This is a genomic window from Achromobacter sp. MFA1 R4 (assembly GCF_900156745.1).
GTDB lineage: Bacteria > Pseudomonadota > Gammaproteobacteria > Burkholderiales > Burkholderiaceae_B > Achromobacter.
This window is the reverse complement of record NZ_LT707065.1, coordinates 1592349-1706488: the sequence shown is the minus strand read 5'-3', so window position 1 is coordinate 1706488 and position 114140 is coordinate 1592349. Positions and strand designations below refer to the sequence as shown.

The window sequence follows — 114140 nt, the reverse complement described above, 5'->3', positions numbered from 1 at the left end:
CGCGCCCGACGCCGCCGCGCAGGTGCGGCAGGCGGCCGGCGCGGTGTGGGCGGTGATCGATTGCGTGGGCGCCGCCAGCACGGTGCAGCTGGGCATGGACCTGCTGACCAAGGGCGGCCAGCTCATCCTGGTGGGCCTCTTTGGCGGCGAGCTGTCGCTGTCGCCGGCCCTCGTGCCGATGCGCGCCATCAGCATCGAAGGCGCGTACATCGGCAACCTGGACGAACTGAAGGCGTTGATGGCGCTGGTGCGCGAACGCAAGCCCCGCGCCATTCCCACGACGTGCCGCTGCCTGGACGGCGCGCAGTCCGCGCTGGCGGACCTGGCGGCGGGCCGCGTGGTGGGGCGACTGATCCTCGGCCCCGATGCCGACCCTTCTTCCCGCGCCGTCCCGGCCACCCTTGAACAGGCATCCCCACCATGCAATTGAATCCGGACTCCCATTACACGATGACGCTGAACGGCCGGGCGGAGGTCTCGCCGCAGACCTTCGACGTGCTCAATCCCGCCACCGAGGAACGCATCGCGGCCGCGCCCGACGCGTCGCTCGACCAATTGAATGCCGCCATCGCGGCGGCCCGGGCCGCCTTCGGCCCGTGGCGCAGCCGGCCCATCGGCGAGCGCCAGGCGGCGCTGCGCGCCATGGCCGAGCGGCTGGCGCAGCATGCCGACGGCTTCATGCGCCTCTTGACGCGCGAGCAGGGCAAGCCGCATGCGGACGCGCGGGCCGAGGTTGGCCGCTGCGTGACGTGGCTGCGCGCCTTCGCCGCCCGCGACCTGCCCGTGGAGCGCCACGATGACGGCGCGGGCCATCTGTTCGAGACGCGGCGGGTGCCGATCGGCGTGGTGGCGGCGATCGCGCCGTGGAATTTCCCGATGACGCTCGCCATCTGGAAGATCGCGCCGGCGCTGCTGGCCGGCAACACGGTGGTGCTCAAGCCCTCGCCCTACACGCCGCTGACCTCCCTGAAAATGGGCGAGCTGTTTCGCGACCTGCTACCGCCCGGCGTGCTGAACGTGATCAGCGGCGGCGACCGGCTGGGGCCCTGGCTGACCGAGCATCCGGGCATCGACAAGATCGCCTTCACCGGCTCCACCGCGACCGGCCGGCGCGTCATGCAGAGCGCCTCGGGCCGGCTCAAGCGGGTGACGCTGGAGCTGGGCGGCAATGACGCGGCCATCGTGCTGCCCGACGTCGATGTGAAGGAAACGGCCGCCCGGCTGTTCTGGGGCGCGTTCCGCAATTCGTCGCAGTATTGCCTGGCGACCAAGCGGCTGTATGTGCACGAGTCCATCTACGATGCCTTCGCGGACGCGCTGGCGGGCGTGGCGGCGGGCGTGGTGGTGGGCGACGGGTCGCAGCCCGGCACGGGGCTCGGCCCGATCCAGAACCGCGCGCAGTTCGAACGCGTCAAGGACCTGATCGCCGATGCGCACCGCACCGGCGTGCGCTTTCTGACGGGGGGCGAGGTGCCCGAAGGCAAGGGCTACTTCGTGCCCGTCACCATTCTGGACAACCCGCCCGACGACGCGCGCAGCGTGGTGGAAGAGGCGTTCGGGCCGGTGCTGCCGCTGCTGAAGTACCGCGACATCGACGAGGTGGTCCGCCGGGCCAACGACACGGAATACGGCCTGGGCGGATCGGTGTGGTCGCGGGACGTGGGGCTGGCGCAGTCGATTGCGCGGCGGCTGGAGACCGGCACGGTGTGGATCAACCACATCCACGTCATGTCCCCGGACGTGCCCTTTGGCGGGCACAAGCAGTCCGGCGTGGGCGTGGAGAACGCCCTGGACGGACTGCTGGAATACACCAACGCGCAAACGGTTTCCGTGCCGGTGCCGGTGTCCCGGTAGACAGGACAGGCCGGCGGCGCGGGGCGCGGCGTCACGCCGCGTAGCGACCGGCCTCGCCGTTGCGGCTGGCCGTCGGCCACAGGCGCAGGGCCAGGGCCGCGGCCGCCGCGCCGGCCGCCGTCACCGTCACGCCGGTCCAGCCCCAGTGCGCCAGCGCCAGGCTGCCCAGCGCGCCGCCGGCGGCCATGCCGACGAACACGCCCGTCATCAAGATGGCGTTCAGGCGGCTGCGGGCGGCCGGATCGATGCCGTAGACGATGCTCTGGTGCGCGATCAGCGAGGTCTGGATGCCCAGGTCGAAGCCGACGGCCGCTGCGCCGATCAGCCACAGCGCGGCATGCGCGGGCAGCAGCGGCAGGAAGAACATGGCCGCGAACGACACCATGGTCAGGCCCGCGCCCAGGCTGGCGACGGCCAGCGGCCCCCGCGTATCGGCCACCCGGCCGGCCAGCGGCGCGGCCAGGGCGCCCGCGGCGCCGGCCAGTCCGAATGCGCCGGCCGCGCCCGCGCCCAGATGGAACGGGGCCTCGTGCAGCATCACCGCCAGCGTGGACCAGAAGGCGCTAAAGCCCAGCGACAGCAGGCCCTGCGCGGTGGCGGCGCGGCGCAGGCCGGGATGCTGGCGCCACAGGGTCAGCAGCGAGCCCAGCAGCGCGCTGTACGCCAGCCGCGTGGTCGGCTCGAAACGCGGCAGGCCGCGCCACAGCGCCGCGCCCAGGCCCAGGATGCTCACGGCGGCGGCCGCGAACATCATGCGCCAGCCGAACTGCTCGGCCACGAAGCCGCTGACCACCCGCGACAGCAGGATGCCCAGCAACAGGCCCGTCATGACGGTGCCGACGATCTTGCCGCGCTGGTCGGCCGGCGCCAGGTGGGCGGCGGCCGGCACGATGTCCTGCGCCAGGGTGGCCGACAGGCCGATCGCAAAGCTGGCGGCCAGCAGCAGGCCGATGGTCGGGGACGCGCCGGCCAGCAGCAGCGCCAGGCTCAATACGGCGGCCTTGACCAGGATGATGCGCTTGCGGTCGTAGCGGTCGCCCAGCGGCGCCAGCAGCAGGATGCCGAAGGCGTAGCCCAGTTGGGTCAGCGTGGGTATCCAGCCGAGCGTTTCGGCGCTGGCGTGGATGTCCGCGCCCAGCACGCCGAGCATCGGCTGGCTGTAGTAAAGGGAGGCGACGCCCAGGCCGGCGCCCACGGCCAGCAGGAAGACCAGGCCGCGCGAGAGGGAGGGGTGGGAAGTGGGGGATGACATGGTGGTGTCCGGTGGCTTGAGGTACGGGGCAGATTCTGGGCTTGCCGCCGCGGTTTTGGTAGCCGACCTTCGGGTACATCGGTTATACGATGGTCGTATGACCACACGCGCCATCCCCGCCATCCCCGCCCTTCCCGCCCCGGCCGGCACCGACCGCATGCTGCTGATCGAGACCTTCGTGCGCATCGTCGAAGCCGGCAGCCTGTCCGCCGCGGCCGCCCAGATGGGCGGCACCCAGCCCACCGTCAGCCGCCGCCTGCAATTGCTGGAACGCACGATGGGCGTGCGGCTCCTGAAGCGGTCCACCCATGCCATCCGCCTGACCGAAGACGGCCAGCGCTGCTACGAACGGGGCAAGGAATTGCTGGCCACGTGGCAGTCATTCGAGAGCGAGGTGCGGGGCGCGGGCGATGAGCCGGCCGGGATGCTGCGCGTGGTGGCGCCGCACGTGTTCGGCCAGGACCAGTTCGTCGAGCCGCTGGCCCGGTACCTGAAGCGGTATCCGAACATGCGGGTGGAATGGCTGCTGCATGACCGCATGCCGGACCTGATCGCCGAGAACGTCGACTGCGCCATCCGCGTGGGCGCCGTGACGGACCCGTCGGTGGTCGCCGTGAAGCTGGGCGAGGTGCCGCGCATCGTCGTCGCCTCGCCGGACCTGCTGCAGGGCGGGCCGGTGCCGCAGGACCCCTCGGAACTGGCGCGCCTGCCGTGGCTGGCGCTGCGCACCTTCTACCGCACCGACGTGAGCCTGACGCATTGCGGCAGCGGCGACGTGCAGGGCTTCGACATCCATCCCCGCCTGTCCACCGACGGCTTGCACGCGCTGCGCAACGCGGCGATCCAGGGCCTGGGGGCGGCGCTGGGATCGGCCTGGGCCATGCAGGCGGACCTGGCCGCCGGACGGCTCGTGCACCTGGCGCCGCAGTGGCGGGCGGACGCCCTGCCCGTCTATCTGGTGTATGCGCCGTCGCGTTTTCAGCCTGCCCGCTTGCGCCGCTTCATCGAGATCATGCGCGAACACCTGCCGGCCGAGCTGGAGGCCGGCCTGGCGGGGGGCGGCCAGCCGGTCAGGGGATGATCACGATGGCGCCCGTGACGGTCCGGTCCTGCGCGGCGCGATGCGCGTCCTGGACCTGCTCAAGGCGGTAGCGCGCGCCGATGGCCGCGCGCACCGCGCCGCTGCGCATGGCCTCGAAGACATCGGCCGCATTGGCGCGGAACGTCGCGGGATCCGCGTTGTGCGGAAACACGGACGGACGCGTGAGGAACAGGCAGCCCTTCTTGTTGAGCAATTCGGGGTCGATGGCGGGCGCCGGGCCCGACGCGGCGCCAAACAGCACCACCAGCCCGAACGGCGCCGCGCAATCGAGGGAGCCCATGAACGTGTGGCGGGCGACCGAGTCGTAGACCACGCGCGCCTTCTTGCCGCCGGTGGCCGCGACGACCTGCTCCACCCAGTCTTCCTGCGTGTAGTCGATGGCGGCCGCGCAGCCGGCTGCCCGGGCGACGTCGCATTTCGCGGCGGAACCCGCCGTGCCGATGACGGTGGCGCCCAGCGCCTTGGCCCAGCCGCAGAGGATCTGCCCGACGCCGCCCGCGGCGGCGTGCACCAGCACGATGTCGCCGGGCTGGACCGAGTGGGTTTTCTTGACGAGGTATTGCGCCGTCATTGCCTTGAAGAAGACCGCGGCGGCCTCCTCGTCGGCGATGCCCGGCGGAATCCGCACCAGCTTGGCGGCCGCGACATTGCGCCGGTCGGCGTAGGCGCCGACCCCGGCGTTCATATACACCACGCGGTCGCCGACGCGCAGGTCCGTCACGCCCGCGCCCAGCGCCTCCACCACGCCCGCGGCCTCGTGGCCCAGGCCCGTGGGCGTGGGCAGCGGGTACTTGCCGGCGCGCTGGTAGATGTCGATGTAGTTAAAGCCGATGGCCGTCTGGCGCAGCTGCACGTCACCCGGACCCGGGGGCGCGAGGTCGATGTTGGCCAGCCGCATGACTTCCGGGCCGCCGAATTCAGTCAGGACGATGGAACGGGCTTGCGTCATGCGGTGTCTCCAGGTGATTGCGGGTGATCCGTGGGGGGGCAGGCTCCGCCGGTCAGCCAGGCTGCCGGTCCGCGTCCCTGACCGATTCGTAGACCAGGGTGGCCAGCGTCAGGTCTTCCAGCGCGCTGCCCACGGCCTTGAACACCGTGATCTCGCGGTCATCGCGGCGGCCGGGGCGCTCGCCCGCGGCGAGCTGGTGCAGGTTGCCCTGGATGCCCTCGCGGGTCAGCACGCCGGCCTCGAACGCCGACAGCAGGTCGCCCGCCTTGGTAGGCGCTTCGTCGGTGTCCACGTAGACGGTGGTGCCGGCAAAGCACGCGGGGTCGGTCTCGCGCATCTCGGGCTTGAAGCTGCCGATCAGGTCCAGGTGCGTGCCCGGACGCAGCCATGCGCCGTGGATCAGCGGTTCGGTGGACAAGGTGGCGCAACTGACGATGTCGGCCTGCCCGGTGGCGGCCTGCAGGTCCGTCACGGCCCGGGCGTCGAAGCCCTGTTCGCGCAGACTAGCCGCCAGCGCCTCGGCGCCCGCGGGCCGCACATTCCACACCAGCACGCGCTCGATGGGCCGCACCGTGCGCATGGCCTGCGCGACCAGTCCGGCGATGCGGCCGGACCCGACGATCAGCAGCGTGCGGGCATCGGCGCGCGCCAGGTAGTCCGCGCCCAGCGCCGCCGCGCCGGCCGTCCGGTACACGGTCACGATGTCGCCGTCCACCTGCGCGATCGGCACGCCGGTGGCGGCGCTGTACAGGTTGTAGGTGGCATGCAGGCCGGGCAGGCCCTGGTGGGTGTTGTCCGGAAAGATGTTGATGATCTTGACGCCGAAGTACCCGCGCTCGCTCCACGCGGGCATGATCAGCGAGGTGCCGTGGGCGTTGCCGCACTGGATGGCGTGGACGTGGCGGGCGGGCACCGTGGCGCCCTCGCGGAAGGCGTCTCGCAAGGCGGGGATGACGGCGTCGAAGGACAGGGCGTTGCGGGTCTGGTCGGTGTCGATTAAGCGCATCGGATCGTTGCCTGCGGAGTGGTCAACTGCGGGGTGGTCAATCAGGGAGCCACGGGCAGTCTAGCAGCGCGCAGGGGGCGGCACCCAAAAAAATGCCCGCGATGACGCGGGCAATGGGTCTGTTTCAGGCGGCGTCCGGCATCATTCGGCGTCCGGCCGGGGCAGCGGCTCGCCCGCGCCGGTGCGCTCGACGATCAGCCGGTAGTGCTGCGGGCTGCGGTGCTTGGCGAAATTGAAGACGTGGTCGCGGAAGGTCTGGCCCATGCCCAGGTCGATGCGCGCCGTGATCACCTCGTCTTCCTCGCCGCTGGCGCGGGCCACGATCTCGCCCGAAGGCGCCACGATCATCGAGCTGCCGATCATGTGATGGCCGTCCTCGTGGCCGCATTTGGCGGCCGCGCCGATCCACACGGCGTTCTGGTAGGCGCTGGCCTGCAGCACGATTTCGTGCGTGGTGGTGCGCAGGTGCGCGGGCTCGTTCCAGTGGATGTTCAACGACGGCGTGTTGTAGCCCAGCACGATCAGCTCGGCGCTTTGCAGCGACATGACGCGGTAGGTCTCGGGCCAGCGGCGGTCATTGCACAGGCACATGCCGATCTTGACGTCGTCGGTCTCCCAGACGCCAAAGCCCAGGTCGCCCACCTCGAAGAACTTCTTTTCCAGATGCTGGAACGGGGCATCCACCTTGTGGTCCGAATGGCCCGGCAGGTGGATCTTGCGGTACTTGCCGATGATCCTGGCGCTGCGGTCCACCAGGATGGCCGTGTTGAACTGCCGGCCTTCCGGCGTCAGTTCGGCATAGCCCAGGTAAAAGCCGATGCCCAGTTCGCGCGCCGTGTCGAACAGGGGCTGCACGTCGGCGTTGGGCATGGTCTTTTCGAAATAGCGCTCCACCGCCTCGGCATTGTCCATCCAGTAGCGGGGAAAGAAGGTCGTCAGCGCCAGCTCGGGAAACACGACGAACTCGGCCTTGCGGGCGGCGGCTTCGCGCATCATCTCGACCAGGCGGCGCACGACTGCGGCGCGGGAATCGGCCAGATTGACGGCGCCCATCTGGGCGACGGCCAGGCCCATTTTGCGGGAGGGGGAAGAAGGGGTCACAGGGGTCTCCAGGAGTGCGAATCGCCGGAACCGGGCGAGCGGCGCGCCAGCGCCACCGCCCGGTCGCGTGCGGAACAATGTTGCGTGGCCGGGCGCGCGGTGCGCAGGCCAGGCCGAAGGCGCAAGCATGCCCGGGCGGGGGCAAATCCGATATGGCGGCACGGGAGGGGCGCGCCGCGGCGCGCCGGCGCGTCCCGCGACGCTAAGGCGCTGATCTGCATGGACAATCCCCGCGCGGGCGGCGCTGGCGGCGCGCCTGTGCATAACGCGGGATCATGGGCGTGGTGCAAAGTTTTATATCGGGTTTCCCCGTAGATCGCGCCCTGCGGCGCTTGCCGCGCCCGTGGCCGGGGCTGGGGCGGGCGGACCGGGAAAGCAACAATTGGCACGATTCAGCAGGCGACTTTGCGCTTTTGGGATGTTTCAGTTCCGGTTACATTGACTTACGCGCAGAATTTCCTCGCAACGCGCCGCTCAAGTGTCACCGGTCCCCATGTCACGTTCCAGAATTGCGGCTTTCGTGTTGTTGATGTCGGCGTTTGGATTCCTGGCGGGGGTGATGGCTGGACGCCATATCGAACTGGGACAGGTCGACGACGAACTTGCCGGGCACAATGCCCGGCTGCTGGCGCACGCGCTGCGCGTGGCCCAGGAGGGCAACCGGCTGATGGCCGCGGCCGCCGACCGGGGCGTGCCGTGTTCGGAAGCGGACGTGGCGACCCTGCGCGTCCTGCTTTTCAATGCCACCTACATCCGCGACATCGGCCGTACGCTGGGCGGCATGCTGCGCTGCTCGGCGGCCTGGGGCAGACTGCCGCAGCCCCTGCTGCTGCCGCCGCCCGCGTTCACACTGGCGAACGGGCGCCAGCTCTGGGTAGGTGCCACCAACATTGTCGACAGCCGCATCGTCGGCGACATGGCGGCGTACCGCGACCTTATCGTGTTCACCGCGCCCGACGCGTTCGACGGCTTTCCGGAGCCGGGCTCGGGCATCGATGCCAAGCTCCTGACGCGGGACGGCGCGCACGTCTACCGGCTCTTCGGCCGCGCCAACGACCTGGACCTGGACCTGGCGCGGCAGGACAGCGCAGACCAGGGCTTTGCGCCGGAGCGTCGGGCCTGGGCATGCGCGCCCGAGGGCGGCCCGGATATCTGCGTCGTGTCGCGGCTGTGTTCCGACGCCTGGTTCCAGTTTCCGGCGAGGGTCCTGTCGGTGGCCGGCGCGCTGGCCCTGGCTTTCCTGGCGGGCCTGTGCGTCCTGTGGCGCCTGCATGCGGGCAGCGCCAAGACCGAGCTGCGCAAGGCGATCCTGGGCGGCGACATCCAGGTCCACTACCAGCCGCTGCGCCAGCTCGCCACGCGGCGCCTGGCAGGTTTCGAGGCCCTGGCCCGCTGGCGAGCGCGTGGCCAGGACGTGTCGCCCAGCCTGTTCGTGCCGCTGGCCGAGGCCATGGGCCTGGGCCGCGCGCTGTCGCGGCGGGTAACCTCGCAGGCCTTGCGCGACCTGCACCAGCGCCTGCGCGACAACCCCGAGCTCTACATCAGCATCAACGTGTCGGCGGCGGACCTCAAGGACGCGGGCTACCGCAACTTCCTGATGGACGCCGTGAACGAGCACGGCCTGACGCCCGCCAACGTGGCGCTGGAGATCACCGAGGGCACGCCCTTGTCCGACGGGCACGTCCTGTCGATGATCAAGACGCTGCGCGGCAAAGGCTTCAAGGTGTTCATCGACGATTTCGGCACCGGCCATTCCAACCTGAATTACCTGGCCGAGCTGCAGGCCGACGCGATCAAGCTGGACCGCAGCTTCACGGGCGCCATCGGCGCCGAAGACGCGGGCACGCTGATCGTCGACCACGTCATCAACATATCGCGGGAACTGGGCATCAGCCTGATCATCGAAGGCATCGAAACCGAGGAGCAGGCCAGCTACCTGCTGGCCCGCCAACCCGACGCCGTGGGCCAGGGCTGGTTGTTCGGCCGGCCCGTCCCGCTGAGCGAGATCGTGGCCGATTGACGGCGCCGGCTGCATATTGTCGTGTGTCCAATGTGCCCAATTTATTTATGGAAAATCCTTCCCGCGGCCGCCGGCTGATTATCTTTCCCGCGGAAAATTATTATTGGCGTACTTTGCAGATAGAATGCGGGCGTTGTTTAACGGGTTAATTTGCTGTATCTGCCATGGGACCTAACCAGACGCTGGTCGACAATCTTCTGCGTATCCTTCCGTATGTCGAGGACGAAGAAGCCGACGCGATGGTAATGGGCATGGGCATGGCGGAAATACGCGAAAAGCTGGCCGCCCTGCAGAATCCGGTGCCCGGCGACAAACAGATCCGGCGCACGCTGCTCAAGCTGGACAGCGTGGGCAGTTTCGGCGCCACGCGCGGCAAGCTGTGGTATCGCACCCTGCAGCGCACCGATTTCCGCATCCGCAACATGAATGCGAACATGGCGATGGCCATGTGCGCGCTCAAGCAGGTGGCGGACCGCCATCTGCCGGCCGTCGTGCTGGACGACCTGGCGGCCACGTTCGACGGCGCATTGCGGTATCTCGAAACCCATCAGGCGCAGCCCGGGATCGCGCCGGCGCACGACTGGTCGCGCAAGATCCTGCGCATCGACGGCACCCATCCCACCGTCTTGCCCGAAGTGCCGTCCGAGGTCTACCGGCAGGTCAGCGGCGCCCTCTACTACAACCGCAAGCTGACGTTCCGCAACACGCCCTTTGGCGAAAAGACGCCCAGCGAGCGGGTCTACGTGATGACGCCGCTGGCGATGGTGGACCGCGCCGGCGTGCTGTATATGGTGGCCTGGGGCGCGCGCCAGCCGGGCAGGCGCTTTCTCTTTCGCATGGACCGCCTGTCCGAAGTCCGGTTGCTGGACGAGGCGGCGGACCCGGATCCCACGTTCGACCTGCACGACTACGTGCGCCGCGAGGAAGCCCTGAACTTCGATCCGGGCGGCGAAACCCGCATCCGGCTCCACGCCGCGGAACCCATGATGGAAGACGGCCGCCGCCGCCGCCATCCGCTGCGCGAGTTTTGGCTGTCGCCCGACCAGACGATCGACGAGGACGATGCGGGCTTCACCCTGACCGCCACCGTGCGCCCGTCCGTGATGTTGTGGCAATTGCTGCATGGGCACGCGTCCTCCATCGAAGTGCTGGAGCCCGAGGACATCCGCGAGCGTTTCGCTCACGAGGCGCGCGAACTGGCGCGCCGCTACCTCTAGCGCCGGGGGGCGCGGTCAGTGGCCCGGCCACGCGCGCGCCAGGAGCAGCGGCAGCACTTTCTCGGCCGGACCCCGGACGCCGTGGCTGGCCACGCGATCCAGCAGCGTCGGGTTTGGATTGATCTGCACGAGCTGCGCCCCGCGCGCCATGGCTTCGTAGCAGAGCTCGGCGGCCGCGGGCGTCTGGCACGACGTGCCCACCGTCATCAGCAGGTCGGCGCTGGCGGCCAGCCCCTTGGCGATGCGCCAGACCTCGGGCGCGGGCGCCTCGCTGTGCCACAACCGGCCGGGGCGCACCGCGCCGCCGCAGATGCGGCAGGCCGGCGGCTGGGGATAGGGGCCGTGCCGGGCGTGCCGCGCCGGAGGCGTCGTCAGCGTGTGGGTCATGGCGCAGGCGGTGCACCGCGGCTGGTCGAACCGGCCCTGCAGATGCAGGATGCGCGGACTGCCCGCGCGCTCGTGCAGCGTATCGCCGTTCTGCGTCACCACGAAGGTGCCGGGCGCGCGCTCGGCAAGCGCGGCGATGGCCCGATGCGCCGCATTGGGCGCCGCCAGCAACGCCCGGCGCCGCCTTTCTTCGTGCCAGGCCCACACCAGCGCGGGGTCATTCCTGTAGCCCGCTTCGGTGGCCAGCGCCGCCGCGTCGTAGCGCGCCCACAGGCCGCGCATGCCGTCCCGGCTCTGCGGCAGGCCGCTGGCGGGGTTCAGGCCCGACCCGGTCAGCACGATGATATTGCGCGCCGCGCGCAGGGTCTGCACCAGGGAATCGGGTAAATCGAGTTTGCGCAGTTTCATGCGAGCCGCCCCGCTTGCGAGAGCGCCGCGGTCCGGCGCGGCCCGGCCTGCGCCGGCGTGCCGGGACAGGCGGCCAGCCGCCGGTCATCGCGGGTTAGGCCGGAATATCCGGCGCGATCAAGGCTGAGAATAATCTTTTCGAACAAACCAGGCATGTCGCTTTCCGTTGCTGAATCAATGAATCAGGGAACCAGGGAATCTGCCGGGATTCTGAAAGCGTATTCGGACAAAATCGGGTTGAATTAATCGTGACAGTATTGCGCAGGGCTCGGAAATATTCGCCCAGATAATGTCCGAATTGCCACTTTGCTATTCTTGGGCCCCGCTATCGCGCCCGGCCCCTTCCGTACCATGCAAAAAACCGGCGACCGCCTTTTGTTTTCCGCTTCCGATCTGGTCGGGTTCCTGGAATGCGAACATCTCACCACGCTAGACCGGCTCAATCTGGAATCGCCGCTGCCTGCCGCGCAAGAGGACGAGCAGCTCGAACTGATCCAGCAAAAGGGGCTGGACCATGAGCGCGCATACCTGGAACGGCTGCGCGCGGGCGGCGCACGGATGGTGGACGTGAGCGAGGCGGGCAGCGGGCTGGCCCAGCGCCTGGCCCGCACGCGCGAGGCGATGCAGAGCGGCGCCGACGTCATCTACCAGGCGGCGTTCAGCGACGGCCGCTACGTCGGCCATGCCGACTTCCTGTTGAAGACCGGGCGCCCGTCGCGCCTGGGCGATTACAGCTACGAGGCCAGCGACACCAAGCTGGCGCGCTCGGCGCGCGCCAAATTCGTGGTCCAGCTTTCGTTCTATTCATGGCTCCTGGGACGGGAGCAGGGCGCGGCGCCGCTGCACATGCACGTGGTGCTGGGCAGCGGCCGCGAGGTCGCGCTGCGCGTGGCCGACTATGCACACTACCTGCGCCAGGTCATGCGCCGCTTCGAGGCCCACGTCGACCCGCGCGCGGGCGCGGACACCTATCCCGATCCCTGCGAGAAATGCGCGCAGTGCCGGTGGGATCCGCTGTGCAGGTCGCGCCGCGCGGCCGACGACCACCTGTCCCAGGTCGCCAACATCACGCGGCAGCAGATCCGCAGGCTGAACGGCCAGGGCATCCGCACGCTGGCGCAGCTGGGCACGCTTGCGCCCGATGCGGCCGTGGCGCGTATCGAGCCCGCCGTCCTGCAGCGGCTGCGGTCGCAGGCGGCCCTGCAGTTGCGCGCCCGCACCGATGGCGGCAGGCACTGGGACCTGGTCGCCAAGGATCCGGAAGACCCGGCGCTGCGGGGTTTCGAGCGCATGCCGCAGCCGGACGCGGGCGACATGTTCTTCGACATGGAAGGCGATCCCCTGGAGGAAGGCGGCCTGGAATACCTGTTTGGCCTGTACGTCATCGACGACGGCCAGGCGCGCTTCATCCCCTTCTGGGCGCACAACCGCCGCGAAGAGAAACAGGCTTTCGAGGCGTTCATCGATTATGTCGTGGCGCGCCTGCACCGTTACCCGGACGCCCACGTCTACCACTATGCGCCCTACGAGGCGACGGCGATCAAGAAGCTGATGTCGGTGCACGCCACGCGCGAGGCGGAGGTCGACAACCTGCTGCGCCTGGACAAGCTGGTCGATCTGTACCAGGTGGTGCGCGAAGGCGTGCGCGTGTCCGAGCCCGGTTATTCGATCAAGAACATCGAGCACTTCTACCTGCCGCAGCGCGAGGGCGGCGTGACCAATGCAGGCGCCAGCATCGTCTACTACGAACGCTGGAAGCGCACGGGCGAGGCGCAGCTGCTGCAGGACATCGCGGATTACAACCGTGACGACGTGCTGTCCACCTACAAGCTGCGGGAATGGCTGTGCGCGCTGCGTCCGGCCGGCATGCCCTGGGCCAATCGCCGCGACACGCAGCAGCAGATCGACGCCGCCCGGTTCCAGGTCGGGGAAAAGACCCCCGCGGAGCTGCGCCTGGAGCCCTACCGCGACGCGCTGCTCGGGCCCTTGCCCGCCGACGAGCTGGACTGGTCGGACCGAGACCGGTATCGCGCGCTGGTCTACCAGTTGCTGGACTTTCACCGCCGCGAACAGAAGCCGGAATGGTGGGCCATGTTCGCCCGCATGGAAGCGACCGACGCCGAGCTCATCGAAGACAACGAATGCCTGGGCGGCCTGGTGCGCGACGACACCGTGGCGCCCGAGCCGGTGGCGCAGTCGCTGCGCTACACCTATCGCTTTCCCGCGCAGCAGACCAAGCTGCGCACGGGCGCGTCCTGTACCAATGTGCGCGGCGGACCGGCGATCGGCCGGCTGACCGTGGATCCGGCCGCCGGCATCGCCACGTTCACCATGAACCGCAAGGAAACGCCGCCACCGCGCCTGTCGCTCGGGCCGGGCAGGCCGGTAAAGATCGACGAGCTGGCCAACGCCATGTTCCGCTATGGCGACGCCCTGCTGGCGTCGGCCGATGGCGGCGGCACGGCGTTCCGCGCGGTGGATGCGCTGCTGCGGCACGAGCCGCCGCGCATCGCCGGCATGGCGCCGGGGCAGGCGCTGGCCGATCCCGCGGGCAACCTGCTGGACCAGGTCGTGGACATCGTGGGCCGCATGGATGAGACCACCCTGTTCCTGCAGGGACCGCCGGGGGCGGGCAAGACCTACACGGGGTCGCGCGTGCTGGTGCACCTGTTGCGCCAGGGCAAGCGCATCGCGGTCACGTCCAACAGCCACCACGCCATCAACAATCTGCTGGCCGGTCTGGAAGACGCGGCGCGCGAGGCGGGCCTGCGTTTTTGCGGCGCCAAGAAGTCGGGGCAGGCCGGCGATGATTCCTGTTTCAACGGGGAATTCATCGAAGACGTCTTCGGCAATGACAAGATCGACCTCGCCCGCCATCAATTGGTGGCGGGCACGGCGTGGCTCTTTTGCCGCGCGGAATTCGAACAGCAATTCGATTACCTGTTCGTGGACGAGGCCGGCCAGGTCAGCCTGGCGAACCTGGTGGCCCTGGGCCAATGCGCGCGCAACATCGTGCTGCTGGGCGATCAGATGCAACTGGGTCAGCCCACCAAGGGCACGCATCCGGGCCGGTCGGGCGAGTCGACGCTGGAATACCTGCTGAATGGCCACGCCACCATCGCGGCCGATCGCGGCATTTTCCTGGACACCTCCTATCGCATGCATCCGGCGATCTGCGGCTTCATCTCCGACGCGATCTACGACGGCCGGTTGCGGGCCGCGGCGTCGGCAGCCGCCCAGGGGCTGGTGCTGGACGAGAACGCGGCCGGCGCGCTGGCCGCCAGCGGCATCCGTTACGTGCCGGTCGAGCACGAGGGCAATGCGCAATCCAGCCTGGAAGAGGCGCGCGAGGTCGCCGCGCTGTATGCCAGCCTCATGCAGCAGCGCTACCGGGACAAGCAGGGGCGCGTGGTCCCGCTCACGCCCGACGACGTGCTGGTCGTGGCGCCCTACAACGTGCAGGTCAATACGCTCAGGCAGGCGCTGCCCGAGGGCGCGCGCGTGGGCACCGTCGACAAGTTCCAGGGGCAGGAGGCGCAGGTGGTGATCATTTCCATGGCCACGTCCAGCGGCGACACCATGCCGCGCGACATGGAATTCCTTTTCAGCAAGAACCGCCTGAACGTGGCGGTGTCGCGGGCCAAGTCGCTGGCGATCCTGGTCGCCTGCCCCGCGCTGCTGTCGGTGCGCTGCCAGACGCCTGAGCAGATGGCGCTGGTCAATACGCTGTGCTGGGTCGCCGAAGCCGGTCAACACGCCTAGCACCTGGCGCGCGGCGTGGTTCATCCAGCCAGGGCGCGCATCGCAACAGGGAATGCAGGCGGGCGTGCGGGGCCGGCGATCCGCCAGCCCCGCACGCCCGCAGGCGGCGCCGTCAGGCCCGGGGGGGCGCTTCGGCGGGCGGCGTGCCGTTATGGAACAGGGACTTGAGCTGCGAGCGCAGTTCGGGCGAGTCAGCGTGCTTGTGGACCGAGGTCGCATGTTGGACCGCGGCTTCCAGCAATTCCTCGTCCGAGTCCGCGGACAAGGCCACCGAGCAATTCATCTCGCTCGGGTACTCGCGGCAATCGATGTACTTGCGTGTCATGGGGCTCTCCCTGCGCAGGCCAGCAAAGGCTGCGTGCATGAACATCAGACGCGCCGGACGGACTGCACCGGCGCGATGGCGCGTCGCATCGCGGCCGGTGTGTTTCCAGTATAGGACTGGCGCGCGCCGGGCAGTCGGCTTATTTCGAGGGGGCCGGGGGGCGGGCGCGCGCCGGGTCGCTTGCCGCGCCCGCGTGCGACACGGGGCGTCCCAGCAGGTAGCCCTGGAAGTGCGAGCAACCCTCGGCCGTCAGGCGTTCCAGCTGCTCCGGTGTTTCCACACCCTCTGCCGTGGTCGGAATGTCCAGGCTGCGGCCGATGCCGTTGATTGCGCGGACGATGGCCAAGGCCTCGCGGCTGGATCCGACGTCCTGCGTGAACGATTTGTCGATCTTGATCTTGTCGAATTCGAAGGTGCGCAGGTAGCCCAGCGACGAATAACCGGTTCCGAAGTCGTCCAGCGCCACCTTGACGCCCAGTTCCTTCAGACGGTGCAGGGTGGCCAGGTTGCCGGCGGAATTGGTGAGCAGCACCGACTCGGTGATCTCCAGTTCCAGCCGCCGCGCGGGCAGGCCGGACTTGGCGAGCGCCGATTCCACCAGCGACACCAGCGCGCCGTTGGTGAACTGACTGGCCGACAGATTGACCGCCACCGTTTCGTGGTCGTCCCAGCGCATGGCTTCGGCGCAGGCCTCGTGCAGCGTGAAGGCGCCCAGCTCGTGGATCAGGCCGGTTTCCTCGGCGATGGGGATGAAGTCCTGCGGCATGATCAGGCCCTTGCGGGGATGCTGCCAGCGCATCAGCGCCTCGCGGCCCACGATGCGCACGTGGCTCACGTCCATGATGGGCTGGTAATGGAGCTGCAGCTGGTGCGAGATGATGGCCTGGCGCAGGTCCATTTCCACCTCGTGGCGCCGCAACGCGGCGGCTTCCATCTCCGGCTCGAAGAAAGTGAGGCAATTGCGGCCATTGCGCTTGGCCTCGTACAGCGCCATGTCGGCGTAGCGCAGCAGATGGTCGGCCGACAGCGACTGCGCTTCCGACATCGCGATGCCGATGCTCACGCTGACCGGCACGGTATGCCCCGCGATCTCGAAAGGCTGGCGCACGGCCTCGATCAGGCGCTCCGCCAGCTTGCGCACATCGTCCTGTTCGGCGATGTTGGGCAGCACCACGGCGAACTCGTCGCCGCCCAGCCGCGCCAGCGTGTCCTGTTCGCGCAGGTGCTTGGGCAGGCGTTTGGCCAGCAGGCGCAGCAGTTCGTCGCCGGACTGGTGGCCCAGCGTGTCGTTGACGCTCTTGAAGTTGTCCAGGTCCAGGTACAGCACGGCGGTCGAGCGATCGCGGCTGGCGGCCAGCGCGCTGAGCAGGCGGTCGCGGAACAGGCGGCGGTTGGGCATGCCCGTCAGCGTGTCGTGGTGCGCCATGTAGCGCACCTGCGCATGGGCCGCGTTTTCGTCGGTGACGTCGTCCGCGATCAGCAGCACATAGCGCGAACGCGGATCGTTGCTGTGAAACGCGAGGGTCTTGGTGCGCAGCGTGCGCGGGCCGCGCGCGGTGGCCAGTTCCTCTTCCTCTTCGCGGGTGGCGCCGTCCGAGCGCAGCGCGTCGTTCGTCAGGCGGTCGAAGAAGGCGCACACCAGTTCGGGCAGGCATTGCTGCGCGGTCTTGCCCTGCAGCCCGCCCGGGCTGCCGCCGAAGGTTTCCTCGGCCTGCCGGTTCGCCAGCAGGAACTCGCGCGATACGGCGTCCAGCACCAGCACGCACGAAGGGATGTGCGAGACCACCGCCTGCAGGAAGCTGGACATGGAGGTCAGTTCGCCGTTGTAGTGCTCGGCCAACTGCTTGGCCTTCAGGAGCTGCTGCTCGCGCTCGCGGCGCTCGGTGTTGTCGCGCGTGACCTTGGCAAAGCCGATCAGCTCGCCGGCATCGTCGTGGATGGCGTCGATGACGACGTGGGCCCAGAACAGCGTGCCGTCCTTGCGCACGCGCCAGCCTTCGGCTTCGAACTTGCCGGTTTCCCGCGCGGTGGCCAGGCCGCGCTGCGGCACGCCGCGCGCCCGGTCTTCCTCGGTGTAGAAGCACGAGAAGTGCCGGCCGACGATTTCCTGGGCCGTGTAGCCCTTGGCGCGCTGCGCGCCGGCGTTCCAGTTGGCGACGATGCCATCCGGATTGAGCATGTAGATGGCGTAGTCGACGACGCCTTGCACCAGGTGGCGGTACATGACGTCGGAATTGGCGATGATCATGGGATGCGGCGGGCTCGCGCGCCGGCCGCGTTGCGTCAACGCGCCTGTGCGGATCTGCCCTGAAAGACGAGGGGTTGTACGGATTTACGGCGTGAAGCGGGCAATATTTACCGTACTGTCACGAAAAAGACCAATCTATCGAATCATGTCGCACGAAGTCATTTCTTTGCATCGATAGCGCGCGCTGCACAACACTTCAGAACCTGACGCGCGCCTTGAGCGCCTGCGCGATCGTGGGAATGTCGATGTCCTTGCCCGGATGCTTCAGGCAGAAGTCGTACAGCACGGCGATGTAGGCGTTGCCCAGCAGCTTGGTGATGGCGCCCGCCGTGGTGGCCGCGATCGTGCCGCCAATGGCGCTGCCCGCGCCCGGAATGAACTTCAGCATGCCCGAGACGACCGAGCGGCCGATCAGGGTGGCGGCCGACGCGCCCAGCGTGGACGTGACCAGCGTGGTGATCGCAGTCGTGTCCAGTTCCATGCCGAAGGTGATGCCGATCTTGGCGATCATGCCGACCTGGATCGGCACCAGCGCAAAGGCATCCGAGAACGGGATGGGCGCGGCGGCGGCCGAGGCGGCCAGGCCCGCGGCGACGTTCACCTCGATCTCAGCCCGCTTTTTTTTTACTTCCAGGGCCTTCTTGTTGCGGGTGGACAGCGCGTTCGCATACGCGCGCTGCTGCGCTTCGGGCACATGCTGCGCCGTCACTTCGATCAGCCCGTCCAGCCCCATGGGTGGCAGTTCGGCGTCCAGTTCGTCGATCCATTCGGGCAGCGCGCGCACGGCCACGACGTGCCGGGCGCGCGGCAACAGCCTGCGGGCCTCGTCAAGAAAAGGACTGTTCTTGCGCGCCTTGGTCAGCACCGCGACGACCGGAATGCCGGCTTTGTCCAGCATGTCGCACAGTTCGATCTCGGCGTCTTCGACGCGGTGGCTGCTGTCCTGGATGCAAAGCCAGGCGACATGCAGGTGCCGGTCCTGGTCGTCCGAGGCCGAGCGTTCCTGGATCAGGTCGGCAAGCTGGGCGCGCGAGCGCTCGTAGTCGCCGACTTCCAGGCCCCGCGTGTCGATGATGGTGAGCGGATGGCCCGGGCGGGTGAATTCCTGGGTGGTCTGGGTGACGGGCTTGCCCGCGCCCGTGCGGGCAAGCTCGCCGCGGAACACGGCGTTGATGAGCGTGCTCTTGCCCACGCCCGTCTTGCCGGCGACCAGGATGTTCACCCGGCCCGCGCCGCGCGTGGCCGTGCTGATGGCGTCGGCGATGGCGTCTTGCAGGTCGGGGTGGTCGGGGCGGATTGCGCTCATTGGACAGGTGGGAAGCGGACGGGGATGCCGGAACGATATCAGACGAGGACTTCTTTGGCGCAAAACGTAATCGGGGGGTGACGGACCCCATCATCCGGCCGACGCCATGAGAATGACACGCGGCGCCGATAGGATCGCGCGGCTTCGCGGGGCGGCGGCAGCGTTTTCCATATGGTGAAAGCCCAGGGCGACGGCGGCTTGTGCGAGGGAAATTTGGGGGCAGATAAGTGGGTTCTTCAAAGGGTTACATCTCACATAATCCACTCGCGCTTTTGCCAGGAGGCGCTGCGTAGAATCAGGCCGTTGTCAGGCTACGCCGCGGTACACGCGCAACCCCTCATGCCCCGTCTTGCGCTCGTCCCCCGCTTGCTGCGCTCGCGCCCGTTGACCAAGGGCCTGCGCTACCTGTATCGCTACACGCGGCCCAGGGCGGATCGGCACAACGAAACGCTGTGGCCGTTCGTGACGGTCCGCCGCGATGGCCAGGGCCGGCTGTCCGGCTGCGACCTGCATGGCGTGCGCGGGCCGGCGACGGTCCCGCTGGATCGCCTGCCGCGCGGCATTGGCGGCGACGCGCACCTGATCCTGAGCGGCCCTTCCGTGGCGCAGATCGATTACGACCAGTGCCGCATGAGCACGGTCATGGGCGTCAACGGCTCTATCGCCCTGCGCGCGCGGCATCCCGCGCTGCGCTTTGACTATTACGCGATGCTGGATGCGGGGTTCGTCAAGCGGCGGCGGGATTTGGTGGCCCAGGTGCTGGCCCAGGACCTGGTGCTGTTCGTGACGCCAGAGGTGTACCGCTGGATCGCGTTGCTGTTCGACAACCGCACGGTGCGCTGCCGCATCGCGTTGTTCGAGGAAGTGCACCAGCGCGCCCAGCAGCGGCGCGCCAGGCCCGAGGAGCTGGCGGCGCAGTTGGGCGCCGATCCCGACCTGGTGCTGTTCGACGCGCACCACCCGATGCATGCGCACGGATTCAGCCTGGATGCGGCGCGCGGCCTGTTCGGCGGTGGAACGGTCGCCTACACGTCGCTGCAGTTCCTGGCCTGGCTGGGCGCCAGGACGGTCTACCTGCACGGGCTGGACCTGACGGCCACGGCGGGTCCGCGCTTTTACGAAAGCGCCGGCGCGCAATTGCCCACCGCTTTGGACCGGCAGTACGCCGGACATATCGAACCCGCGTTCCGGCAGGCCAGCCAACTGCTGCGCGCGCGGGGAATCAAGGTCTACAACCTGTCGGTGCTGAGCCGGCTGGGCGACGACATCTTTGAAAAGCGTCACTGGAGCTGCCTGCTGGCGCCGGCCGCACAACCGCTGACGAGTCCTGAACAATGAAGATCCTCTACACGAATTTCCACCAGGGCGATGGCGGCGGTCACACGACCTACGTGATGTCGCTGGCGCGCATCCTGTGCCAGAAGTCGCAGGTCACGGTGGGCGCGCCGCGCAAGAGCCGCCTGCTGGCCGAAGCGCGGACCGTGCCCGGCCTGCGCACCATCGACCTGGAATTCAAGGGCAACGTGCTCGAACAACTGAGCGCGCTGCGCCGCCTGCGCGCGCTGCTGCGCAAGGAGCAGTTCGACGTCATCCACGTCAACGGGTCGGCCGATCACCGGCTGTGCATGCTGGCGACGATGGGCATGGGCGCGCGGCGCCCCTTTATCGTGTACACGCAGCACAACGACCGCAACGCCGTCAGCCTGGGCGCGCGGCTGCGCGCCAAGTGGGGCACCAACCGCGTCATCTGCGTGTGCAGCCACACGTTCCGGCGCATGAAGCAGTCGGTGTTCCGCGACGAAGACCTGCGCGTCGTCCACAACGGCGTCGACACCGAGAAATACCGTCCCGCCTGCCGCACCCAGTCCGCGCAGGCGCGCGCCCGCTTCCTGCCGCCCGCATTGCGCGACCGGCTGGTGATCGGCAGCAATGCCGGCACGGCGGACTACAAGAGCTGGATCGACATGGTGGACGCCGTGTCGCGGCTGCCCCAGGCGCAGCGCGACCAGATCGCCCTGCTGATCGCCGGCGAGATGCCGGGTGACGAGATGCTGCGGCAAGTCGCCGCGCTAGGCATGCAGGACCAGGTGGTCTTTACCGGGCTGCTCGACAATGTGGAGCCGGTGCTGGCGGCGCTGGACGTGGGCTTTGTGCTGTCGTCCCGCCTGGAGACGATTTCGTTCGCCTGCCGCGAGATGATGGCCGCGGGCAAGCCCGTCATCGTGACGAGCGTGGGCGGCCTGACGGAGAACGTCACCGAGGGCCGCAACGGCTGGATCGTGCCGCCCGGATCCCCGGAGACGGTGGCCCGGACGGTGTCGGAGATCCTGCGGAACCGCAGCGTGCTGCAGGCCATGGGCGTGGACGCCCGCAGCACGGCGCTCAAGGAGTTCTCGCTGGCGACCTTCGTCGGCAATACCGAGCGCGTCTACCGCGAGAACGCCTACGTCAGTAGTGGATCACCGTCCGGATCGACTTACCTTCATGCATCAGATCGAAGGCTTCGTTGATACGGTCCAGGGGCAGGGTGTGCGTGACGAAGGGATCGAGATCGATCTTGCCGCTCATTGCGTCTTCCACCATGTCCGGCAGCTGCGTGCGGCCCTTGACGCCGCCAAACGCTGAACCGCGCCACACGCGGCCCGTCACCAGCTGGAACGGGCGCGTGCTGATCTCCTGGCCCGCGCCGGCCACGCCGATGATGATGCTCTCGCCCCAGCCCTTGTGGCAGCATTCCAGCGCGGCGCGCATCACGTGCACATTGCCGATGCACTCGAACGAGAAGTCCACGCCGCCGTCCGTCAGTTCGACAATGACTTCCTGGATGGGCTTGTCGTAGTCCTTGGGATTGATGCAGTCGGTCGCGCCCATGGCGCTGGCCAGCACGAACTTGTTCGGGTTGGTGTCGACGGCGATGATGCGGCCGGCCTTGGCCTGCACCGCGCCCTGGATGACCGCCAGGCCGATGCCGCCCAGGCCGAACACGGCGACCGTGTCGCCTTCCTTGACCTTGGCCGTGTTGTGCACCGCGCCAATGCCGGTGGTCACGCCGCAGCCCAGCAGGCAGACTTTCTCGTGCGGGGCGGCCGGATTGATCTTGGCCAGCGAGATCTCGTTGACCACGGTGTATTCGCTGAACGTGGAGCAGCCCATGTAGTGGTAGAGCGGCTTGCCTTCGTAGCTGAAGCGCGACGTGCCGTCCGGCATGACGCCCTTGCCCTGCGTGGCGCGCACTTTCTGGCACAGGTTGGTCTTGCCCGACAGGCAGAATTTGCACTCGCGGCATTCGGCCGTGTAGAGCGGAATGACGTGGTCGCCCGGCTTGAGCGAGGTCACGCCTTCGCCCACTTCGACCACCACGCCGGCGCCTTCGTGGCCCAGCACGGCCGGGAACAGGCCCTCGGGGTCGTCGCCGCTCAGCGTGAAGGCGTCCGTATGGCAGACGCCGGTGTGCGTGATCTGCACCAGCACCTCGCCGCGCTGCGGGGGCGCGACGTCGATTTCAACGATTTCCAGCGGCTTGCCGGGGCCGAATGCGACGGCTGCGCGTGATTTCATAGCGATGCTCCAGATGGGTTATTTCAGATAGGAACGGACGATTCGCATGAGCTCATCGATCTGCGATTCGGTCTCGGGCCTGGGGGCCGGCGGATTGCCCTGGGCGGACTGCAGGAAGGTTTCCCGCAGGTGGCTTTCCAGCACCTCGGCCATCAGGCCGTTGGTGGCGCCGCGCAGCGCAGCCAGCTGCTGCAGCAGCGCGCCGCATTCCGTGCCTTCGTTCACCGCGCGTTCCAATGCTAACGCCTGCCCCTGGATGCGGCGCAGGCGCGTGACAACGCGTTTCTTTTCTTGCGGGGAGTGCGGCACGGCAGGCTCCGGTTCGATACAGGGGGGGAGTATACGAGCTTGAATCGCGGCCGTCCAGGCGCGGGGGCGGCGCGGGTCTCCCAGACCTATAATTCGGCCACCCTGAAGGATTTACTCGTGGCCATGAACCCATCCGATGTGCGGCTGTACCGGGCCGCGGACTATCCGCGCATGCCCTGGCGCAACGGCGGCGGCACCACCCAGGAGATCGCCTGCAACCCGGGCGGCCATACCGCGTCGTTCGACTGGCGGCTGTCGCTGGCCGACGTCGCGCAGGACGGCGGCTTTTCCGCTTTCGACGGCTACCAGCGCATCATCAGCGTGCTGGAAGGCCGCGGCATGGAACTCACCGTGGACGGCCGGACGCAGCGTCCCCTTGGGCCGCGCGAGGCCTACGCGTTCTCGGGCGACGCGGCCGTGTCGTGCCGCCTGCTCGACGGCCCGATCCGCGATTTCAATCTGATCTATGCGCCTGACCGGCTCCACGCCCGCCTGCAATGGGTGCGCGGCGCGGCGCCCTGGGTATTTCACAGCAGCGCGCGCAGCGTGCTGGTGCTGACGGCCGGCGGCGCCCTGTCGCTGGAGCGGGACGGGACGCAGCATCTGCTGCCCGCTCGCTATGATTGCCTGCACATCGAAGGACAGGACGGCCTGGCCCGCTATTGCCTGAGCGCGGCGGACGGCATTGATGCCTGCGTGATCGAGCTGCTGCCGCGCACGGCCTGAACGCGGGGGATGCCGCCGAGGGCGGAAACAGGCCCGGACCCCGCTCCGCGCCGATGTTAGGGCCGGGGTTGGCCCGTCAGGCGGTCAGCAGCGTGGGCCGCCCGCGCACCTGGGCCGGGGCCTGGGCCTTGGCCGGATCCCGCGGGGGCAGGCGGAAGGCGCTGACGGCGGCCTGCAGCCGCTGCGCCTGCGACGCCAGCGAAGACGCCGCGGCGGCGGCTTCCTCGACCAGCGCGGCGTTCTGCTGCGTGACCTGGTCCATCTGGGTGACGGCGGTGTTGACCTGGTCGATGCCGGTCACCTGCTCGTTCGACGCGGTGGCGATGCCGTTGACCAGCAGCGTCAGCCGATCGATGGTCTCCAGGATTTCCGACATCGTCAGGCCCGCCGCCTCTACCTGCGCGGAACCGGCCTGCACCGTGGCGCCGGAGGCTTCGAGCAATTGCTTGATCTCCTTGGCGGCGCCGGCGCTGCGCTGCGCGAGCGACCGGACCTCGGCGGCCACCACCGCGAATCCCTTGCCTTCCTCGCCCGCGCGCGCGGCTTCCACCGCCGCGTTCAGGGCCAGGATGTTGGTCTGGAACGCAATGCCGTCGATGACGCCGACGATGTCTTCGATGCGGTTGGAGTCCTGCGCGATTTCGCGCATCGTGCTGACCGCCGCCTGCACGGCTTCGCCGCCGCGCTGCACCACCTCGGACGCGGTGGCCGCCATCTCATTGGCCAAGCGCGCGTTGTCGGCGTTGCTGGTCACCGTGGACAGCAACTGTTCCATGCTGGCGGCGGTTTCTTCCAGCGCGGCAGCCTGTTGTTCGGTGCGGCTGGACAGGTCCTGGTTGCCGGCCGCGATTTCGCTGGAACCCGTGTTGATCTCGATCACGCCGTCGCGCACCGCATGCACGGTGCGCACCAGGCTGGCCTGCATTTCCTGCAGGTAGGGGATGATCTGCCCCACGCAGTTCTTGCCGAACGGCGCGATGGGCGCGGTCAGGTCGCCGCTGGCGATGCGCTGGAAGTGGTCCTTCAGCCCGTCCAGCGGACGTTTCACGAACATCACGACGTAGCGGTCTCCCAGCGCCAGCAGCAGCAGACAGATGCCCAGCACGACGCCCACGCCGATATAGGCCTGGCGGCGGTTGGCCTCGGCGTCCGTCCACAACTGCAACTCGCGCGCCTGGGCATACGCTTCGTACTGTTCCATGCTCTTGCCGAAGCTGCGGCTGGCGGTGACCACGGGGCCCGCCGCATGGGCGCGCGCCTTGTCGATCGCGCCGTCGGCCAGATGCTGGCGTTGCACGGCGATCCCGTCCGCCAGCGCGTCGAAGCCGGACCGCATGGCGTCCAGCAGCGCGGGCGGCGCCTCGCGGCGGGCCAGTTCGATGAACCGCGTCTGATGCTTCTTGGCCTCGGTCAGCGCGGCGTCGATGCTGCGCCCCTCTTCGGCGGCCTTGTCTTTCTGGCCTTCGGCCGCGTATTCAAGCTGGCGCGCCAGCCGCAGCCGGGCGCGCATGACCTGGTCATTGACCCGGGACAGCGTGGAGACTTCGTGCAGGAGTTCGTTGCCGGTGGCAAGCGCTTCGCCGGCGCTGCGCAAACCGTGGACGCTGATGGCCGACAGGCCGGCGATGAAGGCGCTGATCAGGAGCAGGGTCCCCAGGATCATGCGGCGGATCGTGATGTCTTTCAAAAGCTGTGTCATACGCGTCGTCCCAAAATGCAGCAAGCCTGCACCATGGACAACGGCCCCGCCGGACCCTTTATTTAGCCGATGTTGCACATCTTACGAATATGTCGAAGGACGTTTCGAATATTTCGATATGAACGGCAATAATGTTGCGGATACCGGCGTCAATACGGGGTCAGTTCCTATTTCAAGAACCTGCCGGCGCCGCGTTGCCGGCTGCACATTGCCGACTCAGCGCGAGGCCGGCGTCTGCACCGGTTCGCTCGCGTCGAAACGCAGGCGCGCAAAGCTGGCGATACACGCGAGGCCGGCGCACAGGCCGCCCAGCCACAACGCGGCGACGGCGCCATGCGTGGTCGACACGTTGAAGCAGGCGGCGACCAGGGCCGCGCCGCTCGCCTGCCCCAGCAGGCGCACCGTACCGATCATGCCGCTCGCGCCGCCGGCCCGCGACGCCGGCGCGGACGTCATGATGGCGCGCAGATTGGGCGACTGGAAAAAGCCGAAACCGGCGCCGCAGATCGCCATGCGCCACGAAATATCCAATATCGACGGATCGGCGGGCAGCAGCGCCAGCAGCGCCATGCCCAGGGCCAGCAGGGCCAGGCCCACCCCGCCCAGCATGCCGGCCGGATACGTGTCCGACAGGCGGCCCGCGATCGGCGCCATGAAGGCCACCACCACCGGCCAGGGCGTGATGAGGAAGCCCGTTTCGACCTGGGTGTAGCCCAGCACGGACTGGAACAGGAATGGCAGCGAAATAAACGCCAGGGCCTGGGCGGCGAAGGCGCACACCGCGGTCGCCGCCGACAGCGCGAAGAGCGGGCGGCGCAGCAGGTCCACCGCCAGGATGGGCGCGGGATGGCCGGCCTGGCGCCGCATCAGCAGCCACAGGCTGACCGCCGCCACGCCGCCTTCCAGCGCCACGCGCGGCCACGGCGCGCCGTGCGCGAGTTCGTTCGTCGCCAGCACCAGCAGTCCCAGCGTCATGGCGCACAGCAGCGCGGCCATGCCGTCAAAGCCGTGCCGCGCCCGCGTGGTGTCGGGCAGGCCCCGCAGGGCCAGGATCGCGGCCAGGATGCCGATGGGGAAATTGACCAGGAACAGCCAGTGCCAGGACCCCAGCAGCAGGATGGCCGACGCCACGGTCGGTCCGCCGGCGAAGGACAGGCCCACCACCATGGCATTGAGCCCCAGGCCCCGGCCCAGCATGTGCGAGGGATAGATGAAACGCAGGAGCGCGCCGTTCACGCTCATCACGCCCGCCGCGCCCAGCCCCTGCAGGATGCGCGTGGCCACCAGCATGGGCAGCGACGGCGCCAGGCCGCTGGCCAGCGAAGACAGGGTGAAGACCGCCAGCCCGACGATGTAGACCCGCCGGTGCCCCAGGATTTCACCCAGCGCCGCCGCGGGCAGCAGTCCGGCCACCATCGCGAGCTGATAGCCGCTGATGACCCAGATGGAGCCGGCCTCGCTGGCCTGCAGGTCCCGCGCGATGGTCGGCAGCGCGGTGTTGGCGATGGCCGTGTCCAGGCTGGCCATGCAGACCGCCAGCATGACAGCCACCAGGGCGCCCAGCCGTTCGGCGGCGGGCAGGCCGACCCCGGCCGGATAGACGGTGCTGCGGGAGAACGAGAGCATGAATGGGCTGCGCTGCGAGGGCGTCCGGACGGAAAGTCCGGAATCGTAGGGACTGATTCTAATGCGGCTACGGATTTCGCCCCGGCGCCGGCCGCGGCGGGGCGGCAGGAACGCGGCCCCCCGGCCCCGCGCTAGGACTGCGCGGGCGCGGGCCGCGGCTTGACCGGCCAGAACAGCGACGCCGGGCGCCGCAGGATGCGGCGGCGCACGCCGGCTGTCAGCGAGACGCGGTCGTCGCGGCGCATGTCGCGCGAGGCGAGCGCCACATTGAAGGCGAGCGCGAAGCTCACGATCACGTTCAGCGCGCCCGTCGCCGCGGTGCCCGCCACCGCCAGCCAGAACACCTGCGTATGCACGAGATCCCAGCCCAGCGTGGCCACCGCGGCGGCGATCTGGCCGGCGCTCAGCGACACATGCCGCACTTCCAGGGTCGATCCCAGGGCGTCCACCAGGGCCGGCAGCAGGCCCAGCATCAGGCCCAGCGACACGTTGGCCGCGATCTGCGAGACGTTGCGCTCCCAGAAGCCCGCCCAGCGCACGGCCCCGCGCTCGCCCAGCAGCCGGCGCGCGCGGCGGCCGTAGGCCATCACGTCATGCACGCGATGCAGCGCGAACCAGTTGTCGGCCCAGCCGGCGATCAGGCTGGACAGCCAGATCAGCGCGCCCGTCAGGGCCGCATAGAGCGGCGTGGGCCCCCAGAACGACAGCGAATGCAGCGTGTCCTGCGCCTTGTCGGCGTCGATCAGGGGATGCCCCGCCACGCGCATGGCCGTCCACTGGATCGCCCAGGCCAGCGGCAGCACCACGGCCAGGTTGCCCAGGATCGCCGCGGCGTTCGAGCGCAGCATCGCCAGCGTGTCGTCCACGAAGGCCTCGCGGCCGTCCGGGGTGTAGGCGGCGTCGAGCCGGCGGGCGAGCGCCGGGCCCGTCATGGCCGGCTGCTTGGTGGCCAGCGTGAAATGCGCGAACTGGATCACGAGAAAGCTGCCCGCGTAGTTCAGCGCGTTCAGCAGCCCTTCGAGGAACTTGTCCAGATGCAGCGAGACGATGAAGAACTTCAGGTAGACGGTGAACGCCACGATGAAGCCGCCGCCCAGCGACGCCTTCAGCATGTCCAGGTATTCCAGCGAGTCGCGGGCGATGTAGTGTTCGCCGGTTTCCGCGCTGCGGTCCATCACGCGGCGGGCCAGGTGGGCGAACGAGGAGGCCGCCAGGTGGCGGATGCTGCCGCGCGCCTGGGTGGACCGGATCAGTTCGGCGATCAGGTGCACGTACCGGTGGCGCTGCGTGGGGTCGATCCACACGCCCAGCAGCAGCTCGATGCGCGCCACGCGCAGCTTCATGCTCTCGATCTGGTAGACCACGTCCACCGCCACGCCGTTGCGCTTGAGCTCTTCGTACACGGCGTCTCCGGCGGCCCGGCAGTCGTCCAGCAAGGCGCGGAACACATTCAGCCGCTGACCCAGGACGTCGCGCGGCGTGTCCGGAGGGCTGTCAAATAGCGCCGAGGCCGCGGCCTCCAGCGTGAAGAAGGGCGTCTCGTCGACGGGCCCCGGCAGGCGCGAGCGGATATCCTGGCCCAGCCCGACCGCGCGCACCTGGCTGACCAGCACCTGCATGCTGCGGATCAGGGTCTGTTCGAGGCGCAGGGAGAGGGCGTCGGGTGATGGAGCGGAAGATGGGGCGGATGATGCGTCGTTCGATGCGTTGCTCGATGCGTCGCCGCCGTCCCGGCGCATCAACGCGCGGATGCGCGCCAGCGTCGCGTCGTCCAGCGATTCCATCCACGCCGCGTAGTCCGGTCGGCGAAAGACGCGCGTGAACAGGCCCGCCATGTCGCCGCGGTTCGGGGGCGGCGGCAGCATCCAGGCCACCACACGGCGCCAGAACTCGCCCCAGAAACCGGGACGCGACGCGACGCCGGTGTCGCACAGCAGCGCGGTGGCATCGTTGTCGGCAAGCACCGAGCGCAGCGTGGCTGCGGCGCGGCCCGCGACCTCGGGGTTGTTTTCCAGCACCTGCAGCAGGTAGCGCAGGCGCGCGTGGCGGGGATCGTCGCCGTCCCCGCCCTGGTCCACGTCCTTGTTCTCGTCCTTGTTCTCGTCCTGACGGGGCGGACGTTGGCCGGACCGGTTCAGCCAGCCAAAGACGTCCGCCAGCCAGAGGTTGCGGTCCGCCAGCGGAGCCTGCGGGTCGGCATTGGCCAGGATCAGGTCGAGCTGCAGCCCCGCCCGCCGCGAGGCCCGCCAGTTGCGCCAGAGTGAGGTAAACATGGTCGGGCCTCGCGTTTCATCGTGATTCGGGATTGCGGCGCAATGAAAAGCCCAGCGCTTCGCCCATATTGAGCGTGGTCCGGGCCGCTCAATGGTACGCCCAAGCCTTGCGGCGTTGGAGGCGGCCGGCGCTTTTCCGGTAACCTGCGCGCTGGCCTTGTTACGGGCCGGGGGCGCGGGCTGCACGGCCGTCCGCACGTTTGCGCGCGGCTGCGGCCGCCGTGGCCGGCCCGGCGCCGCGCGGCGCCGAACGGGGCCCTGTTGCACCATTTACGTTTGCTGATTCAAATGACCCTGAATTTCAATGGGCGCGCATTCGCCGCCCTGCTGGCCGTCACCGCGGTGCTGGCCCTGATCGCCACCGTCGGCGCGCCCTATCCCTTCCTGCGCGGTTTCGTGGGCGACGCCGTCGCCGTGGGCTGGGCCTACCTGCTGTATCGCAGTTTCATCCGCGCGGGCGTGCTGCCGCTGGCGGTCGCGGCGCTGTTGTCGGGCTATGCGGTGGAATTGGGCCAGTACGTTGCCCGTCAGTCCGGCTGGACGATCGAACAGCCGATATTGCGCGTCGTGTTCGGCAGCGTGCCGGACTGGTGGGACGTGCTGGCGTACACCGTGGGATTTGCCGTCGTGCTGCTGCTGGCCGGCGGCAATGCGCGCCGCCAACGCAGCGCGGCGCAGCGGGACGCGCGGCTGCAGGTCAGCCTGCGCGCAAGGCGCTAGCAAGCCCCGCCCGACCCGCTCCGCCCGGCTCCGTGCCCGGGCGTCCGCTCCGGATCAACCCGCCTGGCAGACCGTGTCGTCGCGTTGCGCGCGACCGGCGGGTGCGGCTGCGCGCAGCGGCCGCAGGCGGGCATTGCGGAACGGCGCCAGCAATTCGGCCCAGGACGACGGAAACAGGGGCGTCGCGTGCCGCACGGCGTCGCGGCGGGCGTAGTGGACGAGAAGCTGCTGGCCGATCGGGGCGTCGCCGAGGGGATGGCGGGTATTCATGGTATGTCCGTATTGCAGTGAAAGTGTATTCATTGTACGTCCTTGCCGCGGCACGGTCCAGCCGCCCCGTTGCGCCCCGCTCCCGGTAACCGCGCCAAGTGCCTGATATTGCTGGTGCGTCCCTCTTTGGGCAGTTTCACTCCGGGATAGCCCTAGCAGATCAAAACAGTAGACGGTATACAATGTTCATCAATCCCGGGCTGCCACAGGCCTGGAATTTCTTCCCACCGGACCTGGAGCGCGCCATGGCAGAACTGATGAACCGAGATGAATTCCGCACCGCGTTGGAAAACGCGATCAAGGGCAAGAGCGCCAACGCGTCGCCCTTTTCGATTGCATGGGCCGAAGGCAAGCTCAGCCGCGAGCACCTGTCGCGCTGGGCCGAGAACCACTATCACTACGTCGGCCCCTTCGCCGATTACCTGGGCTACCTGTACGCCCGCACGCCGGACACCTACACCGAGGCCAAGGACTTCCTGCTGGCCAACATGTACGAAGAGGAGATCGGGGGCGACCGCCACACCGACCTGCTGATCCGCTTTGCCGAAGCCTGCGGGACCACCCGTGAACGGGTCACCAATCCGGACAACATGTCGCCCACCACGCGCGCGCTGCAGAGCTGGTGTTACGCCGTGGCCATGCGCGAGGACCCGATCGTCGCGGTGGCCGGCCTGGTGGTGGGCCTGGAGTCGCAGGTGCCGTCCATCTACCGCAAACAGACGCCGACCCTGCGCGAGAAGTACGGCTTCACCGACGAGGAAGTGGAGTTCTTCGATCTGCACATCGTCTCCGACGAGATCCACGGCGAACGCGGCTATCAGATCGTGCTGGAACACGCCAACACGGTCGACCTGCAGCAGCGCTGCCTGAAGATCTGCGAGATCGGCGCGCAGATGCGGCTGCTGTACACCACGGCCCTCTACACCGACTACGTGCAGGACGAAATCAAGCTGCCCGAACTGGGCCTTGCCGCCTGATTTCCGCCACGCCGTCCGGCCCGTGCCGGGCGGCCGCCGCATCGCAGACCCTGGATGAAGACCTCATGCCTACCGTTGTGTTTCATAAAGGCGGCCAGACCTACACCGATGTGGTGAAGGACAACACCAACCTGGTGGTGCGGGCCGGCATCAAGCAGTTTCCGTTTCCGCATCTGCGCTACGAATGCGGCATGGGCAAATGCGCCAAGTGCGCCTGCCGGATCATCGCCGGGGCCGAGCATCTGCCGCCGGTGAACTGGAAGGAAAAAAAGCAGTTGGGCGACCGCATCGACCAGGGCTACCGGCTGGCATGCCAGCTATGGCTCAATCGCGACATCGAACTGGTCCAGGACGTGGAGGCATGACGGCCATGGCATCGACCTATGTGATCCTGACCTCCAAGCCCGGCGTGTTTCGCACCGAGGCGGGCGACGGGGCGGACATCATCGAAACCTACGACTACGTGTTCTACGGGCGCGCGCTCGCGGTTTTCAGCATTGCCTGCCTGCACCGCGACATCAAGCTGGTCGTCACCGAGGAGACGCCGCCTTACGTGGTCAATCACGTGCCGTCCAAGTTCCTGGAGAAGTTTGCGTCGGTGGACGCCGCCCGCAAGGAACTGGCGCACCTGACGCGTTTTGGCAGCATGGAATCGACGCTGACGCTGCGGTCCAACACCGTCGCCACGGAGCACTGAAACCATGGTCCAGATCACGTTCATCTCCAATGGCGGCAAGGTCGCCACCGCGCCGGAGAACAGCAACCTGCTCCGGGTATCGCTCAAGGAAAAGGGCGGCATCCCGTTCAAATGCGGGGGCGGCCTGTGCGGCACGTGCAAGTGCCGGATCGAAGAAGGGCTGGAAAACACCGACGCCATCAAGCCCAAGGAGCGCAAGCACCTGCGGCCGGAGGATTTCGAGGCCGGCTACCGCATGGCCTGCCAGACCTTCGTCAATGGCGACGTCAAAGTGTCGTGGGTGGTGCAGAACGGCAAGGGCATCGTGGTCGGCGCCGCGCCCGGCCCGGTGGAAGCCGCCGCGACCTGACGGCGGCCGGCGCACAACCAGCGGTTGGCGTATCCGGCGGCCGGCGCATCCGGCGGCCGGCGCATCCGGCGGCCGGCGCAACTGGCGGCCGGCCGATCCGCCGGTGCGGCCTCAGGCCACCGACGCCTGTTGCGGCGGCTGCTGCGCCTCTGTGTAGGCCTTGGCGGCGTTATGCACGTGCTGGCTGGCCAGCAGCGCCGCCAGATCGCCGTTGCCGGCAATGACGGCGTTCAGGATCTGGGAATGTTCGTCCCAATTCTGCTTGGCGCGCCGCATGTTGCTGGGCGCGAACAGCAGGGCGGTGCGGTCGCGTAGCGAACGCATCAGGTCGGTCAGCACCACATTGCCGCCGATCGTGGCCAGCATTTCGTGGAACTGCGAATTGAGCGCCAGGAACTTGTCCAGTTGCTCGTCGCGCGCCGCTTCCGTGCCCTCGCGCAGGAAGGCCTGCAGGCGTTCCACGGTCTTTTCGTCGCGGCGCTGCGCCGCCAGCTTGGCGTTCAGCCCTTCCAGCGTGGCGCGAACCTCCACCATGTCATAGGCAACCGCGTCGGAAAGCACCGACACGGAAGCGCCACGGCGCGGCTCGATCGTGACCAGGCCCTCGGCGGCCAGCGCACGCAACGCCTCGCGCACAGGAATGCGCGAGACGCCCATCTCCTCGGATAAGCGGCCTTCCACCAGGCGGTCGCCGGGCGTGAATTCGCCGCTGAGGATGCGCTCGCGCAGCTTGTCGCGGATGACGGCAAACAGCTGCGGATGCTGCTCGCCGATCTTCAGCGAGGCGGAGTGCTGCGTCTCTACGGCTTGCGTGCTGACGGGAGAAGTTGTCATGGCGAGCAGATTTGGCGTAATGGATACAGTCGCCATTGTATTACCGGGTGTAGCCGGTCGTCGCGGGCGGCGGCGGGCAAGAGGCGAGGCAGATGTTCAGGCATCAGGTCAGGCATCGGATCAGGCAAACAGTCAGGCATCAGGTCAGGCATCCAGGCTTCACTGCATCCAGAAGGCTTTCACCAGCACCCCCACCGCGCCCATGGCGCAGGCCGTGAGCAGCACGCCGCGCACGGCGCGGGGCGGCAGCAGGGTGCGCAGCCGGCTGGAGACCGCGAAACCGGCCAGCAGGAAAGGCGCCAGGCTGAGCGCCAGTCCGGCGTGGTAACCGGTGTAGCGCTTGGCCAGCGCCAGCATCGCAAGCGAAAAGATCGAACCCAGGAACAGCACCATGCCCAGCGTGGCGCGCAGGCGCGCCGGGGCCGCATGCTGCAGCACGATCGCAATGGGCGGCGCGCCCACCGAGGTCATCGTGCCCATGATCCCGGAGGCCACGCCCGCGCCCGACACGCGTCCGGGCGTGGCGGAAAACCGCAGTCCGGCCACGCTCAGCGCCACCGCGATCAGGATCATGCAGGCGAACAGCACGCCTAACGCCTGCGGCGCGAAACGCGCCATGGCATAGATGGCGATCAGCGTCCCCACGGCGCGCCCGGCCAGGGCGTACGAGACGGCCGGCCAGTCGATGGCGGCCCGCTCGCGCAGCGCGGTCAGCAGGGAAATGAAGCCGCCCAGGGTCAGGAGCGGGCCGGGCGCGAGCTGGGGGAAGAACATGGCCGCCACGGGCGCGGCAAACATGGCAAAGCCCACGCCGCCCACGCCTTGCGCCACCGCGGCGCCGAACACCACGGCCGCCATGGCGGCGTAATGCCACAGGTCGGGAAAAGCCAGCGTAGACAGCATGCCGCGTCACAAGTCAATTATGTATACGATAGTCTATCCATGAAATCACGCTGCGCCCGCAAATTCCCGACAAATCAGGGTAAACCCCTGTTTTTAAGCCGTTATTCAGGCCATTTCTGGCCCTATCGCTTTCCCTAGGCGATGCATATTTCGGTTGGTATGCCTGCAAACGAAATATAGTATACCGATGGTGGCGACCCAACAGCCACCCATATACAAGGGGAATAGCGCATGCAATCCGACGTCGTGCTCAATGCCGCTCATTGGATGTACCTGATCAGCGTCGCCGCCATCATCCTGACGATGATCCTGCGGGCCAATGTGGTGGTGCCATCCGTCATCGGGACGTTCCTGGTCGTGCTGGCGATCACGGGCAATCCGATCAGCGCGCTGATCGGCATTTTTTCCGCCAGCTTCGTCGCGGCCAAGGAGCTGTTCAACATCTTCCTGGTCATCACTTTCATGACGGCCCTGCTCAATTCGCTCAAGACGCTGCAGGCGGACGTGCGCATGGTCCAGCCCTTTCGCCGCATCATGCGCGGCGGGCATTCGTCCTTTCTGATCATCGCCCTCTGTACGTATGTGATCTCGCTGTTCTTCTGGCCGACCCCCGCGGTGCCGCTGGTGTCCGCCATCCTGCTGCCGGCCGCCATCGCGGCCGGACTGCCGCCGCTGGCCGGCGCCATGGCCATCGCGATCGCCGGCCAGGGCATGGCCCTGTCCTCGGACTACGTGATCGGCGTGGCGCCCAGCATCAGCGCCAAGGCGGCCGGCGCGGCGGTCAGCGCGGCGGTGGTGGCCGACCGCGCGCTGGTGTTGTCCCTGATCACCGGCGCCATCGCGCTGACGGCGGCCTACCTGCTGGTGCGCCGCCAGATCGTTCCCGCCGATGCCGCGCTGCTGTCGGCCTGGCAGGCGCGCGCCCAGGATGGCAGCCTGGCCCGGATCGAACAAGCCGGTTCCTTCGACAAGGCGGAACTCGCCCGCGGCACCATGGGCGCGGACCCCGCGCTGCCCGACGGCCCGGCGCTGGGCGAGGAAGCGCGCCGCATCCGCTGGTCCAAGGTTTTCGCGGTGGTGACGCCGCTGGCCTTTCTGGCGGTGATCGGCGTGATGGTGCTGCCCCGGCTGTTCCCGTCCCTGCCCGCGTTGCGCGGCGGCGACGCGGCAGCGCTCGTGGGCGGCGTCGCCTTCGTGGTGATGATGCTGGTGACGCTGGCGGCCGAAGGCCCGCGCAAGATGCTGGACGTCTGTCCGGAACACGTCACGGACGGCTTCGTCTTCGCCTTCAAGGCCATGGGCTCCGTGCTGCCGATCGCCGGCTTCTTCTTCGTGGGCGCGAACGAGACGGCCGCGCAGATTCTGGGCGTGCCGGCGGCGCAGGCGCCCGGGCTGCTGTTCGAGGTGATCTCGGCCGCGCAGCACCTGATCCCCGAAAACCACTTCCTGGTCGCGTTCGGCGTGCTGCTCGTCGGCATGATCACCGGCATCGACGGGTCGGGCTTTGCCGGCCTGCCGCTGACCGGAACGCTGTCCGGCGCCCTCGGCCCGGTGGTGGGCGTGGACCCCGCCACGCTGGCGGCGGTCGGCCAGATGGGCGCCGTGTGGACGGGAGGCGGCACGCTGATCGCCTGGTCCTCGCTGATCGCGGTGGCGGGTTTTGCGCGGGTGAACGTGTTGTCCCTGGTCCGCGCCCTCCTGCTGCCCGTACTGCTGGCCCTGTCCGTGTCGACCATCTGCGCGGTGCTCATCTGGAGTTGATGGCGCCGGCCTCCCAGGCGTAAGGCTCCCGGCAGGGAGCCTTTTCGCTGGATGCGCGGGTGGGGTTTCCACCGATCGTCGCAAAGTGATTAAAGTATACAATGTTCTGAACCTGGCTCAGACGCCTCACCCCGGCCACGCCGGCCCCGACCAAGGAAGCGCTCCCGTGGAAGATCTCTCGCAGCACGTGTTCATGAACTACATCGGCGGCAACTGGATGCCCAGCGGCACGGGAAAAACCGCCCCGAACCTCAACCCGGCCGACACCCGCGACGTGGTCGGACTGTTTCAGGTGTCGGACGCCGAGGACGCGGCGCAGGCGGTCCGGGCGGCCGACGCAGCCTTCGCCGCGTGGCGCGACATGCCGATCTCCAAGCGGGCCGCCATCCTGTTCCGCGCGGCCCAGCACCTGGAAGACCAGGCCGACGCCATCGCGCGCGAACTGACCCGCGAAGAGGGCAAAGGCCTGAACCTCGCCAAGGACGAAGTCCTGCGGTCCGCCCAGACGATCCGCTTCTACGCCGTCGAGGGCCAGTCCTTCACGGGCGAAACCTTCGCCAACGACGACCCGGACATGATCGTCTACAGCCAGCGCGAGCCGCTCGGCGTGGTGACGGTGATCTCCCCGTGGAACTTCCCCATCTCCATCCCCGCGCGCAAGATCGCGCCGGCACTGATCACGGGCAACACGGTGGTGTTCAAGCCGTCGTCGGACGCGCCGCTGTCGGGCTACCGTCTGACGGAAGCCTTCGTGCAGGCCGGCCTGCCCCCGGGCGTGCTGAACTTCGTGACCGGCCCCGCCGGCGCCGTGGGCCAGGCCATCACCGCCGCCAGCCAGGTGCGCGCCATTTCGTTCACCGGCTCCACCGCGGCCGGCGAGCAGATCCACCGGACGGCGGGCCTGACCACCCGCACCCAGATGGAACTGGGCGGCAAGAATCCGCTGATCGTGCTGGCCGACGCCGACCTGGACCGCGCGGTGGACCTGGCGGTCAAGGGTGGCTTTTCGCTCAGCGGCCAGGCCTGCACCGGCACCAGCCGCGTGCTGGTCGACCGCAAGGTCAGCCAGGCCTACACGGACAAGCTGCTGGCCAGAATCCGCACGCTGACCATCGGCAACGGCCTGGACGGCAACTTCGACCTGGGTCCCCTGGCGACTGCCCGGCAGCTCGACAATGTGCTGGGCTACATCGAACTGGGCAAGCAGGAGGCCACGCACCTGCACGGGGGAGACCGCCTGACGGGGCCGGGCTTTGACCGCGGCTATTACGTCACGCCAGCGCTGTTTGCCGGCGTGACCCAGAAAATGCGGATCGCGCGCGAAGAAATCTTCGGCCCGGTCATCGCCTTGATCGAGGTCGACGGCTATGAAGACGCCATCGCGCAGGCCAATGACACGGAATACGGGCTGTCGGCCGCCATCGCCACCACCGACGCGCGGTATGCGCACCGCTTCGCCCGGGACATCCAGGCCGGCACCGTCAAGATCAACCGCACCACCACCGGCAACCTCATCAATGCGCCGTTCGGCGGCCTGAAACACTCCAGCACGTCCACGTTCCGCGAATCGGGCCGCGTGGGCCTGGAGTTCTATACGCAGATCAAGACCGTCTACCGCGCCGGCTGACGGCCAACCCACCACCAGAGGCTTTGCAATGAAACAGATCTATCGCCTGGAACTCGAAGAAGCGCGCGTCATGGTGCGCGCCGCCATCGCCAAGTCGCAGGAAATCGGCGTGCTGGAATCGATCTGCATCGTGGACGACGGCGGCTATCCGATCGCACTCGAACGCATGGACGGCGCGCGCATCACGGGCCCGCAGATCGCCTGGAACAAGGCCTTCACCGCGGCGGGGCACAAGCGTTCGACGCACCTGTTCAACACCCCGCCCAACGGCCCGGCGCTGCCCGGCAACGAAGCCTTCGGCATCCAGTGGAGCTTTGACGGCAAGTTCGCCGTGTTCGTGGGCGGCTTTCCCATCGTCGTGAACGGCGAGGTGATCGGCGGCGTGGGCCTGAGCGGCGGCAACGGCGAGCAGGACACCAAAGCCGGCCTGGCGGCGCTGGCCGCGCTGGCCGAATTGCTGGAACCGCGCGGCATGAAGGTGCTGGTCGAAGCGGACATCAAGAAATAAGCGAGGGCGCCATGGCATACCGCGTGCACATCCTGGAAACCGAAGAGGCCTTCGAGGTCGAAGCGGGCGAATCCGTGCTGGAAGGCGCGCAGCGGTCGGCGGTGAAGCTGCCGCACGAATGCACCTTCGGCGGCTGCGGCACCTGCCGCATCAAGCTCGCGTCCGGCGCCGTGCGCTACGACGAGTTCCCCATGGCGCTCACCCCCGAAGAGGCCGAACAGGGCTACGCGCTGGCGTGCCAGGCTCGCCCGACGGGCGATCTGTGCATCAGCGTCGCCAGCAGCCGGCAGGCGTTCCCCGAGCCGCGCCGCATCCCCGCGACGATCCATCGCATCCAGCCCTATTGCGACGACGTCATCCATCTGACGCTGGCCCTGCCCGGCGAAGGCCTGGACTACGTGCCGGGCCAGTACATGAACGTCGTGCTCCCGGACGGCGCGACGCGCAGCTTCTCCATGGCCTCGGCGCCCGCCGGCAACCTGATCGACTTCCACATCCGGCGCATTCCGGGCGGGCGCTGCACGGACCAGTGGCTGGGACAGGCGGGCACGGGCGCGCCGGTGGAAATCGAAGCGCCGCTGGGCGTTTTCAGCTATCACGAGGAAGATTGGCGCCCGCTCATCATGATGGCCACCGGCACCGGCATCGCGCCGATCAAGGCCATCCTCGAATCCCTGCTGGACAACGAGGACTGCCCGCCCGTCACCCTGTATTGGGGCATGCGCACCGAAGCCGATCTGTACCTGCGCGACGAGATCGCGCGCTGGGCCGACCGCCTGTATGAATTCAATTTCGTGCCGGTGCTGTCGCGCGCGGGCCAGGAGTGGACGGGACGGCGCGGCTACGTGCAGCACGCCGTTCTGGAAGATCACCAGGACCTGTCCGAGCATGCCTTCTACCTGTGCGGCGCGCCCGACATGATCCGGCAGGCCAAGCAACTGCTGGCCGAGCGCGGCGCCAGCCTGGACCACATGTATGCGGACAGCTTCACCTTCCAGCACGAACTGGCGGCGGCCTGAGCCGGCCCGCCTGCCACGGACATCGCGGACCTGGCGCTTGCAGCGCGCCCCGCGTCCCTAGCGGTATACCAGCACCGGCAACCGCGTGCGGGCCAGCACGCGCTGTGTTTCGCTGCCCAACAGGAATCCGGTCATGCCGTGGCGTCCGTGCGAGCCCATCACGATCAGGTCGCATCCCAGCTTTTGCGCCGTATCGACAATGGCCTCGTGCGGGTGGTCGTTGACCGTGACGATGGCCTCGCAGGGCACGAGCGCGTGCCGCGCCTCGGCCTCCAGCCCTTCCAGATACGCCTGCGCGTTCTTGCGGGCCTGGTCGGTGTAATGCCCTTCGGTGGAGCCCAGCATCTCGGCTTGATACACCAGCAGATGGTCTTCCGGGATGGCCCGCAGCAGGGTGAGGGTGGCGCCCATTTCCTTGGCGAAAACGAGCGCGCGCTTGAATGCCGATTCCGACAGCAGCGAACCGTCCACGGCGATGAGCAAGTGCCTGTACATGTTGCCTCTCCTTTAGGAAAAGGACTGTCCAGCAACGGCGAATCCAGTATAGGCCCGGCTGTGGGCGCAATCCAGTCTGCCTGCGGCGGTCCCGTCCGCTGCGAGGGCGTAGTCCGAAAGGCGCAGGCAAGGCGCACTGCGCCAGCCCTTCCAAACCGGCGGGGTTAGGCATATATTGATTTCGCGAGATCCGGCGGTTCCCTCCTGGCTTGTGGCTGATGCTTTGCTTGCGGAGAACGGAAATGCGGCGAGTGCAAACGTGGTTCATCGGCCTGATCTGCCTGGGGCTGTCCGTCTGTTTTCCCGCCTTGGCGCAGACCAAGCTGAGCAATGCGCAGCTGGACCAGCTGATGGCGCCCGTGGCGCTGTACCCGGATGCGCTGCTGTCGCAGATCCTCATGGGGTCCACCTATCCGGACGACATCGCGGCGGCCGCCAAATGGTCGGCCGCGCACAGCTCGCAGTCCGGCGACGACGCCGTCAGGGCGGTCGAGTCCGAAACCTGGGATCCCAGCGTCAAGTCGCTCGTTGCCTTCCCGTCGGTCATGGACATGATGGGACGCGAACCGGCCTGGGTGAAGTCCGTCGGCGATGCCTTTCTCGCGCAGCCGGACGCCGTCATGGATTCCGTCCAGCGGCTGCGTACGCAGGCCCAGAAGGCTGGCAACCTGAAATCCACGCCCGAGCAGACCGTCAAGACCACCACCCAGAACGAGAAGACCGTCGTGGTGATCGAGCCGGCCGATCCGCAGGTGGTCTACGTGCCCAGCTACAACCCCACGGTGGTCTACGGCACCTGGGCGTATCCCTCGTATCCCCCTTATTACTATCCGCCGCCGCCGGGGTCGATGTTCGCGACGTCGCTGGTCGCCGGCATCGGGTTCGGGTTGGGGGTCGCGGCGATCAATTCGATGTGGGGCGACGCCGATTGGGGACGCGGCGACATCGACATCGACGTGGACCGCTACAACAACATCAACGTCAACAATCGCCTGGACCGCACCAACGTCAACAACAACCGGTCCACGTGGCAGCACAACGCCGCCAATCGCGGCAATGCGCCGTATGCCGACCAGGCCAGCCGCCAGCGGTTCGACAGCCAGCGGCAGGCCGGCTTGCAGAACCGCGCGCAGGCGGGGCAAGGCGCCGCCGCGGCGGGTTCGCGCGATGCGGCGCGCGAGCGCGCCGCGCAGTCTTTCGAAGGGCGCACCGGGCAGCCGATCGCCGGGCACTCCGGCAACGCAGGCGCCCGCGGGCAGCAGGGCAGCCGGGGCGACGGGGCGGCGGGGCGCGCGCAAGGCCAAGGCCCGCAGGGCGGCCAGGGCGCCCGTGACCGCGGCGCTAGCGTGTCCACGCAGGACCGGCAGCAGAACCGGTCTTCCGGCGTTTCGACGCAGGACCGCCAGCCGGACCGCGCCTCCAGCGTATCGACACACGACCGCCAGGCCGCGGCGCAGCGCCAGCGCGCCGACGAGGCCGCCGCGCGCGACCGGGCGCGCGCCACCAACACCAGCAACGCCCTGAGCGGCGCGGGCGACGGCAACCGCATGCGGCAGCAGAACCAGCGCAGTGACGTGAGCCGGGGCGCAGCCCCCCACCGCAGCACCGGCGCCAGCGCGCCGCATCGCGGAGGCGGTGCGCCGAGCCGCGGCGGCGGTGGCGGCGGCCGGGGTGGCGGCGGCCGGAGATAAGCACCATGAACAGCGGAGTTCCCATGACGATTGCTCGTTTGCGCGTGCTGTGCGCCGCGTCGGCGCTGGCGCTCGGTGTCGCGGCCCCGGCCTGGTCGCAGGCCGTCTATCCCAGCGCCCAGGCCGCGGCGCAGGCGTTCACCGACGCGCTGGCCTTGAATGACGTCGATGCCCTGAGAAAGGTGCTGGGGCCGAACCACCGGCAGCTCGTGCCGGGGGGCGTCGACCAGGAAGACATCTACCGCTATCTGGCGGCGTGGGTGCGCAAGCACGAGATCGTCGCCGACGACGGGCGCTCCTGGGTGGCGGTGGGCGATACCGGATGGACGCTGCCGGTGCCGCTGGTGCGCGCCGGCCAGGGATGGCGTTTCGATCCGGTGACGGGCAAGGCGGAGATCCGGCGTCGCGCCATCGACCGCAACGAATTGACCACCATCGAAACCCTGCAGGAACTTCAGGCCGCGCAGACCCGCTATCGGCAGGGCGTCGGGCAGGGACGCTACGCGATGCGGCTGGTCAGCCGGCCCGGCGAACGCGATGGCCTGTACTGGCCCGAGCTGCCCGACGCGCCGCCGCAGGCTTTCGGTCCGGATGCCCTGGCGATGGGGCCGGACGTGCCGGCGGACGATGCCTATTTCGGTTATCGCTACAAGGTCATCCCGGACGCGGCAGGCAACGCGTACCGGATTGTCGCCTGGCCCGCGCGCTACGGCCAGACAGGGATCGGCACCTTCGTGGTCGGCCCCGAAGGCGGCGTGCTGGAACGCGATCTGGGGCCGTCTTCCGCGACGCGCGCCGCGGCCTTGCGAGAGGGCGACCTGCGCGACGGAAACTGGGTCGACGCCAGCGGCCAGCCCATGTCCGCGAAGTAGGTTTTCGGGGCCGTATGGCGCGTTTTCCGCGCGCCTGTTGCTGGGTCGCAACAGGCGTATGCGTTTGTCGCCAAAGCCGCCGGCGCGCCCCGCGCGTGGCCCTTTTGTCAGGCGGCTGTGCCTAAAATGGCGAGCATCGGGCGACCGCCCGTTTTCTCCTTGCCGGATCCTCAAATTGAACCCCATGCATTTCGTCCGCTGCGCCGTTGTCGGCGTGGGGATGGCGCTTAGCGCCGCGGCGGCTTCCGCCCCGATCTTTGTCCTCAATTCCCTGGACGCCAACGTCAGCATCATCGACCCGGCCACCTACAAGGAGCTGCGACGGGTGCCCACCGGCAAGGAGCCGCACCACCTGTACCTGACGCCCGACGAAAAGTCGCTCATGGTGGCCAACGCCACCGGCGACACCATCACCCTGATGGATCCCAAGACGGGCGACGTGCAGCGCACGCTGACGGGTATCGTCGATCCCTACCAGTTGCAGTTTTCGCCGGACATGAAGTGGTTCGTCACGGCGGCCAACCGCCTGGACCACATCGACATCTATGCCTGGAAGCCCCTGGAAAAAGGCTTTGACCTCACGCTGGTCAAGCGCATCCAGGCGGGCAAGACGCCCAGCCACATCATGATCGACAAGCACAGCACGACGGCCTACGTCACGCTGCAGGACAGCGACCAGCTCATCGCCATCGACCTGGCCACGCAGACGCCCAAGTGGACGGTGCCGGTGGGCAAAACGCCCGCCGACGTGTTCCTGACGCCCGACCAGAAGACGCTGCTGGTGGCGCTGACCGGCGACTCCTACGTCGAAGCCTACGACGTCAGCAACGGCCCGGCCAAGCTGGTCAAGCGCATCCAGACCGCGGCGGGCGCGCACGCTTTCCGCGCGCAGGGCGACCACCGCCACCTGTTCGTCAGCAACCGCACCGCCAATTCCATCAGCCGCATCGACCTGCAGACGCTCACTGTCGTGGATACCTTCCCGGTGCCCGGCGGCCCGGACTGCATGGACGTGCTGGCCGACGGCAAGACGCTGCTGGTGACCTCGCGCTGGGCGCGCAAACTCACCGTGGTGGACCTGGAACAGAAAAAGGTCGTCAATCAGGTGCCGGTGGGCAAGTCGCCCCATGGCGTCTGGACGCTGAATCATGCGCCGACCCGGTAGCCGTCCCCACGCCGCGCGCACGCGCCGGCCCGCGCCCTGGCGCGCCCGGGCCGGCGCGGTCCTGTGCCTTGCGCTGTCGGCCTCGGCCGTTGGCGCGGCCCCGCCGCCCGCCACCTGCGACAAGCCGGTGTACCTGACTTTCGACACCGGCCACATGGGCGTGGCGCCGCTGATCGCCGACGTGCTGAAGCGCCATCAGGTCAAGGTCACCTTCTTCCTGGCCAACGAACGCACGCTGACCGACGGCGCCAGCCTGGACGACGTGTGGGCGCCCTGGTGGAAGGCGCGTGCCGCCGAAGGCCACGCCTTTGCCTCGCACACCTACGACCACGTCTACTGGCAGGGCGACCTGCCGGGCGGCAAGTTCCGCGTCAAGCCCAGCGCCGGCCCGGACGCCGGCAAGCGCGCCGAATGGACGGCCGAGCAGTACTGCGCCGAGATCAAGCGTCCGGTGGCCCGGTTCCACCAGATGACGGGCAAGGACATGCTGCCGCTGTACCGCGCCCCGGGCGGCAAGACCTCGCCCGCGCTGCTCAAGGCGGCCAAGGCCTGCGGCTTCGAGCACGTGGGCTGGTCCCCGGCCGGGTTCCTGGGCGACGAGCTGCCCAGCGACAAATACCCCAACGCCAAACTGCTGGACCAGGCGCTGCGCACCATCAAGCCCGGCGACATCCTGCTGGCCCACCTGGGCATCTGGTCGCGCCAGGATCCCTGGGCGCCCGCCGTGCTGGAACCGCTGATTGAAGGTTTGCAGCGCAAGGGCTATTGTTTCGCTACCTTGAACACCCATCCGGCCTATCGCGACTGGATCGCCACGCATCACTGAACATGGATACGCTTAGCCAACTCTTCGGGGACTGCCAGCAATGGCTCTTCGAGACGGCGATTCAGCCCGCGCTGTTCCACCTGGGCATGAGCAACTTCATCGAGGACGGCTACGACGCCACCATGTGGCTGCTGGTGGGGCTGTTGCAGGTCGCGGTGCTGGTGCTGGTCTTCGGCCCCCTGCAGCGCCTGCGCCCCGTCGAGCCGGTGACCGACCGCCGCCAGATCGGCATCGACGTGCTGTACACGCTGATCCACCGCCTGGGCGCGTTCCGGCTCCTGCTGTTCTTCACCATCGATCCGTTCTGGGACAGCATCTTCGGCCAGCTCCACGTGTGGGGCTTCGCGCCGTTCCAGCTGGACCAGTACTGGCCCGGCGTGACCGACAAGGCCTGGGTCAGCCTCATCATCTACCTGCTGCTGTTCGACGCGGTCGACTACTTCTACCATCGCGCGCAGCACCGCTACGGCTGGCTCTGGGCGCTGCACGCGGTGCATCACAGCCAGCGCCAGATGACCATCTGGAGCGACGACCGCAACCATCTGCTGGACGACATGCTGCGCGACGTGCTGGTCGTATTCGTGTCGCAGCTCGTGGGCGTGCCGCCGGCGCAGTTCGTGATGGTGGTCGCCATCACCCAGCTTGCGCAAAGCTTCTCGCACGCCAACCTGCGCATGCATTTCGGCGCGCTGGGCGAACGCCTGCTGGTCAGCCCGCGTTTTCATCGGCACCACCATTCCATCGCCTACGACGCCTCGTCGCCGGGGCCGGTGGGCGGCTACAACTTCGCCGCGCTGTTTCCGATCTGGGACGTGCTGTTCCGCACCGCGCGCTTTGGCGTGGGCTACGGCCCGACCGGCATCCACGACCAGCAGGCCGAACTGGGCGCGCGCGACTACGGCCAGGGCTTCTGGTCGCAGCAATGGCTGGGCCTCAAGCGCATGGTCGGCCGCGACCGCGAGCCCGCCGCCGCGCCGCCCGCGCCGCCGGCCGGCGTGGAGCGCGCATGAAAAACCCCCGCCGCAGGGTGTCCTGAAGGCGGGGGAATCTGGCGCGGGCCGGATGGCGGCTTGCGGGCCGCGATGGGGCCGTCAGGCGCCGGGCGCGTCGTGCGTGGTCTCGCGCTTGATTTCGCCGTGCCGGCGTTCCATTTCCTGGCGCAGCTCGCGCCGCAGGCCGGCCGCCTTGAAGCGCTGCTTTTCTTCGAGCGTGCGGGGTTCCAGCGGCGGCACCGCGGTCGGGGCGCCCTTGTCGTCCACCGCCACCATTGTGAAATAGCAGCTGTTGGTGTGGCGCACCAGCTTCTTGCGGATGTCTTCGGTGACCACCTTGATGCCGATTTCCATCGACGTGCGGCCGGTGTAGTTCACCGCCGCCAGAAACGTCACCAGCTCGCCCACGTGGATCGGTTCGCGGAACACCACCTGGTCGACCGACAGGGTCACGACATATTGGCCGGCGTACCGGCTGGCACAGGCGTAGGCCACCTGGTCCAGATACTTGAGGATGGTTCCGCCGTGTACGTTTCCTGAGAAGTTCGCCATGTCCGGCGTCATCAGGATGGTCATCGACAATTGGTGGCTAAAGGCGTCGTCCATGGCGGGCGGCTCGTTCGTGAATAAAACGTCTATGGTAGCGGCTGGCGGCTGACATGAGGCCTTAAGCGGCGCGCCTTTCAGGGTTTCTTGGCGGGCGGCGCGACCGGATCCGACGTGGCGGGCGCGGGTTGCGGGGGCGAAGCGGGCGCGGGCATCGCGTCCGCCGCCTGCGGGGCGGCTCCGCCCTCGGCCTGCGCCGCCTCGTCCGCCTGCGCGGCCGCCTCGGGGGCATCCCGGAGCACGGCGGGCGGCGTCCACAAGCCGTCCAGCACCGCCGGGCCCGGCGCGTAGACGCGAAGCAGCATGCCCACCGGACCCGCCCCGGGGATGGGAAGCCAGTTGGACTGGTCCTCGGGCGGCGGCGCGGCGTGGCTGAAGATCAGATCCAGCGAGCCGTCCGCGTTGACGCGCAGCGGGTCGCGGCTGCCGAGCGCGTGGCGGTCGACCGGATTGGGCACGGGCATGCCCTGGGCGTCATAGGCAGCCAAGGACCACAGCGCGCCCGAGCCGGGCAGTTGGTCGCCGTCGAAATGCAGCGTATAGCGGTGCGCGCCGTCCAGCAGGGCGCCATCGCTGTCGGTGGCCAGCACCAGCACGGTCAGGTCTTCCGGCAGGCCGCTGCCCGGCTGCGCCTGCGCGGCCAGCGCGCGTTGCAGCCAGGCATTGCCGTACACGCCGACGCTGGCCGTTTCCCGCAGCCAGCCGTTCGCGTCGCGCAGGGACTGGCCGGCCGCGGCCTCCATGCGTTCGCGCGCGGCGCGCACGCCGCGGCGCATGCCCTGCTTGGCGGAATGATCGAGCTTGTCGAAATCGAAGGGCCTGCCGGGCACCAGCCCCACGCGCCGCAGCAGGGCCAGCACCGGCTGGTCCGTGGCGTGCGGCGGGTGCTTGCGCAGCAATTCCGAGGCGTAGGTGAAGAAAGCGTCGGTCGGCATTGCGTCCACCTGCTCGCGCACCGGAATGTTCAGGTCCAGCGACGGGTCGGCCTTCGGCCGCGGCGCCTGCGCGGGCAGGTTCCACTGCGCCAGCGGCGTCAGGACGAAACCGTCCTGCAGCGCGTTGGCCGCGGCCAGGTCTGCGGGGCCGTCGGCCTGGATCAGCGTCCTGGCCCAGACGTGGACCGTGGGCGCGTCGATGCGCGCCATGCCGGAAGGCAGCACGCCGCGCCAGCCCGGCGGCACGATGGCGGTATGGCTCTTGGCCGTGCCGGTGCTGCGCGAGCCCAGCGTGGCGAACACGTCCGTCCACATGTCCAGCAGCGTCAGCGTGTAGCGCCGGCCCTGGGTGTCGGGCACGGACAGCACGACGGGCCCGGCCGTCAGGTCGACCCAGCCCGTGCTGCGCAGCATGTCGGGATTGGCCCACGGCGCGGCGTCGCCCGCGCGGGGCAAGGTGCGCCCATGCAGGAACGTGTTGGCCGGCGCGCCAGCCTGTCCGCGCGCCGGGTGGGTGAACTGGCGCCGGGTCAGGTCCATGGTGACCAGCGGGTAGAAATACAGATAGCCTTCCATCGCCGCCTGCTGGGCCGCCTCGGTCGCGGCGGCGGCCGGCGTCGGCTTAGCGGGCGCCGCCTGGGCGAGGCCGGGCGGCGTCAGGGCGAAGTGGGCGGCGGCCAGCAACAGGGCCAGGGGGGCAAGGCGGCGCATCGGCGCTCCAACGGTCATGCGGAACAAATGAAAGGCGGCAGCGTGGGCCGCGGGCGGACGGGGCCGGCGGAAACACCGCGGCCGCCGGCCATCGTAGCAGCGCCGCAGTGCCGCAAATTCCGCGAAGAAGGCGCATTTACGCGCCAAATCTCGGACCGACGCCAAAACCGCGCGCTGCGCGCAGCATGACGCGCCCAATTCGTAGGCCTATACTTGCTCAAATTCCCTTGGAAGTCGTAGGGCTTTTCGTCCAGGAAATTCCCGCTTCCTTCATACACCCGGAGAGGAGTGCTTCATGGTCAACATGAATCGCCGCCAGTTCTTCAAGGTGACCGGTGCAACCCTGGCAGGCTCCAGCCTGGCCATGCTGGGGGTAGCCCCCGGTACGGCCATGGCCGAAGTGCGCCAGTTCAAGCTTGCGCGCATGACAGAAACGCGCAACACCTGTCCCTACTGTTCGGTGGCCTGTGGTTTGCTGATGTACGGCCTGGGCGATGGCTCGAAGAACGCGCGCGCCAGCATCATGCACATCGAAGGCGACCCCGACCACCCCGTCAACCGCGGCACCCTCTGTCCGAAGGGCGCGGCCCTGATCGACTTCATCCACAGTCCCAACCGCCTGAAGTACCCGGAATACCGGGCGCCCGGTTCGGACAAGTGGGTGCGGATGTCCTGGGACGAAGCCCTCACCCGCATCACCAAGCTCATGAAGGCCGACCGCGACGCGAACTTCGTCGAGAAGACCGCGGACGGCAAGACCGTCAACCGGTGGGTCACCACCGGCATGCTGGCGGCCTCGGCAAGCAGCAACGAGGTCGGCTACATCACGCACAAGACTGTGCGCAGCATGGGGATGCTGGCATTCGACAACCAAGCCCGTGTCTGACATGGCCCGACGGTGGCAGGTCTTGCCCCGACGTTTGGCCGTGGAGCGATGACGAACCATTGGGTCGACATCAAGAACGCGGACATAGTTTTGATCATGGGCGGCAATGCCGCCGAGGCGCACCCGTGCGGCTTCAAATGGGTCACCGAAGCCAAGGCCCATAACAAGGCCAAGCTGATCGTCGTGGATCCGCGCTTTACGCGCTCGGCATCCGTGGCGGACTTCTACGCGCCCATACGCACCGGCACCGACATCATCTTCCTGGGTGGCGTCATCAAGTACCTGTTGGATCACGACAAGATCCAGCACGAGTACGTGCGCAACTACACCGACTTTTCCTTCCTGGTGCGCGAGGATTTCGCGTTCGACGCAGGGCTGTATTCGGGCTACAACGCCGAAAAACGCACCTACGACAAGCAGAGCTGGGACTACGAGCGCGGCGAGGACGGCTACGTCAAGACCGACCCCACGCTGCAGCATCCGCGCACGGTCTACCAACTGCTCAAGAACCATTATTCGCGCTACACCGCCGACATGGTGCAAAGCGTCTGCGGCACGCCCAAGGACAAGTTTTTGACGGTGTGCGAACTGCTGGCGTCCACGGCCACCACCAACCGCGCCGCCACCATCCTCTACGCGCTCGGCTGGACGCAGCACTCCATCGGTTCGCAGATCATCCGCACCGGCGCGATGGTGCAGCTGCTGCTGGGCAACATCGGCATCGCCGGCGGCGGCATGAATGCGCTGCGCGGGCACTCGAACATCCAGGGCCTGACCGACCTGGGCCTGATGTCGAACCTGCTGCCGGGCTACATGACGCTGCCCAACGAGCCGGAGCAGGACTACGCCAAGTACATCGACACGCGCACGCTCAAGCCGCTGCGTCCCAACCAGCTCAGCTACTGGCAGAACTATCACAAGTTCCACGTCAGCCTGATGAAGGCCTGGTGGGGCGGCGCGGCCACGGCCGAAAACAACTGGGCGTTCGACTACCTGCCCAAGCTGGACAAGCTCTACGACATGCTGCAGGTCTACGAGCTCATGGTGCAGGGCAAGATGAACGGCTACATCGCCCAGGGATTCAACCCGCTGGCCGCCGCGCCCAACAAGGCCAAGCTGAACGATGGCTTCGCCAAGCTCAAGTTCCTGGTCATCATGGACCCGCTGGTCACCGAGACCTCGGAGTTCTGGCGCAATGCCGGCGAGGCCAACGACGTGGATCCGTCCAAGATCCAGACCGAGGTCTTTCGCCTGCCCACCACCTGTTTTGCCGAGGAAGACGGCGCGCTGGTCAATTCCGGCCGCTGGCTGCAATGGCACTGGAAGGGCGCCGAGCCCCCCGGCGAAGCCAAGAGCGACATCGAGATCATGGCGCTGCTGTTCACGCGCCTGCGCAAGATGTACCAGGACGAAGGCGGCAAGTACCCCGATCCCATCGTCAACCTGTCGTGGCCGTATTCCAATCCGCAGAATCCCACGGCCGAGGAACTGGCCAAGGAATACGCGGGCAGGGCGCTGGTGGACCTGGCCGATCCCAAGGACCCCACCAAGATCATGCGCCGCGGCGGCGAGCAGCTCGCCGGCTTTGCCGAGCTTCGCGACGACGGCTCCACCGCCAGCGGCTGCTGGATCTTCGCCGGCGCCTGGGGGCCGGCCGGCAACCTCATGGCGCGCCGCGACAACAGCGACCCCACCGGCATCGGCCAGACCCTGAACTGGGCCTGGGCGTGGCCGGCCAACCGCCGGGTCCTTTACAACCGCGCCTCGTGCGACCTCGAAGGCAAGCCGTTCGATCCGCGGCGCCAGCTCATCGCCTGGAACGGCAAGATCTGGGCCGGCGCCGACATCCCCGACTTCAAGGGCGACGAAAACCCGGCAGGCGGCATGGGGCCGTTCATCATGAACCCCGAAGGCGTGGCGCGCTTCTTTGCGCGGGCCAGCATGGCCGAAGGACCCTTCCCGGAACACTACGAACCTTTCGAAAACCCGCTGGGGTACAACCCGCTGCATCCGAAGGCCAAGGGTGTCACCAGCAATCCGGCCGCGCGCATCTTCAAGGATGACCTCGCGGCGATGGGCACGGTGGACAACTTCCCCTACGTGGCCACCACGTACCGCTTGACCGAGCACTTCCACTACTGGACCAAGAACGTCCGCATCAACGCCATTCTCCAGCCCGAGCAATTCGTGGAGATCGGCGAGGCGCTGGCCAAGGAACTGGGCATCCCCAACGGGTCACGCGTCAAGGTGACCTCCAACCGCGGCTACATCAAGGCCGTGGCGCTCGTCACCAAGCGCATCCGTCCGCTCACCATCGAGGGCAAGACGGTGCACCAGGTCGGCATTCCCATCCACTGGGGCTTCGTGGGCATCGCCCGGCCGGGCTTCCTTGCCAACACCCTGACGCCATTCGTGGGCGACGGCAATTCCCAGACGCCGGAATTCAAGTCGTTCCTGGTGAAGGTCGAAAAGGTATAGGAGAACCGACATGTCCATGCAATCCCTAGACATCAAGCGGCGCTCCGCCACCACCACGCCGCCGCCCGGCATCCGTGAACCCGTCACGGGCTCGGTGGCCAAGCTGATCGACGTCTCCAAGTGCATCGGCTGCAAGGCGTGCCAGAGCGCCTGCATGGAGTGGAACGACCTGCGCGACGAGATCGGCGTCAACGTGGGCGTCTACGACAACCCGGCCGACCTCACCGAGCATTCCTGGACCGTCATGCGCTTCTCGGAATTCGAGAACCCCGCCGGCGACCTGGAATGGCTGATCCGCAAGGACGGCTGCATGCACTGCGCGGAGCCGGGCTGCCTGAAGGCCTGTCCGTCGCCGGGCGCCATCATCCAGTACAACAACGGCATCGTGGACTTCCACGAAGAAAACTGCATCGGTTGCGGCTACTGCATCACCGGCTGTCCGTTCAACGTGCCGCGCATTTCCAAGAAAGACCACAAGGCATACAAGTGCACGCTGTGCTCGGACCGCGTGGCCGTCGGCATGGAGCCGGCCTGCGTCAAGGCCTGTCCCACCGGCGCCATCGTCTTCGGCACCAAGGACGACATGCACCAGCATGCCGCCGAACGCGTCGAGGACCTGAAGTCGCGCGGCTTTGCGCAGGCCGGGGTATACGACCCGGCGGGCGTGGGCGGCACGCACGTCATGTATGTGCTGCATCATGCCGACCAGCCGGGGCTCTACCACGGGCTGCCCGCCGATCCGCGGGTCAGTCCCATGGTGTCGCTGTGGAAGGGCCTGGCCAAGCCGCTGGGCCTGGCCGCGATGGCGCTGACCGCGCTGGCGGGCTTTTTCCACTATGCGCGGGTCGGCCGCAATGAAGTGACCGAGGAAGACGAACGCAGGGCCGAAGAAGAGGTGCGCCATGAATGAAGACCGCCGCTATCGCCTGATCAAGCGCTACACGCCCGGCGAGCGCACCAACCACTGGATCATCGCGCTCACGTTCATCCTGCTCGCCTTGTCCGGGCTGGCGCTGTTTCATCCGTCCATGTACTGGCTGACCAACCTCTTCGGGGGCGGTCCCTGGACGCGGATCCTGCATCCCTTCATCGGGGTGGTGATGTTCGCCTGCTTTGCGGTGTTCGCCGGGCACATGTGGCGCCACAACCTGCTGACCCGCGCGGACCGCCAGTGGCTCAGGCAGCTTGACGACGTGGTCGAGAACCGCGAAGAAAAGCTGCCCGAGGTCGGCAAGTACAACGCGGGCCAGAAGCTGCTCTTCTACGTGCTGATCCTGTGCATGCTGGGGCTGATGGTCAGCGGCATCGTGATCTGGCGCGAGTACTTCGCGTTTTATTTCCCGATCTGGGTGGTCCGCGCCGCGTCGGTGGTGCATGCGGTTTGTGCGCTGGTGCTGATTTGCGCGATCATTGTGCATATTTACGCGGCGATCTGGGTAAAGGGGTCGCTCACGGCGATGCTGCGCGGCTATGTCACCGCCGGCTGGGCGTGGAAGCACCATCGCGCCTGGTTCCGGGAGCAGGTGAAAAAGTAGTCCCGCGCGCGGCGCGGTCGCTCCCTGCCTCACACGGCCCTTTTTTCAGGGCCGGCATGTCGTGATCGCACGGCTGCTATCCTCCCCGGAGGCTGGCAGCCGTGTTTGTTTCTCTGGAGACGAGAATTGCAGCGAATTCTTCCGCGTGGCGAAATCGAAGCGCTAGACCATAACGCCATTCCCCGCATCACCCTGCCGGAGCGGGATTCCGTCTTCGCCGTGCGGGCCGCCCGCCTGCGTCAGCTTGCCGAGGGCAATCCGGTGGGCGACTACCTGCTGCTGATGGCGCACCTGGTCGATGCCCAGCATCGCGCCCTGAAGGACTGCGCGGCGCCGCAAGCCACCGAAGACCGCATCGCGCTGGCCCAGGCGCACGGCATGCCGCCGCTGCAGGCCGTGGGCTGGCCGCGCGACCCGCTGTGGCGCCGCATCCTGGGTCAGTTGCTGGACGACGTGTCGCGTGCGCCGGGCGTGCCGGCCGAGGCCATCGAGGTCTGCGCCGCGCTGAACCGCGCGCGCGAGGCCGACACCGAATCGCTCGAAGATCTGGCCCAGGCTGTGCTGTCCGAACAGGACCAGGGCGTGGACAGCGCCGCCGCGCCGTTCGTGATGGCGGCGCTGCAGGTCTATTGGACCGACCTGGCCAGCCGCTTCGATCCCCGGCAGCTCCCCGTCGCCAGCCCGTTTGGCGTGTGCCCGGTGTGCGGCAGCCTGCCGGTCGCCAGCATCGTGCGCGTGGGCGGCCAGTACGAGGGCTACCGCTATCTGTGCTGCAGCCTGTGCGCGACGCAGTGGCACATGGTGCGCGTGAAGTGCTCGCACTGCGAGGACGTGGAGAAGGTCGCGTACCAGGCCATCGAGGGCCGCACGCCCGCCATCAAGGCCGAGACCTGTGACAACTGCCATACCTACCGCAAGATCTTCTACCAGGACAAGGACCTGTACGTGGAGCCGGTGGCCGACGATCTGGCCAGCCTGATGCTGGACGTGCTGGTGGGCGAGGCGGGCTATTCGCGGTCCAGCGGCAATCCGCTGCTGTGGCACGGCGCCCAGGACTAGGGCGTCTCGATGACGGAGTCTCGCATGGCAGATCAACTGTCCGGCGCCAGCCGGGCCGCGGCGTCCGACATTCCCTCGCTGGACCGCCTGCTCAATGCCGAGGCATTGCGCCCGGCGCTGGACGCGCATGGCCGCACCCAGGTGGTCGCCGCGCTGCGCCGCGAACTCGATGCCCTGCGCCGGCGCGCGCTGGATGGTGAGCTGCCGCGCCATGAGCTGGACGCCGCCGCGGTGGCGGCGCGCACGTCGGCGGCGCTGGACAAGGCGGCCCAGCCGCGCCTGCGCGCCGTCTACAACCTGACCGGGACCGTGCTGCACACGAATCTCGGGCGGGCGTTGCTGCCCGACGAGGCGGTGGCCTCGGTGCTGCGCGCCCTGACCACGCCCGCCAACCTGGAGTTCGACCTGGACAGCGGCGGGCGCGGCGACCGCGATGACCTCATCGACGACCTGCTGTGCGAGCTGACGGGCGCCGAGGCCGCGACCGTGGTCAACAACAATGCCGCGGCCGTGCTGCTGATGCTCAACGCGCTGGCGGACCGGCGCGAGGTGGTGGTGTCGCGCGGCGAACTGGTCGAGATCGGCGGCGCGTTCCGCATCCCCGACATCATGAAGCGGGCGGGCGCCAAGCTCGTCGAAGTGGGCACCACCAACCGCACGCACGCGGCCGACTACGACAACGCCATCGGCCCGCGCACCGCGATGCTGATGAAGGTGCATTGCAGCAACTACGCGGTGACGGGTTTCACCAAAAGCGTGGGGGTCGCCGAGGTGGCGGCGATGGCGCACGCGCGCGGCCTGCCCGCCACGGTGGACCTGGGCAGCGGCACGCTGGTGGACCTGACGCAGTTCGGACTGCCCAAGGAAGACACGGTGCGCGAGACCATCGCGGCCGGGGCCGACCTGGTCACCTTCAGCGGCGACAAGCTGCTGGGCGGACCGCAGGCGGGCCTGCTGGTGGGCCGCGCCGACCTGATCCGCAAGATCAAGAAAAATCCGCTCAAGCGTGCGCTGCGCGTGGGCAAACTGACGCTGGCCGCGCTGGAGCCGGTGCTGCACCTGTACCGCGCGCCGGAGTTCCTGGCCCAGCGGCTGACGACGCTGCGCCTGTTGACGCGGCCGCTGCGCGATATCCAGCCGCAGGCCGAACGGCTGCGCGGCGTGCTGGCGCATGCGGCGGGCCCGGGCTACGCGGTGGAAGCAGTGCCGATGTTCAGCCAGATCGGCAGCGGCGCGCTGCCGATCGACCAGCTTCCCAGTTATGGACTGGCGGTGCGCCACGCGGGCAGCGGCCGCCCGGGCCGCCATCTGGACCGGCTGGAGACGCTGCTGCGGCGCCTGCCGGTGCCCGTGATCGGGCGCATCGCCGATGATGCGCTGTGGCTCGATCTGCGCTGCCTGGAAGCACGCGACGAGGCCGACTTTTCGGCGCAGCTGGCGGAGCCGCTGGCATGATCGTCGGCACCGCGGGGCATATCGACCACGGCAAGACGACGCTGGTGCGCGCGCTGACGGGCGTGGACACGGACCGCCTGAAGGAAGAGAAGGCGCGCGGCATTTCGATCGAACTGGGCTATGCCTATACGCCGCTCGCCAATGGCGACGTGCTGGGCTTCATCGACGTGCCGGGCCACGAAAAGCTGGTGCATACGATGGCGGCCGGCGCCAGCGGGATCGATTTCGGGCTGCTGGTGGTGGCCGCGGACGACGGCGTGATGCCGCAGACGCGCGAGCATCTGGCCATCCTGTCGATGCTGGGCGTGGCGCGCGGCGCGGTGGCGCTGACCAAGACGGACCGCGCGGATGCGGCGCAACTGGCCGCGGTGCGCGGCGAGATCGCGGCGCTGGCGGCGGGCACGTTCCTGGAAGACGCGCCCGTGTTCGGCACGAACGCGGCGCAGCCCGATGACGCGGGCGTGGCGCAACTGAAGGCCTACCTGCACACGCAGGCCCAGGCGGTGGCGCGGCGCGAGGCGTCGGGCCTGTTCCGGCTGGCGGTGGATCGCGTGTTCACGCTGTCCGGCCACGGCACGGTGGTGACCGGCACGGCGCATGCCGGGCTGGTCCGCGCGGACGACGACGCGGCCGACCTGCGGTTGATGCCCGCGGGCACGCGGGTGCGGGTGCGCGGCATCCACGCGCAGAACCAGCCCAGCGAGACGGGCGCGGCCGGACAGCGCTGCGCGCTGAACCTGGCCGGCATCGACAAGAGCGCGATCGCGCGCGGCGACTGGATCGCGGACGTGCGCTGTTTCCTGCCGTCGCGGCATGTGGACGTGGCGCTGTCGCTGCTGCCGTCGGCCGATGCGCCGGTGCGCGCGTGGGCGCCGCTGCACGTGCACATCGGCGCGGCGCGCCATGTGGCGCACGCGGTGCCGATCAGCGCGGAGTCGCTGGCGCCGGGGCAGTCGGGCTGGGTGCAACTGGTGTTCGACGAGCCGGTCTGCGCCATGCCGGGCGACCGCTACATCGTGCGCAATGCGCAGGCGACGCGCACGGTCGGCGGCGGCCGGGTGCTGGATCCGAATGCGCCGGACAGGAAGCGCCGCGCGGCGTCGCGGCTGGCGGGGTTGCAGGCGCTGACCCAGATGCTGGACGGCGCCGGCCTGCCGCCGGTGCTGGCGCAGGCGCCGCTGGGCCTGGACGAGGCGGCGTTGCAGCGGCTGACGGGCAGGCCCGTGAGCGAGATCGCGGCGCCCGAGGGCGCGCTGTGGATCGCGTCGCGCAATGCGCAGGCGCCGCGCACGCTGATTCGGCGCGCGCATTGGGAGGCGCTGCGCGAACGGGTCGAGCAGGCGCTGGCGGCGTTCCACCAGGGGGCGCCGGACGAGCCGGGTCCTGATGGGGCGCGCTTGCGCCGGATGGCGATCCCGGCGATGCCGGAGGCGCTCTGGACGTCGCTGCTGGACGAATTGCAGCGCGACGGACGTATCTCGCGCAATGGGCCGTGGCTGCATCTGCCGTCGCACACGGCCACGCTGGCGGAAGCGGAGTCCGCGCTGGCGGCGCGGCTGCTGCCGCTCCTGGCGCAAGGCGCCTTCGATCCGCCGTGGGTGCGCGACCTGGCGAAGATGCAGAACGCGTCCGAGGACGGCGTGCGCCAGTTGCTGCGCAAGCTGGTGCGGCGCGGGGACGTTGCGCAGGTGGTCAAGGATCTGTTCTATCACCGCGATCAGGTGCGCAAGCTGGCGGCGCTGGCGGCGGACCTGGCCGGCCAGCCGCCAGGCTTGAATGCGGCGGTGTTCCGGGATGCGACGGGGCTGGGGCGCAAGCGCGCGATCCAGATCCTGGAGTTCTTCGACCGCGTGGGATACACGCGGCGGGTGCGGGACACGCACGTGCTGCGCGGCGAAAGCGCGTACGCGGCGTCGCAGCCGTCCGCCGAGCCGGTATCATAGGCGGTCCGCCAGGGAAGGCATCCGTGCCCGGCGGCACGGCCGGGCTTCAAACCCGGTTGGGGGCGTCAGACGTTCCCAGGTAGGTTCGACTCCTGCTGCCTTCCGCCGGTTTTTTTTACCGTTGGGGTGTTCTTCTGCCGCCCGCGGCGTCGCGGGGTCCGCGTTGCGGGCCTCCGATAGCGGTCCGGAGCCTTCGCTCCGGCCTTCCCCGTACTCATCCTCGTCCGCCTTCGGCTCCCTTCGGATTCCGCCGGGCGCTATCTAAACGGCCCGCAACACGGACCCCGCGCCGCCACGTGCTGGGGCGGTGAGGGATCGGGCGATTGCTGGGGAGGGCGGTTTGCCTGGCATTCTGTTGGGGGGGCGTCTTGCGTCGTGATGCTGCAGGCTTTAGCTGCGCAGCATGCGCGTCACCACGCCGCCCACGCTGTGCGATTTCCAATCCAGTTCGCCCAGGTGCCAGTACCTGACCGTGCCTGTGCGGTCGATGAGGTAATTGGCAGGCAGCCCGGCGGCATCCCATTTCTTCGATACGCTGCTGTTGCGGTCATGCAGCACCGTGCCGGCCACCGGCCATTTTTTCAGGAACGCCGAAATCTTGGCGGGCGAGTCGCCGACGTTGACGGCGATGAGGCGCAGCCCTTCTTCGCGGTGGCGCTTGGCCATGGTGGACATGATGGGGATTTCATCCCGGCACGGGTCGCACCACGTGGCCCAGAAGCTCACGATGACCACATTGCCGCGCCAGGCCGAGAGCTTTTGTTCGCGCCCGGACAGATCCGGCAGGACGAGCGGCGGCGTGGGGCCGGTCCAGGGCGCCCAGTCCGGGCCGGTCGCGGTCTTGAGGGCCGAGTCGCTGGCGGCGCCGGCCCAGCCGGGCAGGGCCGCGAGCGCCAGGCCGGTTTGCAGGAGGCGGCGGCGGGTGATCACGGGCGGACTCCGGCGGGCCGGGCGATCAGATGGCGAGGGGCCTGGCGGTGATGCGGTAGCTGAAGCTGTCGGGGTCCAGGCTGTCCAGGCGGCCCGCGGCGGTTTCGCCGTTGGGATACATCAGGAAGGGGACGGGGCCGTGCGCGGTGCCCGGCAGCACGACGTCGTGGCCGTGGTTGTACGCGACCCAGTTCATCTCCCACGCGCCGAACAGCATGACGCGCGCGGCGCGCACCTTGGCGTCGGTCAGGGGCAGTTCGCCCGGCGGCTCTTCGAGCATGACCTTGCGCACGTCGGCGGGGTCCACGGGAATCCAGCCATGGCCGGCGGCATAGAACTCGGCGCGGCAGTGCTGGGCGCGGGTGATGTCGCCGGCCTTGCCCAGGCTCTTGTAGCCCAGTTGCGAGTTGTCCACGCGCACGCCGTAGGCATCGCGCGCCGGGATGCCGGCCGCGCGGGCGAGCGCCACGAAGAGCGCGTTGATGTCCGCGCATTTGCCGTTCAGGTCGTTGGCCGTGAGCATGTAGCGCACGTCGCCCGTGCCGCAGCCGCGCGTGGACGCCGTGCGGCAGGTGTTCACGACGACCCAGTCGTAGATGGCGCGGGCGCGCGCCAGGTCGCCCTGGTGGCCCTGGGTGATGCGGTCGGCGGTGGTCTTGACGATGCCGTCGGTGGGCAGGAGGGCGGTGGGCTGCAGGAATTCGCGCAGCGCGGCGGGGCTTTCGCGCGCGGCATCGGCGGGCGGCGGCTGGGTCAGGTCGACGCGGCGGTTGCGGGTCTGGACGCGGCTGGTCAGCGTGACGGTGCGCGGGCCCTGCGCGTCGGGCCATTGGACGGCGAGCATCTGCACGCCGTAGCCCGGGGACTGCATCAGCGCCGCCGCGCCGCCGGCGCTGACCTGCCAGGTGTTCTGCACGCCGCGCTGGTAGGACGTGTCCGTCGCATAAGGCACAGGCAGCCAGATGCGGGTATGCGGGGCGGCTTCGTTGACGCTGACGGCGGTGGTCAGCTCGTAGGTGCGCCACGCGGTGGCGACGGGAGTTTGCTGGGCGCGCGCGGCATGAGGCAGCGCGGCGGTGGCGGCGCACAGGGCGCCCGAGAAACGGAGAAAGTGTCGGCGGTCCATAAAGCCCCCACGCACGGTGAAGATTGGCTGTCGGTGCGCCCGTGGCCGGGCGGCCGTCCGTTGCTGCATGCTGCGATTGATCATAGGGCCAATCGCGGGGGCGGTGCTATCCTTTTTCGACCGACTCACGGAGACCGAGATGACCCAGGATGTAGCGTCCACGAATGTGCCGCGCTTGACCTCGCTGTCGCATGGCGGCGGCTGCGGCTGCAAGATCGCGCCCGGCGTGCTGTCGGCGCTGCTGGCGCGCTTTGGCCCGGCGGCCAGTTATCCGAACCTGCTGGTGGGCACGGAAACCGCCGACGATGCGGCGGTGTACTGGCTCAACGACGAGCAGGCGCTCATCGCCACCACCGATTTCTTCATGCCCATCGTGGACGATCCCTTCGATTTCGGCCGCATCGCCGCGACCAACGCGCTGTCGGACGTGTATGCGATGGGCGGCACGCCGATCATGGCGCTTGCCATCGTGGGAATGCCGATCAACGTGCTGCCGCACGGCGTCATTGCCGAGATCCTGCGGGGCGGCGAATCGGTCTGCGCGGACGCGGGCATTCCGGTGGCCGGGGGCCACAGCATCGATTCGGTCGAGCCCATCTATGGCCTGGCCGCGATGGGGCTGGTGCATCCGGGCAGGATCAAGCGCAATGCCGACGCGCGCGCGGGCGACGTGCTGATCCTGGGCAAGGGCCTGGGCGTGGGCATCCTGTCGGCGGCCTTGAAGAAGAACCTTCTGGACGTGGACGGCTACCGCGTGATGATAGACACGACCACGCGCCTGAATCGTCCCGGGCCCGCGCTGGCCGCGCTGGACGGCGTGCATGCCATCACCGACGTCACCGGCTTTGGCCTGCTGGGGCATGCGCTGGAGATGGCGCGCGGGGCCGGGCTGACGGCCCGCCTGCGGCTGGATGCGTTGCCGTGGCTGCCCGGCGTGCAGGCGTTCGCCGCGGACGGCGTGATCACGGGGGCCTCCGGCCGAAACTGGGCGTCGTATGGCGAATCGGTGCGCCTGGGGGCGCGCGTCTCGGACACGCAGCGCGCGTTGCTGACCGATCCGCAGACCTCGGGCGGCCTGCTGGTGGCGTGCGCGCCGGAGGTCGCCGATGCGGTCCTCAAGCTGTTTCACGAACAGGGATTCGGGCAGGCCGCCGTGGTCGGCGACATGGTCGCCGGCGACGCGCAGGTCGTGGTGGACTGACCGGTCCGGCTGATGGCGGCGCGCGCAATCAGCCGGTCAGGTCGCGGGCGGTGGCCGCCGCCTGTTCCGACAGCCATCGCGTGACGACGTCTGCGTCCGGCGTGCTGCGGCGCGCGTTGCGCACCAGCCAGTAGGCATGCTCGGTGGCGCTGGCCTCCTGGCTGCCGACGATGGCCAGCCGCTGGTCCGCCAGCATGGGCGCAATCAGCGCCAGCCTGCCCAGCGCGATGCCGTGGCCCGCCAGCGCGGCATGGACGATCTGGTCGTACTGGTTGAACCGCAGCATGCCCTTGGCGCGCACCCGGCCCAGGCCGCGCGCGCTCAGCCATTCGGACCATTGCAGCCACGGCCGCGTCGGATCGTCGAATTCCAGCAGCACGTGGCGCTGCAGCTCGCGCGCGTCGAGCGCGCGCGCCTTTAGCGACGGGTGCGCAACCGGCACCACCGATTCCCCGAACAACCAGACCGCGCCGTCCGGCACGGTGTCGCGCACGCTGTAGCGGATGGCGATGTCGACGGCCTCGCGGTCGATGTCGATCAACCGGTTGTCGGCGGCCACGCGCACGTCGATGTCGGGATGCGCCGCCTGAAAATCCCCCAGCCTGGGCAGCAGCCACAACGAGGCCACGCCGATGGTGGTGGTGACCGTGACGGGCGTGCGCCGCTCGGGGGCGCGCAGTTGTTCGGTCAGGTCGCCGAGCTGGCTGAGCCACACGTCGGCCATGCGGAACAGTTGCGCGCCTTCGGACGTGAACGTCACGCTGCGAAAGCCGCGCACCAGCAACGGCACGCCCAGGTGCGCTTCCAGCGCGCGGATCTGGCGGCTGACGGCCGATTGCGTGACGTGCAGGTCCTGCGCGGCGAGCGTGATGCTCATGCGTCGGCCGACGGCGACGAAGCCGCGGACGAGATCAAGCGGGGGGAGCTTCGCTAGGGGGTATGGCATTCGTAAAACTCATGCGAGTCGGACGGAAATGTCGCTTGAGCAATAGTACGCCGCGGCGTCCAATATGACTCAGACGTTGGGTGACCGGGACAACATCCCGGTCATCCGCCGCGATAGCCGCTGCCGCGGCCAGGAGGTACGCCATGATCCAGGTATGTTGCACTGCGGGAATGTCATTCCGTTTGGCCGGCGGCTCGACTATGCTGCTCAAGCGCGCTTCGGGCGTCCGCATCGTGTGTCACGCCGGCGCCTTGTGGATATCCGAATACCGCCGCTTCGATGACAGCGTGCTGCAAGCGGGCGAATCCCTCACCGTGGACAGCAATCGCGATGTCGTCATCAGCGGCCTGCCGGATGCGCAGGTCGCGCTACTTTCCCAGGGCCGGTGCGAGGCGCGGTTAGCCTGCACCCCGCCCAGCCATGCAGGCCAACTGGAGTTCCTGTAATGTCCGCGTCCTCGTCCGATACGCCCCGCATCGACATGTGGTTCGATTTCGCCAGTCCCTACAGCTATCTGGCGATCGAGCGCATCGACAGCCTCGCGCGGGGCGCGGGCGTGAAGGTCGCCCTGCGGCCCTTTCTGCTGGGCCCGATCTTCCAGGCCCAGGGGTGGAACGACTCGCCCTTCCGCCTGTTCCCGGGCAAGGGCGCCTACATGATGCGCGACATCGCCCGCCTGGCTGAAAAGTACGGCGTGGTTTACAACCGCCCGCGCCTGTTTCCCCGCATGAGCGTGCTGCCCGCGCGCATCGCGCTGCTGGGCCAGGACGAATCCTGGGGCCGCGATTTCTGCGTGGCGGTGTTTCGCGCCAATTTCCAGCATGACCTGGATATCCAGTCCGAGGACGTGGTGCACGATCTGCTCACGGGCCTGTCGCTGGATGCCGACGCGCTTATCGCCCGCGCCAAGACCGAGGCCGCCAAGGAGGCGCTGCGCAAGCAGGTCGACCGCGCGCGCAACCTGGGCCTCTTCGGCGCGCCGACGTTCTTCGTGGATGGCGAAATGTTCTGGGGCAATGACCGCCTGGAAGACGCACTGGACTGGGCCCGCCGCGTCGCGCCCGCCACGCCGGCCTCCCACGCATCGCAAGATTTCTCGTCACTGCATCATCAGCAATGAAAAACGCAAGCAGCGCCTATCGCGGCGCGCCCATGCCGGGCGGCCGTTCGTTCACGCAATTTCGCGCCGCCCGCATCCGGCGGGTGTCGTTCCAGTGGAAGCAGGCCGAGCGCGCCGGCCTTCAGGACGACAGCCCGTCCAAGGGCGGCGGCCACGGCAAGCGCGGATAAGGCGCGCTATCCCTTCGTCACCGGCCCGACATTCGCCCACTCTTCATCCGAGTACAGCCGCGACCGCAACAAAAACCGCTTGCCCTCCGCGCTGTCCAGCGAAAATGCGCCGCCGCGTCCCGGCACGGCGTCGATGACGAGTTGGGTGTGTTCCCAGTAAGCGAACTGGTCCTCGCCGATCCAGAACGGGCAACCTTCCAGATCGCCCAGCAGCACATCCGAGCCGCCCACCATGAACTCGCCCTGTGGATAACACATGGGCGAGCTGCCATCGCAGCAGCCGCCCGATTGGTGGAACATCAGCGGGCCGTGCTTGGCGCGCAGGGTGTCGATCAGCTGGCGCGCTTCGTCGGTCGCAACCACGCGTGGCGTGTGCTCAGGCATGACGGGATTCCTCAGGGGCGCGCCGGGCGGACCCGGCGCGCAGGTTGGCCGCGCAAGCGGCTTAGGTTTAAGGGATCAGGCCTGCCGGCTCAGAAGAACCCCAGCTTCTTCGGCGAATAGCTCACCAACAGGTTCTTCGTCTGCTGGTAGTGGTTGAGCATCATCTTGTGGTTTTCGCGTCCGATGCCGGATTGCTTGTAGCCGCCGAACGCCGCGTGCGCGGGATAGGCGTGATAGCAGTTGGTCCACACGCGGCCCGCCTTGATGGCGCGTCCCATCCGGTAGCACGTGTTGGCGTCGCGCGACCAGACCCCGGCGCCCAGGCCATACAGCGTGTCGTTGGCAAGCGCCAGCGCGTCGTCGGCATCCTTGAACGTCGTCACCGCCACGACCGGTCCGAAGATTTCTTCCTGGAACACGCGCATCTTGTTGTGGCCCTTGAACACCGTGGGCTGCACGTAATAGCCGCCTTCCAGCGCGCCCTGCATCTGCGCGCGCGAGCCGCCCGCCAGCACGTCCGCGCCTTCCTGCTTGCCGATGTCCAGGTAGGACAGGATCTTTTCGAGCTGTTCGGTGGAGGCCTGCGCGCCCAGCATGGTGTCCGCGTCCAGCGGGTTGCCCTGCTTGATTTCGGCCACGCGCTTCAAGGCGCGTTCCATGAACTTGTCGTAGAGCGATTCCTGGATCAGCGCGCGGCTGGGGCACGTGCACACTTCGCCCTGGTTCAGCGCGAACATGACGAAGCCTTCGACGGCCTTGTCCAGGAAGTCGTCGTCCTGCGCGGCCACGTCCGCGAAGAAGATGTTGGGCGATTTGCCGCCCAGTTCCAGCGTGACCGGGATGATGTTCTGCGACGCGTACTGCATGATCAGCCGGCCGGTGGTGGTTTCACCGGTGAAGGCGATCTTGGCGATGCGCTTGCTGGATGCAAGCGGCTTGCCCGCTTCCAGGCCGAATCCCGTCACCACGTTCACCACCCCGGGCGGCAGGATGTCGCCGATCAGTTCCATCAGCAGCAGGATGCCCAGCGGCGTCTGCTCGGCTGGCTTGAGCACCACGCAATTGCCGGCGGCCAGCGCGGGCGCGAGCTTCCATGCGGCCATCAGGATGGGGAAGTTCCAGGGGATGATCTGGCCGACCACGCCCAGCGGTTCATTGAAGTGGTAGGCCACGGTGTCGTGGTCGATCTCGGACAGCCCGCCTTCCTGGCTGCGGATGCACGAGGCGAAATAGCGGAAGTGGTCGATGGCCAGCGGAATGTCGGCGGCGCGGGCCTCGCGGATCGGCTTGCCGTTGTCCCAGGTTTCCGCCGTGGCCAGGCGTTCCAGGTTGGCTTCCATCACGTCCGCGATCTGCATCAGCATGCGGGCGCGTTCGGCGGCCGGGGTCGATCCCCATTTCGGCGCGGCGCGATGCGCGGCGTCCAGCGCCAGTTCGATGTCGCGTTCCTTGGACCGCGCGTTGCGCGTCAGGGTCTGGCCGGTAACCGGCGTGACGTTGTCGAAGTATTCGCCATCCGCGGGCGACTGCCATTTTCCGTCGATGAAATTGTCGTACTGCGTCTTGAGGTCCAGGCGCGTGCCATAGGTTTCCGGGGTAACGCGGGTCGCGATGTCCATGCTTGTCTCCGTATCGTTGGGATGGTGGCAGTAGGCTGCCTGTTCCCTATCAAGCAAAACGCATGCCAGTCGGGGCATCCCGGCTGGACACGCCGCGCCTCGCGTGCGAAAGTAGATTTCCGGTTGCGGGTTGACCCTGGGCAAGTCAGCGCCCCAGGGGTGGCAAGCCGCCCCGCCTGCCGCCACACTGTCGCAATCTGCGACGTTGTCGCGGAACAGGTGTCGCAGAACAGGCGTCGCAGAACGCCGGTCCTAGGAGACATGCATGGCCACTCACTCCCGTCGGCAGACGCTGACGCAGGCGCGGCTGTTGTTCAACCAGCAGGGCGCGGTGCCCGGCGGCATGGTCGCCGAACCCATCCTGCGGTCCTGGCGCCGCTGCGCCGATCTGGGCTTCGACATGCGCGGCGTGCGCCGCGCCGAGCTCATGACGCAGGGCGAACTGCGCGAGGCCCAGCAGCGCAACGAGGCGCTGCGCCGCATGTCCGAACCGGCCATCGCTTATCTGCGCCGCCAGGCTGGCGGCAGCGGCAACCTGGTGATCCTGTCTGACGCCCAGGGCCTGGTCCTGGAGTCGGACGGCGACGCGGGGTTTGCGCATCGCGCCTCGCGCGTGGCGCTGATGCCCGGCGCGCCCTGGGACGAAGCCGCCGCGGGCACCAATGCCATCGGCACCGCGCTCGTGGAAGGCCGGCCCATCGCCGTGCACGGCGCCGAACACTATTTCGAACCCAACCGCATCCTGACCTGCGCGGCCGTCCCCATTACCGACAGCGAAGGCCGCACGCTGGGCGTGCTGGATTTGTCCAGCCAGGCCCGCGAGGTGCGCCCCGACGTGCTGGCGCTGGTGCGCCTGGCGGTGGACCGCATCGAACACCAGATGTTCGAAGACGCCTATGAACAATGCGCCGTGCTGCGCCTGCACGCGGATCATTCCGGACTGGGCCAGCCGGGCGAAGCGCTGCTCGCGTTCCAGGGCGACCTGCTGATCGGCGCGAACCGGCGCGCGCTGCAGGCGCTGGGTCTGGCCGCCACCGCGCTGGGCGTCTACCGCTACGCGGATGTCTTCGAGGGCGCCATTGAACGCTGCCCCGACCCGGCGGGCCGGGTGCACACACGCACGGGGGCGGTCTATCACGCGCGGCTGCGCTGGCCCCGCGGCCGGCCCCCGCAGCCGCCCTGCGCGCCGCCCGCCCGGCCGACCGGCGCCCTTTCAAACACGCCCGCCGCCAGCTTCGATGCCGCCACGCTGGGCGCGCTGGCGCGCGCGGTGCATCTGGCGGATGCGGGCGTATCGATCCTGCTGCAAGGCGAAACGGGCGTGGGCAAGGAAGTCTTTGCGCGGCAGATCCATGCGCGAGGCAAGCGCGCGGCCGGCCCCTTCGTGGCGGTGAATTGCGCCGCCCTGCCGGAAAGCCTGATCGAATCGGAATTGTTCGGCTACGAAGAAGGCGCCTTCACCGGCGCGCGCCGCCAGGGCAGCAAGGGGCTGCTGCGCCAGGCGCATGGCGGCGTGCTGTTCCTGGACGAAATCGGCGACATGCCGCTGCTGCTGCAATCGCGCCTGCTGCGCGTGCTGCAGACGCGCGAGGTCTCGCCGCTGGGCGCGGCGCGGCCCGTGCCGGTGGACTTCGCGCTGGTGTGCGCGACGCACCGGCCGCTCGCCCATGAAGGTCCGGATGCGCCGGTGCGGCCGGACCTGTACTTCCGGATCGCCGAATACACCGTCACCCTGGAACCCCTGCGCGCGCGGGCGGACCGGCTGGAGCTGCTGCGCAGCCTGTGGGCCGCGCAAGGCGCGGGGCCGGCGCTGCCGCCCGCCATCGAAGCCCTGCTGGCCGCGTATTCGTGGCCCGGCAACTATCGGCAACTGGTGTCGGTGCTGCGCACCCTGCATGTGCTGGCCGGACCGGCGGGCCGGGTGGACGCGGACATGCTGCCCGCGGAATTACGGACTGTGGCAAGCGCGGCGGCGCCATTGGGCGGCGCGCCCGATCTGCACGCCATGACCGACGCTGCGATTCGCGACGCACTGGATGCGCACGGCGGCAGCGTCAGCCGCGCGGCGCGCGCGCTGGGTGTGCACCGCAGCACCGTCTACCGGCGGGCGGCGGCGCTGGGATTGACGCGGCCGCGCTGACCTCGGCGCGGCCGGGCATCAACCTGTCACCCCATCAACCCGTCACCCCATCAACCCGTCACCCCATCAATCGCGCCAGCTCCGCGCCCGGATCCTTGGCGCGCATGAATGCCTCGCCCACCAGGAACGCGTCGACCTTGTTCTCGCGCATCAGCTTCACGTCTTCCGGCTTGAGAATGCCGCTTTCGGTCACGACGCGCTTGCCCGCAGGAATGCGGGGCAGCAGGTCCAGCGTGGTCTGCAGGCTGGTCTCGAAGGTGCGCAGATTGCGGTTGTTGATGCCCAGCAGCGGCGTCTTGAGGGTGAGCGCGACGTCCAGTTCCTCGGCGTCGTGCACTTCGACCAGCACGTCCATGCCCAGTTCGATCGCCAGCGTTTCGTAGTCGCGCAATTGCGCGGGCGTGAGCGCGGCCACGATCAGCAGCACGCAGTCCGCGCCCATCGCGCGCGCGGCGATGATCTGGTAGGGATCGATCACGAAGTCCTTGCGCAGCACCGGCAGCGAGCAGGCGGCGCGGGCCTGGCGCAGATGGTCGTGCGAGCCCTGGAAGAACTGCACGTCGGTCAGCACCGACAGGCAGGCCGCGCCGTGGACGGCGTAGGTGGCCGCGATCTCGGCGGGGGCGAAGCCCTCGCGGATGACGCCCTTGGAGGGCGACGCCTTCTTGATTTCAGCGATGACGCCGGGCCTGCCCTGCGAGATCTTGTCTTCGATGGCCTGGGCAAAGCCGCGCACGTCCTGGCGCGCCTGCGCTTCGCGCAGGACTTCGGCTTCGCTGCGCATCTGGCGGGCGGCGGCGACTTCCTCGGCCTTGACGGCGAGGATCTTCGCAAGAATATCGTTCATTTCTGGAATGTCCGGGTGTAGGCGCAGAATTCTTCCAGCTTGGCTCGTGCCGCGCCGGTGGAAATTAGTTCAAATGCTAGCGCCAAGGCTTCGGGAATGGAATCGGCTTTGTTGCCGGCATAGATGGCGAGCCCGGCGTTCAGGGCGACGATGTCGCGGGCCGCGCCCTCGACATTTTCCAGCGCCTCTATGACAAGCTCGCGCGACTGCTCGCGATTGGACACCTTGATGCTCCGGTTGGACATCATGGATAGCCCGTAGTCCTCGGGATGGATCTCGTATTCGCGGACCACGCCGTCCTTGAGCTCGCCCACCATCGTGGCGCCGCCCAGCGAGGCCTCGTCCATGCCGTCCTTGCCGTGCACGACCAGCACGTGGCGCGAGCCCAGGCGTTCCAGCACGCGCACCTGGATGCCGACGAGGTCGGGGTGGAACACACCCATCAACTGATTGGCGGCGCCGGCCGGGTTGGTCAGCGGACCGAGGATGTTGAAGATCGTGCGTACGGCCAGCTCCTTACGGATGGCCGCCACGTTCTTCATGGCGCCGTGGTGGGCGGGCGCGAACATGAAGCCGATGCCGGTCTGCTGGATGCACTCGGTCACCTGTTCCGGCGTCAGCACCAGGTTGGCGCCCAGCGCCTCCAGCACGTCGGCGCTGCCGCTGGACGAGGAGGCGCTGCGGTTGCCGTGCTTGGCGATCGGCACGCCGGCCGCGGCGGCCACGAACATGGCGGTCGTCGAGATGTTGAACGTGTGGCTGCCGTCGCCGCCCGTGCCGCACATGTCCAGCAACTCGCTCGGGTTGGGCGTGACCACGGGCGTGGCGAATTCGCGCATGACCTGGGCCGCGGCGGTGATCTCGCCGATGGTCTCTTTCTTGACGCGCAGGCCCATCAGCAGCGCGCTGGCGATCTGCGGCGACATCTCGCCGCGCATCAGCATGCGCATCAGGTGCAGCATTTCGTCGTGGAAAATTTCGCGGTGTTCGATGCAGCGCGTCAGCGCTTCGGTGGGGGAAATCGTCACGATGCGTCCTTCTTAGGCGAGGTTCAGGAAATTGCGCAGCAGGGCGTGGCCGTGCTCGCTCAGTACGGATTCGGGGTGGAACTGTACCCCGTACAGCGGCAGGGTCTTGTGCCGCACGCCCATGATGTCGCCGTCGGGCGCCGTCGCGGTGACGGCCAGGCAGTCCGGCAGGGTGGCCGGGTCGATCGTCAACGAGTTGTAGCGGATGACAGTGTACGGCGTGGGCAGGCCCTGGAACAGGTCGGTGCCCGTGTGCGAGAGCTGGATGGTCTTGCCGTGCATGATGGTCTGCGCGCGCACGATGTCGCCGCCGAAGGCCGCGCCGATGGCCTGGTGGCCCAGGCAGACGCCCAGGATGGGCTTCTTGCCGGCATAGGCCTGGATCAGCGGCACCGAGATGCCCGCCTCGGCCGGCGAGCACGGGCCGGGCGACACGCAGATCTGGTCGGGATTGAGCGCGTCGATTTCCTCCAGCGTGATCTGGTCGTTGCGCGCCACGCGCACGTCCACGCCCAGTTCGCCGAAGTACTGCACCAGGTTGTAGGTAAAGGAATCGTAGTTGTCGATCATCAACAGCATTTTTTTCTCCTCGGGGCCGTCCTGCGGCCCGGGCGGTAAGCGGGGGGCGGTTGCCGCCAGTCTCAGATGGGTTCGTCCAGGCCGTGCTGCACCTGCTCGGCGGCGCGCAGCACGGCGCGGGCCTTGGCTTCGGTCTCGGCCCATTCGGCTTCGGGGTTCGAGTCGGCCACGATGCCGGCGGCCGCCTGCACGTACAGCGTGCCGTCCTTGATGACGCCGGTGCGGATGGCGATGGCCACGTCCATCTCGCCGCCGTAGCTCAGGTAGCCGGCCGCGCCGCCGTAGATGCCGCGGCGCACGGGCTCCAGTTCGTCGATGATCTTCATGGCCTCGACCTTGGGCGCGCCCGTCAGCGTGCCGGCGGGGAACGACGCGCGCAGCACGTCCATGCTGCTCATGCCGGGGTTCAGCGTGCCCGTGACGTTGGACACCAGGTGCATCACGTGCGAATAGCGTTCGATGACCATGGTGTCGCTGACCTTCACCGAGCCCACCTGCGCGACCCGCCCGACGTCGTTGCGCGCCAGGTCGATCAGCATGACGTGTTCGGCGATCTCCTTGGGATCGGCCTTCAGCTCGGCGGCCAGCGCTGCGTCTTCCTCGGGCGTGCCGCCGCGTTTGCGGGTGCCGGCCAGCGGGCGGATGGTGATCTGCGACTTCGGCTCGCCGTTTTCGACGGTGCGCTCCTGGCGCACCAGGATTTCGGGCGACGCGCCCACGACCTGGAAGTCGCCGAAGTTCCAGAAGTACATATAGGGGGAGGGATTGAGCGACCGCAGGGCGCGGTAGAGGGAGAGGGGGGAGTCGCGGAAGGGCTTGGCGATGACCTGGCCGATCTGCACCTGCATCAGGTCGCCGGCGGCGATGTGTTCCTTGGCGCGCAGGACGGCCGCCAGGTAGTCCTCTTTCTTGAAGTCGCGCCGTTCCTCGGTCTGCATGCTGGCGTGGCTGTACGGAATTTCCACGGGGCGTCGCAGGCGCGTGCGCAGGTCGGTCAGGCGCTGCTGCGCGCGGCTGTAGGCCTCGGGCTGGCCCGGGTCCGCGTACACCATCAGGTAGATGCGGCCGGCCAGGTTGTCGACGATGACCAGTTCGTCCACGTGCATCAGCATCAGGTCGGGCGTGCCGCCTTCCATGCCGGCCGGAAACGGCTTGACGGCGGGGCCCAGGCAGGGCTCGATGTGGCGCACCGTGTCATAGCCGAAATAACCGGCCAGCCCGCCGCAGAAGCGCGGCATGCCGGGACGCAGGGCGACCTTGAAGCGGCTCTGGTATTGCTCGATGAAGGCCAGCGGATCGCCGTCATGCGTTTCGACGATCTTGCCGTCGTGCAGCACTTCGGTGCGCGTGCCGCTGGCGCGGATCACCGTGCGGGCGGGCAGGCCGATGAAGGAGTAGCGGCCGAAGCGCTCGCCGCCCACCACCGATTCCATCAGGCAGGTCATGCGGCCGGCCAGCGGGCCCGAATGCGCCAGTTTCAGGTAGATGCCGAGCGGGGTGTCCAGGTCGGCATAGGTTTCGGCCACCAGGGGGATGCGGTTGTAGCCTTGTGCCGCAAGGGCCTTGAATTCGATTTCGGTCATGTCGGGTCTCGTAAGCGGTGTCTGCTTTCGGACCGGGCACGCAACAAAAAACCCGGTCCAGTTAACTGGTTCCGGGTTTGGCTCTGTTTACACAGAATCGGCGCTAGGCGGCAAGGTTGCGTCTAGGGCCGGGAAGGGAATCATCGCCACCCGGAAGACAAACGCCACCAACGCCACGAGGCGCCGAGCATTTGGTTCTGGATGGAAACGTTCATTGATGGGTATTCGCTAGATTTGCGGTATTCGTTTTTTGCGCCGTTCAGTCCCGGGTTTTCAGGCGGGTACGGGTTTTTCAGGCCGGTACTTTTGCCGCGTTCTGGTTTTGATTCCAGAGCGCAACCCACTGGGCGGCGTCAACAAGCGTGTCAACTATACCATCGACATCCAGCTCGCGCACGTCACGTCCTTCGTTGTAGCCGTAGGGCACCACCAGCACCTGCGTGCCGGCGCTGCGGCCGGCCTGCGCGTCGTTGATGGAATCGCCGATGGTCACGGCCTCGCCCACGGCCACGCCCAGCAGGTCGCAGGCATGGTGGACCTGGTCGGGATCGGGCTTGCGGCGCTCGCAGGTGTCGCCGCAGACCACGGCCTCGAAAAAGCCCGCCAGGCCGGTGCGCTGCAGCAGCGGCAGGGTGAACTCCGTGGGCTTGTTGGTGACCACCGCCAGCTTCAGCCCCAGGTCGCGCATGCGCTTCAGGCCGTCGATGACGCCGGGATAGACCTGCGCGCGTTCGCCGTTGACCAGGTGGTAATGGCGGTAGAAGGCTTCGCGGGCCCGCGCGAATTCCTCGGGCGACGGGTCGGCGGCGTCCAGCGACCCGGCCAGGCTGCGGCGCACCAGGTTGTCCACCCCCTTGCCCACGAACGTGGCCACCACGTCTTCGCGCAGCGAGATCATGCCCAGCTCGACGCGCATGGCGTTGGCGGCAAAGGCCAGGTCGGGAATGGAGTCGAGCAGGGTGCCGTCAAGGTCCAGCAGCGCGGCGCGAAAAGCGGTCATGTCGATTCCTTGGGCTTAGACGGCGGTGGTTTCGCCGATGGCGATCTGCTCGCGCATGGCCTTGATGATGCCGGCGTAGTCCGGCTTGCCGAAGATGGCGGAACCTGCCACGAAGGTGTCCGCCCCGGCGGCGCGGATCTCGGCGATGTTGTCGATCTTGACGCCGCCGTCCACCTGCAGAACGATCTCCTGACCGCCGGCCTGCATCCAGGCGTCGATGCGGGCGCGCGCCTCGCGCAGCTTGGTGAGCGCGGCGGGGATGAAGCTCTGGCCGCCGAAGCCCGGGTTCACCGACATGATGAGGACCAGGTCGATCTTGTCCATCACGTAGTCCATGTAGGACAGCGGGGTGGCCGGGTTGAACACCAGGCCGGCCTTGCAGCCGTTTTCGCGGATGAGGGACAGCGTGCGGTCCACGTGCGCGCTCGCGTCGGGGTGAAAGCTGATGTAGTCGGCGCCGGCCTTGGCGAACTGCGGCACCAGCGCATCCACGGGCTCGACCATCAGGTGCACGTCGATCGGCACCTGCACGTGGGGGCGTATCGCCGCGCACACCATCGGGCCGATGGTCAGGTTGGGGACATAGTGGTTGTCCATCACGTCCACGTGAATCCAGTCGGCGCCGGCGGCGACGACATTGCGGACTTCCTCGCCCAGCCGGGCGAAGTCAGCCGACAGGATGCTGGGAGTAATGCGGGTGGAGGCCGTTTGCTTGGACATGATGTTCGGGGTCGGGAAGGGCATAATGTGCCATTATTGCAGTTTGAGGCGGGGTATCGGGAACGTCCCGGTGTGACGCGCCAGAATTCTTCGTCTTTTCAAGCGTCGGCGCCGGCATCCGGCCGCCTGCGTGCAGCCACACAGGGAAGGACTGTGAAACCTTACGACCTGAGCGTCTCTGTCTCTCCGCGCTTCGTGCCAGAACAGTCCAACCCAGGCGAACAGCAATTCGTGTTCGCCTACACCGTCCGCATCACCAATACCGGCGAACATCCCGCCCAGGTGATCAGCCGCCACTGGATCATCACCGACGGCAACCAGCGCGTGCAGGAAGTGCGCGGCCTGGGCATCGTGGGACAGCAGCCCCTGCTGGCCCCGGGCGAGACCTTCGAATACACCAGCGGCTGTCCCCTGCCCACGCCGGTGGGCACGATGCGCGGCATCTATCACTGCGTCGGCGAGAACGGCATCCCGTTCGAAGTTCCGATCTCCGAATTCGTCCTGGCCATGCCGCGCACGCTGCACTGAGCCTGTGAGTATGCGCCAGGCCGTCCGTTGCACGTTTTTCCTTCTGCGTTTTTCCCCCTGCTCATGAAGCGCATTCTTAGCCTGTCCGTGCTGTCGGTCCTGCTGGCGGCATGTTCCACCCCTTCGGATATTCCCCCTGATGCCGGCCTGCCGGGTACGCCCGGCGTGCGCGCCCCGGCGGCCGACGGCCCGCTCGTGGTGCCCTCGCTGTCCGCGCTGCCCGACTCCGCGCCGCGCGCGCTGGCCGGCAAGCTCAAGCCCGCCAACTGGTCCGAACTGCCCGGCTGGAGCGCCGACGACCTGTCGCAGTTCTGGCCCCTTTTCCTGCGCAACTGCAAGGGCCTGATGCGGCCGACCAGCGGCAACCTGGCGGCCCCCGCGCGGGCCACGCCGCGCGCCTGGCAACCGGTGTGCGCCGCGGCCATCGATCCGGCCCGTGCGCCGGCCGCCGGCGACAGCGAAGGCGTGCGCCGCTTCCTGCAGACCTACCTGCAGCCCTGGCGCCTGAACGGGGCCGACGGCAAGCCCGCAACCAATACGGTGACGGGTTACTACGAGCCGCTGGTGCGGGGTTCGCGCCGGCAGGGCGGCGTCTACCAATGGCCGCTGTACGCGGTGCCCGCCGACCTCCTGACGATCGACCTGGGCTCGGTCTACCCCGATCTGGCGGGCAAGCGCGTGCGCGGCAAGCTGGACGGCAAGCGGGTCGTGCCCTACGACACGCGCGCCGCCATCGAATCCTCGTCGGGCCGCCGTCCGCCCGTCGTGGTGTGGGTGGACGACCCCGTGGACAACTTCTTCCTGCAGGTGCAGGGCTCGGGGCGCGTGCTGCTCACCGACGGCCCCGATGCCGGCAAGACCATCCGCGTCGCGTATGCCGACCACAACGGCCAGCCCTACGTGTCCATCGGACGCTGGCTGATCGACCGCGGCGAGCTCACCGCCGACCAGGCGTCCATGCAGAACATCCGCGCCTGGGCGCAGCGCAATCCCAAGCGCGTGCCTGAAATGCTCAATGCCAACCCGGCCGTGGTGTTCTTCCGTGAAGAAGCCGTCATCGACCCCGAACAGGGGCCCAAGGGCGCCTACGCCATTCCGCTGGCGCCGCGGCGCTCGGTGGCGGTGGACGCGACCTTCGTGCCGCTGGGCACGCCGCTGTTCCTGTCCACCACCTATCCGGCCTCCGACCGGCCCCTGCAGCGCCTGGTTTTCGCCCAGGACACGGGCACGGCCATCCGGGGCGCGGCGCGCGCCGACTTCTACTGGGGTTACGGCGAAGAAGCCGGCCAGCAGGCCGGCCGCATGAAGCAACGCGGCCAGATGTGGCTGCTGTGGCCCAAACAGGCCGGGGAGCCTTCAGCAAGATGAGCCATCAGATCGTCGTTTGCGGGGCCGGCATCGTCGGCCTGTCCACCGCGCTGGCGCTGGCCCGCCGCGGCCAGCGCGTGGCCGTGCTGGCGCCGCGCGCCGCCGTGCCGCCTGCCGACCCCGACCGCTATCACCCGCGCGTCTACGCCATCTCGCCCGCCAGCCAGCGTTTCCTGGCCGAGCTGGGCGTGTGGGACGCCATGCCCGCGTCCCGCCTCATGCCCGTGCAGGCCATGGAAATCCACGGCGACGCCGATGGCCAGGTGAACCTGAACGCCTGGCAGGCGGCGCTGCCGCAACTGGCCTGGATCGTCGAGTCCGGCGAGATCGAGCGTGTGTTGATCCAGGCCGTGCGCATGTTCGGCATCGCCTGGCTGGAAGACCGCTGCACGGGCTACCGGGACGGCGCGGTCGACACCGACAGCGGCGCGCGCATCCAGGCCGAGCTCTTCGTGGGCGCCGACGGCGCCGCCTCGCCGCTGCGCGCCGCCGCGGGCCTGAAGCACGAAGCCGAATCCTACGGCGACACCGGCCTGGTGGTGCACCTGGACGCGGAACTGCCGCACCACGGCACCGCGTTCCAATGGTTCCGCGACGACGGCGTGCTGGCCCTGCTGCCGCTGCCCGACACCGCGGACGGCCCGCAGGTCTCCATGGTCTGGTCCATGCGCAGCGAGCTCGCCCAGCCCTTGCTGGACCTGCCGCCGGACGCCCAGGCCGCGCGGCTGGAGGCCCTGCTCGCCGAGGCCGCCGAAGGCCGGCTGGGCCGGCTGAAGGTCCGCAGCAAGCTGCATGGGTTCCCCCTTACGCTGGAACGCGCCCAGATGGTGGCGCCCGGCATCGCGCTTGCCGGCGACGCGGCGCATCGCCTGCACCCGCTGGCGGGGCAGGGCCTGAACCTCGGCCTGGGCGACGTCGAGGCGCTGGCCCGCATCGTCGCGGGGCGCGAGCCGTTCCGCCAGGCGGGCGACCTGCGCGTGCTGCACCGCTACCAGCGCGCGCGGGCCGAGCCGGTCCTCGCCATGCGGCTGGCCACGGACGGCCTGCACAAGCTGTTCGCCTCCAGGGCGACTCCGCTGGTCTGGCTGCGCAACGCCGGCATGCATTGGGTCGACCGGGCGCCGCTGGTCAAGCGCCGCCTGATTGCCGGGGCGTCCGCCAACTGAACCTGCAGGCCGGCGGAACCCGCGCCGGCGCGCGGACGTCTGATAGCTATCGGACCCTGGCCTTGCGCCGGGGCCGCGCCTGCTGGATCGGTTACGCTGTCCGGCTGAGCACACGACAGACACGTACAGGAGCACCGATGAAATTCCGCATTTCCCCCACCCTGGCGGCTTGTTTCCTGGCGGCGGGCATCGGCCTGTCCGCTTCCGCCCAGGCCCAGGACGGCAAGTCCGTCTCGACGCAGTCCGTGGGACAGCCGGCCAAGGGCGAGAAAAGCGTCTCCACCACCGAGCTCGACCCGCAGTCGGCTGCCGTGAAAGAACGCTTCCAGCAGCGCTTTTCCGGCATGAACGTCACCACCGTGCGCCGCACGCCGTATGGCCTCTTCGAAGTGCAGCTCGGCATGGACCTGATCTACACCGACGAGGGCGTCACGTGGGTCATGGAAGGTCCGCTGATCGACGCCATGACGCGCCGCGACGTCACCCGCGAATCCCAGGAAAAGCTCAGCGCCGTCACGTTCGACCAGTTGCCGCTGGATCTGGCGATCAAGCAGGTCAAGGGCGACGGCTCGCGCAAGGTCGCGATCTTCGAAGACCCCAATTGCGGCTATTGCAAACAGTTGCGCAAGACGCTCGAAAGCGTGGACAACCTCACCGTCTATACCTTCCTCTATCCCATCCTGTCGCCCGATTCCAAGGTCAAGGTGCGCAACGTGTGGTGCGCCAAGGACCAGGGCAAGACCTGGGACGACTGGATGCTGCGCGGCAAGACGCCGCCCGCCGCCGATTGCGAGGTGCCCGAAGACAAGCTGCTGGCGCTGGGCCAGCAACTGATGGTGCGCGGCACCCCGACGCTGTTCTTTGCCGACGGTTCGCGCATCAGCGGCGCGCTGCCGCTGGACCAGCTCAAGGCCCGTTTGAACTGACCGGCGCACGTTGCGCCGGCCCGGGTGGGGTGGCGCAACACGCGCCACCCCACCCGGAGACCAGACTTGAAAATCGCAATACTCGACGATTACCATGACGTAGCCCGGCGCTATGCGGATTGGACCTCTCTGGGCGGTAACGCCGAGGTCCAGATCTTCAACAACTTCATTCCCGACGATCAGGTCGAGACCACGCTTGAATCCTTCGACGTGATCGTCGCCATGCGCGAGCGCACGCCGTTCCCCGCGTCGCGCATCCGCGCCTTGCCCAAGCTGCGCCTGCTGGTCACCACCGGCATGCGCAACAACGCGATCGACATGCAGGCCTGCGCCGAGCAAGGCATCGTCGTATCCGGCGCGCCGGGCAGCGCCGATGCCAACACCGCCACGGCCGAGCTGGCCTGGGCGCATATCCTGGGCCTCTTCAAGCATCTGCCCGCCGAAGACGCGGCCATGCGCCGCGGCATGTGGCAGACGGGCATGCCCGAACCGCTGGCGGGCAAGCGCCTGGGCGTGGTCGGCCTGGGCAAGCTGGGCGCGGCCGTGGCCAAGGTGGGCCTGGCCTTCGGCATGGACGTGGTGGCCTGGAGCCCCAACCTGACCGACGAGCGCGCGCAGGCCGCCGGCGTCGCCCGCGTGGACAAGCACGAACTCTTCTCCACGTCCGACGTCGTGAGCCTGCACCTGATCCTGTCCGACCGCAGCCGCCACGTCGTGGACGCCACCGCCCTGGCCGCGATGAAACCCACCGCCTACCTCGTCAACACCTCGCGCGCCGGCCTGGTCGACCAGGAAGCCCTGATGGACGCCCTGGTGAAATTCCGCATCGCCGGCGCCGGCCTGGACGTCTTTCCCGAAGAACCGCTGTCTCCCACCGACTCCGTTCGCGACCTGGACAACGTCATCCTGACCCCGCACCTGGGCTACGTCAGCCGCGAGAACTTCGAGGCGTTCTACCAGAACTGCCTGGAAGCCGTGAAGGCGTGGGCGGCGGGCAAGCCGATCCGGGTGCTGAACGCGGCGTAGACGGCCGCTGACTGCTCGCCTGTCTTCGACCCGTGCTCAGACAACGCTTATAGACTTATTTGCGCGGCGCTATACAGTCCTGCTGGTGACGGGGGAGGGACGGCGATGAGAAGGCGGTCGGCACGGTTGCTGTGGTTGGTTTACGGCATGCTCGTGGCGTTGATGGCGCGCGCTCATGCCGACCCCATGCCTGCGCGGGTCTTGACGCAGATGCAGTTGTCAAAGCCGGAAATCGTCTCCGCATGGCTCCGGCAGCATCCCGCAGGCGTGGAAGAAAGGGAGGCCGCCCTCTCTTACCAAGCGGGTCTGGAGCAAAAGGGCAGGAAGGACTGGTCCGGCGCCGCGAAATCCTTCGGCGAGAGCGCCATTCGGCATCCAAGTCCCCAAGTCCTGGCAGAGTACGTAACCGCGAACCTTCACATGTTGGGCGAGATCCGGACCAGAAACGGGGCTACCTCGCTCGGACTTGATGGGGATATGGACTTCGCGCTGCGGCACTACCTGTCCGTCATGGCCGCGGACGAGGTGCTGGGCACCTTGTCCGAGCGTGAAAAAGGCCAGGTCAAGGCAAACATTGCCTGCCTGGCCGATTATCTGAAGTCGCGTCAGGCGCCTGGCGTCTGCCTGCCCTTCGAATACTACGGAATCAGGCCCTAGGTCATCGTGGAAACGCGCGGGCAGGCGCCCGCGCATCACGCTGCGGATACGGCGCCATCACCCGCGCGAAAACACCACCTTCTTCTCCACAATCCCGCCCGGCTCCGCCGCTTGCGGCGTATCCCCGCAGGCCTCGTCCGCATCCTCGTCGGGATCGACCGCGTCGAACGCCGTGTCGCCATTGGCGTCCGGCAATCCCGTGGGCTTGAGGCCCACGAAATCGAACAGGTCGCGGTCCATCAGGTGCGAGGGCACTACGCGCGACAGCGCGTTGAACACGTTCCAGGAACGGCCCGGGTGCTGCTTGTCCCATTCCTTGATCATGCGGCCCACTTCCTTGCGCTTCAGGTTCTCTTGCGAACCGCAGAGGTTGCACGGAATGATGGGGAATTGCTTGAGTTCCGAGTAGGCGATCAGGTCGGTCTCGGGGATATACGCCAGCGGGCGGATCACGGTGTGGCGGCCGTCGTCGGACACCAGCTTGGGCGGCATGCCCTTGGCCTTGCCGCCGTAGAACAGGTTCAGGAAGAACGTGGCCAGGATGTCGTCGCGGTGGTGGCCCAGCGCGATCTTGGTGGCGCCCAGTTCGGATGCGACGCGGTACAGGATGCCCCGGCGCAGCCGCGAACAGAGCGAGCACATGGTCTTGCCCTCTTCCAGCACGCGCGTGACGATGGAGTACGTGTCCTGCGTCTCGATGTGGAACGGCACGCCCAGTTCTTTCAGGTACTGCGGCAGGATGTGGTCGGGAAAGCCAGGCTGCTTCTGGTCCAGGTTGACCGCGATCAGCTCGAACTTGAACGGCGCGCGCTTCTGGAGCTGGAGCAGAATGTCCAGCATGGAATACGAGTCCTTGCCGCCCGACAGGCAGACCATCACGCGGTCGCCGTCTTCGATCATGTTGTAGTCGGACAGGGCGCGCGTGGTCTCGCGCGCCAGGCGCTTGGTCAGCTTGTTGGCTTCAAAGCGCGCCTTTTCGTCGGCGGGCGTGCGGAACTGCACGCCGGGGGGAGCGATATCGTTCATGGTCAGCGGGTGATCTGGATTTCCACGCCCACCGCGGCGCAGTCGGAGAAGGCCATGGGCTTGCTGATGCGCAGGCGCAGCGCGCGGATTTCCTGGAAATCCGCGAGCAGGCGCGCCGCGACCTGTTCGGACAGGGTTTCGATCAGGTTGACGTGCGCCTGCGTGCATTCTTCGACGATGGCCTCGCGCAGGCGGCGATAGTCCAGCACGCTGTGGATGTCGTGGTCGTCGACCGAGCGCTGGATGTCCACGTCGAAGTCGGCGTCGACATGCAGGGGCTGGGTGGCGCGGCGCTCGTGCTCGAGGATGCCGATGCGGGCGTCGAGCGCAAGCCCGGAAAGAATGATGCGGCGAGTGGGCATGATGAAAACCTGGGTGGAATAGCCGGAATTGTAAGGCGGCGGCGGGACAGGGGGGCGCGCTGGCTACAATCCGGCCATGTCCGGGCGCCCGCGAGGCGCCGGCGCTGTCAATAAGGGGTGAAATGCAACAGATGCACGATTCGGTCATTGTAGGCGGCGGCCCGGCCGGCGCCTCCTGCGCCCTGTGGCTGGCCCGGCTGGGTCTGTCCCCGCTGCTGGTCGAGGCCAGCGCCCGCCTGGGCGGCCTGGGCAATGACAATCCGTTCGCCGATGACTGGATCGCGGTCTTGCCCGGCGTGACGGGCCAGCAGGTCGCGGCCAACATCGACACCAGCGTGCGCGCCGCCAACGTGCCCATCCGCCTGGAAACCCGCGTCACCGGCGTGCGGCCCTGCAAGGGCGGCATCGAGGCCACGCTGGCGGGTCCGGCCGGGCAAATCAGCCTGGCCCGCGCCCGCACCCTGGTCATCGCCTCGGGCGTGCGCGCGAAAGGCCTGCCCGACCATCCCGCCGGCTCGTCCTGGCCCGGCGTGCTGATCGGCCCGGGCTCGCCCATCGTGGCGCAGGACTATTCGGACCTGTCCGTGGCCGTGCTGGGCGGGGGCGACAACGCCTTCGAAAACTACGTCTACGTGCGCAACCGGGGCGCGCGCACCGTCCATCTTTACGCCCGCAGCGTCCGGGCCCAGCAGCAATGGGTCACGCGCGCGGGCGTCGAAGGCGTGCACATCGGCCCCTACAAGGTGGACCCGGCTGCCCGCAGCGTGGACGGAAGGCAATACGACCTGATCCTGGTCTTTTACGGCTGGGAACCGCAGGCCGCGTTCGCCGACGACCTGCGGCTGGCGCGCGACGAGCGCGGCTACATCCGCACCGACTTCGCCACCGCCGAGACCAGCGTGCCGGACATCTACGCGATCGGCGAGGTCGCGCACCGCATGCACCCCTGCGTGGTCACGTCCATGGCGGACGGGGTGGTGGCGGCCAAGGCCATCCAGCGGCGCTGGGAGCGCGCGGGCGCCTAGGGTTTGCGCTGATCTTCAGCCCACGCGAAGCCACACCTCCGGATTCCAGAATAGGCATTTGCCGGCGCCGCGGCCACACTCATGCGCATTAGTTGACCAATCAATGGTCACGCAGGGAGACAAGCATGATGTGTGCGCATCGCTGGCTGGCAGCCGGCGCGGTGGCGATCGCCATGGCGAATCCGGCCCAGGCGGCCTGGCCTGAACGGCCCATCACCCTCATCATCCCGGCCGCGCCCGGCGGCACCACCGACATCTCGGCGCGGCTCATCGCCGACAAGCTGTCCGCCAAGCTGGGCCAGCAGGTCATCGTGGAGAACCGGGCGGGCGCCGCGGGCATCATCGGCGCGCAGGCGCTGGCGCGCGCCAAACCCGACGGCTACACGCTGCTGATGGGCAACATCGGCCCCAACGCCATCAACTACGCGCTGTACAAGACGCTGCCCTACAAGCCCGCCGACTTCGCGCCGGTGACGCTGGTGATCTCGGTGCCCAACGTGCTCGTCGTGAACGCGGCCTCGCCGTCGCGCAGCGTGCCAGAGCTGCTGGCGCAGATCCGGCAGGATCCCTCCAAGGTGTCGTTCGGCAGCTCCGGCGCCGGCCAGTCGCCGCACCTGTCCGCCGAAATGTTCAAGCAGCGCGCCGGCATTCCCGGCACCCACGTGGCCTACAAGGGCGCCGGGCCCGCCGTCGCCGCGCTGCTGGGCCAGCAATTCACCTTCATGATCGACAACCTGCCCAGCTCCATGCCCCACATCCAGTCCGGCAAGCTGCGCGCGCTGGCCGTCACCAGCGCCCAGCGCCTGGCGGAACTGCCTGACGTGCCGACCATGGCCGAAGCCGGCGTGAAAGACATGGTCGTCACCGCCTGGTTCGGACTGGTCGCGCCCGCCGGCACGCCGCCCGGCGTCATCGACACGCTCTACGCCGCCACGCGCGACGTCGTGCGTAGTCCCGAAATCAGCGAACGCTTCAGGGCCATGGGCGGCCAGGCCGGCGGCAACACGCCCGCGGAGTTCGCGGCCTTCATCGACCAGGAGCGCGGCCGCTGGAAAAGCATCGTGGACGCCGCGGGCCTCGTGCAGGAGCAATAAGTGATCGACAAGATAGAGGAATCCATGGCGCAGGCGGTGGCGGTCATCCCGGACGGCGCCTCGGTCCTGGTGGGCGGCTTCGGCGAAGCGGGCGTGCCCTATGAATTGCTGCAATGCCTGGCCGATCTGGGCCGGCGCGACCTCACCATCATCTCCAACAACGCCGGCACGTTTGAACGCGGCATCGCCGCGCTGCTGATACGCAAGCAGGTCAAAAAAATCATCTGCTCGCACCCGCGCCCGCCCAACTCCGAGGCCTTCGCGCGCGCCTACCGGGCCGGCGAGGTCGAGCTGGAATGCGTGCCGCAAGGCACCCTGGCCGAGCGGCTGCGCGCCGCGGGCGCCGGACTCGGTCCGTTCTACACGCCCACGGGCTACGGCACGGAACTGGCGCAAGGCCGCCGACAGGAAGTCATCGACGGCGTCGGCTACGTGCTGGAGCAGCCCCTGCGCGGCGACTACGCCCTCATCCGCGCGCACCTGGGCGACCGCTGGGGCAACCTGATGTACCGCCATGCCGCGCGCAACTTCAATCCCGTGATGTGCATGGCCGCCCGGCACGCCATCGCGCAGGTCGACGAAATCGTGCCGCTGGGTTCCCTCGTGCCGGAACAGATCATGACGCAGGGCATCTTCGTGAAATCCGTCGTGCGCGTGGAGGCCTGACATGCAGGACATCATCGGATTGACCCGTCAACAGATCGCGCAACTGCTGGCCAGCGACATCCCCGACGGCGCCATCGTCAACCTGGGGATCGGCATGCCCACGCTCGTCGGCGACTACCTGCCGCCGGACCGCGAGATCCTCCTGCACAGCGAAAACGGCATCCTGGGCATGGGCCCCGCCGCCGCCGGCGAGCAGACGGACCCCGACCTCATCAACGCCAGCCGCCAGCCCATCACCTTGCTGCAAGGCGCCTCCATCACCGAACACACCATCTCGTTCGCCATGATGCGCGGCGGCCACCTCGACTACGCCGTGCTCGGCGCCTTCCAGGTGTCGGAGCGGGGCGACCTGGCCAACTGGAAAACCGACGCCGCCGACGCCATCCCCGCCGTGGGCGGCGCCATGGACCTGGCCGTGGGCGCCAAGCAGGTGCTCGTCACCATGGAGCACCGCGGCCGCGACGGCACGCCCAAGCTGCTCAGGCAATGCACCTATCCGCTGACCGGCCGGGGCGTCGTGTCGCGCGTCTACACCGACCTTGCCGTCATCGACGTCACGCCCACGGGCCTGCAGGTGCATGCCATGAAGGCAGGCGTCAGCGAAGACTTCCTGCGCTCGGTCACCGGCGCCCCGCTTCGCTTTCCGGCCGCACCGCGCACCATCGTGGTCGATGAGGCGGGGGTGCCGCGATACGAATCCGGGGGCGGCGATGGCTGATGCCGGGCTCCGAATGCGGTGATACAGGACGCTGGCGATTCCCGCCGCGGCCGAAAACTTGCGCCCGGTCCCGGGCAAAGGAGTCTCCATGATCCGATCGATCCTGGCCGCCGTATCGGCAAGCCTGCTGTGCCTGGGGGCAGCGCACGCCGCGCCAGCCTATCCCGACAAGCCGATCACGCTGCTGATTCCCTATCCGCCGGGCGGCAGCGCCGACATGCTCGCGCGCCCGCTGGGCGCCGAACTCCAGAAGAAGTGGGGCCAGCCGGTCGTCCTGGAGTACAAGCCGGGCGCCGGCGGCGCCATCGCCTCGGCCCAGCTTGCGCGCGCCAAGCCCGACGGCTACACCGTGCTGATGGTGCTGGCTGCCCACGCCATCAACCCCAGCCTGTACCCCTCGCTGCCCTACGACACGCGCAAGGACTTCGCACCAGTCTCCCTGGTCGCCACCCTGCCCATGCTCGTCGCCGCGCCGTTGGCCACGCCCGCCGACACCATTCCCGAACTCATCGCCTACGGCAAAAGCCACCCCGGCAAGCTCAGCTTCGCCTCGGCCGGCAACGGCAACACCAGCCACCTGGCCGCGGAAATGTTCAAGCACCAGACCGGCGCAGACATGATGCACGTGCCCTACAAAGGCAGCGGCCCCGCCGTCGTCGCCCTGCTCGGCGGCGAAGTGTCGCTGATGTTCGACAGCATTTCGACGTCGCTCCCGCAAGTGCAGGCCGGCAAGCTCAAAGCCATCGCCGTCACCGGCGAACATCGCTCGCCCCTGCTGCCGAATGTTCCGACCGTGGCCGAGAGCGTGCCCGGCTTCGTCGTGAATGGCTGGTACGGGATACTGGCGCCCGCGGGCACCCCAAAGTCGGTCGTCGACGCCTTGAGCAAGGGAATCGCCCAGGCGGTGACCGCGCCGGCGGTGAAACAGCAGCTATCGGGATACGGGTACGAAGTGGTCGGATCCACGCCCGAGGAATTCGGCGCTCACATCGACCGCGAACTGGGCGCATGGAAGAAAGCGGTTGAAGTTTCCGGCGCCAAGGTGAATTGAGCCAGGACGCGCTGCCGAGGCGGCGAGTCTCAGACTCCGCCCCACAAAAACCCAGAACGCAGCCCACCCACACGCGAAGCGTCCCAGCAACGACGCAAGACCCCGCGTAAGCCCCCAAAGGCCGCCCGCGCGGCCGGCCTGGGGGCGGGCCCCGCAAGACGCTCCAACCCCTACTCAGCGCAGGCAAGAACCTAAAGAACCCCAGCCGCCCCAGCGCCCGCAAAGCTGAAACCACCCGAGCCCGGTGTGGCGTGGGCCTGGGGTGGGCGGGGCGTTTAGGTGCGCCCGGCGGAATCCGAAGGCAGCCGCCGGAGGCGGCAACGAGGATGAGCGCGGGGCAGTCCGGAGCGAAGGCTCCGGACCGCAACCGGAGCCCCGCTCACCCCAGGCCCACGCCGCGCCGGGCGTCGCAAGAACGCAAGAACGCAAAAACGCAAGAACGCAAGAACGCATTCCGCAGCCAGCCTAAAGCCCTAAAACATCACTGCCGCTGATAAACCTCACTCCCTTTCCGCACAAACTCCACCGACTTCTCCTGCATCCCTTTCTGCAACGCCTCTTTCTCGCTGACCCCCTGGGCCGCCGCGTAATCCCGCACATCCTGCGTGATCTTCATGCTGCAGAAATGCGGCCCGCACATCGAGCAGAAGTGCGCCACCTTCATCGAGTCCTTCGGCAGGGTCTCGTCGTGGAACTCCTTGGCGGTGTCCGGATCCAGCCCCAGGTTGAACTGGTCATCCCAGCGGAACTCGAAGCGCGCCTTCGACAACGCGTTGTCGCGGATCGCCGCGCCCGGGTGTCCCTTGGCCAGGTCGGCCGCATGCGCCGCGATCTTGTACGTGATGATGCCGTCCTTCACGTCCTTCTTGTTCGGCAGGCCCAGATGTTCCTTCGGCGTCACATAGCAGAGCATCGCCGTGCCATACCAGCCGATCAACGCCGCGCCAATGCCCGAGGTGATGTGGTCGTAGCCCGGCGCGATGTCCGTCGTCAGCGGCCCCAGCGTGTAGAACGGCGCCTCGTGGCAATGCTCCAGCTGCAGATCCATGTTCTCCTTGATCATCTGCATCGGCACATGGCCCGGGCCTTCGATCATCACCTGCACATCGTGCTTCCAGGCCACCTGCGTCAGTTCGCCCAGCGTCTTCAGCTCGGCGAATTGCGCCTCGTCATTCGCGTCATAGCCCGAGCCCGGACGCAGCCCGTCGCCCAGCGAAAAGCTCACGTCGTACGCCTTCATGATCTCGCAGATCTCTTCAAAGCGTTCATACAGGAAGCTCTCCTTGTGGTGCGCCAGACACCACTTCGCCATGATCGAGCCGCCGCGCGAGACAATGCCGGTCATGCGGTCCGCGGTCATCGGGATGAACGGCAGCCGCACACCCGCGTGGATCGTGAAATAGTCCACGCCTTGCTCGGCCTGCTCGATCAGCGTGTCGCGGAAAATCTCCCAGGTCAGATCCTCCGCCTTGCCGTCCACCTTCTCCAGCGCCTGATAGATCGGCACCGTGCCGATCGGCACTGGCGAATTGCGGATGATCCATTCGCGCGTCTCGTGGATATGCTTGCCGGTGGACAAGTCCATCACCGTGTCGCCGCCCCAGCGGATGGCCCACGTCATCTTCTCCACTTCCTCGCCAATGCCCGAGCTGACCGCGGAATTGCCGATGTTCGCGTTGATCTTCACCAGGAAATTGCGGCCGATCGCCATCGGCTCCACTTCCGGGTGATTGATGTTGGCCGGGATGATCGCGCGGCCGCGCGCAATCTCGGCGCGCACGAATTCCGGCGTGATGGCGGCGGGAATGGATGCGCCGAACGATTGGCCCGGATGCTGGCGCAGCAGGCGCTTGACCATCTTCTCGCCGTCGGGGCCGCTGTCGCGCAGCGTCTGCAGATAGTGTTCGCGGCGCAGGCTTTCGCGGATCGCCACGAATTCCATTTCCGGCGTGATGATGCCGCGTCGCGCATAGTGCATCTGCGACACGTTCGCGCCCGACTTCGCGCGGCGCGGGGGGCGCTGCAGGTCAAAGCGCATCGCCGTCAGCTTCGGATCGGTCAGGCGCGACTTGCCGTAGTCGCTGGTCGGGCCCGCCAGCACCTCCGTGTCGCCGCGTTCCTCGATCCAGGCGCGGCGCAATGCCGGCAGGCCGCGGCGGATGTCGATCTTGACCTCGGGGTCCGTATAGGGACCGCTACAGTCGTACACCGTCAACGGCGGATTCTTCTCTCCGCCGAACATCGTCGGCGTGTCGTCCTGCTCGATCTCGCGGAAAGGCACGCGGATGTCGGGGCGCGAGCCCACTTCATACACGCGGCGGGATTTGGGCAGCGGCGCGACGGCCGCCGCGTCGACTTCGGCGGTGGCGGCCAGGAATTTGGGATTGGCGTTCATGGAAAGCTCCAAGCGAGTGGTTGGAGCCGATCGGGATGGACTCCCGCCTGGGCGTGCGAAGACGCGTGGCGGGAATACGCTCCCAGCATCGGCATTATCCGTACTGGTACGAAGGGACTCTCTCAACACGTCGCCGCCGAAAGAGCGGGACGAGTACCCCTGCGTGAACGCGAAGTATAGAGCGAAGACGACGCCGCGCATCCATCAACCTGCGCACCGCGTCCTGTCCGGCGCGAATCGGCGCGGAAAACGTGCCGCCAAGCATGCTGGTATTACTGCTTTACATTTGGATTCAGTCTCGGCAGACACTGTCATTCAGGTTCGGTACACTTTTTTCCACACGCCGCGTGTACAGTCTTAGTGTCTTACCGCCCGGCATCAGCCCACTTAAGAAGGAATCGAGCATGCAACTGAACCTACGCACATTGGCGCCCGCCCTCGTAGTCGTGACATTGGCGCTAGCGGGTTGCAAGACCGCCCCGACTAAGACGTCCGACGCCGCGGCCACTCCCCAGGCGGGCCAGCAATCGACGGCCCCCGCCACCGCGACGCGCGTGGATTTCTACCTGGCCAAGCGCGAACCCGGCCCCGACCTGCGTGAAGTCAGCCTGCCCGACGGCAAGCTCTATCTCCAGGAAACGCCCGTCCTCACCCGCGCCGACCTGACCGACGCCGCCGCGCTGGTGGATCGCCAGGGTCAAAACTTCGTGGGCCTGCGCTTCTCCGAAGCCGGCACGCGCAAGCTCACCGCCGTCAGCACCGCCAACGTCGGCAGCGTGCTTGCGCTGGTGATCGACCAGGAACTGGTTGCGGCCCCGCTCATCGGCGAACCGCTCAACCGCGGCGTGCTGGCATTCGGCGTGCCGTCCGCCCAGGCCGCCTCCGAAATCGCGGCCCGCATCCGCGGCGACGCGGTCACGCCGCCCGCAGCCGGTGGCGCCGCCCCGGCGCCCGCCGCCAAGCCCTGATCGGGGCCACGCAAACAAGCCCGGCTTGCCGGGCTTTTTTTCGTCCAGAGGAGCCGCTTGCGCGCGGCGCGATCAGCCGGGCTTGCGGCCCCGCGGCTTGATGCCGCGCCTGAGCAACGTCGTTTCGATGAAGGTCTGCGTCAGCGCCTCCAGCATCGCGCGGTCTTCCGACGTAAGCGACTCGAACTGCGAAGGCGAGATATTGGGGTAGGGCCAGGGCGCCATCGGACGGGGCCGGCCGCCGGGACGCGGCGCCGATTCGGCCACGCCCGATACCGGCAGCGTGTTGCTCAGGTCGTAGCCGTCCATGGGAAGCTCCATGGGACCCTTGCCGGTTTCCAGCCATTCGACCTCAACCTTCAGCACCTGCGCCAGCTTGCGCGCGGACCGGCTGGAATGCCGCAAACCGCTTTCGTAGCTGCCGATTGCACTTTGGGAGATGCGCACCAGACGCGCGAGCGCCTTCTGCGTGTGGCCACGTAAGAGACGCGCGTGCTTCAGTCGGTCTGAGAATGTTTTCACAAGGCGATTGAAGCTTGCTGATCTGTCACTTTGGTGGCTATAAGTATTACTTAGGTGATAACTGGCAAGGGCAACTTCATGCTGGAGCGGGGCGTCGTATTCGTCGTGCAATCTGATGAAATAGCCGGCAAGAATCTTGCCGCTGCGCTGCGGCAGTTCCGGTGGGACGTCCGCGTCTTCGACTCGTTGGCTGCGCTGCAGGAAACCCTGCCGCGCCACCCCGCCGACCTGCTCGTGTTGCGGGGGCCCTGCGCGGCCATGCCCGAGCTCATCGTCGGATTGCGCCGCGCCGCGCCGGGCGCTTCCGTCGTGTGGCAGGCCTGCGGCGCGTCCGCGGCCGAGCGGGCGGCCGCCCTGGACGCGGGGGTCGACGCGTGCGCGCCGGCCACCACCGAGCCGCTGGAATGGGATGCCCTGCTGCGCAGCCTGTACCGGCGGGCGCGGCGCGGCATGTGCGCATGGCGCGTCGTCGCGCCCGCACGCCTGCTGGTCGGTCCTGCCGGCGAGCGTCTGCCGCTTACCGTGCGCGAGCGCGCCATCCTCGTTCGGCTGTTCAATGCGCCGGGCCACTGCCTGCATCGCGAAAGCTTCTTTCCCGGCGCTGCGGGCGATCCCCTGGACGGAGCGCGCCGGGTGGACGTGGTCGTGTCGCGGCTGCGCAGCAAGGCGCGCCGGTTCAACATCGAACTGCCTGTGCTGGCGGTGCGGGGGTGGGGGTACATCCTGCTGCCCCAGGGCGTCGCCAGGACGCCGGCCGGGGCGGACTAGGGCTAGAGCACGACCAGATTGTCCCGGTGCATGAGCTCGGGTTCGGTCATGCTGCCCAGGATGCGCGCGATCTGCGACGACGGCTGGCGCAGGATGCGGCGCGTGTCGGCAGACGAATAATTGATCAGGCCCCGGGCGCATTCATGGCCCTGGCTGTCCACGCAGGCCACGACGTCGCCGCGGCCGAACTCGCCTTCCACGTCGGTGACGCCGATCGGCAGAAGGCTCTTGCCTTCGCGCAGCAGCGCCTGCACCGCGCCGTCATCCAGCACGACGCGCCCGCGCAACCGCAGGTGGTCGGCCATCCACTGCTTGCGCGCCGACCACACCGGCAGCACCGCACGCAATTCGCTGCCGATGCACTCGCCCTGGGCCAGCCGCGTCAGCACGTTGCGCTCGCGGCCCGACGCGATGACGGTGTGCGCGCCGCTGTGTGCCGCGCGCTTGGCGGCCAGCACCTTCGTGAGCATGCCGCCGGTGCCGATGCCGCTGCCCGCGCCGCCGGCCATCGCTTCCAGCGCCGGATCGCCCGCTTGGGCGTGCGACATGAACGTGGCCTGCGGATTCTTGCGCGGGTCGGAATCGTAGAGCCCGCGCTGGTCGGTCAGGATGACCAGCGTGTCGGCTTCGATCAGGTTGGTGACCAGGGCGCCCAGCGTGTCGTTGTCGCCCAGCCGGATTTCGTCGGTGACCACCGTGTCGTTTTCGTTCACGATCGGCACCACGCCCAACCGCAGCAGCGCAAACAGGGTGCTGCGCGCGTTCAGGTAGCGGTGACGGTCGGCCAGGTCCTCGTGCGTCAGCAGGATCTGCGCGGTGCGCAGCCCGTGCTCGGCAAAGGCGGCTTCGTAGGCCTGGCAAAGTCCCATCTGGCCCACGGCCGCCGCGGCCTGCAGTTCGTGCATGACGGACGGGCGCTTGCGCCAGCCCAGGCGCGCCATGCCTTCCGCGATGGCGCCGCTGGAAACCAGCACGATCTGCTTGCCCTGCTTGTGCAGGGCGGCGATCTGCGCGGCCCAGTGCGCGACGGCGGCGCGGTCCAGGCCTCGGCCTTCGTTGGTGACCAGCGACGAGCCGACTTTGGCGACGATGCGCTGGGCGTGGGTGACGACGGAAACGACGGGTGATTCAGCAGACATGATGGCGGCCGGCTGCGGCGAAAAAAAGCGTAATCGTAGGGACTGCGATTATGGCTTATTCGTCGTCGCCGCGCGGCGCGGCGGGCTTGTCGGCGTCGGTGCGCTTGTCGTCAAAGCGCGGGTCCGGCGCCACGTAGCTGCCATCGGCCTGGTCCTGCGCAAGCTGTTCTTTCTCGCGTTCGGCGTCCAGGTAGTCCTGCAGCGCGTAGATCAGGTCCTGCGTGCCTTCGCCCGACAGCCCGGAGATGCCGAATACCGGCCCCTTCCAGTCATAGAGCTCGATGAAGCGGCGCTTGGTGTCCTCGGAATCGGGCACCATGTCCAGCTTGTTGAGCACCAGCCAGCGCGGCTTGGCGGCCAGCTCGGGGTCGTAGCGGCGCAGTTCCTCGACGATGGCCCGCGCGTCGGCCACGGCCTGCTCGACCGGATCGGCGTCCGGGTCCGGCGTGGACACGTCCACCAGGTGCAGCAGCACGCGCGTGCGCGCCAGATGGCGCAGGAACAGGTGGCCCAGGCCCGCGCCTTCGGAGGCGCCTTCGATCAGGCCAGGAATGTCCGCCACGACGAAGCTGCGCGACGGCGACGTGCGCACCACGCCCAGATTGGGATGCAGCGTGGTGAAGGGATAGTCGGCGATCTTGGGCTTCGCGTTGGAAATGCGCGTGATCAGCGTCGACTTGCCGGCGTTGGGCAGGCCAAGCAGGCCCACGTCGGCCAGCACCTTCAGTTCCATGCGCAGGTAGCGGTGTTCGCCTTCCTTGCCCGGCGTCCATTGCTTGGGGGCGCGGTTCACGCTGGACTTGAAGTGGATGTTGCCCATGCCGCCCTGGCCGCCGGCGGCCAGCACGACCTTCTGGTCGTGGGTGCTCAGGTCGAACAGGACTTCGCCGGTCTCGGCGTCATGGATGACCGTGCCCACCGGCACGCGCAGGGTGATGTCGGGGGCGGCTGCGCCGTACTGGTCCGAGCCGCGGCCGTTTTCGCCGTTCTTGGCGCGGTGCAGGCGCGCGTAGCGGTAGTCGATCAGCGTGTTGATGTTGCGATCCGCCACCGCATAGATGGTGCCGCCGCGTCCGCCGTCGCCGCCGTCGGGGCCGCCTCTGGGAATGAATTTTTCGCGGCGAAAGCTCGCCACGCCATTGCCGCCTTTGCCGGCGACCACTTCAATGGTGGCTTCGTCTACGAATTTCATGGTGTTTGCGCGTGTAGTGGGTGAGGGCGGATGCCCGATTCGGGCGCCGCCGGGGGGCATGGGAGAGCTTACTCGCCCATTGCCTTAAAACAAAAAAGCCCTGCCGCACGCGACAGGGCTTTTGCCGTTCGGAAACGCGGCGGACCGCGTCCCTGACCGTATGCGTCCGCGGACTTGCCGTCCGCGGGCTGCTATCCGATTACTCGGCAGCGACGATCGAAACGGTCTGCTTGTTCAACGCGCCCTTGAAGCCGAATTGAACCTTGCCGTCGACCAGCGCGAACAGGGTGTGGTCCTTGCCCATGCCGACGTTCACGCCAGCGTGGAAGCGAGTGCCGCGCTGACGCACGATGATCGAACCAGCGGGAATCAATTCGCCGCCGAATGCCTTGACGCCCAGACGCTTCGATTCTGAGTCGCGTCCGTTCCGCGTAGAGCCGCCGCCCTTTTTCTGTGCCATGTTTAGCTCCTGCTAAGTGGTACCGAGTCGCTTCTTAAGCCGTGATGGCTTCGATGCGGATTTCGGTGTAGTTCTGACGGTGGCCCTGACGCTTCTGATAGTGCTTGCGACGGCGCATCTTGAAGATCTTGACCTTGTCGTGGCGGCCTTGCGCAAGAACCGTTGCCTTGACCACGGCGCCGGAGACGAGGGGCGTGCCAACTTTCAGTTGGTCGCCTTCGCCCACGGACAGCACTTGGTCCAGGGTGATTTCTTGCCCAATGTCAGCCGGTATCTGTTCTATCTTGAGTTTTTCGCCAGCGGCAACGCGATACTGCTTGCCACCGGTTTTTACGACCGCGTACATGGGGTGTTCCTTAAATAGGTAAATGGGTTCGTTCACGCTGCCAGCCCTGCTGGGCATGGATGCCGTCTTGGCGGACTCAAATGGCGGGCTCAAAGAATCTGGGCACTGGATCGCCAAATGGCTTGCAAGTAGCTTGCGTAAACAACCGACGTAATTCGGCCATTGCTGACCGAATCCGAGATATTAGCCCGGGACTTTCCGAAAGTCAAAAAGCTGTTGCAGGCTAAGGGCTTAGGTGTGGCGTCGAGGCTTCACGCGCCCGGGATCACGCGCAGCGCGATGTCGCGCGCCACGCGGCGGATGCCCTCCGTGGCGTCGCGGCGGTGGGCGTCGTCCAGGCGGTCGGCGGGGATGGACGTGCTGACCGCCACGCGTTTGCCCAGCGGCGTGACGCCGACAAAGGCCGCGTAGCACACGAGGCCGGCGGCGACTTCCTCCTGGTCCTCGGCCAGGCCCTGCCGGCGCACGGCGTCCAGTTCGCGATGCAGGCGAGTCGCGTCGGCAATCGTGCGGTCCGTCACGCGGGGCAGGGTCTGGGGCAGGCGGGCGGCCAGCTCCTCGGGCGGCAGGCTGGCCAGCAGGGCCTTGCCCAGCGCGCAGGCATGCGCGGGCAGCCGCAGGCCCAGGTCGGACACCAGCCGTACCGGCCGGCGCGCGTCTTCCCGCGCGAGGTAGACCACGTCAAAGCCGTCCAGCGCGGCCAGTTGCACGACCTCGTTGCAGCGGTCCACGAATGCGCTGGCGGCCTGGTGAAAGGCGGCCTGCAATCCGTCGTGGCGCAGGTAGGCGGACCCGAGCGCCATCAGTTCGAGTCCGATGATGTAGCCGCCCTCCTGGCGCTCGATCCAGCGGCGCTGTTCCAGGCAATCGAGCAGCAGGTACAGCGTGCTCTTGGGCAACTGGCAGGCCTGCGCCAGTTCCGCAGCCTTCACGGGTGTGGGGCGGCTGGACAAAACCCGCAGGATGTCATGCGTTCGCCGGACGGCGGGGACGTCGTAATCGTTGGCCATGGCGGCTGGAATTCCAATATATTGGACCAAAAAACAAGATATTGGACATGATAAATGAAGTCCCCTAGACTGGCCCGCAGCAGTGGATCCGCCACCATGGCGAAGACCTATTAAGCCTATATAAGCAAGCGAGGAGACGTCATGAACGAACACAATATGCTGCCGGCCGATCTGTCCCAGGCCTTGCTGGTGGGCCGCGTCTGGCGGCCCGGCCCGGTGAATGGGCCCAGCGTGGTCCTGGTGCGGGACGGCGAGGTGATGGACATCACCGCCATGGCGCCCACGGTGTCGGACCTGCTGGATCGCCCCGACCGCGTGGCGCTGGCGCGCGAGGCCAGGGGCGAATCCCTGGGCGACGTGCGCGCGCTGATGTCCGCCACCCTGCAGGGCCTGGAAGGGCCGCGCCTGCTGGCGCCCTGCGACCTGCAGCCGGTGAAGGCGGCGGGCGTCACCTTCGCGATCAGCCTGCTGGAACGCCTGATCGAAGAAGAAGCCGGCGGCGATGCCAGTCGCGCGGACGAGATCCGCGTAAGGATGCAGGGGCTGATCGGCTCCGACCTGTCTCGCCTGCGTCCCGGATCGCCCGAGGCCAATCGCCTGAAAGCGCAACTGGTCGAGGCCGGTCAATGGTCCCAATACCTGGAGGTCGGCATCGGCCCCGACGCCGAAGTCTTTTCCAAGACGCCGCCCATGGCCTCGGTGGGGTTTGGCGCGCGTATCGGCGTGTTGCCCGAGTCCTTGTGGAACAACCCGGAGCCGGAAATCGTGCTGGCTGTCGACAGCCGGGGCGAGGTGGCCGGCGCCACCCTGGGCAACGACGTGAACCTGCGCGACATCGAAGGCCGCAGCGCGCTGCTGCTGACCAAGGCCAAGGACAACAACGGTTCGTGCGCCATCGGCCCGTTCATCCGGCTGTTCGACGGCGACTTCACGCTGGACAGCGTGCGGCAGGCCGACGTGTCTCTGCGCATCGAAGGCCCGGACGGTTTCGAGCTGGACGGCGTCAGCCACATGCGCGAAATCAGCCGCGACCCGCTGGACCTCGTGCGCCAGACCTGCGGCGCCCACCACCAGTATCCCGACGGCTTCATGCTGTTCCTGGGCACCATGTTTTCACCGACCAAGGACCGCAAGGGCCCCGGCACGGGCTTTACCCATCTGCCGGGCGACCGCGTCGTCATCGCCTCGGAGCGCCTGGGCGCGCTGGTCAACGAGGTGCAATCGACCAGCGCGATCCCGCCCTGGACTTTCGGCGTGCGCGCCCTCTACGCCAATCTGGCGGCGCGCGGCCTGCTGCCCCACGGGCGCTGATCCGGCCAGCGGATCCGACCTGGACAGGGCGCGCGGCGGCGGGCCCTGCCGTGCGTGGCGGGCGTGCCCGGATTTCCCACGCACTCCCCGTATAATCCGTGGTCGAATCCCCCGCCGACCGCTGGCGGGCCCAGCGGTAAGAGCCGTCACGCGGCTCGCTTCACACTTGTCGGATACGTCTTGAATCTCCCCGCGCTCATTGCCCCCATTGCTGACGATATGAAAGCCGTCGACGCGGTTATCCGCGAGCGGCTGAATTCCGATGTGGTCCTGATCCGCACGATCGGCGACTACATCATTGGGGCCGGCGGCAAGCGCATGCGCCCGGCCATGGTGCTGATGGTGGCGCGCGCCCTGGGGTACGAAGGCACGCATCACCAGCTTCTGGCCGCCGTGGTGGAATTCATCCATACGGCCACGCTGCTGCACGACGACGTCGTGGATGAATCGGACCTGCGCCGCGGCCGCGAAACCGCCAACGCCGTATTCGGCAACGCGGCCAGCGTGCTGGTGGGCGACTATCTGTATTCGCGTTCGTTCGAGATGATGGTCGAGGCCGACTCGATGCGCATCATGAGCATCCTGTCCGAAGCCACCACGGTGATCGCCGAGGGCGAAGTGCTGCAGCTCCTGAACGTGCACGATCCAGACGTGTCCCAGGAGCGCTACCTGCAGGTGGTGCGCTACAAGACCGCCAAGCTGTTCGAGGCCGCCGCCCAGGTCGGCGCGGTGCTGGCGGGCGCCACCCCCGAGCAGGAGGCCGCAGCGGCCGCCTATGGCCGCCACGTGGGCACCGCGTTCCAGCTGGTCGATGACGTGCTCGACTACAGCGGCGACGCCGCCGCGCTGGGCAAGAACGTTGGCGACGACCTGCGCGAAGGCAAGCCGACCCTGCCGCTGATTCGCGTCATGGAAGTCGGTACGCCCGAGCAGCAGCAACTGATCCGCGACGCGATCAAGACGGGCGACGCCGACTTCGCCGCCGTGGCCGCCGCCATCCAGGCCACGGACGCCCTGGAACACGCCCGCCTGGCCGCCGTGGCCGAGGCTGACCTGGCCCGCCAAGCCCTTTCGATCTACCCCATTTCCCCTTTTCAAAATTCTCTGTTAGAATTCTGCGCTTTCGCGGTGAATAGAGATCGCTAACGAAATCGTTGATCAAAACGGCAGCGAAAACTTCGAAGCGAAAAGCAGTAGCAGTGGCAGTAAACACATACCGACGGTACTGAGCTCCGCGGGATGTAGCTTGAAAGAGCAAGTAGTAAAAATCGGGGCGTAGCTCAGCCTGGTAGAGTACTGCGTTCGGGACGCAGGAGTCGGAGGTTCGAATCCTCTCGCCCCGACCACTTATCTGTGGTCGAATTCTTGAAGGTGTTTCCCGACACCTTTGGCTGAAAGCCGGTATCGCGCAAGCGTACCGGCTTTTTTGCGTTTGGGCCTTGCGACGCAAAATGGACGTGGCGGCATGGCGATTGCTGTTGAAAGCGAAATTCCGAAAGCCACCGCCCAAAAATGCACCTGAAAACATTTCCACAGCATTTCCGGAACATTTCCAGAACATTTCCAGATCGTGTCCGGAAGGCTTCATATTGCCCCAAGCGATAAATAAATAACCTCGGAAATGGATAATGCGTTTTTTCAGTTTGGTTAAACCGGAACAAGAAAAACGACTTTTAATATTTACTCACAATTAAGCCCGGATCCAGTGTTGCGGTTTGTGTAATGAATGTAATTCTTTGAGGGAATTCCCGGGTTTATTACGGGCCGGTCTGACTCATTTCCACAGCAATAATAATTTTTAGAAAAAAGTTTGCTGTTCTGCCCATCTACGATTCGTTGGCTCGAAACTTGGCATGCCTGTTTAGGTATCGAGTTGTAATAAATCCCAGCAATATGTCCGCCCTGATACGGCAAACGTATTTCGATTTCATGTCGATTTCGTTTGTCGGCGGGCGTCGATTTCTAGTGTCTGCGACACGACGAAAACAGTGAGGTCCCCCGTGGTAAAGAGAATCGCAGTGTGTGGCCTTGGATATGTCGGCCTGCCCGTGGCAGTGGCATTTTCCAGGCGCTTTGATGTCATCGGCTTTGATGTGGACAAGCGGAGAATCGCACGGCTGAAAGAGGGTGATGACTGGACCGGCGAGATCGAGCGCGACGTATTGCTGGCTTCCCCGATGCAGTTCACCGACAAGATATCGGAACTGGAAGGGTGCGACTTTTTCGTGGTTGCCGTTCCGACGCCCGTTGACGAGAAAAACAATCCCGATTTTTCCCTGCTGGTCCGGGCATGCCAATCGATCGGCCCCGTGCTGCGTCCCGGATGCATCGTGGTATTCGAATCGACCGTCCACCCCGGCGCCACCGAGGAAATCTGCGGCCCCGAGCTTGAGAAAGTGTCCGGCCTGCGCTGCGGCGTCGATTTCAAGCTGGGTTACAGCCCCGAGCGCATCAACCCGGGCGACCGCGAACACCCGCTGGAGAAAATCGTCAAGATCGTTTCCGGCCAGGACGCCGAATCGCTGGACGTCATCGCCGGCGTCTACGAGCAGATTATCGACGCGGGCGTGCACCGCGCTTCCTCCATCAAGGTCGCCGAGGCGGCGAAGGTGCTGGAAAACACGCAGCGCGATATCAACATCGCGCTCATGAACGAAATGTCGAAGATCTGCGACCTGGTCGGCATCCGTACGTCGGAAGTCCTGGCCGCCGCCGGCACCAAGTGGAATTTCCTGAAGTTCACGCCCGGGCTGGTGGGCGGGCACTGCATCGGCGTCGATCCTTACTACCTGACGTCCAAGGCCCAGGAACTGGGCTATCACCCCGAAGTCATCCTGTCGGGCCGCCGCATCAATGACGGCATGGCCGCCCACGTCGCGTCGCGCGTGGTGCAGACCCTGGCCCGCAATGGCCGCCTGAACGCGTCCACCCGCGTCGGCATCCTGGGCATGACGTTCAAAGAGAACGTGCCCGACATCCGCAATTCGAAGATCGTCGATCTTTACAACGCCCTGGGCCAATACGGCATCACCCCGATCGCGTGCGATCCCATGGTCGATCAGGAGCAGATGGAGCACGAGTACGGCATCAAGCTCGTCGAGCGCGATCAGTTCCGCGACATGGACGTCCTGATCCTGGCGGTGCCGCACCGCGAAACCATGGAAACCATCTGGGAAGACCTGCCGCAACTGGTCAAGAACGGCGGCATGGTGTGCGACTTGAAGTCCGTCCTGGATGCCAAACGGCTTCCGGCCGACCTCTTGTACTGGACGCTCTAGTTCAGGCGCGCAATCCATCAATCCAGGAGAGACCCTGAATGACTGCATTTACCATTGCTCCGATAGGAACCTGCCGCATCCACACGCCGCTGCGCGATGCCGTGGGACGCTACCCCATCAAGCTGCAACTGGGCCGCAACTACGGCTTCGTGCACACGGCCGCCGAAGCGCTCCAGCAGGCCCGCTTCATGTTCGGCCAGGGCGACATTCCCGCCGACGTCCAGCGCCTGATCTTCCGGCCCTCGAATGGCGAGCAGGCCCGCAACGGCACGCACAAGCCCGCCGACCTGTACATGGTCGAGCTGTCCTCGCGCAAGCTGCTGGCGATCGACGGCTATCCCATCCAGTCCAATTACCTGGGCCGCTATTTCAGTGAGTTCTTCGCCGACCGCGCGCGCACCCGCTCGTTCTGGTCGATGGCCTCGGCCGAGCGCCTGGCCGAGCGCCGCGCGCTGCTCGATCAGGACCCGGTCTTCAAGAGCCTGAGCCCGGACGACCGCGACCTGCTGGCCCGCATCGTCAAGCGCGACCAGACGGACGAGGAGATCGAGCAGGAGATGCGCCAGCTCGTCGAGCTGCTGGGCCGCGAAAAGGTCGTCTTCGTCACGCACGTCAACGCCCACACGCCGGACAACGTGCCCATCGAACAGCGTCAGCAGTTGATCTCCGCGATCACCGCCGCCGCCCAGCGCATCGGCGTGCCTTGCTACGACCCGACGCCGCTGATGAACAAGATCGGCCAGGCCGACGCGATGGAAGACGGCGGACTGGACCTGACTCACTACACCCCGGTCTTTGCCGAGCGCCTCTATACCGACTGGTTCAAGAATTTCATCCGCCCGCGGATGGGCTCCGCGACGCCGCAACCCTCCGCGCCCAAGTTGGGCGCCGAAGACAGCGCCGAGCGCATCGAGAAGCTCTGGGAATCGGGCGAGCTGCGCGAGGCTTCGCGCCGCGTGCGCGACGTGCTGCGCCGCTTTCCCGGGCTGCAGGACCACGTGCTGCTCTTTGCGCGGTTCCAGGAAGAGCTGGGCGACTACGAAGGGTCGCTCGCGCTCTTGGGCACCGCCGATGGCGCCCTGGCCTCGGGCAGCAAGGCCGAACAGATCCTGATGCGCAACCAGTTCAAGCTGGGCCGCTATGACGTGGCGTACTCGCTTGCGGCCGGCCTGCTGGGCGATGAGATCGAAACGCCGGAAATCGTGCGCATCGCGGCGGTATCCGCGGGCCACCTGGGGTACGTGGATGAAAGCCTGGGCAACTGGAAGCAGTTGTTCCGCATCAGCGACGCTGACGACGCGATGGCGGTGGAAGCCGCCGACACCGTGCTCTCGCTGCTGCAGACGGGCGGCGATATGGAAGCGGCCATCCGCTGGGTCCATGAGGTCCGCGCGGCGATCCCGGGCTACGGCCGCGGTTTCGCGGTGCTGTGGCGCGACCGCCTGCTGGCAGGCGACCGCGAGGCGCTGCGCGAGCTGGCGACCGAACATCCTTCGCTGGACGACGGCGCCGCGCTGGAACTGGTCAAGGAAGCCTCGTGGCGCGGTTGCATCATGGCCGCGGCGACGCTGGCGGCCTCGTGCGGCCTGGCCAAGAGCGAGCAGGAGCCCATCGGCGAATGGCTGCAGGCGCAGTCCGCGACCTGGGCCGAGGAAGGCAACCGCGCGCTGGAGGAAGGACGCCTGCGCGACGCGGCCGAACGCATCTGCGCGCACCGGCTGCTCAACCCCGACGCGCTGGCTGGCGCACGGGCGCAGCGCGCGTTTGAACGCGCCATGCGCCTGGGCGTGCGTGCCGCGCTGGTCGCCGGCAACCACAAGGAAGTGATCGACCTGACCAACCTGGCCATCGACACCAACGTGGACTTCCCCGAGCTGCACGCCATGCGTGGCCGCGCAGCCGATGCGCTGGGCGACAAGAAGACGGCGATGCGCCACCTGGAAGTGGCTGCCACGGGCGAGGCCGCGCCGTTCAGCGCCAAGCTGCACTTTGCGCGCGTGGCCTTCAATGGCGGCTGGTTCGGTGAAGCCATCGACGCGTACAAGGACGTGCTGGCCCACCCGGGCGCCGACCAGAGCGCCAAGGACGAGGCCGAGCGCCAGTTGGGCCGGCTTGGACCGCGCGCCATCCGCGGCGCCCGCGAGCTCCTGTCCAACGGCGAGCATCAGGCCGCGTGGAGGCTGCTGGATCGCGTGGCGCAGTCGTGGCCTGGCATGCCGGAAGTGGAGCACGAAAAGCGCCGCATCCTGGCCTATCTGTACGCCGAAGCTCGCGGCCTGGAACCGTCCAGCACGACCGAGCGCCTGGCGCTGGGCGAACGCATCGTGTCGCTCGTGCCTGACGATCCCATCGGCCTGCGCCTGGCCGCGGTCGGCGCCATGCGTCTGCATCGTTTCGAACAGGCCCTGCCGTACTGGAAGCAGCTGCAGGCGCGTTCCGAGAACCCGTCGCAGTACGACCATTACATCGAGCGCTGCCTTGCCTGGATCGAGAAGCTCAACCGGAGAAAGGCGGCATGAATCCTCCTCTGATTACCGAGCGAGCGGACGCCAAGTCCGATCTTCAGCAAGTTCAGGCGCAGTTGGAGGAAATCGTTGCGGCATCGGGGCGGGTTCAAGTCGCTCAGGAAAACCTGGCGCGGGCCAAGGCGCTGGCCCGCGATCACATGGAGGACTCGAAGGTCCGCTTTCTCCTGCTTCGCCTGCAGGAGTCGGCGGGCCTGAACGAGGGCATGGCCGAGCAATGGGCGACCTTGCTCGAGGAATGCCCGGATGACCTGCAGATCGTGCGCTATTGCGCGACGCGGCTGGTGAAGGAACGGCACCTGGACGAAGCCATGGCGCTGGTCGACCGTCACCTGCCGGCCGATACGACGAATCCCGACCGCCTGTTCTCGCGGGCGAAGCTGCTGAGCGACATCCGCGCGCACGAGCAGTCCGACGCGCTGTTCCGGCGTCTGATCTCGCAGCACACGGATCGCAACATGCGCGTGGAGTTCGCCAAGCGCCTGCGCAAGCGCGGGCTGCTGGCCGACGCGTGGGACGCGATCGCGCCCGTGGCCAAGCACCTGACGCCGGGCAGCAAGGCGGCCGAACTGGCCGAGGGGCTGGCCAGTGACTACGCGTTCTATCAGCGCTTCGAATCCGAAGAGGGGCTGGCGGGCAAGGACGTGCGCATCGTGTCGATGAAGCACGCGATCCTGCACTTTCGCAATCGCAAGATCGCGGAGAACACGCCGGAAAAGCCAGTGTCCGTGGCGCTGGTCACCGGCAGCCTGGGACCGGGCGGCGCCGAGCGCCAGCTGACCCGCCTGGCGGGCGAGCTGACTCGTCTGGCGGCGTCGCCGGAACTGCAGCCGCCCGACATCCTGATGCGGCCCAAGAAGGTCGAGGTGCTGGTCAAGCAGCACACCGAGCCGTCCGGGTCGCCCAAGAAGCAGGACGACTTCTTCCTGCCGGTGCTCATCAAGGCGCAGATTCCGGTCACTGAGATCAACCGCCTGCCGGCGATCTCGGTGGCGCACCAGTCCGTGCCCGAAGGCAACCTGGGCCGCCTGCTGGAACAACTGCCCCCGCCCGTGCACTACGGCGTGACGCGGCTGGCGCCGGTGTTGCGCGCCAACCGGTTCGACGTGGTCAGCCTGTGGCAGGACGGCACGTGCCTGTTTGGCGCGCTGGCGGCGCTGCTGGCCGGCACGCCGACGATCCACCTGGTGTTCCGCGGCCTGCCGCCGAACATCCGCAAGGACCGTTTCCGCGAAGAGTATCCGGAGCTGTTCCAGGCCTTGGCTCAGGTGCCGGGCGTGGTGTTCGTCAGCAACAGCCGCAAGGCCGCTGAAGCGTATGCCGAGTGGCTGGACCTGCCGCTCGAGCGCTTCCACATCCTGTACAACGGCGTGCCCGACCTGGCGACCGATGCGTCGGACGCCGACAAGGAAAAATGGGAAGCCTTCCACGAGCGCACCAAGGACGCCACGGAAACGATCGGCGGCGTGTTCCGCCTGGAGCCGGACAAGCGTCCGCAGCTCTTCATCAAGTTGGCGGCGCTTTACCTGAAAGAGCGGCCGCAGGCGCGCTTTTTCCTCGTGGGCGACGGACGCCTGCGCGAGAACATCGAGGCGCTGGCGCTAGAGCACGACGTGCTGGAGCGCCTGTTGCTGGTGGGGCTGTCGAATCACGTGGGCTTCTGGTATTCGAAGATGGACGCCAGCGTGCTGCTGTCGCGCTACGAAGGCCTGCCGAATGTGCTGATCGAGGCGCAGTTGCTGGGCGTGCCGGTGATTTCCACGCCGGCCGGCGGCGCCGAAGAGTGCTTTGTCGAGGACGAGACGGGCCACCTGCTCAGTTGCGTGGATCATCCCGACATGCACGAGGCATGCGAGAAGGTCCTGAACATGGTGGACCAGGTGCGCAGCAATGCGGACATGCGGGCAAATAGCCGCCAGCGGGCGCAGAAGCTGTTCTCGCTGGACGCGATGCTCACCAAGTTCATGAGCATCTGCATGCCCGCCATGACCGAGTCCGAGAACGACGAGCGCATCGACGTGGCGCCCAAGCGCCTGATGCAGGCGTGACACGCAGTCGCTCTTTTTTAAAGTGTTGAAGCTGAAGGAACCTATGCTAATGAACGTCCCGGCCCTGGGCGCGCGGCGCTACGCGACGCTTGCCATGCTGCTGCTTGCAGCGCTGACACTCTCGGGTTGCCAGCTCCCACGGTCCGGCCCGATGCTCAGCGAAATGACCGGCGCTCACGATGACAAGGATGTCATCGTGATGCCCGTGTCGCGCGAACTCGCGCAAAAGAGCAGGGTTCCCGAAGTGGCCGACTTTCCCGTGCGTTATCGCGACCTGACACAGGCGGGATTCGACAAGCTCGTGCCGGGCGACGGCATCAACGTGAAAGTCTGGGAACGCGGCGGACTGGGCGTGTTCGCCGCGGATCCGTCGGGCGTGAGCGACCTGGGCAACCAGGACATCGACAGCGCCGGCAACATCACGTTTCCGATCATCGGCAAGTTCCGGGCCCAGGGCATGACGCTGGGGCAATTGCATGACGCCATCGTGGCGCGCCTGAGCAAGCTCGTGGTTGGCGCCGACGTCAGCGTCACGCGCGCGGCCGACGCGCGCGGACAGATGGTGACGGTGCAGGGAAACCTGACCAAGCCGGGCATGTACCCCATCACGCAGACCGCCCAGCGCCTGAGCAGCGCGCTGGCGCAGGCCGCGCCGGTGCAGACGAATCCCGAGCAGCTCATCATCAGCCTGCGCCGCGACAACCAGGTGGCCTCGGTGCGGCTGGCGGACATCTACCGCAACCAGAACAACGACATCCTGCTGCGCTCGGGCGATGTCATCACCGCCTACGATGCCAAGGAATTCCTGACCGTGCTGGGCGCGGCCGGCCAGCAAGGCCGGGTGGAGATCAGCAAGCGCAACTACAGCGTGCTGGACGCGCTGGCCGATTCCCGCGGCCTGGACGACAAGCTGGCCGATCCGCGTTCGGTGTTCCTGTTCACGCCCGCGAAGGCCGGGGCCGAGGGCAAGCCGGACATGCTGCCCGTGGTTTACCAGTTTGACCTCACGCGACCGGAGCAGGTGGCGCTGGCCCGCGAGTTCACGGTTCATGAAGGACAGGCCATCTATATCTCGGATGCGCCGTTCACGCAGGTGCAGAAGGTGCTGTCGGCCTTCCGCGTCACGATGAGCGCCGGCTTCAGCGCCACGCGAGCCATCGACAGCGATTCGGGCGGAAGTTCGACCGGCGTTTCCCAATAGCGTGTCCATGAGTAACGAGGACCGGATCAAGGGCTGGCGCTCGCGCCGGAAAGCAAGCAACTACACGGTGGGATCCGGCGTCGCCAACTGGCGGCTGGATCCGGCCGCGCTGTTCGAGGCCAAGGCGCCGCCGGCGGTCCTGTTCAAGCCGCTGCTTGCCCGCCTGCAGGGCGAGCCGCACGATTCCGTGGCGGCGCGGCGGGCGGTGTACGAGGCCGTTCAGGCGGAGCTGGAAGCGGAGATCGAGCGCGGCAAGGTCGATGAGACCGTGGCCGACTTCTCCCGGCGCCGCCTGCGCATCATCGTGCGGCTGCTGGAGCAGGACATCCGCGCGGGCGTGGAAGTGTTCGCGCCGGGCTACGTGCCGGCCAAACTGGTGGCCGAGGACGAGCGGCTGGCGGCCGCGCACGCGCGCCGCGTGGAGCGGCGCAAGCAGGACGAGGCGCGCGAAGCGCGGCGTCATGCGTCGCGCAACGACATCGCGCTGGAGATCGAGGTCGCGCAGAGCGAATCGGGCGACCTGGCGATCCTGCGCGACCGGCTGCGCCACTTGCACGAGGGGCATTCGCAGGATACGGCCGGCCACCGGCCGATCGGCCGCACGCTGATGGCGATGTTCATCTATCAGCTGCGCGTGATGCACGGCGAGAGCCGCATCGCGCTGGTGTGGGCGCTGGTCGGGCCCGTGGTGCTGCTGACGCTGATTTCGTCGCTGTACATCCTGATGGGCACGCACTACATCCTGGGCATGGACGTGCAGACGTTCTCGCTGCTGGGCGCGACGACCTGGATCATGTTCCGCCAGATCGCCTTCCGGAGCAGCACCGCGTATGTCTCCGCGCGCGGCCTGCTGAATTTCCAGGGCGTCACCCCGCTGATGTGCGCGCTGGTGCAGGCCATGATCTATGTCTCGGTGTACCTGGTGGTGTTCGCGGTGCTGATCACCGCGGGCCACGCGATCGGCCTCATCACGCTGCCCAAGAGTTGGCCCGGCTTCATCACCTTCGTCGTGCTGATGGGGGTTGCCGGTGCCGCGATGGGCGTGCTGTTCGGGTCGATTGCGACGTACTGGCACTTCTTTCTTCGGCTGGCGCCGATCATCGAGCGCGGCCTGCAGATCTTCGCCGCCGTCTTTTTCGTGTCGGAGCAGTTTCCGGAGCAACTGCGGCCGTGGTTGTTGTGGTCGCCGCTGGCGCATGGCATGCAGCTGTTGCGCTCGGCGTACTTCCAGGCGTACCAGTCGCACGACGCCAGCCTGGGGTATTTCCTGACCTCGCTGGTGTTCATGATGGTGATCGCCCTGGTGGCCGAGCGCCTGGCCCGTCCCAATGTCCAGCCGATGTGAGGGTGAGGAATGATCCATCTGAATGGCGTAACCGACGAACCCTATGCCTTTGGCAGCCGGCAGCCGCTGCTGGCCAATGCCACGCTCGACATTCCGGCCGGGCGCTATGCCTTGCTGTCGCCCACGCCGGAAATGCACCGTCAATTGGTGGACGTGCTGTGCTGCCTGCGTCCGCCGCGCCAGGGCTTCGTCAAGCACGACGGCAACGTCTCGTGGGCCATCGGCCGGCAAGGCTTCATCCGCGGCAAGGCCAACGGCCTGAGCATGATCGACTTCGTCAGCGAGATGTACGAGATCGATCCCGGCGCAACGTACGAACTGGTCGCGGACCTGATCAGCGATCCCAAGATGCTGGCCAAGCCCATGGAGCATTGGCCGCTTTACGTACGGCAGGAGTTCTCGTTCGCGCTGGCGCTGGCGCCCGCGTTCGATGTCTACGTGATCGAAGGGAGCATCCCCTTCGAGCCTTGCCGTTTCACCCGGCTCTGGCTGGCTCTTTTCGAAGAGCGGCTGGTGGGCCGGACACTCATTTTTTCCAGTTATCGCCAGAATCAGTTGGCGGATTATTGCTTCAAAGGCTTGATCTATGAACGAAGCGCGCTCAGCATCGACGACGACCTCGACCAGTGCCTCCGCAGGTATCCCCCGCGACGATCACGGAGCGACTCCGGCACAGGCGACGACGTCCTCGGAGGCGGCTTCGACGAAGGCCAGCTCGGGTTCTGAAGGCGGATCCGAGATCGAACGCCGTCGCCGCGAACGGCAATCGGCGCTGCGCGAGCGGCGCCGCCATCGCTGGATCAATGCGCTGATCGTCCTGGTGCCCGTGGTGCTGGCGCTGATCTATCTGTCCTTTGTCGCCACGCCGCGCTATGAGGCCGAGTCGCGGTTCTTCGTGCAGTCGGCGTCCGGCCAGCAGGGCGGCGGCGGCGCGGCGGCCAGCCTGCTCACGACGGGCAACTCGGGCGGCATGCTCGGCGGATTCGTGGACGGGTGGGCCGTTGCTGACTTCCTGAAGTCGCGCGACAGCATGCAGCAACTGGACAGGAAAGTCGGCCTGCGCCGCTATCTGACGAACGACGGACTGGATCCGTTCAACCGGCTGGCCGAGGATTCCAGCGAAGACGACCTGTATCGCGCCTATCAGGCGTCGGTGCACGTGTCGTTCAACGCGCTGGAGCAGATCGACGTGCTGCGGGTCAGCGCGTTCTCGTCGGAAGACGCGGCCACGCTGTCCAAGGAACTGATCGGCCTGGCCGAGCAGTTCGTCAGCTCGATGAACGAGAAGGGCGTGGCCGACAAGCTGAAGGTGAGCGAGGAGTCGGTCAAGTTTGCCGAGGAGAAGGCGCTGGCGGCGCGGGACGCCCTGACGACGTGGCGCACGAAGCACGGCAACATCGACCCGAGCGCGACGGTGTCCATGCTGCTCAACCTGTCCAGCCAGCTGGAAGGCGAGCTGAGCAGCGCGCAGATCAACCTGGACAAGATTCGGGCCCTGAACAACAAGGACCACTTCATGCTCAAGCCGGCCCAGATGCAGGTGGCGGCGCTGAAAAAGCGGCTCGCGTCCGTGCGCCAGCGCCTGAGCGGCGATGGCAATACGGAAGCGAAGCAGCTCAAGGAATACGAAGCGCTGCGCAATGCCCAGGTGTTCGCGGATTCGAACCTGACGCTGGCGCAGCAGTCCTACCAGCAGGCGATGACGGACGCGCTGCGCCTGCAGCGGTATCTGTCCATCATCGCGCAACCGGTACCCACGGACCGGCCCAGCAGCCCGCGCGCGGGCATCCTGCTGCTGCAGGCGCTGGCGCTGGGTTTTGTGCTCATGTTCATCGCTCGGGTGGCGATGGCATTGTTGAGGGGGCTGCGTCATGGTTGATACCGCTACCGAAAGCCGCCGGGTCGACGCCGGCGCCGAGCCGCAGGACGCCACCGCGCGCCTGCGGGACGTGATCGGACAGATCCGGGCCTCGGCCCAGCCCGAACGCGACATGGCGGCGCTGGATCCCGCGCTGCGGCAGGCCAGGGACGGGTGGCGCGAGGTTCGGCGGCTGCTGGTTTCGCCTTACGTGAAAGAGGGCAGGCTGGTGCCCGCCGTCGCCGCGCTGGAGACGCTGATCGCCGCGCATCCCACGCGCGCTGACGACCGACGCCTGCTGGCCAGCCTGCTGGGCCGACTGGAGCAGTGGGACAGGGCCATTGCCGAAGCCGACGCCGCCGCCGGCATCGAACCGGGCAATACGGCGCTGCATGCGGCGCGCATCCAACTGCGCGTGCAGGCGGGCCGCGTGGACCAGGCGGCAGAAGTCGCCCGCGCGACCCTGCCGCTCGCGCAGAGCGCGCCCGAAGACGCACATGCCTGGTTGATGGCCTTCGTGCGCAATGGCGACGTCGCCGAGGCGTCCGGCATCGCGGCGGCGCTGGATCCGGACAAGCTGCCCAATGAACGGGTGGCGACGATGGCCGTGCGCGCCCTGCTGGCCGACGGCCGCACCGCCGCGGCGATCCGCCTGGGCGACGGTGCGCTGCGCGCGGGCCACGATTGCGCTGCGCTGCGTTCGTCGCTGGGGTTGGCACACCTGCGGCGCGGCACGGAAGAAGATCGCAAGACGCACGCGCTGGCGCATTTTGAAGCCGGTCTGCAGGCGGCGCCGGACGACGTGCGGCTGCTGACGCTCCATGGCGAAACCCTGCTGCGCGCCGGCCGCTACAAGGAATCGGTGGCGCCGCTGGAGCGCGCCATCGAATTGGCGCCCGACCTGGAGCAGACACGCGGCTTGTACGCCCGCGCGCTGCGCTACACCCTGCGGTACGACGAGGCGGCCGACCAGATGATGAAGCTGCTGGAAAAGTCGCCCGACAACCTGCTGTGGCAGCGGTCCGCCATTGGCGCGCTGTCGCAGGCGGGCCGCAAGGAAGAGGCCGAGGCGATGTTCCTGCAGTACGTCGCCAAGCGCGGCGCGAAGTTGCCCGAGACGTTCCAGGAAGCCCTGGCGCGCATGGAAGAACAGCTTGATTCCGCGCCGATCCCGAAGGCGCGCCTGGACTGGGCCTGGTCGATGCGCGGCGACACGTCCATCGACCGCGCCACCTGGGAACGCCGCGCGCGCTGGGGCCACCTGATCGACCATCTGCTCTTCGACTGGCTGGAATGCCGCGAGGAGCGGGTCGAGGAAGCGATGGAAATGCTGGGCGAACTGGACACCGGCGAGCGCTTCTTTGCGCCGCTGCTGGCGGCGGGGCGCGGCGTCGTGGTCGCCACGGCGCATGTCGGCCCGATGTACGCCGGGCTGATGGCGCTGGAACTGGTCGGCATCCCGTCTCGCTGGCTGGCATCGGCGCCCAGCATCGCCCGCAGCACCTATGCCGAGGCGCTGATTTCCACCGCCGACCAGACCGAGGCGCAGGTCGCCAAGTCGTGCATGCGGGCAATCAATTCGGGCTTTGTGCTGTGCCTTGCCATCGATGGCGCGGCGAATCCCGCCGCGCCGCGCACGACCTTCGAAGGGCAGGAGGTGACCTATTCGGGCTTCGCGGCCCATCTTGCCCAGCGGATGAACGTGCCCTCGGTGTTCTATGCGCCGCGTTGGGAAAACGGCCAGGTGGCGTACACGCTGGAGATGCTGCCGGCCGCCAATCCGGGCGAGGACGCGCAGGCGTACGCGCTGCGCTGGCAGAAGGCGTACTTCGAACACTTGCGCAACCACCTGGCCGGTCCGCCGGAGAACCTGCGCCTGAGCGGGGGTATCTGGCGCCACGTCACGGCGGCGGATCGCTCCGCGCAAGAATAGGAGCACACGGGATGCTTGCACGAAAGAAAGTGATGGCCTGGCTGGCGGCGCTGGTCGCGCTATATGGCAGCGCCGCCGTCGCGGACGAGCAGTGCGGCGCGCCGACGCAGCAATGCGCCTTCGTGTCCGAGCTGCTGCAACAGCGCGAAGGCTATGGCGCCAAGGCCACGGGCGGGCTGGGCGGCAGGTTCATCGAGGTGACCTCGGACCAGGACTCGGGACCGGGCACGCTGCGTGCCGCCCTGAAGCAGGCCAAGAAGGGGCCGACGTGGATCCGCTTCGCGTCCGACATGACCATCGTGCTGGAATCCCAGTTGCGCGTGCCGTCGAACACGACGATCGACGGGCGCGGCAGGCGGGTGGCGTTGATCGACGATGGCCTGGGCGTGTATGGCGTCCAGAACGTCATCCTGACGCATCTGACCATTGACGGGCGCCTGAACCGGCTGACCCAGGCCGTCAACGTGGCCAATGGCAGCCGGGACGTGTGGGTCGACCATATGGACCTGTCCCGGATGTCGGACCGCCTGCTCAATGTGAAGAACGGATCGACCGACGTGACGATCTCGTGGACCAAGTTCCACAACTCGAACAAGGTCATGCTGCTGAACAACATCACGTCCAAGGACCTCTTTCACAACTACGAGCGCGATGCGATTGCGCGCGTGACGCTGCACCACAACTATTTCTTCAACACCGTGCAGCGCAACCCCCGGGCGCAGTTCGGCACCTTCCACCTGTTCAACAACCTGGTCGAGAACTGGGACTTCTACGGCATGAGCTTCAGCCTGGAGGCCAAGGCCCTGGTCGAAGGCAACATCTTCAACAACGACGCGCAGCGCAAGTGCGTGGAGCCCGAGTTCTTTCCCACGGTGGAAGGCATCAACGTGAACTACTGCCGCTACATCCCCATTGCGCCCCAGCGCAGTGCGCTGGGTAACGGCGAGTCCGACCGCGGCGCCTACGAAAAGCGCAAGGACGAACACGGCTACACTCGCGACTACAAGGCCTTCCTGCGTCTGAAGGACAACCTGTACCTGGGCGACGCGAAGCCGGTGCTGCAGGACTACCGCCCGGACGCGGTCCCAGCGCCGCCTTACTGCTACGGCTACGAAAAGGCGACGCCGGAACTGGCCGAGAAGATCCGCAAGTTCGCGGGCAATACGTCGGGGGACACACCGCTGCCGCAGTCGCGGACTGGCGCCGGTTGTCCACCGTGATTTCATCATTTAAGTAGCCATGGCAGATATCGTTGTATTCGTTCGTAGCAAGTCGCGATACGGCGACCAGATCGTGGCGTTTCCCGCGCTTTATCTCGTCAAGAAACTGTGGCCGGATAAGCAAGTGCGCGTGGTCTCCCGGTTCGACGTCGGCGATTTCTACACGCGGCTGCCGTGGGTGGACCAGTTCGTCCGCGCCGACGCATTCAGCGACCAGGTCAGGGCGTTCCCCCGAGGCGCCAGCGCATCGCTGACGCTGCATCATTCCAGCGAACGCTTTGCGCTGCTCAATCTGTTGCGTCGGCCCGCGCTGCGGCTGGGCTTCAATAACCGCAGGATTGGCGATTGCGTCTGGACGCATTCCCACGTCAAGGACATCCGCGAGTACATCGGGCTGGCGAACCTGAGGCTGCTGGCGACGATACAGCCGCACGATCCGGAGGCCATCGCGCGCGAGTGCTTCCTGGAGATCGCGCGGCCCTGTGCCGGCATGGTGAAGCCTGCCGACATCGTCCTGATTCCGGGAGGCGGCAAGGGACCGTTCAAACGGTGGTCGGTGGAGCATTACGTCGCGCTGGCCGATCTGCTGCAGACCCGGCTGGGCGGCGACGCGGTGTTCTCGTTTGTCCTGGGACCGGCCGAGACGGCCGAGCGCGCCTGGTTGGAACAACTGAACCGTCCGGACTTCCGGCTGGAAAGCGGTCGGTCGGTGGCCGAATTGGTCGCGCTGATGCAGGACGCCCGTTTGGTCGTCGCAAACGATTGTGGTCCGTCCCACATCGGCCAGGGGCTTTGCGTGCCCTACGTGGGCGTGTTCAACGAACCCAATCCGGAGTGGTTCTGGGCGCGCGACTATACCCGGGATGTCGTGCCCGATGCGGGGTCCTCGGACATCAACTCGATCCCGCCGGCGCGTGTGCTCGAGGCGTGCATGGCAGTGCTTGCCGATCCCAAGTCACGATCGTCTTGTGACCGTGTCGCCCAGGCAGCGCATCGCGCACTGAACAACCCGGTCCCTCTTCAGGCTTTGCCCAACGCCTGAGCAAGCGGACTTCAACGGGCAGTGCCTCGCGGTCCGGGTGTCATGCATCAATGCGAATGCCCCAGGAAGTCGGATCTTCTCCAACCTCCCGGGGCATGGTTCACGAAGCGTGCAGCGCTGATTCCGCGGTCAGGGCAGGCGGATCACCCTGGCCGCTACGTCATCACACGCCGATCGGACCGCCGTCGGCGCGCTGGATCACCACCGTCGACGAACGCGGGCGGACGACGCCCGTGGTGGCCTGGGTCGCATCATCCGTGTCGTACGCCGGCCAGTTCACCGGGTGCTGGATGTTCAGGAAGATGCTGGTGTAGTCCGGCGTGAAGGCGAAGCCGGTGACTTCGGCTTCGTTCGGGCCGACGAAGAAGCGGCGCAGGTCGGCCTGGTTGGACGCATTGATCGCGGGGCCCGTGCCGGTGCTGTCGGCCAGGGCGCCGGGGATCACGGCCAGCATCTGGTCGTTGGTCGCCTTGGCCACGTTGTTGTTGCGGCCGCCGTCGATACCGTTGTCGGTCTGGATCCACAGGATGCCGCGCGCGTCGAAGCTCAGGCCGTCCGGGCTGGCAAGCTGGTTCAGCGTGGTCAGGCCCGAGCGGTTGGTGTCGGCGTCGGCGCCGGCGTCCGAGCCGAACACGAAGATGTCCCACTTGAACTTGGTCGAGCCCGGCTCGTCGTGCCAGCGCACGATGTGGCCGTTGACGTTGTTCAGGCGCGGGTTGGCCGGGTTCGTGCCCTTGCTGGCGTTGCGGCTGGAGTTGTTGGTCAGCGTGAGGTAGATGTCGCCGTTGGTCGGGTGCGTCGCCGTCCATTCCGGGCGGTCCATGGGCGTGGCGCCCACGAAATCGGCCGCGCCGCGGGTATTGATGATGATGTTCTCTTGGCTGCCGAACTCGTCGGCCAGCGTGCGGCCGCCTGCGCCCACGGTCGAGCCGGTGAGCGCAATCCATTCGCCGGAGCCGTCGGCATCGAAGCGCGCGACGTACAGCGTGCCCTTGTCCAGGTACTTGGCGCCGACAGCCAGGCGGTCCGTGCGCTCGGCGTCCTTCGGATCCCACACGGCTTCCGAGACGAAGCGGTAGATGTATTCGAAGCGCGAGTCGTCGCCGCTGTAGAAGGCCAGCGGCTTGCCGGCCTCGGGCTTGCCGTAGGCGCAGCCTTCGTGGGCGAAGCGGCCCATCGAGGTGCGCTTGGTGGCGATGCTGTTTTCGTCGTAGGGATCGATCTCGACCAGATAGCCGAAGCCGTTCACCTCGTTGCGCCAGTCCTGCGTGAAGTCCGCGCCGGTTTCGGTGACGTTGAAGCGCGCGAACTCGCCCTGGACCTCCAGCGGATCGGCGGCGCCCGTTTCCCATTGGTAGCGGCCGGCGCTGCCGGGCACGCCGACGCGCACCTGGTGCGCGGGCTGGGTGCCGGTGTTCACGAAGCAGGCGGCCCAGTTTTCCTCGGCGGTGATGTAGGTGCCCCACGGCGTGAAGCCGTTGCCGCAGTTGTTGTTGGTGCCGCGCACCATCGTGCCGTTCGGCGAATACGGGGTCTTGACCCAGTCCGTGCCGGCCACCGGGCCTGCCAGCTTCATGGGCGTGGCCGACGTGAAGCGGCGGTTGTAGCGCGAGTTGTGGACGATGTTCCAACGGCCGTTCTCGCGGCGCACATGCAGGATCGCCACGCCATGCGCGTTGATTTCCTTGCGGATTTCTTCGATGGGGCGCTTGCCGGCAACGGTGGTGGGACCGTTGGGATGCAGCGCCTGCTGGTCGATGTATTCGTGGTTGACCGCCAGCAGGCCTTCGGTGGAGCTGCCGTTGATCGGGAAGAAATGCATGCCGTCGTGGTGCATGCCGGTGGAATTGAGCAGGTCGGTCGAGCTGTTGTTGCCGTTGCGATCCCAGGGGTTTGCGTTGTCGTTGAACGGCGTGCCCCACGGTGCGAACACGTGGGCGATGTAGCCGGCCGGCACGACGCAGGCGTCGGTCATCGACGGGGCCAGCGAATCGAATCCCAACTTGACCGGCGCGGCGGGCTGCTCGCCGCCGGGCACTTCGGGCGAGGGGTTCTGGCCGCCGCCGTCGACGTCGTCGTCATCGTCGTCGCTGCCATTACAGCCGGCAAGGCCGAGGCTGGTCACGGTGGCGAAGGCGGCGGCGAGGCCGCCGCGCATCACCATGCGGCGCGACATGTTCTTTTCCAGGATCTCGCTGAATGGCGTGCTCTGGCTGGGATTGCGGACGGTCTTGTCGGAGATGGACTTGCTCATTGGAACTCCTGGCTTTGGGTCTGTGCCCGATCGGGACGAGCAATACTAGAAGTCCGAAATGAAAGGTTAATGACAGATGGTTGAAACCGATTGGCGGTTGACCGACACGCGCGCGATGCCGCAAACAAAAGGCTGACGCCGCTTTCGCGGCGCCAGCCCGGGACTGCCAGGATTGCGGGCGTGGCTATCGGTTCTCGTCGTCCATGGTCAAGCCGCCTTCCTTCATGATGCTTTGCGCGATTTCTTCGGCCGACTTGCCGGCAAAGCCGTGCTCGCCCGCCGTGATGCGCAGGCTGTCGCCTTCCAGCGGGCTCTTCAAGGTGGCCGAGGACAAGAGGATGCCGTTCGAGCGAAGCTGGATGCGCTGGCCCACGCGCTCGCGCGTGAAGGCGGCCAGGGCCTGGGTGCTTTGCGGCTTGAGCTTGATGTCGACGACGCGGGCGTTGGTGTGGGGATCGGCGCCCGGTGTGGCCTGCTCGACTTGCAGGACGACGGATTCGGCGTGGGCGGCCAGGGGGAGGGCGACGGCCAGCGCCGCGGCCAGCGCGTAATGTCGCAGGGATGGCATGGAAACGCTCCTTCTGTGGGACGACGCCTCCATCCTATACGATCTTGCGGCGGCGCCAGGCGCATCCCGCGCCGCGATGCGTTCATCGATGGCCGAACGCATCGCGCTCACAGGCGGCCGGCCACGGCGCAGGGGCAAGGCCGGAGGACGGCGGGAAGAGGGGCAGGAATGACACGGTTCTTTCCGCCTTGTCCGGTGAAAGCCGGAGTATCATCGGATGTGTTTTCTGTTACATCCAAATAAATATTGACATAAAGCGTGGGCTTTCATTGCGTCTGGTTTGCATCCGGACACGCCCGCGTCTGACAACTCGCATTCGCGCCTTGGGCGTTTGCACATTTTCCGGCATAGTTTGTGACGGCCAGGCCCCGGCCCCGCTCCGTCGCGATAGCAGCATGGCTATACAACCGCAGATTCCATCCCCCACCCACGTGATCGCGGCCTTCGACTTCGACGGCACCCTGACCCAGCGCGACACATTTATCCCGTTTCTGGCCCATCTGTCCTGGGTCCGATTGCTGGCGTCGACGGTCCGCACGTCGCCCGCATTGCTGGCATTCGCCCTGGGCCTGCGCAGCAACGACCACGCGAAGATGGCGCTGTGCCGGGCCGCGCTGCAAGGGCATTCGCGCGCGGAACTGGCGCACATCGCGCGCGCATGGGTGCACACCATCCCGCTGCGTCCGGGTCTCATCCAGCGGTTGCGCTGGCATCAGCAGCGCGGAGACCGCTGCGTGCTGGTCAGCGCGTCGCCCGATATCTACCTGGATGAGGTCGCGCGCTACCTGGGGTTTGACGACCTTCTCTGCACGCGCATGGCGGTCGACGCGCAGGGCCGGCTGACAGGCGGCTTCGAGGGCCCCAACTGCTGGGGGCCCGAAAAGCTGCGGCGGCTGGTCGAGCGGTTTGGCGAGCCGGACCGGTATGAACTCCATGCCTATGGCGACAGCCGCGGCGACCAGTGGCTGATCGACGCCGCCCGCCATGCGTGGTATCGCGGCCAGGCGGTCAAGCCATGACTGCCATGAATGCCGTGATATCCCTGCTGCGGCCTCAGCAATGGCTGAAGAACGGCTTTGTCCTGATCGGCCTGATATTCAGCCACGGGTGGTCGGACCCGGCGCTGGTGTTTGCAGTGGGCGTGGGCTTCGTGGCGTTTTGCCTGGCGTCCAGCGCGGTGTACGTGCTGAACGACTATCACGACCGCGCCGTCGACGCGGTCCATCCCAAGAAGCGGCTTCGCGCCATCGCCAGCGGGAGGGTCAGCCTGCCCGCGGCCCGCGCGCTGATCGCCGTGCTGGCCGTCGCG

General features: G+C 67.6%; 103 protein-coding genes, 2 tRNA genes and 1 riboswitch (2 of these 106 cut by a window edge). Of the genes, 63 read left to right on the top strand and 42 right to left on the bottom strand.

The window, feature by feature from the left end; genetic code table 11:
* Both BXA00_RS07710 and BXA00_RS07705 read left to right on the top strand, forming a co-directional pair.
* Window positions 1–430, top strand: partial view of an alcohol dehydrogenase gene (locus BXA00_RS07710; RefSeq protein WP_076517664.1) — the end only. The gene continues 689 nt to the left of window position 1, outside the view; 430 of the gene's 1119 nt are visible here — the last part of the coding sequence; the start codon falls outside the window, past its left edge; the stop codon is at window positions 428–430.
* Window positions 421–1854, top strand: a complete 1434-nt coding sequence (locus BXA00_RS07705; RefSeq protein WP_172805860.1) for an aldehyde dehydrogenase family protein — start codon at window positions 421–423, stop codon at window positions 1852–1854. Before BXA00_RS07710 ends, BXA00_RS07705 begins: the two co-directional genes overlap by 10 nt.
* 31 nt (window positions 1855–1885) lie before the next feature.
* Here the strand turns inward: BXA00_RS07705 and BXA00_RS07700 are convergent, their stop codons facing one another.
* Entirely contained in the window at window positions 1886–3106 is a 1221-nt protein-coding gene (locus BXA00_RS07700; RefSeq protein ID WP_076517662.1) for an MFS transporter, read from the bottom strand.
* 97 nt (window positions 3107–3203) lie between these two features.
* Here BXA00_RS07700 and BXA00_RS07695 point away from each other — a divergent pair, with 97 nt between their 5' ends.
* Window positions 3204–4187 (top strand): LysR family transcriptional regulator, encoded by a 984-nt coding sequence (locus BXA00_RS07695; protein WP_076517660.1) that lies wholly within the window; start codon window positions 3204–3206, stop codon window positions 4185–4187.
* Here BXA00_RS07695 and BXA00_RS07690 read toward each other — a convergent pair.
* The 3 genes from BXA00_RS07690 to BXA00_RS07680 all read right to left on the bottom strand — a co-directional run bounded on the left by BXA00_RS07690 (window position 4177) and on the right by BXA00_RS07680 (window position 7237).
* Window positions 4177–5157: a quinone oxidoreductase gene (locus BXA00_RS07690; RefSeq protein WP_076517658.1), complete on the bottom strand. Its 981-nt coding sequence runs from the start codon at window positions 5155–5157 to the stop codon at window positions 4177–4179. The genes BXA00_RS07695 and BXA00_RS07690 overlap by 11 nt on opposite strands.
* 52 nt (window positions 5158–5209) lie before the next feature.
* Window positions 5210–6163, bottom strand: a complete 954-nt coding sequence (locus BXA00_RS07685; RefSeq protein ID WP_076517655.1) for an ornithine cyclodeaminase family protein — start codon at window positions 6161–6163, stop codon at window positions 5210–5212.
* A 141-nt stretch (window positions 6164–6304) separates the two neighbouring features.
* Window positions 6305–7237 carry an N-carbamoyl-D-amino-acid hydrolase gene (locus BXA00_RS07680; RefSeq protein WP_076517652.1) on the bottom strand — a complete coding sequence of 311 codons (933 nt, stop codon included), beginning with the start codon at window positions 7235–7237 and terminating at the stop codon, window positions 6305–6307.
* 586 nt (window positions 7238–7823) lie between these two features.
* Here BXA00_RS07680 and BXA00_RS07675 point away from each other — a divergent pair.
* Together BXA00_RS07675 and BXA00_RS07670 are read left to right on the top strand one after the other, a co-directional pair.
* Window positions 7824–9284 carry an EAL domain-containing protein gene (locus tag BXA00_RS07675; RefSeq protein WP_231952226.1) on the top strand — a complete coding sequence of 487 codons (1461 nt, stop codon included), beginning with the start codon at window positions 7824–7826 and terminating at the stop codon, window positions 9282–9284.
* A gap of 164 nt (window positions 9285–9448) precedes the next feature.
* Window positions 9449–10501 (top strand): YafY family protein, encoded by a 1053-nt coding sequence (locus tag BXA00_RS07670; protein ID WP_076517646.1) that lies wholly within the window; start codon window positions 9449–9451, stop codon window positions 10499–10501.
* A gap of 15 nt (window positions 10502–10516) precedes the next feature.
* Here BXA00_RS07670 and BXA00_RS07665 read toward each other — a convergent pair whose 3' ends face one another.
* Both BXA00_RS07665 and BXA00_RS28800 read right to left on the bottom strand, forming a co-directional pair.
* On the bottom strand, window positions 10517–11296 hold the full coding sequence (locus BXA00_RS07665) for a Sir2 family NAD-dependent protein deacetylase (protein WP_076517644.1): 780 nt from the start codon (window positions 11294–11296) through the stop codon (window positions 10517–10519).
* Window positions 11293–11451, bottom strand: coding sequence for a hypothetical protein (locus tag BXA00_RS28800; protein ID WP_156902769.1), 159 nt, complete (start codon window positions 11449–11451; stop codon window positions 11293–11295). The genes BXA00_RS07665 and BXA00_RS28800 overlap by 4 nt, the downstream gene beginning before the upstream one ends.
* A gap of 220 nt (window positions 11452–11671) precedes the next feature.
* Between BXA00_RS28800 and BXA00_RS07660 the strand changes: the two genes are divergently transcribed.
* Window positions 11672–15058 carry a TM0106 family RecB-like putative nuclease gene (locus tag BXA00_RS07660; RefSeq protein ID WP_231952225.1) on the top strand — a complete coding sequence of 1129 codons (3387 nt, stop codon included), beginning with the start codon at window positions 11672–11674 and terminating at the stop codon, window positions 15056–15058.
* Window positions 15059–15170: 112 nt separating this feature from the next.
* Here the strand turns inward: BXA00_RS07660 and BXA00_RS07655 are convergent, their stop codons facing one another.
* The 3 genes from BXA00_RS07655 to BXA00_RS07645 form a co-directional block, all read right to left on the bottom strand.
* A complete protein-coding gene (locus tag BXA00_RS07655) occupies window positions 15171–15383 on the bottom strand; it encodes a DUF1059 domain-containing protein (RefSeq protein ID WP_076521840.1) in 213 nt (70 codons plus the stop codon).
* A 139-nt stretch (window positions 15384–15522) separates the two neighbouring features.
* On the bottom strand, window positions 15523–17631 hold the full coding sequence (locus tag BXA00_RS07650) for a bifunctional diguanylate cyclase/phosphodiesterase (protein WP_076517641.1): 2109 nt from the start codon (window positions 17629–17631) through the stop codon (window positions 15523–15525).
* 196 nt (window positions 17632–17827) lie between these two features.
* Complete coding sequence (locus BXA00_RS07645) at window positions 17828–18937, bottom strand: YcjF family protein (RefSeq protein WP_076517639.1); 1110 nt, start codon at window positions 18935–18937, stop codon at window positions 17828–17830.
* Window positions 18938–19276: 339 nt separating this feature from the next.
* Here BXA00_RS07645 and BXA00_RS07640 point away from each other — a divergent pair, with 339 nt between their 5' ends.
* The gene (locus BXA00_RS07640; RefSeq protein WP_076517636.1) at window positions 19277–20275 is read left to right on the top strand and encodes a hypothetical protein; all 999 of its coding nucleotides are present in this window, start codon (window positions 19277–19279) and stop codon (window positions 20273–20275) included.
* Window positions 20272–21447 carry a glycosyltransferase gene (locus BXA00_RS07635; RefSeq protein ID WP_076517634.1) on the top strand — a complete coding sequence of 392 codons (1176 nt, stop codon included), beginning with the start codon at window positions 20272–20274 and terminating at the stop codon, window positions 21445–21447. Before BXA00_RS07640 ends, BXA00_RS07635 begins: the two co-directional genes overlap by 4 nt.
* Here the strand turns inward: BXA00_RS07635 and BXA00_RS07630 are convergent.
* Window positions 21386–22495 (bottom strand): S-(hydroxymethyl)glutathione dehydrogenase/class III alcohol dehydrogenase, encoded by a 1110-nt coding sequence (locus BXA00_RS07630; protein ID WP_076517632.1) that lies wholly within the window; start codon window positions 22493–22495, stop codon window positions 21386–21388. The genes BXA00_RS07635 and BXA00_RS07630 overlap by 62 nt on opposite strands.
* 18 nt (window positions 22496–22513) lie before the next feature.
* Entirely contained in the window at window positions 22514–22804 is a 291-nt protein-coding gene (locus BXA00_RS07625) for a metal/formaldehyde-sensitive transcriptional repressor (RefSeq protein ID WP_076517629.1), read from the bottom strand.
* Window positions 22805–22927: 123 nt separating this feature from the next.
* On the opposite strand from BXA00_RS07625, the gene BXA00_RS07620 reads away from it, so the two are divergent.
* Window positions 22928–23530 carry a HutD family protein gene (locus tag BXA00_RS07620; protein WP_076517627.1) on the top strand — a complete coding sequence of 201 codons (603 nt, stop codon included), beginning with the start codon at window positions 22928–22930 and terminating at the stop codon, window positions 23528–23530.
* A 76-nt stretch (window positions 23531–23606) separates the two neighbouring features.
* On the opposite strand, the gene BXA00_RS07615 is transcribed toward BXA00_RS07620, so the two are convergent.
* The 3 genes from BXA00_RS07615 to BXA00_RS07605 all read right to left on the bottom strand — a co-directional run bounded on the left by BXA00_RS07615 (window position 23607) and on the right by BXA00_RS07605 (window position 29128).
* Window positions 23607–25229, bottom strand: coding sequence for a methyl-accepting chemotaxis protein (locus BXA00_RS07615; protein WP_076517625.1), 1623 nt, complete (start codon window positions 25227–25229; stop codon window positions 23607–23609).
* Between the two features lie 216 nt (window positions 25230–25445).
* The gene (locus tag BXA00_RS07610) at window positions 25446–26855 is read right to left on the bottom strand and encodes an MFS transporter (protein WP_076517622.1); all 1410 of its coding nucleotides are present in this window, start codon (window positions 26853–26855) and stop codon (window positions 25446–25448) included.
* A 131-nt stretch (window positions 26856–26986) separates the two neighbouring features.
* On the bottom strand, window positions 26987–29128 hold the full coding sequence (locus BXA00_RS07605) for a site-specific recombinase (protein WP_076517620.1): 2142 nt from the start codon (window positions 29126–29128) through the stop codon (window positions 26987–26989).
* Between the two features lie 288 nt (window positions 29129–29416).
* On the opposite strand from BXA00_RS07605, the gene BXA00_RS07600 reads away from it, so the two are divergent.
* Window positions 29417–29848 (top strand): DUF2809 domain-containing protein, encoded by a 432-nt coding sequence (locus BXA00_RS07600; protein WP_076517618.1) that lies wholly within the window; start codon window positions 29417–29419, stop codon window positions 29846–29848.
* A 54-nt stretch (window positions 29849–29902) separates the two neighbouring features.
* Here the strand turns inward: BXA00_RS07600 and BXA00_RS07595 are convergent, their stop codons facing one another.
* Complete coding sequence (locus BXA00_RS07595) at window positions 29903–30118, bottom strand: hypothetical protein (protein WP_076517616.1); 216 nt, start codon at window positions 30116–30118, stop codon at window positions 29903–29905.
* Window positions 30119–30363: 245 nt separating this feature from the next.
* On the opposite strand from BXA00_RS07595, the gene BXA00_RS07590 reads away from it, so the two are divergent.
* The 4 genes from BXA00_RS07590 to BXA00_RS07575 all read left to right on the top strand — a co-directional run bounded on the left by BXA00_RS07590 (window position 30364) and on the right by BXA00_RS07575 (window position 32141).
* Window positions 30364–31095, top strand: a complete 732-nt coding sequence (locus BXA00_RS07590) for a TenA family transcriptional regulator (protein ID WP_056319353.1) — start codon at window positions 30364–30366, stop codon at window positions 31093–31095.
* Window positions 31096–31160: 65 nt separating this feature from the next.
* On the top strand, window positions 31161–31460 hold the full coding sequence (locus BXA00_RS07585) for a 2Fe-2S iron-sulfur cluster-binding protein (protein WP_076517614.1): 300 nt from the start codon (window positions 31161–31163) through the stop codon (window positions 31458–31460).
* 5 nt (window positions 31461–31465) lie between these two features.
* Window positions 31466–31792: a ferredoxin gene (locus BXA00_RS07580; RefSeq protein ID WP_076517612.1), complete on the top strand. Its 327-nt coding sequence runs from the start codon at window positions 31466–31468 to the stop codon at window positions 31790–31792.
* Between the two features lie 4 nt (window positions 31793–31796).
* Entirely contained in the window at window positions 31797–32141 is a 345-nt protein-coding gene (locus BXA00_RS07575; protein WP_076517610.1) for a 2Fe-2S iron-sulfur cluster-binding protein, read from the top strand.
* A gap of 111 nt (window positions 32142–32252) precedes the next feature.
* Here BXA00_RS07575 and BXA00_RS07570 read toward each other — a convergent pair whose 3' ends face one another.
* Both BXA00_RS07570 and BXA00_RS07565 read right to left on the bottom strand, forming a co-directional pair.
* Window positions 32253–32975 carry a GntR family transcriptional regulator gene (locus BXA00_RS07570; protein ID WP_076517608.1) on the bottom strand — a complete coding sequence of 241 codons (723 nt, stop codon included), beginning with the start codon at window positions 32973–32975 and terminating at the stop codon, window positions 32253–32255.
* A gap of 159 nt (window positions 32976–33134) precedes the next feature.
* Window positions 33135–33878 carry a sulfite exporter TauE/SafE family protein gene (locus BXA00_RS07565; RefSeq protein ID WP_076517606.1) on the bottom strand — a complete coding sequence of 248 codons (744 nt, stop codon included), beginning with the start codon at window positions 33876–33878 and terminating at the stop codon, window positions 33135–33137.
* 231 nt (window positions 33879–34109) lie between these two features.
* Here BXA00_RS07565 and BXA00_RS07560 point away from each other — a divergent pair, with 231 nt between their 5' ends.
* The 4 genes from BXA00_RS07560 (at window position 34110) to BXA00_RS07545 (ending at window position 38793) form a co-directional block, all read left to right on the top strand.
* Complete coding sequence (locus BXA00_RS07560; protein ID WP_076517604.1) at window positions 34110–35639, top strand: hypothetical protein; 1530 nt, start codon at window positions 34110–34112, stop codon at window positions 35637–35639.
* A 166-nt stretch (window positions 35640–35805) separates the two neighbouring features.
* On the top strand, window positions 35806–37266 hold the full coding sequence (locus BXA00_RS07555; protein ID WP_076517602.1) for an aldehyde dehydrogenase family protein: 1461 nt from the start codon (window positions 35806–35808) through the stop codon (window positions 37264–37266).
* Between the two features lie 28 nt (window positions 37267–37294).
* Window positions 37295–37774 (top strand): heme-binding protein, encoded by a 480-nt coding sequence (locus BXA00_RS07550; protein WP_008164769.1) that lies wholly within the window; start codon window positions 37295–37297, stop codon window positions 37772–37774.
* Between the two features lie 11 nt (window positions 37775–37785).
* A complete protein-coding gene (locus BXA00_RS07545; RefSeq protein WP_076517600.1) occupies window positions 37786–38793 on the top strand; it encodes a 2Fe-2S iron-sulfur cluster-binding protein in 1008 nt (335 codons plus the stop codon).
* 57 nt (window positions 38794–38850) lie between these two features.
* Here the strand turns inward: BXA00_RS07545 and BXA00_RS07540 are convergent, their stop codons facing one another.
* The gene (locus BXA00_RS07540) at window positions 38851–39288 is read right to left on the bottom strand and encodes a universal stress protein (protein WP_076517598.1); all 438 of its coding nucleotides are present in this window, start codon (window positions 39286–39288) and stop codon (window positions 38851–38853) included.
* Between the two features lie 242 nt (window positions 39289–39530).
* Between BXA00_RS07540 and BXA00_RS07535 the strand changes: the two genes are divergently transcribed.
* The 5 genes from BXA00_RS07535 to BXA00_RS07515 all read left to right on the top strand — a co-directional run bounded on the left by BXA00_RS07535 (window position 39531) and on the right by BXA00_RS07515 (window position 44852).
* Window positions 39531–40979, top strand: coding sequence for a DUF3300 domain-containing protein (locus tag BXA00_RS07535; protein WP_076517596.1), 1449 nt, complete (start codon window positions 39531–39533; stop codon window positions 40977–40979).
* Between the two features lie 23 nt (window positions 40980–41002).
* Window positions 41003–41851 carry a DUF2950 family protein gene (locus BXA00_RS07530; protein WP_083714210.1) on the top strand — a complete coding sequence of 283 codons (849 nt, stop codon included), beginning with the start codon at window positions 41003–41005 and terminating at the stop codon, window positions 41849–41851.
* A 184-nt stretch (window positions 41852–42035) separates the two neighbouring features.
* Window positions 42036–43016, top strand: coding sequence for a hypothetical protein (locus tag BXA00_RS07525; RefSeq protein WP_076517592.1), 981 nt, complete (start codon window positions 42036–42038; stop codon window positions 43014–43016).
* Window positions 43017–43077: 61 nt separating this feature from the next.
* On the top strand, window positions 43078–43842 hold the full coding sequence (locus BXA00_RS07520; RefSeq protein ID WP_092577273.1) for a polysaccharide deacetylase family protein: 765 nt from the start codon (window positions 43078–43080) through the stop codon (window positions 43840–43842).
* 2 nt (window positions 43843–43844) lie between these two features.
* Window positions 43845–44852, top strand: a complete 1008-nt coding sequence (locus BXA00_RS07515) for a sterol desaturase family protein (protein WP_076517588.1) — start codon at window positions 43845–43847, stop codon at window positions 44850–44852.
* 81 nt (window positions 44853–44933) lie between these two features.
* Here the strand turns inward: BXA00_RS07515 and BXA00_RS07510 are convergent, their stop codons facing one another.
* Both BXA00_RS07510 and BXA00_RS07505 read right to left on the bottom strand, forming a co-directional pair.
* The gene (locus BXA00_RS07510; RefSeq protein ID WP_076517586.1) at window positions 44934–45440 is read right to left on the bottom strand and encodes an acyl-CoA thioesterase; all 507 of its coding nucleotides are present in this window, start codon (window positions 45438–45440) and stop codon (window positions 44934–44936) included.
* A 77-nt stretch (window positions 45441–45517) separates the two neighbouring features.
* Window positions 45518–47086, bottom strand: a complete 1569-nt coding sequence (locus tag BXA00_RS07505) for a DUF1254 domain-containing protein (RefSeq protein WP_076517584.1) — start codon at window positions 47084–47086, stop codon at window positions 45518–45520.
* A gap of 295 nt (window positions 47087–47381) precedes the next feature.
* On the opposite strand from BXA00_RS07505, the gene fdnG reads away from it, so the two are divergent.
* From fdnG to BXA00_RS07465, 7 genes are all read left to right on the top strand, one after another.
* Window positions 47382–50450 (top strand): formate dehydrogenase-N subunit alpha, encoded by a 3069-nt coding sequence (gene fdnG / locus BXA00_RS07495; RefSeq protein WP_156902767.1) that lies wholly within the window; start codon window positions 47382–47384, stop codon window positions 50448–50450.
* A 10-nt stretch (window positions 50451–50460) separates the two neighbouring features.
* A complete protein-coding gene (fdxH, locus tag BXA00_RS07490; RefSeq protein WP_076517577.1) occupies window positions 50461–51360 on the top strand; it encodes a formate dehydrogenase subunit beta in 900 nt (299 codons plus the stop codon).
* On the top strand, window positions 51353–51985 hold the full coding sequence (locus tag BXA00_RS07485) for a formate dehydrogenase subunit gamma (RefSeq protein WP_076517575.1): 633 nt from the start codon (window positions 51353–51355) through the stop codon (window positions 51983–51985). Before fdxH ends, BXA00_RS07485 begins: the two co-directional genes overlap by 8 nt.
* Window positions 51986–52111: 126 nt before the next feature.
* Window positions 52112–53044 (top strand): formate dehydrogenase accessory protein FdhE, encoded by a 933-nt coding sequence (gene fdhE, locus BXA00_RS07480; RefSeq protein ID WP_076517573.1) that lies wholly within the window; start codon window positions 52112–52114, stop codon window positions 53042–53044.
* Window positions 53045–53068: 24 nt separating this feature from the next.
* The gene (selA, locus tag BXA00_RS07475; RefSeq protein WP_076517571.1) at window positions 53069–54499 is read left to right on the top strand and encodes an L-seryl-tRNA(Sec) selenium transferase; all 1431 of its coding nucleotides are present in this window, start codon (window positions 53069–53071) and stop codon (window positions 54497–54499) included.
* Window positions 54496–56442: a selenocysteine-specific translation elongation factor gene (selB, locus tag BXA00_RS07470; RefSeq protein WP_076517568.1), complete on the top strand. Its 1947-nt coding sequence runs from the start codon at window positions 54496–54498 to the stop codon at window positions 56440–56442. The genes selA and selB overlap by 4 nt, the downstream gene beginning before the upstream one ends.
* Before the next feature lie 12 nt (window positions 56443–56454).
* Window positions 56455–56547, top strand: a tRNA-Sec gene (locus BXA00_RS07465).
* A gap of 285 nt (window positions 56548–56832) precedes the next feature.
* On the opposite strand, the gene BXA00_RS07460 is transcribed toward BXA00_RS07465, so the two are convergent.
* Window positions 56833–57372 carry a TlpA disulfide reductase family protein gene (locus BXA00_RS07460; protein ID WP_076517566.1) on the bottom strand — a complete coding sequence of 180 codons (540 nt, stop codon included), beginning with the start codon at window positions 57370–57372 and terminating at the stop codon, window positions 56833–56835.
* Window positions 57373–57397: 25 nt separating this feature from the next.
* Window positions 57398–58498, bottom strand: a complete 1101-nt coding sequence (locus BXA00_RS07455) for a transglutaminase-like domain-containing protein (RefSeq protein WP_076517564.1) — start codon at window positions 58496–58498, stop codon at window positions 57398–57400.
* A gap of 139 nt (window positions 58499–58637) precedes the next feature.
* Here BXA00_RS07455 and selD point away from each other — a divergent pair, with 139 nt between their 5' ends.
* Window positions 58638–59699, top strand: a complete 1062-nt coding sequence (selD, locus tag BXA00_RS07450; RefSeq protein ID WP_076517562.1) for a selenide, water dikinase SelD — start codon at window positions 58638–58640, stop codon at window positions 59697–59699.
* A 28-nt stretch (window positions 59700–59727) separates the two neighbouring features.
* Here selD and BXA00_RS07445 read toward each other — a convergent pair whose 3' ends face one another.
* Window positions 59728–60645, bottom strand: a complete 918-nt coding sequence (locus tag BXA00_RS07445) for a LysR substrate-binding domain-containing protein (protein WP_076517560.1) — start codon at window positions 60643–60645, stop codon at window positions 59728–59730.
* A 170-nt stretch (window positions 60646–60815) separates the two neighbouring features.
* On the opposite strand from BXA00_RS07445, the gene BXA00_RS07440 reads away from it, so the two are divergent.
* The 3 genes from BXA00_RS07440 to BXA00_RS29060 are packed head-to-tail and all read left to right on the top strand — an operon-like array spanning window position 60816 to window position 61935.
* Window positions 60816–61091 carry a DUF2917 domain-containing protein gene (locus BXA00_RS07440; protein ID WP_076517558.1) on the top strand — a complete coding sequence of 92 codons (276 nt, stop codon included), beginning with the start codon at window positions 60816–60818 and terminating at the stop codon, window positions 61089–61091.
* Complete coding sequence (locus BXA00_RS07435; protein WP_076517556.1) at window positions 61091–61765, top strand: 2-hydroxychromene-2-carboxylate isomerase; 675 nt, start codon at window positions 61091–61093, stop codon at window positions 61763–61765. Before BXA00_RS07440 ends, BXA00_RS07435 begins: the two co-directional genes overlap by 1 nt.
* Window positions 61762–61935 carry a hypothetical protein gene (locus BXA00_RS29060; protein WP_172805858.1) on the top strand — a complete coding sequence of 58 codons (174 nt, stop codon included), beginning with the start codon at window positions 61762–61764 and terminating at the stop codon, window positions 61933–61935. Before BXA00_RS07435 ends, BXA00_RS29060 begins: the two co-directional genes overlap by 4 nt.
* A 6-nt stretch (window positions 61936–61941) precedes the next feature.
* On the opposite strand, the gene BXA00_RS07430 is transcribed toward BXA00_RS29060, so the two are convergent.
* Together BXA00_RS07430 and adh are read right to left on the bottom strand one after the other, a co-directional pair.
* Window positions 61942–62319 carry a DUF779 domain-containing protein gene (locus BXA00_RS07430; protein WP_056565049.1) on the bottom strand — a complete coding sequence of 126 codons (378 nt, stop codon included), beginning with the start codon at window positions 62317–62319 and terminating at the stop codon, window positions 61942–61944.
* An 89-nt stretch (window positions 62320–62408) separates the two neighbouring features.
* The gene (gene adh / locus BXA00_RS07425; protein ID WP_076517554.1) at window positions 62409–63938 is read right to left on the bottom strand and encodes an aldehyde dehydrogenase; all 1530 of its coding nucleotides are present in this window, start codon (window positions 63936–63938) and stop codon (window positions 62409–62411) included.
* 265 nt (window positions 63939–64203) lie between these two features.
* On the opposite strand from adh, the gene BXA00_RS07420 reads away from it, so the two are divergent.
* Entirely contained in the window at window positions 64204–66078 is a 1875-nt protein-coding gene (locus BXA00_RS07420) for a sigma-54-dependent Fis family transcriptional regulator (RefSeq protein WP_076517552.1), read from the top strand.
* A gap of 58 nt (window positions 66079–66136) precedes the next feature.
* On the opposite strand, the gene trpC is transcribed toward BXA00_RS07420, so the two are convergent.
* The 6 genes from trpC to rpe form a co-directional block, all read right to left on the bottom strand.
* The gene (trpC, locus tag BXA00_RS07415; protein WP_076517550.1) at window positions 66137–66925 is read right to left on the bottom strand and encodes an indole-3-glycerol phosphate synthase TrpC; all 789 of its coding nucleotides are present in this window, start codon (window positions 66923–66925) and stop codon (window positions 66137–66139) included.
* On the bottom strand, window positions 66922–67953 hold the full coding sequence (gene trpD / locus BXA00_RS07410) for an anthranilate phosphoribosyltransferase (RefSeq protein WP_076517548.1): 1032 nt from the start codon (window positions 67951–67953) through the stop codon (window positions 66922–66924). Before trpD ends, trpC begins: the two co-directional genes overlap by 4 nt.
* 12 nt (window positions 67954–67965) lie before the next feature.
* Window positions 67966–68532, bottom strand: coding sequence for an aminodeoxychorismate/anthranilate synthase component II (locus BXA00_RS07405; protein ID WP_076517547.1), 567 nt, complete (start codon window positions 68530–68532; stop codon window positions 67966–67968).
* Window positions 68533–68594: 62 nt separating this feature from the next.
* A complete protein-coding gene (trpE, locus tag BXA00_RS07400) occupies window positions 68595–70115 on the bottom strand; it encodes an anthranilate synthase component I (RefSeq protein ID WP_076517545.1) in 1521 nt (506 codons plus the stop codon).
* Between the two features lie 292 nt (window positions 70116–70407).
* Entirely contained in the window at window positions 70408–71115 is a 708-nt protein-coding gene (locus tag BXA00_RS07395; RefSeq protein WP_076517542.1) for a phosphoglycolate phosphatase, read from the bottom strand.
* A 15-nt stretch (window positions 71116–71130) separates the two neighbouring features.
* Window positions 71131–71859: a ribulose-phosphate 3-epimerase gene (gene rpe / locus BXA00_RS07390; RefSeq protein WP_076517540.1), complete on the bottom strand. Its 729-nt coding sequence runs from the start codon at window positions 71857–71859 to the stop codon at window positions 71131–71133.
* A 129-nt stretch (window positions 71860–71988) separates the two neighbouring features.
* On the opposite strand from rpe, the gene apaG reads away from it, so the two are divergent.
* The 6 genes from apaG to BXA00_RS07360 all read left to right on the top strand — a co-directional run bounded on the left by apaG (window position 71989) and on the right by BXA00_RS07360 (window position 77506).
* Window positions 71989–72363, top strand: coding sequence for a Co2+/Mg2+ efflux protein ApaG (apaG, locus tag BXA00_RS07385; protein ID WP_076517538.1), 375 nt, complete (start codon window positions 71989–71991; stop codon window positions 72361–72363).
* Between the two features lie 63 nt (window positions 72364–72426).
* A complete protein-coding gene (locus BXA00_RS07380; protein ID WP_076517536.1) occupies window positions 72427–73731 on the top strand; it encodes a murein transglycosylase A in 1305 nt (434 codons plus the stop codon).
* Window positions 73728–74897, top strand: a complete 1170-nt coding sequence (locus BXA00_RS07375) for a UbiH/UbiF family hydroxylase (RefSeq protein ID WP_076517534.1) — start codon at window positions 73728–73730, stop codon at window positions 74895–74897. The genes BXA00_RS07380 and BXA00_RS07375 overlap by 4 nt, the downstream gene beginning before the upstream one ends.
* A gap of 137 nt (window positions 74898–75034) precedes the next feature.
* Complete coding sequence (locus BXA00_RS07370; RefSeq protein ID WP_076517532.1) at window positions 75035–75823, top strand: DsbC family protein; 789 nt, start codon at window positions 75035–75037, stop codon at window positions 75821–75823.
* 66 nt (window positions 75824–75889) lie between these two features.
* Window positions 75890–76849 (top strand): D-2-hydroxyacid dehydrogenase family protein, encoded by a 960-nt coding sequence (locus tag BXA00_RS07365; protein ID WP_076517530.1) that lies wholly within the window; start codon window positions 75890–75892, stop codon window positions 76847–76849.
* 147 nt (window positions 76850–76996) lie between these two features.
* Complete coding sequence (locus BXA00_RS07360; protein ID WP_156902766.1) at window positions 76997–77506, top strand: hypothetical protein; 510 nt, start codon at window positions 76997–76999, stop codon at window positions 77504–77506.
* A gap of 57 nt (window positions 77507–77563) precedes the next feature.
* On the opposite strand, the gene ttcA is transcribed toward BXA00_RS07360, so the two are convergent.
* Window positions 77564–78532 (bottom strand): tRNA 2-thiocytidine(32) synthetase TtcA, encoded by a 969-nt coding sequence (gene ttcA, locus BXA00_RS07355; protein ID WP_076517526.1) that lies wholly within the window; start codon window positions 78530–78532, stop codon window positions 77564–77566.
* A 2-nt stretch (window positions 78533–78534) separates the two neighbouring features.
* Window positions 78535–78894: a dihydroneopterin aldolase gene (folB, locus tag BXA00_RS07350; RefSeq protein WP_008164827.1), complete on the bottom strand. Its 360-nt coding sequence runs from the start codon at window positions 78892–78894 to the stop codon at window positions 78535–78537.
* Window positions 78895–79016: 122 nt separating this feature from the next.
* On the opposite strand from folB, the gene BXA00_RS07345 reads away from it, so the two are divergent.
* The 5 genes from BXA00_RS07345 (at window position 79017) to BXA00_RS07325 (ending at window position 83448) form a co-directional block, all read left to right on the top strand.
* Complete coding sequence (locus BXA00_RS07345; RefSeq protein ID WP_076517524.1) at window positions 79017–79919, top strand: NAD(P)/FAD-dependent oxidoreductase; 903 nt, start codon at window positions 79017–79019, stop codon at window positions 79917–79919.
* A gap of 125 nt (window positions 79920–80044) precedes the next feature.
* Entirely contained in the window at window positions 80045–81013 is a 969-nt protein-coding gene (locus tag BXA00_RS07340; protein WP_076517522.1) for a tripartite tricarboxylate transporter substrate binding protein, read from the top strand.
* On the top strand, window positions 81014–81679 hold the full coding sequence (locus BXA00_RS07335) for a 3-oxoacid CoA-transferase subunit A (RefSeq protein WP_076517520.1): 666 nt from the start codon (window positions 81014–81016) through the stop codon (window positions 81677–81679).
* Between the two features lies 1 nt (window position 81680).
* Window positions 81681–82397, top strand: a complete 717-nt coding sequence (locus BXA00_RS07330) for a 3-oxoacid CoA-transferase subunit B (protein WP_076517518.1) — start codon at window positions 81681–81683, stop codon at window positions 82395–82397.
* An 88-nt stretch (window positions 82398–82485) separates the two neighbouring features.
* Entirely contained in the window at window positions 82486–83448 is a 963-nt protein-coding gene (locus BXA00_RS07325) for a tripartite tricarboxylate transporter substrate binding protein (protein ID WP_076517516.1), read from the top strand.
* Between the two features lie 481 nt (window positions 83449–83929).
* Here BXA00_RS07325 and thiC read toward each other — a convergent pair whose 3' ends face one another.
* On the bottom strand, window positions 83930–85843 hold the full coding sequence (gene thiC, locus BXA00_RS07320) for a phosphomethylpyrimidine synthase ThiC (protein ID WP_076517514.1): 1914 nt from the start codon (window positions 85841–85843) through the stop codon (window positions 83930–83932).
* 63 nt (window positions 85844–85906) lie between these two features.
* Window positions 85907–86014, bottom strand: a riboswitch (TPP riboswitch).
* 233 nt (window positions 86015–86247) lie between these two features.
* Between thiC and BXA00_RS07315 the strand changes: the two genes are divergently transcribed.
* Entirely contained in the window at window positions 86248–86811 is a 564-nt protein-coding gene (locus tag BXA00_RS07315) for a preprotein translocase subunit SecD (RefSeq protein WP_076517512.1), read from the top strand.
* A 72-nt stretch (window positions 86812–86883) separates the two neighbouring features.
* Here BXA00_RS07315 and BXA00_RS07310 read toward each other — a convergent pair whose 3' ends face one another.
* Window positions 86884–87333 (bottom strand): helix-turn-helix transcriptional regulator, encoded by a 450-nt coding sequence (locus BXA00_RS07310; protein ID WP_076517510.1) that lies wholly within the window; start codon window positions 87331–87333, stop codon window positions 86884–86886.
* A 54-nt stretch (window positions 87334–87387) separates the two neighbouring features.
* Between BXA00_RS07310 and BXA00_RS07305 the strand changes: the two genes are divergently transcribed.
* The gene (locus BXA00_RS07305; protein ID WP_231952224.1) at window positions 87388–88101 is read left to right on the top strand and encodes a winged helix-turn-helix domain-containing protein; all 714 of its coding nucleotides are present in this window, start codon (window positions 87388–87390) and stop codon (window positions 88099–88101) included.
* A 2-nt stretch (window positions 88102–88103) separates the two neighbouring features.
* Here the strand turns inward: BXA00_RS07305 and proB are convergent, their stop codons facing one another.
* From proB to BXA00_RS07280, 5 genes are all read right to left on the bottom strand, one after another.
* Entirely contained in the window at window positions 88104–89240 is a 1137-nt protein-coding gene (proB, locus tag BXA00_RS07300; RefSeq protein ID WP_076517508.1) for a glutamate 5-kinase, read from the bottom strand.
* 55 nt (window positions 89241–89295) lie between these two features.
* Window positions 89296–90432 carry a GTPase ObgE gene (gene obgE, locus BXA00_RS07295; RefSeq protein ID WP_076517507.1) on the bottom strand — a complete coding sequence of 379 codons (1137 nt, stop codon included), beginning with the start codon at window positions 90430–90432 and terminating at the stop codon, window positions 89296–89298.
* A 199-nt stretch (window positions 90433–90631) separates the two neighbouring features.
* Complete coding sequence (gene rpmA / locus BXA00_RS07290; RefSeq protein WP_006389959.1) at window positions 90632–90892, bottom strand: 50S ribosomal protein L27; 261 nt, start codon at window positions 90890–90892, stop codon at window positions 90632–90634.
* Between the two features lie 34 nt (window positions 90893–90926).
* Window positions 90927–91238 (bottom strand): 50S ribosomal protein L21, encoded by a 312-nt coding sequence (gene rplU / locus BXA00_RS07285; protein ID WP_006216228.1) that lies wholly within the window; start codon window positions 91236–91238, stop codon window positions 90927–90929.
* Between the two features lie 251 nt (window positions 91239–91489).
* Complete coding sequence (locus tag BXA00_RS07280; RefSeq protein WP_076517506.1) at window positions 91490–92248, bottom strand: IclR family transcriptional regulator; 759 nt, start codon at window positions 92246–92248, stop codon at window positions 91490–91492.
* Window positions 92249–92389: 141 nt separating this feature from the next.
* Between BXA00_RS07280 and BXA00_RS07275 the strand changes: the two genes are divergently transcribed.
* The 13 genes from BXA00_RS07275 to BXA00_RS07215 all read left to right on the top strand — a co-directional run bounded on the left by BXA00_RS07275 (window position 92390) and on the right by BXA00_RS07215 (window position 110009).
* Window positions 92390–93559, top strand: coding sequence for a fumarylacetoacetate hydrolase family protein (locus tag BXA00_RS07275; RefSeq protein ID WP_076517505.1), 1170 nt, complete (start codon window positions 92390–92392; stop codon window positions 93557–93559).
* Window positions 93560–93739: 180 nt separating this feature from the next.
* Window positions 93740–94705, top strand: a complete 966-nt coding sequence (gene ispB, locus BXA00_RS07270) for an octaprenyl diphosphate synthase (RefSeq protein WP_076517504.1) — start codon at window positions 93740–93742, stop codon at window positions 94703–94705.
* A gap of 123 nt (window positions 94706–94828) precedes the next feature.
* Window positions 94829–94905, top strand: a tRNA-Pro gene (locus tag BXA00_RS07265).
* A 672-nt stretch (window positions 94906–95577) separates the two neighbouring features.
* Window positions 95578–96837 carry a nucleotide sugar dehydrogenase gene (locus BXA00_RS07260; RefSeq protein WP_083714209.1) on the top strand — a complete coding sequence of 420 codons (1260 nt, stop codon included), beginning with the start codon at window positions 95578–95580 and terminating at the stop codon, window positions 96835–96837.
* 38 nt (window positions 96838–96875) lie between these two features.
* The gene (locus BXA00_RS07255; protein ID WP_076517502.1) at window positions 96876–99356 is read left to right on the top strand and encodes a hypothetical protein; all 2481 of its coding nucleotides are present in this window, start codon (window positions 96876–96878) and stop codon (window positions 99354–99356) included.
* Window positions 99353–101410 carry a glycosyltransferase gene (locus BXA00_RS07250; protein WP_076517501.1) on the top strand — a complete coding sequence of 686 codons (2058 nt, stop codon included), beginning with the start codon at window positions 99353–99355 and terminating at the stop codon, window positions 101408–101410. Before BXA00_RS07255 ends, BXA00_RS07250 begins: the two co-directional genes overlap by 4 nt.
* A 43-nt stretch (window positions 101411–101453) precedes the next feature.
* Window positions 101454–102611, top strand: coding sequence for a polysaccharide biosynthesis/export family protein (locus tag BXA00_RS07245; protein WP_076517499.1), 1158 nt, complete (start codon window positions 101454–101456; stop codon window positions 102609–102611).
* A 7-nt stretch (window positions 102612–102618) separates the two neighbouring features.
* Window positions 102619–103956 carry an ABC transporter permease gene (locus tag BXA00_RS07240; RefSeq protein ID WP_076517497.1) on the top strand — a complete coding sequence of 446 codons (1338 nt, stop codon included), beginning with the start codon at window positions 102619–102621 and terminating at the stop codon, window positions 103954–103956.
* A gap of 9 nt (window positions 103957–103965) precedes the next feature.
* Window positions 103966–104682 carry an ATPase gene (locus BXA00_RS07235; protein WP_076517495.1) on the top strand — a complete coding sequence of 239 codons (717 nt, stop codon included), beginning with the start codon at window positions 103966–103968 and terminating at the stop codon, window positions 104680–104682.
* 121 nt (window positions 104683–104803) lie between these two features.
* Window positions 104804–105835: a sugar ABC transporter gene (locus tag BXA00_RS07230; protein WP_172805905.1), complete on the top strand. Its 1032-nt coding sequence runs from the start codon at window positions 104804–104806 to the stop codon at window positions 105833–105835.
* Complete coding sequence (locus BXA00_RS07225; RefSeq protein ID WP_076517493.1) at window positions 105828–107747, top strand: tetratricopeptide repeat protein; 1920 nt, start codon at window positions 105828–105830, stop codon at window positions 107745–107747. The genes BXA00_RS07230 and BXA00_RS07225 overlap by 8 nt, the downstream gene beginning before the upstream one ends.
* An 11-nt stretch (window positions 107748–107758) precedes the next feature.
* Window positions 107759–108967 (top strand): polysaccharide lyase family 1 protein, encoded by a 1209-nt coding sequence (locus tag BXA00_RS07220; RefSeq protein ID WP_076517492.1) that lies wholly within the window; start codon window positions 107759–107761, stop codon window positions 108965–108967.
* A gap of 73 nt (window positions 108968–109040) precedes the next feature.
* Window positions 109041–110009: a glycosyltransferase family 9 protein gene (locus tag BXA00_RS07215; protein WP_369825601.1), complete on the top strand. Its 969-nt coding sequence runs from the start codon at window positions 109041–109043 to the stop codon at window positions 110007–110009.
* 163 nt (window positions 110010–110172) lie between these two features.
* Here the strand turns inward: BXA00_RS07215 and BXA00_RS07210 are convergent, their stop codons facing one another.
* Both BXA00_RS07210 and BXA00_RS07205 read right to left on the bottom strand, forming a co-directional pair.
* On the bottom strand, window positions 110173–112263 hold the full coding sequence (locus BXA00_RS07210; protein WP_076517490.1) for a PhoX family phosphatase: 2091 nt from the start codon (window positions 112261–112263) through the stop codon (window positions 110173–110175).
* A 184-nt stretch (window positions 112264–112447) separates the two neighbouring features.
* Window positions 112448–112831 (bottom strand): hypothetical protein, encoded by a 384-nt coding sequence (locus BXA00_RS07205; RefSeq protein WP_076517488.1) that lies wholly within the window; start codon window positions 112829–112831, stop codon window positions 112448–112450.
* A gap of 395 nt (window positions 112832–113226) precedes the next feature.
* Between BXA00_RS07205 and BXA00_RS07200 the strand changes: the two genes are divergently transcribed.
* Window positions 113227–113850 carry an HAD-IB family hydrolase gene (locus BXA00_RS07200; protein WP_076517486.1) on the top strand — a complete coding sequence of 208 codons (624 nt, stop codon included), beginning with the start codon at window positions 113227–113229 and terminating at the stop codon, window positions 113848–113850.
* On the top strand, window positions 113847–114140 hold the 5' end (the start) of the coding sequence (locus BXA00_RS07195; protein WP_197685564.1) for a decaprenyl-phosphate phosphoribosyltransferase. The gene runs 597 nt beyond the window's last position; 294 of the gene's 891 nt are visible here — the first part of the coding sequence; its start codon is at window positions 113847–113849; the stop codon falls past the right edge of the window. Before BXA00_RS07200 ends, BXA00_RS07195 begins: the two co-directional genes overlap by 4 nt.

Coding starts and splice junctions, on each gene's coding strand:
- BXA00_RS07670 (WP_076517646.1), top strand. CDS start 9,449: ATGGGACCTAACCAGACGCTGGTCGACAATCTTCTGCGTATCCTTCCG.
- BXA00_RS07615 (WP_076517625.1), bottom strand. CDS start 25,229: ATGACACAGCTTTTGAAAGACATCACGATCCGCCGCATGATCCTGGGG.
- BXA00_RS07595 (WP_076517616.1), bottom strand. CDS start 30,118: ATGAATACCCGCCATCCCCTCGGCGACGCCCCGATCGGCCAGCAGCTT.
- BXA00_RS07240 (WP_076517497.1), top strand. CDS start 102,619: ATGAGTAACGAGGACCGGATCAAGGGCTGGCGCTCGCGCCGGAAAGCA.
- BXA00_RS07440 (WP_076517558.1), top strand. CDS start 60,816: ATGTCATTCCGTTTGGCCGGCGGCTCGACTATGCTGCTCAAGCGCGCT.
- folB (WP_008164827.1), bottom strand. CDS start 78,894: ATGCCCACTCGCCGCATCATTCTTTCCGGGCTTGCGCTCGACGCCCGC.
- BXA00_RS07220 (WP_076517492.1), top strand. CDS start 107,759: ATGCTTGCACGAAAGAAAGTGATGGCCTGGCTGGCGGCGCTGGTCGCG.
- BXA00_RS28800 (WP_156902769.1), bottom strand. CDS start 11,451: ATGCCTGGTTTGTTCGAAAAGATTATTCTCAGCCTTGATCGCGCCGGA.
- BXA00_RS07695 (WP_076517660.1), top strand. CDS start 3,204: ATGACCACACGCGCCATCCCCGCCATCCCCGCCCTTCCCGCCCCGGCC.
- BXA00_RS07420 (WP_076517552.1), top strand. CDS start 64,204: ATGGCCACTCACTCCCGTCGGCAGACGCTGACGCAGGCGCGGCTGTTG.
- BXA00_RS07370 (WP_076517532.1), top strand. CDS start 75,035: ATGAAATTCCGCATTTCCCCCACCCTGGCGGCTTGTTTCCTGGCGGCG.
- BXA00_RS07380 (WP_076517536.1), top strand. CDS start 72,427: ATGAAGCGCATTCTTAGCCTGTCCGTGCTGTCGGTCCTGCTGGCGGCA.
- BXA00_RS07250 (WP_076517501.1), top strand. CDS start 99,353: ATGAATCCTCCTCTGATTACCGAGCGAGCGGACGCCAAGTCCGATCTT.
- trpE (WP_076517545.1), bottom strand. CDS start 70,115: ATGACCGAAATCGAATTCAAGGCCCTTGCGGCACAAGGCTACAACCGC.
- ttcA (WP_076517526.1), bottom strand. CDS start 78,532: ATGAACGATATCGCTCCCCCCGGCGTGCAGTTCCGCACGCCCGCCGAC.
- thiC (WP_076517514.1), bottom strand. CDS start 85,843: ATGAACGCCAATCCCAAATTCCTGGCCGCCACCGCCGAAGTCGACGCG.
- BXA00_RS29060 (WP_172805858.1), top strand. CDS start 61,762: ATGAAAAACGCAAGCAGCGCCTATCGCGGCGCGCCCATGCCGGGCGGC.
- BXA00_RS07235 (WP_076517495.1), top strand. CDS start 103,966: ATGATCCATCTGAATGGCGTAACCGACGAACCCTATGCCTTTGGCAGC.
- BXA00_RS07340 (WP_076517522.1), top strand. CDS start 80,045: ATGATGTGTGCGCATCGCTGGCTGGCAGCCGGCGCGGTGGCGATCGCC.
- BXA00_RS07685 (WP_076517655.1), bottom strand. CDS start 6,163: ATGCGCTTAATCGACACCGACCAGACCCGCAACGCCCTGTCCTTCGAC.
- rpmA (WP_006389959.1), bottom strand. CDS start 90,892: ATGGCACAGAAAAAGGGCGGCGGCTCTACGCGGAACGGACGCGACTCA.
- BXA00_RS07630 (WP_076517632.1), bottom strand. CDS start 22,495: ATGAAATCACGCGCAGCCGTCGCATTCGGCCCCGGCAAGCCGCTGGAA.
- BXA00_RS07665 (WP_076517644.1), bottom strand. CDS start 11,296: ATGAAACTGCGCAAACTCGATTTACCCGATTCCCTGGTGCAGACCCTG.
- BXA00_RS07705 (WP_172805860.1), top strand. CDS start 421: ATGCAATTGAATCCGGACTCCCATTACACGATGACGCTGAACGGCCGG.
- BXA00_RS07570 (WP_076517608.1), bottom strand. CDS start 32,975: ATGACAACTTCTCCCGTCAGCACGCAAGCCGTAGAGACGCAGCACTCC.
- BXA00_RS07395 (WP_076517542.1), bottom strand. CDS start 71,115: ATGACCGCTTTTCGCGCCGCGCTGCTGGACCTTGACGGCACCCTGCTC.
- BXA00_RS07565 (WP_076517606.1), bottom strand. CDS start 33,878: ATGCTGTCTACGCTGGCTTTTCCCGACCTGTGGCATTACGCCGCCATG.
- BXA00_RS07430 (WP_056565049.1), bottom strand. CDS start 62,319: ATGCCTGAGCACACGCCACGCGTGGTTGCGACCGACGAAGCGCGCCAG.
- BXA00_RS07620 (WP_076517627.1), top strand. CDS start 22,928: ATGAACCCATCCGATGTGCGGCTGTACCGGGCCGCGGACTATCCGCGC.
- BXA00_RS07560 (WP_076517604.1), top strand. CDS start 34,110: ATGCAATCCGACGTCGTGCTCAATGCCGCTCATTGGATGTACCTGATC.
- BXA00_RS07275 (WP_076517505.1), top strand. CDS start 92,390: ATGAACGAACACAATATGCTGCCGGCCGATCTGTCCCAGGCCTTGCTG.
- BXA00_RS07345 (WP_076517524.1), top strand. CDS start 79,017: ATGCAACAGATGCACGATTCGGTCATTGTAGGCGGCGGCCCGGCCGGC.
- BXA00_RS07205 (WP_076517488.1), bottom strand. CDS start 112,831: ATGCCATCCCTGCGACATTACGCGCTGGCCGCGGCGCTGGCCGTCGCC.
- selA (WP_076517571.1), top strand. CDS start 53,069: ATGGCAGATCAACTGTCCGGCGCCAGCCGGGCCGCGGCGTCCGACATT.
- BXA00_RS07200 (WP_076517486.1), top strand. CDS start 113,227: ATGGCTATACAACCGCAGATTCCATCCCCCACCCACGTGATCGCGGCC.
- BXA00_RS07245 (WP_076517499.1), top strand. CDS start 101,454: ATGCTAATGAACGTCCCGGCCCTGGGCGCGCGGCGCTACGCGACGCTT.
- BXA00_RS07700 (WP_076517662.1), bottom strand. CDS start 3,106: ATGTCATCCCCCACTTCCCACCCCTCCCTCTCGCGCGGCCTGGTCTTC.
- adh (WP_076517554.1), bottom strand. CDS start 63,938: ATGGACATCGCGACCCGCGTTACCCCGGAAACCTATGGCACGCGCCTG.
- BXA00_RS07510 (WP_076517586.1), bottom strand. CDS start 45,440: ATGGACGACGCCTTTAGCCACCAATTGTCGATGACCATCCTGATGACG.
- BXA00_RS07455 (WP_076517564.1), bottom strand. CDS start 58,498: ATGGACCGCCGACACTTTCTCCGTTTCTCGGGCGCCCTGTGCGCCGCC.
- BXA00_RS07675 (WP_231952226.1), top strand. CDS start 7,824: ATGGCTGGACGCCATATCGAACTGGGACAGGTCGACGACGAACTTGCC.
- BXA00_RS07650 (WP_076517641.1), bottom strand. CDS start 17,631: ATGATCATCGCCAATTCCGACGTCATGTACCGCCACCTGGTGCAAGGC.
- proB (WP_076517508.1), bottom strand. CDS start 89,240: ATGTCTGCTGAATCACCCGTCGTTTCCGTCGTCACCCACGCCCAGCGC.
- BXA00_RS07545 (WP_076517600.1), top strand. CDS start 37,786: ATGGCATACCGCGTGCACATCCTGGAAACCGAAGAGGCCTTCGAGGTC.
- BXA00_RS07505 (WP_076517584.1), bottom strand. CDS start 47,086: ATGCGCCGCCTTGCCCCCCTGGCCCTGTTGCTGGCCGCCGCCCACTTC.
- BXA00_RS07255 (WP_076517502.1), top strand. CDS start 96,876: ATGACTGCATTTACCATTGCTCCGATAGGAACCTGCCGCATCCACACG.
- BXA00_RS07445 (WP_076517560.1), bottom strand. CDS start 60,645: ATGCCATACCCCCTAGCGAAGCTCCCCCCGCTTGATCTCGTCCGCGGC.
- BXA00_RS07605 (WP_076517620.1), bottom strand. CDS start 29,128: ATGTTTACCTCACTCTGGCGCAACTGGCGGGCCTCGCGGCGGGCGGGG.
- BXA00_RS07525 (WP_076517592.1), top strand. CDS start 42,036: ATGCATTTCGTCCGCTGCGCCGTTGTCGGCGTGGGGATGGCGCTTAGC.
- BXA00_RS07515 (WP_076517588.1), top strand. CDS start 43,845: ATGGATACGCTTAGCCAACTCTTCGGGGACTGCCAGCAATGGCTCTTC.
- BXA00_RS07485 (WP_076517575.1), top strand. CDS start 51,353: ATGAATGAAGACCGCCGCTATCGCCTGATCAAGCGCTACACGCCCGGC.
- BXA00_RS07540 (WP_076517598.1), bottom strand. CDS start 39,288: ATGTACAGGCACTTGCTCATCGCCGTGGACGGTTCGCTGCTGTCGGAA.
- rplU (WP_006216228.1), bottom strand. CDS start 91,238: ATGTACGCGGTCGTAAAAACCGGTGGCAAGCAGTATCGCGTTGCCGCT.
- BXA00_RS07580 (WP_076517612.1), top strand. CDS start 31,466: ATGGCATCGACCTATGTGATCCTGACCTCCAAGCCCGGCGTGTTTCGC.
- BXA00_RS07585 (WP_076517614.1), top strand. CDS start 31,161: ATGCCTACCGTTGTGTTTCATAAAGGCGGCCAGACCTACACCGATGTG.
- BXA00_RS07315 (WP_076517512.1), top strand. CDS start 86,248: ATGCAACTGAACCTACGCACATTGGCGCCCGCCCTCGTAGTCGTGACA.
- BXA00_RS07635 (WP_076517634.1), top strand. CDS start 20,272: ATGAAGATCCTCTACACGAATTTCCACCAGGGCGATGGCGGCGGTCAC.
- BXA00_RS07435 (WP_076517556.1), top strand. CDS start 61,091: ATGTCCGCGTCCTCGTCCGATACGCCCCGCATCGACATGTGGTTCGAT.
- BXA00_RS07530 (WP_083714210.1), top strand. CDS start 41,003: ATGACGATTGCTCGTTTGCGCGTGCTGTGCGCCGCGTCGGCGCTGGCG.
- rpe (WP_076517540.1), bottom strand. CDS start 71,859: ATGCCCTTCCCGACCCCGAACATCATGTCCAAGCAAACGGCCTCCACC.
- BXA00_RS07690 (WP_076517658.1), bottom strand. CDS start 5,157: ATGACGCAAGCCCGTTCCATCGTCCTGACTGAATTCGGCGGCCCGGAA.
- BXA00_RS07655 (WP_076521840.1), bottom strand. CDS start 15,383: ATGACACGCAAGTACATCGATTGCCGCGAGTACCCGAGCGAGATGAAT.
- BXA00_RS07645 (WP_076517639.1), bottom strand. CDS start 18,937: ATGAGCGCAATCCGCCCCGACCACCCCGACCTGCAAGACGCCATCGCC.
- BXA00_RS07360 (WP_156902766.1), top strand. CDS start 76,997: ATGCTCGTGGCGTTGATGGCGCGCGCTCATGCCGACCCCATGCCTGCG.
- BXA00_RS07375 (WP_076517534.1), top strand. CDS start 73,728: ATGAGCCATCAGATCGTCGTTTGCGGGGCCGGCATCGTCGGCCTGTCC.
- BXA00_RS07610 (WP_076517622.1), bottom strand. CDS start 26,855: ATGCTCTCGTTCTCCCGCAGCACCGTCTATCCGGCCGGGGTCGGCCTG.
- obgE (WP_076517507.1), bottom strand. CDS start 90,432: ATGAAATTCGTAGACGAAGCCACCATTGAAGTGGTCGCCGGCAAAGGC.
- BXA00_RS07590 (WP_056319353.1), top strand. CDS start 30,364: ATGGCAGAACTGATGAACCGAGATGAATTCCGCACCGCGTTGGAAAAC.
- selB (WP_076517568.1), top strand. CDS start 54,496: ATGATCGTCGGCACCGCGGGGCATATCGACCACGGCAAGACGACGCTG.
- BXA00_RS07280 (WP_076517506.1), bottom strand. CDS start 92,248: ATGGCCAACGATTACGACGTCCCCGCCGTCCGGCGAACGCATGACATC.
- BXA00_RS07405 (WP_076517547.1), bottom strand. CDS start 68,532: ATGCTGTTGATGATCGACAACTACGATTCCTTTACCTACAACCTGGTG.
- BXA00_RS07640 (WP_076517636.1), top strand. CDS start 19,277: ATGCCCCGTCTTGCGCTCGTCCCCCGCTTGCTGCGCTCGCGCCCGTTG.
- BXA00_RS07575 (WP_076517610.1), top strand. CDS start 31,797: ATGGTCCAGATCACGTTCATCTCCAATGGCGGCAAGGTCGCCACCGCG.
- BXA00_RS07600 (WP_076517618.1), top strand. CDS start 29,417: ATGACCCTGAATTTCAATGGGCGCGCATTCGCCGCCCTGCTGGCCGTC.
- BXA00_RS07325 (WP_076517516.1), top strand. CDS start 82,486: ATGATCCGATCGATCCTGGCCGCCGTATCGGCAAGCCTGCTGTGCCTG.
- selD (WP_076517562.1), top strand. CDS start 58,638: ATGACCCAGGATGTAGCGTCCACGAATGTGCCGCGCTTGACCTCGCTG.
- fdxH (WP_076517577.1), top strand. CDS start 50,461: ATGTCCATGCAATCCCTAGACATCAAGCGGCGCTCCGCCACCACCACG.
- BXA00_RS07330 (WP_076517518.1), top strand. CDS start 81,681: ATGCAGGACATCATCGGATTGACCCGTCAACAGATCGCGCAACTGCTG.
- BXA00_RS07225 (WP_076517493.1), top strand. CDS start 105,828: ATGGTTGATACCGCTACCGAAAGCCGCCGGGTCGACGCCGGCGCCGAG.
- BXA00_RS07535 (WP_076517596.1), top strand. CDS start 39,531: ATGCGGCGAGTGCAAACGTGGTTCATCGGCCTGATCTGCCTGGGGCTG.
- BXA00_RS07680 (WP_076517652.1), bottom strand. CDS start 7,237: ATGGGCCTGGCCGTCGCCCAGATGGGCGCCGTCAATCTGGCCGATTCC.
- BXA00_RS07550 (WP_008164769.1), top strand. CDS start 37,295: ATGAAACAGATCTATCGCCTGGAACTCGAAGAAGCGCGCGTCATGGTG.
- BXA00_RS07210 (WP_076517490.1), bottom strand. CDS start 112,263: ATGAGCAAGTCCATCTCCGACAAGACCGTCCGCAATCCCAGCCAGAGC.
- trpC (WP_076517550.1), bottom strand. CDS start 66,925: ATGAACGATATTCTTGCGAAGATCCTCGCCGTCAAGGCCGAGGAAGTC.